This is a genomic window from Chitinophaga niastensis, assembly GCF_003014755.1.
GTDB classification, from domain to species: Bacteria; Bacteroidota; Bacteroidia; order Chitinophagales; family Chitinophagaceae; genus Chitinophaga; species Chitinophaga niastensis.
Genome location: NZ_PYAW01000001.1, coordinates 1845486 through 1960828, shown reverse-complemented (window position 1 = coordinate 1960828; position 115343 = coordinate 1845486). Strand labels below are relative to the sequence as shown.

Here is a 115343-nt window from a genome sequence, read left to right as displayed (position 1 = left end):
TTCTTTAATAGCCATGGTTTGTTTAGTGCAATTTTCATCCGCGCAACAAAAAGCAATCTATATACCCACCATTGAACCCTGCGCATGCCCCGTTAAAGTAGACAGCAGCTTTAAAACCCGGTGCGGATATTTGATCGTTCCGGAAAACAGGAAAAAAAAGAACAGTAAGCTCATAAAATTGCCCTTTATAATTGTTGAAAGTAAGGATCCGGATAAGAAGAAGGACCCGGTTTTGTTTACGAGCGGAGGCCCTGGGAATAGCTCACTAGGCTGGACGATAGGGATAACCAAAGGGCCAATTATCAATAGCAGGGATTGTATTGCTTTTGAACAACGGGGAACCAAATTTGCGATACCCTATATCAGAAGTTATGAGCTGGATACAGCCATTAAAGAATCCTATCGGAAAAATCTGTCAAAGGACAGTATGGTGCTTGAAGGTATTAAGCGCTACAAGAAGACACTCGAAACAAAAGGGATCGACCTTTCCGGTTATAACACTTATGAAACGGTTGAGGACATACATGATTTGTTGAACGTTTTGCATATTGATTCGGTTAATCTGTTGGGCGGTTCTTACAGCGGGGGGCTTATGCTGGCTGTTTTACAGCATGACTCATCCCGTATCAGATCCCTTATACTGGATTCGCCACTACCCACATTTGTACCTATTGACGAAGATGAACCTGCAAACTTTAACGAAGCACTACATATTTTATCAGCGCGTTGCAAAAAAGATTCCGGGGTATTGTATGCAGACCTCGAAGAAAAATTTCAAATTTATTTTAACAGTATCATTGGCAAAACCTTTTATATAAATTACCTGGAAAATGGCACCAGCGATTCGTTGAGTATCCGGTACACCAAAAACGAATTACTGGATGTAATTGAAAATAATTTACTTGACGTCTCAAAAATAAAAGAGGTGCCTTTTATCATCATGGATATCATAAAAGGAAACCACTACAAGTATATCAAAGCTAAACTGGATGATCTCTTTTCAAAAAACCCGGCGCCTGATGGTATGCGGATTTCTGTGTATTGCGCAGATCAGGCAGCTTATCATAGTGAAGATATTATTCGTCAGCTTTATAGCATTTATCCCTGGATGGAAGGCTATCATATCAATGATGTCTATAAAGCCATTTGTGATTGCTGGGCCGTGCCACCAGTGAAGCCAATAACCAAACAACCCTTCTATTCCAATAAACCCGTACTGCTGGGTGATGGGGCAATGGATCCCGCCTGCAGGCCGGTTTATATGGATATGATACATCATTATATGCCGGTCAGCCAGCGCTTTTTATTTATCAACCGTTCACATGGCGTATTTGGATGGGACCAGGGCCGCGCAATTGTACAACAGTTCTTAGACAACCCATACCAGAAAATAGCAACAACCAACAAAGATATTATTGCTTATTAGATAACGAATCTAAACGCATGATTTTTCTACTTAAATTCGTTTTCTGAAAATCTTATACATGCGTTACAAATATTTCCTGCTTCCAGCCATTTTATGTTTGCTATCCTGCGGAACAATATTCGCCCAGGAAAAAAAAGATCCTTACTTAGATATCACTGCAGCCACAGGTCCCGAATACGACTGGCTAAAACCACTTGCAGGTAATTACGAAGTAGAAATGCGTATCTGGCCCAAAGCAGGTGCGGATCCTATCCCGTTAGGTACATTCAGGGTTACGCGGAAATTTATTGGAAACTTCCTGCAGGAAATCATGGAACCACTACCAGGTACAAAAACTGACCCCTTCAGCAGGATCACTTACCTGAGTTTTAACAAGATCAATCTGCGATGGGAGTATATAGTAATGGATACCCGTTTTCCTGTTATGATGTTTGAAACAAGCTTCGACGGAAAAATTGTAAATGGGAAAGAGCTGACCACTTACTTATCGTCATTTCCTGTTCCTGCATTAGTTGGCAAAGAAGCCGCCGGACAAATGGCAAAGCAGCGCCGTACTTTTACCATTGTTGGGCCCGACCAGGATGAGATGCGTCAATACTGGACACTTCCTTCAGGGAAGGAATACCTTGCTATAGCGTATGTTTACAAACGCATATCTCATTAATAAGAACAGTTATACAAACAGAAAGAAGCCTTCAGATCATCAGACCTGAAGGCTTCCTGTTTTAGTTTTAAGTAAGATAATAACCGCTTAACGTTGTAATACGAATTTCTGAGGACGCAACCTGTCCATTGAAATAATATATACACCACTCTTCAGTGAAGCCGGTAACAATACTTCCAGCCTGTTATAGCCCGAAACAACACGGTATGGCTGATTGTACAGGATCTTACCACCGATGTCAGTAATGGTAACATGCTGCTGTTTATTAGTAGCACTGTTCAGTTCTATATACACTACATCTCCTGCAGGTACAGGATACACATGCATACCACTATTGAGAGATAACAGTGATTTCTCATTGAACTTGCTGTTCTTACCTGCCACTGGCGCTTGTTTAGGTGTACTGCTGATGTTGTCTGTCAACTTATAACATTTTGTATTGCTGAAGTTGCCATTGTAACCATACACCTGTATGTAATAAGTGCCTACTGCGCCATTATTATACACGATCCTTTCATCGGTAGTACCGCCGTTTTCGGAACGACCCAATTCTGTGCCGCTGGCATTATAAAGAATTACATCATAATCTGCCGGGAGATTGGTAAGCAGGATTTCGATATGTGGCTGCGTACTGGTGTTATTAAATTTATACCAGTCTTTATCAGTAGCAGATGAAATTTGCGCTGATATGGTTGTATTAGCACTGATAGCGGCTGCTGTTGCAAGTGTTTCATTTGGTTCATATGCATCCGTACATGCAGTTACGGGTGTAAGGGAGGCATTTAACCTGTAACATTTTGTATTGCTGAAAGCACCATTGTAACCATATACCTCCACATAATAAGTGCCAGCTACAGCACCGCCGTAAGTAATCAGTTCCGGTGTAGTGCCACCATTCTGAGAGATGCCCAGCTGTGCACCGGCAGCAGAGAGCAGTTTCACATCATAATCTCCTGGGAGACTGTCCAGGTGGATGGTGATATCGTTGGTACCGGTGGTAGTAAATTTGTAATAGTCAACATCAGTTGCGGAAGATATCTGTGCACGTATATCCGTTCCTGTTGCTATAGCTGCTGCAGTAGCCAGCGTATTGTTAGGTTCCAGCTGATCTGTACAACCTCCAAGCACGGTGGCTGTGGCATTCAACCTGTAACAAATAGAATCACCATGTGCACCGTTGCTGCCATATACCTGTATGTAATAAGTGCCGGCCGGTCCGTTATACACAATTGATTCTGCAGTAGTGCCGGTATTTTGGGAAATAGCCAGCTGCGTACCGCCAGCAGAAAGCAACCTGAGATTGAAGTCAGCAATAAGATTATCCAGTACAATATTGATCCTGCTGGTATCTGTTAACTGTATCCTGAAATAATCGGTATCGGTGGAGCTACTTATAGTAGCACGTATATCCGTTCCTGTTACTATACTGGTAGCCGTAGGCAATGTATTATTAGGTTCATATGGATCAGGACAAACAGTGGGGTGCGTAGTATCTCCGCATGGATAATTGGTACCATTCAGCTGCACTACACCAGTGTTATCAGGGTCCAGCCAGGGTTTTAGCTGATGTAATGCATCTGTACCATTAGATACCCAGCTTCTGGCCACTTTACCGTAATAATCATATTTGTCTGTAGTAGCTGCAGTACAGCTGGAAGGACCACCGGATAGTTGCCCTACAATTTGTCCTACGTTATTAAACAATGGTGAACCAGAGGAGCCACCTTCTGTAATGCCCCAGTTAGTTTGAGTTTGCACCCAGGTAGCCTGCCAATGAGTATAAGGCGCAGTTCCGCCACCGTTATAATTGGCTTCTACCAATGGAGCAGAATAGGTGGATATTTTTTTAATATCCCCGGCAGGATGATGTATGCCCACTCCGCTGGGACTGGCTGCCACGGCAGCATTCCAGCCGGAATAATACACATTGTAAGAAGTGGGTATGGCCTGCGTAAATTCCAGTAACTGAAAGTCAGAGCCTTCTACACTACCACCGTCACCCGCCCTCGCACGTTGTACACAACCGGTGATGGTATTGCTCGCTGGCTCGCCGGCAGGATTGGCACAGGACGGAGCTTCATAATTAAAATAGAATATCCATTGGTTAAAATCAGCTACAGAGGCGTTAGAGCCGCAATGGTTGGCCGTAAGGAAATAAGGCTTGCAGTCCTTGCGCGCATTGTTTATTAATGCCCCCGTACACAGGTAACTGCTGGCACCAAGTTTTAGCAGGATCCTGGCTACAGCCCTTTTCTGGTTTTGCCAGTTAGCTCCTTCCGGGCAGTTCACATTTACATTACAGCTGCCTGATGCACCAACGCTTTTATCTGTTTTATCTATCGAACCCGTTTTGGATTCAGGGATTTTATTGCTGTAAATATTGTTTACCCCGCTGATAGTGAAATGGCCTTTCCCCCTGACAGCTTTAGGCTCGAAATATTCTACCACACATACGTTGCCTTTGAGTATTTCGGTGGCAAACTGTCCTGTTTCCTGGTTGTTGGCGCTGGTATAGCCACCAATGAGTTGTGTACGATCTCCATTATAAATGTGGAGAGTAGCTCCTTCCGGCAAAAGGAAATCTTCGTAATAAAGAGAAGTAGCAACAGCACCCTGTACCTGGATCTTCAGGCGCCATACACGATCGCCGCCAGGCAGGTTGGTCCAGGTACCTGAGTTACCGGGCGAATAATTAACATGCGCAATCATGCCTATACGCAATGGTAATCCCTGTTTCAGATTTTGCTCATCTTCCAGTCGTAATTTTTGTACAGGTACAGCGGCAATGGTTTTAACACTGACGTTTGCGGTGAGGCCCGTAGTATAACTGTGAGGCCTCCCGCCTTTGCTCACCTGGGCTTTCAGGAATGGGGAAATTAACAATGCCCCCAATAAAATGAATAACGCTTTTTGCATAAGACTTAAATTTTGGTTTATGAAATTGTTGGATTAAAAGATATAGTTATAGCATACAGTATTACTGTAACACGCTTTGGGAAGCAGCACTGCCGGGGATTTCAGCTATAAACAGGCAACATCTTTCCTGCCTGGTGGATGCCAGAATAAAAGGTTAATCAAAGATTATACATAAGGAAGTTGCTCATGCGGAATTAAAGTAATTCCCGGGTCTTCAGTAAGAAATTAGCGTGTAATAGTTTTTTACATAAGATATGATTTAACTATTTTAAAATTAGGGAATAATACTGCAACGTCGTATCAGGCAGTTCTGGTAAGTAAAAGATGAATCATTTTCTGTAGTGCCATTTCAATACATAAGGATTATCCTAAACTTTAAGCAGCAGATCTGACATCTAAAACGGAAAAGAAAAATTCGGTTGAAGTATAACATCTAAACTATTTAGGGCAAGTCTGGTAGAAGAATATTTTATCCCTATAAAATATATTTTTTTATTTTTCTTACCTGAACATTTACACTAAAATCAAGTATTTTATTTTATATTAGATAGATATACAACAAGATCCTATGACGAATAGAGCATTTCCGGTTTACAGGCAGTTGGACCAGATGGATTGCGGGCCTACTTGCCTGAGGATGATAGCTAAACACTATGGAAAATATTTTTCGCTTCAAACCCTGAGAGAGAGTTCATATATTACCCGGGATGGAGTTACTTTAAAAGGAATCAGTGAAGCAGCAACCAAAATTGGATTCCGCACACTTGGTGCCAAGCTTACATTTGAACAACTGGATGAAAAATCATCATTACCCTGCATCCTCCATTGGAAACAAAATCACTTTGTTGTATTACCACCGCAAAATTATGACAGGAATAAAAAAAATGATAAGATACTCATTGCAGATCCCGCACATGGACTCGTGAAAGTTAGTAAGGAAACCTTTCTGAAGCTATGGATCACCACAGAAGATAACTTTGGCATCGCGCTTTTCCTGGAGCCCACCCCTTTCTTCTATGATAATGAAGAAGAAAAAAAAGAGAGTAAAGGTTTTTCTTTCCTGTTCCGTTATTTAAAGCCTTATAAAAAATACATTGCCCAATTGTTCCTGGGAATGCTTGTAGGTAGTCTTTTGTCGCTGATTGCCCCATTTCTCACACAAAGCCTTGTAGATTATGGCATTAACCAGCAGAACCCCGGTTTCATTTATCTGATACTAATGGGCCAGCTGGCATTATTCTTCGGCAATACAGCTATAGAAGTGATAAGAGGATGGCTTTTGCTGCATATGAACACAAGGATCAATATCTCTATTATATCAGATTTTCTGATTAAGTTGATGAAACTACCTATCCGTTTCTTTGATACAAAAATGCTGGGCGACGTCACCCAACGAATTTCCGATCATAACCGTATAGAACAATTTCTAACAGGCACTTCATTAAACACACTTTTTTCTCTTGTAAACCTGGTGGTATTTTCAATTGTACTGGGAATTTACAGCTTACCTATCTTATTTGTTTTTATAACAGGTTCTGCGCTTTCTATTGGGTGGATACTGTTCTTCCTGGGAAAAAGAAGAGAGTTGAACTATGCCAGATTTCAACAGATGAGTGATAACCAGAACAATCTGTTTGAGATTATAACAGGTATGCAGGATATAAAAATGAATGACAGCGAAACCACCCATCGCTGGAATTGGGAGAAGATACAGGCAAAACTGTTCCATATCAGCATAAAAAGCCTGTCTCTTGATCAGTACCAGAACATTGGTTCCACTTTTTTCACACAACTAAAAAATATACTCGCTACTTTCCTTGCCGCCCAGGAAGTACTTAAAGGAAATATTTCGCTGGGTATGATGCTGAGTGTTTCCTATATCATAGGACAGATGAATTCACCAATAGAGCAGCTACTGAAATTTTTCCAGAGTGCACAGGATGCTAAAATAAGCCTGGAACGGTTGAGTGAAATACATTTGCGTGATGATGAAGAAAGTGGTTATGAATTAACACCTGATGAAGAACTGGATATGATGTGTGCTGATGTTGGCAGCGATGGAGCCTTTGCACAGGAATACCAGGCTGACAATACATCTGAAAACGGACTTACACTGGAAGATGTGTCTTTCCAATATGCTGGTCCGGGCTCTCCGATGGTACTTAGTGATATCAATCTTACTATTCCTTTCGGGAAAGTAACAGCAATAGTTGGTGCAAGCGGAAGTGGCAAAACAACCCTGATGAAATTATTGCTGAAATTCTATGAACCCATAAAAGGAAAAGTTAATTTAGGCCATCTCCCTATCAATAATATTTCCGCCAAATGGTGGAGGAAGCATTGCGGGGTGGTGATGTCTGATGGCTACATATTCTCCGGCACCATCGCCCAGAATATTTCCGTACAGGTAACAACTGATCCACAGCGATTAATGTTTGCCATGAAAATGGCAAACATTGATGCTTTTGTTAACAAGCTGCCATTAGGCGTTTCGACAAAAATTGGTAATACCGGTAATGGCATCAGCTCAGGACAACGGCAACGCATTTTAATAGCACGCGCTATTTATAAACAACCAAAATTTATTTTTTTAGATGAAGCCACCAGTACCCTGGATGCCAACAATGAAAAGGTGATTATTGAAAACCTGCAGCAATTTTTCCAGGGTCGTACAGTAGTGGTGATAGCTCATCGCCTCAGTACAGTAAAACATGCAGACCAGATTGTAGTAATGGAAAACGGCCGGATTGTGGAAGAAGGTAATCATAAATCTCTTACTGCACTGAAAGGTAAATATTACGAATTAGTAAAAAATCAATTAGAGTTAGGAAATTAGTATACTTTTTTTATGCCTCAGGAAAATTATCACCAGGATACACACAGGGCGGAAGTTGATGAAATCATCGGCAGCGCCCCCAAGGCAATAGTGCGCCGGGGAACAACTGTAATTGCACTGCTTGTGCTGCTGCTCTTACTGGGAGCCTGGCTGATCAGCTATCCTGATATGGTGCCGGTACCAGTTACACTTTTTTCTTCCGATCCGCCAGTTAAAGTAATCGCCCCTGGCAGCGGACGTATCACTGAAATATTTGTAAAAGACAGTGAGCTGATACAGGCACACGCTATTATCGGAGTTATTGAAAATACCGCTAACACCGATGATATGCTGTATCTTAAACAGCAGGTGGAAGTACTGGACAGTACCAATAACATACACCAAACTATTGCCGGTAAAAAACTACAGGTCGGAGAACTTCAGGAAGATTATAAAAAACTATTGCAACTGGCCGAACAAAACCAGACAGTATTACAACACGCTACAGTTGTTACACAGGATATACATAACCTGATTATAGAGATAAAAAGACAAATTGCTTTATGGGACACCCGGTACGTAATACATGCTCCGGTAAGTGGCAGGATGATGCTCATAAAAGCAGGACAGACTGCCCCCTATGTTAGCAGCGGCGAAGCCCTGGGAATGGTTATACCGGCAGTATTTAAGGAGGAGGATATATGGGCGCAACTACCCGTTACCAAAGCAGGAAAGGTTAAGCCAGGCCAAAAGGTATTGATAAAACTACAGGAATATCCATTCATGGAATATGGCCTGTTGCAGGGGAAGATTGAAAAAATTACCAGTATCCCCATAGATAGTAACTATTTTATGAAGATAACACTGGACCACGGTCTCCGTACAACCCGCAACAAACTTATACCGCAGCGCCCCGGCTTAATAGGTATTGCCAGCATCGTTGTAAGTGATAAAAATATCCTGCAAAGGATTTTTGAAAGTACAAAACGTAGCAGGTAGCAGTACCCGATGTTTTTCAAATTACTACACCAGGTCTACAAAGTTATTCTTACTGATATCTCTTCTGTAATGTTCAAGCAGATTCAATTTCGTATCCAGATGATGCTTTATCTGCAGCAACAGTGGCAGCTTGTCAGGGAAGCCACTTTTCTCTACCAGGCGTTTCACATCCAGGAAAAGTGAAATTTTAAGTATATCATAAAGTTGGCTCATCGGATCACGCATAAAAGAAATAAATTCTTCCAGGAATTCATCATACTCACCGGCATGGTAAAGTGTTTTAAGGTATAACCAGTCATGCAGGATCTGCCTGTCCGGCGTATCCACCACAAATGATAAATCGCGGAACAGGTGTGAAAACAAATCGGGGGGATCTCCTTTCACATCTTTCTCAAAATGGATCATTTGTGATACCATTCCTCTGAAACATTCATAAGCATAGCCTTCTCTGACATAAGGTACTGCCTCCCAGAATTCCCTGCCTTCAAATATTTTTCCATAGAGATTACCAGGTTCTCCGTTTAACAGGTAATTAGCCAGGTCCCTCGACAGGGCTGCACCGGCTTGCCAGTCGCCTTTCCGAAACAGTATCCTGGAGATATTTCTATTTTGTTCCGCACTGCGGAAGAGCAGCGTAAAAACACCTTCCCTGATCAGGTATTCATTTAAAGCAATGCATTCAATGGTAAAGTCGAAAGCTTTATCATATGCTTTTTTCTTATAGTAATAAAGTGCTTTTACGGAAAGGCCCCATTGCTTGGCGTAAATGTACAGGTTACCTGATAACTGGTTTTCAATACGCTGTTCCAGGTCATTATACGCTGTAAGCATATCTTCACTTGCACCAGATCTTACAATCTTACCAGCGATTACACCATACTGCCGGGTAAGATCATACACACCGTTAATTGCTTCCTGGCCGTCTGCATACGGTGCGATTTCTTTTTCCTGCAAAATATTCATCAACTTATTAAAGTTGTACAACATTGTTGATTGTTGCGTGGAGGCGGGAAACTCGCTGCATTCCTGAAGTAATTTTGTCAGCAAAGCGTTGTGATCTTTATTTATAGTTATCATAATCTGCTTTTAAATGTATTGGTAAAAAATACAACATCAGGCAATCATCATGAGAGAGTCAATAGGAGGTAACTCTTTTTTTACATACCGCATCAGAGAAATGCCAATGCCCGTAATGCCCCATCCAAAAGAAATATCCCATAGTTCTCCGGCATTTACCAACCTGGTGCTATATCCCGCAAATTCATTCTCATGGACGGCATAAGTGGCTATTTGTTTATACCAGTATATGGCAGCATCCATGAACCGCTGATCTCCACTAAGCCGGTGCAGTTTTTCGAAGATGGCAGCAACGCCTGAAGCACCGTAAATAATACTGGCATCCAGCGTTAATTTGTCTTCTTTTTTTCTTAACAGGCAGTCTTCTAATACCATCATGGCGGTGCCTGCCAATGCTTCATCATGCAAAACCGAGGCTGCACGGTATAAGGCATAGCCCACTCCAATATCCCCATAGCACTGGGCAAATTGTTTCGGTTCTACTGCGTCTCCCAATTGAAGGGGGAAGAGTCCCCTTACCTGCGTCCGTTGTTGCTTCAATAAAAACCGAAGCGCCTTGTTCAGGATATCTCTGCATTCATTCGTTGCTATATTTCTTTCATACACGTTGGAAAGAAATGAAATTATTAATGCGCTACCATGTGAAATTCCCAGGTATACTCTTTTAAATAAAGATGGAGACGGCCAATAATAATCTCCTGCTTCATCCGTGAGGGCCTGTTCCCGGATGCCCTCCACCAGCGCAGATAAATGGGCAGCTACTGCAGGATTGGAATCCAGGCGGGACAGGTAATAGTAACCAGCCGCCAATGCACCACTGTTAAGATCAAAATCACCGATAGATATTTTGCTTTTCATTAGACCTGAAAGGGTATCATCTAATCCCAATAAATAATCATAGATATCCAGGTCAAGAAATTTATTTTTCTTACTGAACTCCAGAAAACGGCCTATATGTGCAAGATGCGAGTCCAGGGAATCAGACATATAAATACGCTTAAAATTGGGTAGATCAAGCACTTCAAGGCCTTTCGTCAGATAATCTTCTGCCCTGGAAAAATAACTTTCATCACCAGTGTAACCGGCATAATAGCAATAGAAAAGGGATAAACCCAACAGCCCTGTTTCATAAGATGCGTTTTGAATAGCAGCTTCTTTGCCCTCCAGTGCTTTTCTTATATTTTCAATATGTATTGCCTCCAGTGAAGCAGTTGCCGTATCAGATATCATTGATGACTATTTTAACCGGTTAAAGAAAATGATTGTACGAATCAGGCAATGTTAGCTACTGGCTACTGTTGATTTATCGCCTGCATACTTTTCCCTGGCAATCATTGAGTCATAGAATTTCTTCAGGTAATGATAGATTACCAGCTCATGCATCCTTTGCCTGGAAAGGAAAAGCCGGTTCATGCACATATGAATATAGCTTGTCAACAACCTGTTTAATACAGCTGCCGGGTATTTCTCCTGCAATACCTGCTGCTTTATAGCGGAGACGTCTGCCTGATGTAATGCGCTACGATTCTTAAAACATGTAATAGCTGCTGTAAGTTCTTCCGGAATATCTCCAGGCATTAACATCCTGCAAACACTGGTATAATGCCGCCGGTATTTATCGTTGAGCGACTTTTCCAGGCGATGTGCATCCCTTTTATTATTGTTGTTAAATTCACGGAAAAAAGAATTACTTATTCCATTGATCAGTTGTTGTTTTTCCGGCAGACTATAATCAAAATCATCCAGCAGCCTATCTATACTATATATAGCCATCTGCCATCTCAGCTGTTCTCCTTCATCTCCTGAAATAAGATCAAGAAAATCTGTTACTGCCACACTGTCTGTAAAAAACAATCCTTCACTGCCTTCCATTGTTGTTTCCCCATAACGTTCTATTTCCCGTATGTAAGTATCTGTTGTCATTCTCACCACCTGCCCAAGTGCTATCAGGGGTGTTATTTCCCGGTTGAGTGCCTGTAATATTTCCATTCCGTTGCCGGAGCAATGAAACCTCACACGCAGATGCCCTTCGGGGTCATTGAAACGGATAAAAAACCATTTGTCGATAACATTTTCCTGCAGGGCTTTTTCTGCCAAAGGCTTTATAATATTTACAAGAATAGATTCAAGGGTTTTATTTCCTGCATAAATTTTCACAAACAACCACTCACTTCCAGGTGCAAAAAAACGCTCAACAACAGGCTTCCGGGACAACTGTGATGATGCATGAGAAGGATATTCTGATATCGGGTGTTTTGTTCCCAGGGGAATGACCACTTCATTTGTATAACTACCGCTCCCGTCTTTAATAAAACACTGGTCGGGGGTATGAAGAAACTCATAGAGTATCACATCCTGTTTTCTCAGTTGCTGTAACAGGTGGTCTCGACAGCATTCATTTTCAAAATCAATAAGGAGTTCATTATCTCCCTGAGAAAGCAAGGTATAACGGGGAACATTATACGTTTCCCGAAAGGTATTAAAATATACATCCAAAGCTCCGTTCAGCAGGCCATCAATATCTTTCCGTTTCAGCATCCAGCGGGTGCGGCATAAAATGAATTTATTATATTCCACACGGGGCAAATAGGGTTCCTCTGCAAACGTTCCCCAGCGCCACAAAAACCCGGGTACTGTTTGTTGTAATTGTATATCACTCAGGAAGCGGTAAAGTGGTTGTCCTTGCTTGGTATTGTGCGCATTGGTAAGTATGGGGAGCACCTGCTTATTGAGCCTTGCTGATCTTAGCACTACCCTGCCGTTTCTGATGGATATCAGGAGATCATTGATATTCACCTGCTTATCGTTTGTTGCAGCAGCACTACACAGGTAAGGTATTTCATATGGCCTTAACTGCGGCCGGAGCACAAGGTTAGCATAATGGCCTTCAGGTACATGCACAATTTCTGCCAGGATCAAATCCGGATTAGCATTTTGTTCAGCTTCAATACTTTCGGCAAGTTTATGGTGAAGAAGTGGTTCTCCCTGCGCAAATCTTGCCAGCATTTTACCTACATAAGGAGCATGCAGTTGTGTAGGAAAAAACCGATACGCACCGTTATCCATTTCTGCCAGCGATGAGGCCAGGATACTGCCGAATATATATGCGCTTGTTGATTGTTCCGGTGTAGCTACTCTTTCAGCTGCCAGCGATGCTAGTTCGTCATCAGTAATTGTAATAACAGGCGTTTTATGCTGGAAAAATGTTTTCATTTTTCCGAATATTAATTTACCCAAACTATCTGTTTTACCAGATTTATCGGGAGCACTTACACGAATAGCCAGGCCTTCCAATAACGGCATATTTTCTACCACGCCGTTTATAGCAAGTCCGTACCCCACGCCGGAATCCGGATCCAGTGCCTGCACCAGCGGTATTTCCTGATCTTCATATCTCGCTGAAAATCTTTGCCTGAACTCATCCAGGTCTGATGGGGTAAAAGGAGAAACAGTTGCTACCAATTTTGCAGAAGTACGTATAATCTCTTCTATCACCTTACGGTTGATATTATTCTGCTGCATATTAAAGTAAAGATCCGTTTGGGTAATCTCCAGTCCATTCTTCGGGATTAATTTCCTGGCTATCAGTTCTGCCCCTATATATGTTTCCAGGCCACCATCCGGCTCTTCCAGCAACCAGCATGCTTTTTCAATCTGCTCTCTGATGGCGGTTGTATGTTCCAGTTGTTTGAGGCGACCGGTTAATACTGCCATAAAATCATCGCCTGTTACTGCCGGCAAAAATTCACTCACCAGCACCTGTGCTGTTATTAATCCCCTGATAAAATTAAGAATGGCTTCCTGACCGGCGCCGCTTTCTACCACACATGCAATCAGGGTTTCCATAGTAGCTCCTGCAGTAGCCAGCCCGATTACCCTATCAATATACAATGATGATGATAATGCACTTAATGCATAACTACGTTTTCCATTTCTCAGACTATATTCAACATAAATATATTTATCTCCGATCCTGTAAAGCGTATTATTAACATAGAACTTAATCTGCGATTGCACCGCCGGTATTTCAGCCAGTTGTTTCGTCAATTCAATCACGAAGCTCATATCAAACCGCACATGTTTCCTGATCCTGTTTTTCTCAAAGGTGATACCACTGGGCTGATCTGTAATGGTGCCATATGCACAGCCCGCAAAGAGACCGTACGGGGTGCATCTCACAGACATACGGGAATAATACCGGTGCAGTGATTTTAGCAGTTTGTCCGTTTTTTTGGTGTTATACACTTTATTTTCCAGCCATTCATTCAAGGAAGCATACAAATCTTTGGAGGCAATGTAAATCGCTTCCTGGAAAAGAGGATCTGAAAATATTTCCCGAAGCCTGGCTGAGAAGGTATTCACTATCCCTTCCTTTGCATTTTCATTCAATACATTGTTTAAATCCATCAATGATTCAACTGGTAATGCAGGAGTTCTCAGAAAATAGTAATCATACAGAAAATGTTCTTTCATAATCTATCTCATTTGTAACAATAACAAATACCAGTGACAGGGATAAACAGGCTGTTATTTTAATATGCCCTGTTCTTTTCTTCCGTATTGCTGGCTTTCGCCTGGCGTTTAGGTTTGTCGCTCTTACCAAATTTGTAGCTAAGTGATAGTCTGACTGCCCGGTTATCAAAGTAATTATTGTAACGAGTAGTAATGTTATTAACAACCGCGTAAAATTTTGATTTACTGGTCCTGAAAATATCTGTTGCATTTGCTCCCAGCGTCAATTTCTTATTCAACAGCAGCACCCTGAAGCCCAGGTCAAAACTATAATATGCATCGAATTTATACACGCCTGACAATTGGGGGAAAGTATATGTAAAATCCATAGTGCCCGACAATGTCTTGTCTTTATTAAAGATGAAAGTGTTGCCCGAATACAAATCAGCCCCCCATCCCGAGTGGCCAGCAGTATAGGATACAGTTGATTTTGTATTGATATAATAAAGTGAGGCTGTATTATAACTTTCCCACCAGGATAGTCTAGTCAAATTCAGTGATTGGCTGATACCAAAATTTCTTTGTGAATAATAATTAAGCCTGGTTAGCTTCGTTACTTTCGTTACAGAGTCGGACAACAGTATCTGGTCAAAAACATTATTGGCAATAGTGGCAAATACCTTGGTGATAAACATACTCCTGTAAGACCAGGTAAAGTCAAAATTATTATTATAGGTAGGCTGCAGGAAAGGATTTCCTTCATAATAAAAGTAAGGGCTTACATACTGCTTGAATGGATTCAGATACCAGTAATTGGGCCTGTTAATCCTTTTTCCATAAGATAAAACGAAAGTATTATCGTCTTTCTGTTTGTAGGAAACAAAAACAGTTGGGAATAATTTAAAATAGGCGTTATGATTGGTTTGCTGATAGGTAATAGAGTAGCCGGTTGTTTGTGTATATTCTCCCCTCAGGCCCAATTGCAGTCCCCATTTTTTCCATTGCCTGTTGCCATTTACATATAGTGCCTGTAGATTTTCACGATAATCGAACGCATTGCTGAGGGCTGAATCATAATGCAATTTATTATTTAGCTGCTGATAATAATTTGCTGAACTGCCGGTATGGATAAAGGAGACCTTTCCTCCAAATGAGAGATTCGCAAATTTGCGGGGAAGGGTAATATCTGCCTGCATAGTGTAGGCATTGATATTTTGTGGTGCCACACTTTGAAGGATCTGGTCACTGAGCAGATGATCATTGGTCAGATAACTGCTGCTCCCGGACAATTGGGTGTAATGATTATGAAAGGTAAAATAACCTCCATCCAGTGTAAGTTTATCTCCGGCACTGCTAAATATATTTTCATAATGCAGGCTTATATCATGGCTTTGTGTTTCCCGATGAATGGTATTACTGGCTTTCACCAGGGAATCCATTTTATTATCCGGCGAATAAATATTGGTAACAGAATATTCATTGGCATCAGCATTTTTAGCATTGTTGGAATAGGTGATACCAAACAACTGCTTTTTACTGATCTGATAATCTATACCCAGTCTGCCCAGTATGCTTTTAGTTATATTTTTCGATTTCCTGTTTTGTTGCCACGTTTGATCAGGATAATAAGTAGTAGGATTTGTAAGTTCATTATACTGGTTATCTGATACACTCAGGGAGGTATTGATACTCCATTTCCCTTTCGTATAGCTGAGTAATCCTCCGATATTAGCAGAACCATAATATGCCTGTGAGTAGGCAGCATTAATGCTTCCATTCAATCCATTTTCCTTTTTCCTGCGGGTAACGATATTGATGAGACCATGACTGCCCGCGGCATCATATTTCGCGGGTGGATTGGAGATCAGTTCAATACGTACAATATTTGAAGCGGGTATCGATTTGAGCAGGCTGAGGAGGTCGTCTCCGGACAAACGGATAAACCTGTCATCGATCAGCACATTTACCTGTCCCCTACCGGTAAGCATAATGCCATTTCCTCCTGTAATGCGCACACCAGGTAATTTCCCGATTGCATCCAGCGTATTGGCACCGCTTAGTGCCACACTGTTTTCAACATTAAAAACTGTTCTGTCAATCTTTTGTTCTATTAGTGGCTTTCTGCCCTGAATGGTTATATCTTTCAGGTTAACAATAGGGGGAGTAAGTATAATCCTGTCCAGGGTTACATTTGACTCCTTGATACTTATTACATGGATATAATCAGCATAAAACGGATGCTGGATTTTAAGTTGATAAGTACCGCTATCTATGCTGCTGAAGGAAAAAGCCCCTGTTTCAGCAGAAGATACCTCTTTAATCGGTTTCCCTGTAATTGCTGGTAACAGTACTATTTTTGCCTGATTTACCGGGCGTCCTGCGGTGTCTGATACGGTTCCTGAAATCCTGTATTGCTGGCCTTTTACGGCAGTTGTTAGTAAAGTAAAAAACAACATTAAGATACTGCTGTACCATTTGTTTCTGATTTGATTCATTATACTTATCGGTTATTCGTTTTTAATTATTTTGGTCAATAATGTTTTGGTATTACAACCGTTATCCGGGTAATAACTGTTTTACCTAAAGTCAGCGATTTCGGATTCACTTCTTTATTTTCACAATAAAATAATAAATTATCACATAGAAAAAAACCTGGGAGGACTAAAAAATCCATCCCAGATCTTTTTAATTACACTTATAAGGATCACGCTGTAGCTGCTGTAGGTTCTTCAGCATAGCATGTGCTGCCACCGGTGCCGCAGCCAGTAGAGCCACCGCCACCGCAGGTGCTGCCACCACTACCACAACCGGTAGAATTAGCTTCCATATCAGATATAACACCGCCTACAATTTCCTGTAATTGTTTTTCATCTAATTTGGCAATGGTTTCCTTATCCAATGCCAAAGGGTTTAGATTTACTTTTTTCATTTTTTTTTAATTTTGTTGTATTAAGTAAGCTATATCAGATGATAATTTAAGCAGTAGGATCTTCTGCTGCGCAGGTGCTACCGCCAGTTCCACAACCGGTAGACGTAGCTTCCAGCTCAACAGTAGCTCCACCAATAATTTCCTGTAATTGGTTTTCATCTAATTTGGCGATAGTTTCTTTATCTAAAGCCAAAGGGTTTAAAACTAACTTCTTCATAAAATTATAAAGTTATATGTTAATGATGATCTCTACTCTTTTAGGGCTTTTCGAGTTCCACCCATTGCTGCGCAACAATTTCTTTATGTTTTAGACAATAAGTTCTTAAGGAGAATTGACAGTAGTCCTGCCAATAACCGGTAATATCGATAACAAGCCAGGGGCTAAAGCTTGTTTATGAAATCTGAGGGAAAACCACTTCACAAAAAAAAGGATTACAGGTTATTACAATAGCTGTTATCGTCAAACAGCATGATAAGGATAATCATGTGCAAAATGATAAAAAGGGGCCTTTGAAAAAACACATTTATACTGCCTGTTCCTCAGTTTTCGCTAACAGATACGAGTATCGGTGTGACAATCCGACACAAGTATCTTCGCTAATCGGGCCACTAGTAAACGTTTTAGTCTCTCAACTTCTTAAAGGTATCTCTACAATAAAAAAGGGAATACTTATGTGGTGGTATATAGTACAGGTAAAGTCTCCCACGCAAAATTCAGAAACAAACATTGGGATTTATTCATGCCTTGTTAAATTAAGCTGATAAGATAGTTGTTTATTAAAAAACCGATAGGGCCTGGGTTTCATCAACAATAGCCGTTGTAAAGCTGGTTATTCTCTTCATTTATCGGGATTGCGCTGAAAGTCTAGGGTTTTATCTTTATCCTTTCTCTAATGAATCTTATTCCTTTGTGCCGGGTTTGGAGGGTAATCTATATATTTTAAAGCTTATTAACGAAACTAATAAAAAATAATTTAATAATCAAACAATCATTCAATTTCACTATGATTTTGATTTTACGGGAAGATATTCAATTGATTGTGGGTTAGCACTTTTAAATTTGACTGCATTATTTTATCAAAAATTCTCTGATGGATATATTTTCGAAGATGGATATACTGATAACCTGAAGGATTTCATATAGCGTATACCAGCTGTTGAATTTTTTATTTGCAATTCATTTGTACTTAGAAAATCCTTGTGCATCCCTCTTGGTTTATCTGTGAGCAAAGCCATTTGTTTATCTTCTGGTTGAAAGTTTAGTATTTCTTTTCTTGTCAGGTTTATTAAAATTTTGAATCTTCAGCATAAAAAAGTTATTAACTTGAATATATTTCGACCTAAAGAAATATTTTCGTTTCATGCTACAACTGATGAACGTCAAAAAGTTTTACAATAAACGTTTAGTCCTTGAAATCTCTTCCCTCAAACTGGGAAGTGGTCTTTTTTGGATAAAAGGTGCTAATGGCTCAGGTAAAACTACTTTATTAAAGATGATAGCAGGGCTAATTCCATTTGAAGGTGATATTTTATTCAAAGGTATAAGTCTGCGGAATAACCCGCTTGGCTATCGGCAAAATACAAGTTGGGCAGAAGCAGAACCATTATTTCCTCCGTTTATGAGTGGTATGGACCTCATCTCCCTTTACCGGAGTATTCGCAAGGCTTCGGCTGCTGAGGTAAATATGTTACTTGAACTTTTTAACGTGAACGACTATGTGAATAATAGCATAGGGACTTACTCAGCAGGGATGACCAAGAAACTATCCCTTATACTGGCTTTTCTTGGCAACCCGTCACTGGTGGTACTTGATGAACCCACCATTACACTGGATCCGGATGCCTTTACATCCATGTGCATGTTTATTCTCGAAAAGCAAAAGAATAGTGAAAGCATCTTTTTAATGAGTTCACATCAGGCGCTCGACAGCACCTTATCATTATCCTGCAAAGAACTTACTGTAAACAACGGGAATGTTTTAACATGAATTATCCAGCCAGAATATTATTTCAATCACTGATCAAATCCTTTTACAGGGAGAACGCAGGTGCTATTCTTTTTTTCATTACAATGTTGTTTTTAATTGTTGCCCCAACACATGGAGCGGGATTAATTGCATATCATCATTCACTGATCATTGGATTATTACAAAGCAACACTTTCTTATTATTGGTCTTTTTTGTCTGGCTGTTATACACCAGGAAGTGCGTTGCATTTGTTGCTGATGTATTAGGCAAACCGGAATACACCTTCATTCATATATTCAATTACCTGGGTAAGGCTAAACGATTCAGATTATTTTTTTTCGTAGAAGTATGTTTGTTGATGCCTGTTCTGCTTTATGCCGCACTTATTATTATCGTTGGGTGGCAACAGCATTTTTATTTTGCTGCCATGCTTGTACTTGGGTATACATTATTGTTATGCACAGCTTCAACAGTAAGGCATGTTTACCTGTTAAATAATTTGGAAAGAAAAACGCAACTCTCATCAAAAAAAGCAAAATGGATTTCAAAGCTGTTATCTGTTTACCCGGTTATACTGATTCAATCTGTTGCAAATAATCAAAAATTTCTGTGGCTTGGTATTAAGGTCTTTACCTGCGGTATCCTTTATGGAATCGCCCAAAATAATACCATTGCACAATATGATGCCGGCTCCGTTTTTTGGTTTTTCAATTTTGGTATCATCGCCAATGGGGTACTTGTGTTCCGGACAAGAGAATTTGAAGAAACATATTTAGCATTTTACCGGGGAGCACCGGTTTCATTACTAAAAAGGTTCCTGGGATATTCACTCGTCTGTTTCATGCTGTTATTCCCGGAATTTATCACGATAGGTATGCTTGTCCCTGTTCACCTGCACTACAGTGATGCCATCAGCTTTGCGCTGGGTAGCTATAGTCTGGTATTGCTAATGAACAGCATTACTTTCCTTCACAGATTCAGCATGAAAACATATCTTAAAATTGTACTGCTTATTACCTGTATACAATTTATCTTTTTAGTTTTTGCCGCACTTACTGCATTATACCTGCTCTTTTTCATTTTAGCAGTTATATGCTTTATGGTTGGTTACTATAAATTTGAATGAAGTATTACAACTCCGTCGGTAGCAGGACTGCCACCGGGGAATTGCGCATAACCGATTACACCACCAGTCATAGCACCTACTACCCATAAATTTAGTACAGAATCAGGTGAGGTAGGATTAATGCCTCCCTGGGAAGTTTTCTTCATCGCATCATTGGTACTCCAGCTCGTTTTGGTAGTAGCTTTACGCACTACACGCTGTAACTTGAAATCTACACCAATAGCTGCTTTAACGGTATCAAAGATAAGCGGCAGCATGGTGTATTCAACATTAAGCCCATTCTAGTCTTTATTTAAGGCATTTATCTGGGATTGTACCTGTGCAAGTGATACATTTTGAGCAGTAGTTCTGTACAGTACATTTACTACTACAGGAATTTCAATACTGCCATCGGGGAGTAAACGAAAAAGTGATTTATTACGTATAACCTCCGACGTTAGTTTTTCAATTTTGGCCATCCGTTGGCCAAGAGAAGGGTCTTCCAACAGTTGCTGTTTTAACACGTCAGCAGCAGCGCAGCGGCGTACTTTAATGGTAGCAGTTTCATTGTCAACAGGTACACTATCAACACTGCGCTTGTCATTTTTGGAGCAAGCAGTCAGATACAGGATTCCAATAATTAAATAAAAAGCAGTTTTTTTCATGTTTGCAGATTTTGGTACTCATATATCTATCAATAGGGTAAAAAATGCCGGGGGAGAAATATAGATAGATAATTGAGAATTGGGTTTTACCATATGAATATAACTTACGATACTGCGGGAGGCACACAGTAAATACAAATAGCAGATTTCGTAGTGGATGCTTATGCATAAAAAATGGATTAATACGACTGCAATAGGGAGCTTTTTTTCCGTACCTGAATCTTTTTTCCGTATTGTTTATAGTCCCTGTTATGTTGAAATGTGCCGCTATCAATATTGGTATTTTAAGTATAAAAATTTCAACAAAAAATCCGGCAACACAATGATATGCGCTGCCGGATTTGTCAACTACGGAAGAACCGGAAAAGAATATTGATTTTACCAGGGCAATCTTACCCAGGGGCTTTCAGGAGCTATTAATAAATATTCCATATTAGCCTGCAGTGCCTCAAAGCTGTCCTCATCCACACCATTCCATACACAGCGTGCAAACTGATAAGAAATAGACAGATGCCTCCACGAAGTATACGTTCTTTTTATAGCAGGTACACCTGCCATGATATATTGCAATGCCTGTTCATAAGTAATATACCCGGCATCATAACCAAAACGGCTAAGATTAATAATACGGCCAAAATCCCATATGAGCATATCCGGTTGAATATCTTTATCAATCAGATTTTTTTCGCGGAATAATTCCAGTGCATCACGGGTATTCCGTAAGCGCTCCATCACTACGGCTTCTTCCAGCTTGTTGGAAACAATATACTCGCGGAGAAACGCTTTGCTCTCCTTCATGGATACGGTATTAATGGCCTGCCAGATCATATCGTATTCTATCCGGTGCCCGCTTTCCTGTAACCAGGTGAACATCTCCAGCAATTCTTCTGTACTGTCTATGTCCCACCATTCAGAGAGTTGCTCTCTGCACTCCTGCTTAGTTAAACTGGTGGCTACATCATTCAGGTATTGTCCGTTTAAAGATGCAATATCTGCTCCACAGGCTATCGCCCATTGTTGCGCAGCATCCAGTTTACTGTCCGGGTTTAAATTAATTTCGCCTGGCTCCCCGTCCATATCATCATCATCTGCATCATCACCGGAAAACATTTGATTAAACTGTTTCATATTCTCTGTAAACTGCCCCATCTGGGCGCTAAAGTCATTTGTCTGGTTTACAGATTGCTGCATCTGTTGTTTGTACATCTCAATGGCTTCTTCGGTTAATCCCATGCTGCGTAGCTGTTGCCAATATTGCTCCATATAATCCTGCTGATTCATACCCTTAGTTTTTTTAGGTTATAACTTAATGAATGTCTGGTAATAAATTAGGGATAAAAGTAGGGGAAAATCGGAAATATATTGCCCGTTTACACTAAAATAATCCTTCAACTATTCATGAAAAAGCCCCTGTCAGTGATTTCTGACAAGGGCTTTTCGCTAAAAACTAATGTATATTATTTCATATCCGCTCCTTCACAAATTGCTCACAATACTGCTTAATCTCCTCCCGCACAGCCCTGAACGACTCCATTATTTCTTCCGCTGAACCAACTGCCTTAGCCGGATCAGGGAAATTATGATGCAATTTCTCGGCTTTGGAAGGAAAGAAAGGGCAACGTTCTTTGGCGTTATCGCATACCGTGATCACCATATCGAAATCAACATCCCTGTATTCGTTGATGTTATTGGAAGTATGCGATGAAATATCAATTCCATCTTCGGCCATTACCTGTATGGCTTTAGGGTTAACGCCGTGGGTTTCCACGCCTGCACTGTATATAACGGCCTTATCTCCTGCAAAATGTTGCAGGTAACCATGTGCTATCTGGCTGCGGCAACTGTTGCCTGTACATAAAACTAAAATGCGTTTCATCAGTTATTGCTGTTTTTGAGAACGATAATATTTATTGCGCAACCAAAAGGCTACGTTGACAAGCGCAATCAATGCGGGTACTTCCACCAGCGGACCTATCACACCTACAAAAGCCTGTCCGGAATTAATGCCAAATACCCCGATAGCCACCGCAATAGCCAGTTCAAAATTGTTGCCGGCTGCAGTGAATGCGATGGCGGTATTCTGTGAATAATCCGCTCCGCTGGCTTTGCCCAGCAGGAAACTTAACAGGAACATGATCACAAAATAAATTACCAATGGAACGGCTATACGCAATACATCCATGGGTATCTGCAACATCAGCTTTCCTTTTAAACTAAACATCACCACGATGGTAAAAAGTAAGGCGATTAGCGTTACAGGAGATATCAGCGGAATAAATTTTTCGCGGAACCACATTTCCCCTTTTAGGGCAATAAGGCTATATCTGCTGATAATACCTGCCAGAAAGGGAATACCAAGGTAGATGCCTACACTCTTTGCAATATCGCTGATACCAACAGATACCGTCATTCCTTTCATACCCAGCAGCGCGGGTAGCCAGGTAATAAACGTGTACGCATATACGCTGTATAACAATACCTGGAAAATACTGTTTAATGCCACCAGGCCGGCGGCGTATTCCCGGTTACCTTCTGCCAGTTCATTCCATACAATTACCATGGCAATACAACGCGCAAGTCCGATCAGGATAAGACCTGTCATATATTCCGGGTAATCATGCAGGAACAATACCGCCAGGCCAAACATGAGTATGGGCCCTGCTATCCAGTTGAGGAACAGTGAAACGCTGAGTACTTTGGTATTACGGAATACCTCTCCCATATTTTCGTAGCGTACTTTCGCTAACGGCGGATACATCATCAGTATTAAGCCTATTGCCAGCGGAATATTGGTAGTACCGGTAGAAAAGGAATTAATATAGCCTGCGGCAGATGGAATAAAATACCCGATCCCGATGCCCAGCGCCATGGCCAGGAAGATCCATAAGGTCAGATAACGGTCCAGGAAAGATAACTGCCTGCGTTGAGCAGGATTACAATTGGTTATAGTGCTCATAACTTTTTATCAACAACAATCAGGGCCACAGCAGGCGGGCTTTTCCGCATATACCGTGATACTGTAAATGCCGGTATGCCCGGTTTTAAAATCTGCTATTGCTGTAGCAGTCATGTAAGTGCTTAAAATATCATCGGGGATGATGATGGCTTTCTCCTTTTGCACCGTGATACCGGTAAACCCATTCGCTGCTATCAATCCCAGGTATTCCTCTTTTTGAATAGCTCCGGATACGCAGCCGGCATACATTTCAGCGGCTTGCTGTAAGGCTGTTGGCAAAGTACCTTCCAGTACAATGTCTGAAATACTAAAGTGACCACCAGGTTTCAATACCCGCAGTATTTCCTTAAAAACACCATCTTTGTTAGGTACCAGGTTTAATACACAGTTGCTTACGATTACATCGGCGGTATTGGCAGATACCGGCATACGCTCAATATCTCCCTGCCGGAACTCCACATTATTAAATTGCAGCTTTTCTGCGTTTATACGGGCTTTTTCTATCATGGCGGGGGTGAAGTCGATGCCAATGATTTTGCCGCTCTCACCGGCCTCTTTCCGGGCAATAAAACAATCATTGCCGGCGCCTGCACCAAGATCAATAACCGTATCCCCGTTTTTAATGTGTGCAAATTGTGTAGGCAATCCGCAACCCAGCCCCAGATCGGCCGCAGCGTTGTATCCTTCCAGTGCGGAGTAATCATCGCTCATGATGTTATACACATCTGTAGAACAACATCCGGAGCCGCAACAGCTGGACTCATTAGCGGCTTTATCCTGTAAAGCAATCTCACCATACTTTTGCTTTACCATTTCTTTTATTTGTTCATCGGTAGACATAACAAAGCAATTCATCTTATTATTGCAATATTGCGATAGATATTAACAAAAAATTTTTAGCAGCAGGTTTTACTCAGTTTTACTTCTTTGAAGAAGCCGGCAAATAATTCCTGGTATTGTTTCCATACAGCCGGATGTAAACAGTAGCAAACACTGGCCCCTTCTATGGTTCCTTGTATAAGCCCTGCATTTTTAAGCTCTTTTAAATGCTGGGAAGTAGTAGCTTGTGCCAGTCCCAGTTCCTCCACCAGGTCTCCGCAAACACAGGCGTTCTTCTTATACAGATACTGCAAAATGGCTATCCGCGCAGGATGCGCAAGTGCTTTTGCCATAGTGGCAATGTCATTCTGCTGTTTGGTAAATAAATCTGATTTTGAAGCCCCCATGATATATCACTGTTGTCGTATCGCAATATTACGATAATATAATTAAACACAAAAAAAACTTTACATAAGGAGGTCCTCTCATAAAAATGAGACGACCGCTTTCAATTCAACATGTATTTGTCAGTTATCAACGTTTATTACATATCTCACCAAACATTCTTCTTCTCATCCGGCCTTATCATCAAATCAGTCCGGATCTTCTCAGCAGTCTACCATAATAAGACGAATAAAAAAGACCGGATAACTAAAGACCGGTAAAAAAAATTATACTCTTCCGATAAGCAGCAAAACGATGGCCAGATCTATTTCTTTAGCAAGATAGTTACGGATAAATCGCTGCGCGAGTACAATATGATTATTAACCGTAGCCCTGGAAATGTGCAGCTGCTGCGCTATCTGATCGTGTGTGAGTTCCTGCTCCCTGCTTAAACTATATACTTTTTTGCATTGCGGAGAAAGCAGTGAGATAGCCATACGCACCTTTTCTTCATATTCATGGGTGATCAGCAAAGCATCTGTTTCATCTGCTGCGGCTACTTCTATCCCTTCCCACAATAATTCCTGCAAACGCTGATCCTTAGCGGCTGAACGTAGAAAATCAATACTCTTGTTATGTGCAATACGAAAGAGAAAAGCATCAAAATTATTGATCTGAGTAATCAGCTCCCTGCCGGTCCATATTTTCATAAATACGTCCAGCACCAGTTCTTCTGCCACCTGCTCAGATTTTATGAAGCGGGAAATATAATAGAATAAGCGACCACGATACTGGTCAAACAAAGCTTTGAAAGCTTTTTCATTACCTGCTGCAATATCCTGCAGGTTTACCTGTTGAATTTTTAACTGTTGCACTGGCAAGGAATATCAGGTATATAACAAGTGAAACACTGTCTGTAGTGTAATAATGAAAATAATTAACGCGCGCTGATGATGATTGTGTTATACTCTTAAATTAAAATGGAAATATTTACTTAAATTATCACTGTTTTGGTTGATACAGATGAAACGCTTTAAACTGATAACCAAACGTAGAATAAAAAATCTGATTTACCAAATCATTGAAATTGCAAACGATTGTATCACAATACTAAACAAGTGTACCCACTTTAATGTTTGCTTAATATATCACACTTATGACTACCACCTCAGACACCTCAGAAAATCTGGGCAAAAAAGCCAGAGAAAAGGTACCCCGCACAGCGCAGGGAACGTTTACACTGGCCCCCAAACGCCCTACTGTATTGGCTGCTATTAAGGAGTCCAATTACGATCGTGTAAAAGAACTGATCCCCATCCGGCACAGCAGAATGAGTGCCTCCCCTTTTGCATTTTACAGGGGTATGGCCGGCACCATGGCCCAGGACCTTTCCTTCCTGCCCCATACACAACTACATGTGCAGGCTATGGGCGATTGCCATTTAATGAATTTCGGTGGCTTCGCCACACCGGAACGTAACCTCATTTTTGATGCAAACGATTTTGATGAAACAATACCCGCTCCGTGGGAATGGGATGTAAAAAGACTGGCCACCAGCTTTGTGCTGGCAGCAAGACATAACAGCATGCGGGAGGCAGATGCACGGGAAATGGCGGTAGACGTGGCCACCGCCTATCGCAATGCCATCGCTGAATATTCACAGATGAAAACCCTTGATCTGTGGTATATGAAATTTGAGATGGAGGGACTCGTGGAAAAAGCCCGCAGCGAAAAAGTAAAGCAGATGCTAAGAGCTGCCATCAGCCAGGCATCAAAAAGCACCCAGCAAAAAGTATTTTATAAGATTACACAAAGCGCATTAGGTAATTTTGAAATTGCGGATCAACATCCACTGATATACCACCCGATAGATTTGAATAAGCAGAAAGACATGGTACAGTCGTTCCTTAACTTTTACATGCGCACTTTACCGGACGACAAACACTATCTTTTCAACCAGTTCAAAATAATAGACATTGCGCTGAAAGTAGTAGGTGTAGGCAGTGTAGGCACCCGCTGTTTGGTAGCACTGATGATGAATGCGAGGGAAGAACCCTTGTTCATACAGGTAAAAGAAGCCCGGACCAGCGTATTGGAAGCCTATACCGCCAAAAGTAAGTACAAACATAATGGCGAACGCATTGTACAGGGACAACGCCTCGTTCAGGCAGCCAGCGATATCTTCCTGGGCTGGAGCACCGGCCTGGAAGGCAGACATTTCTATCTGCGCCAGCTCCGCGACCGTAAAATAGCCCCGGATGTGGAACATTTTGATAAAGAATTACTGGCCGCCTATGCCGGCCTGTGTGGCCGCGTACTGGCCCGGGCCCACGCCAAAACCGGCCACGGCAATATCATCAGCAGCTATATGGGCAAAGCAGATGTATTTGATCAGGCTATCGGCAAGTTTGCAGTGGCTTATGCAGATCAAACAGAAAAAGACTACGCAGAATTTATGAAGGCCATCAAAGCAGGAAAATTGCCGGTAGAAAAAGCCTGAGAAAAGCTGTTAGCATTTAGCTATTAGCTGTTAGCATAAAAAAAGCGGAGATATCAGCATTTGCTAATATCTCCGCTTTTTTACTAATAGCTAAATGCTAACAGCTAAAAGGTTCTGTCTCTTTTATCAACTCTACCCTTTCTGTTCTTAGGCTTAGGTCTTCTTGGATCCGCCTTAGGCATGTCAGGATTAGCACTGTTGGCTTCTATGAGTGCAGCCTCTTCAAAAGGATGACTCACCGCCGGTATAATTTGTTTCGTCAGTTTGTTGATACTATCCAGGTACTCTCTTTCTTCTGTATCGCAGAAAGACAATGCAAAGCCTGCAGCACCTGCTCTACCGGTTCTGCCTATACGATGCACATAAGTTTCTGAAACATTTGGCAGATCATAATTGATCACGTGTTCCAGTGAATCCACATCGATACCTCTTGCAGCAATATCTGTAGCTACCAATACACGAAGGCGGCCATTTTTAAAGTTGTTCAGGGTATTCTGACGGGAAGCCTGTGATTTGTCGCCGTGCAATGCATCTGCATTGATATTGCGCTTCTTCAGGTTTTTTGCAATCCTGTCTGCACCATGTTTCGTTTGGGTGAATACGATGGTACTCTTAATAGTATTATCTCTTAAAAGATGATCCAGTAACGACTGTTTATCTTTCTTCTTTACAAAATAAACTGATTGCTCAATTCTTTCAGCTGTAGAAGATACTGGTGTGATAGTTATCTTTTCCGGCTTGTAGAGTAAAGAGTTGGCCAGTTGTGAAATGCTTGGCGGCATAGTGGCAGAAAAGAACAGTGTTTGTCTTTGCTGCGGCAGCTCTCTGATGACTTTTTTAATGTCATTGATAAAGCCCATATCCAGCATACGATCAGCCTCATCCAGTACAAATATTTCCAGATGATTGAGGTAAATATATCCCTGGTTCATCAAATCCAGCAATCTGCCGGGAGTGGCAATCAGGATATCGGTACCGTTACGCAATGCAATAGTTTGCCTGTGCTGTGGTACCCCACCAAAGATAACATCATGCTTCAGGCCGGTATGCTTGCCATAAGCGGCAAAACTTTCACCAATCTGTACCGCCAGTTCCCTGGTAGGCGTGAGTATCAATGTGCGGATATGTTTAAAGCCCTGATTGGCTGGTGTACTGTTATGTAATAACTGTAAAATCGGTATAGCGAACGCGGCCGTTTTACCGGTACCGGTTTGTGCGCATCCTAGCAGGTCTTTACCTTCCAATACAATAGGAATAGACTGTAATTGTATGGGAGTAGGCGTAGTGTAGCCTTCGGTTTTAACTGCTTTTAAAATGGGCTCAATAAGCCCTAATTGCTCAAATAACATGTTGAAATATCTGATGTAATAAATATAAAATAACGCTTCTTCATCTTTAGCGTTATCACAATTGAGGAGAGCAGTAAAGAAAAGATTGCTGGACTGGAGAGAAGGAAAACACTTCTGTGCTTTATGTTTTAACTCAACAGACGATGGCAAAGATACTGCTTTTCCCATCAGGAACATGATAAATTAAAAAAATAGCATATGAAAGAGGGAAAATAACTACTATGAGGCCACGCCGCATACAGCTATAAAAGGTAACAAAAAAGGCCGTTTTAAACGGCCTTCAAAACTATTTAGCAGCAGCGGGTGCAGCAGGTGCCTCGTCCGGTTTGGTTTTTGGCTCCTCATTACCATGATGACAAGTGTAGCAGGACACCGCCATTACTTCACTGCCCTTAAAGAATTTCTTATTAATACGTTTCGTCATTCTCATCATTTCCCTCGCCGTTCCTTTGTGCGGATTCTCATCGCTGGCAAAATCCAGTTTCTTCGCATCATCTTTTTGTGGTGCGTGACAGAAATTGCACTTTACCCCTAAAGCGGCATCAAAACCGCGCATAACCGTAATCAGTTCTTCATGACTGATATTTTTTGGCAGCACCTTCAGGTTCTGTGCCTTTTCGGGCTCCTGTGGCAATGCGAGTGAACATAGCGTGCCGGCTACCAATAGCGCCGCCACTACCATAAAACTTTTGCTGATTTTCATGACCATGGGTTTAAATAAGTATTTTAATGCTTCCTTCAGACAGGGAATCTACAAAAAAGAATTATAAATAAATAGTAATAATCTATATATACTATCCATCTTTCTTCAGTCACCCAATTACTCCCCTGTCTGAACCAGGATTTTTAAGATTGAATAAATTACCCTGATGGGCGTTATGTTGTTTTATATTGAAGATATCCGCTAAAATCTACTCATTGATCTTCGGCACCCATCAGGGTAATCCATTCAATCCTAAAAATCCTGGTTCAGACAATTGCATTTATTTTTCTTTACTTTATCCCCATAAAAGTGCAGCGTTTTCTCTTAAAACATTTCATTAATAAACAGCAAGTAACGGGTTTTCCAGGCACCTCATCCTGTCTACTTTTGTATTAAAACATTACGCCATGGACAATTACAACAAAATTGCAACGGCAATAGACTACATCAAAAGTAATTTCAGGGAACAGCCGGATCTGCAGGAAATGGCCGCCGCTGTGCATATGAGTCCCTTTCATTTTCAAAGGGTATTTTCGGAATGGGCAGGTGTTACACCTAAAAAATTTCTGCAATACCTCACATTGGAATATGCGAAAAATATTTTGAAAGAAGATAAAGCCACCGTGTTTGACGCGGCTTATGAAGCAGGACTTTCCGGTACCGGGCGTTTACACGACCTGTTTATCAACATCGAAAGTATGACACCCGGCGAATTTAAAAACGGTGGAAAAGCTTTGCACATCAACTACAGCTTTGCGGAGAGCCCTTTCGGAAATATTATTGTGGCATCCACCTCAAAAGGTATTTGTCATATGGCTTTTGCAGACGACCGCACAGCAGCACTGGATACATTGACAGCACTATTCCCGCATGCACAGTTTACACAGGTGGTGGATATGATACAGCAAAATACACTGTACATCTTCACACAAGACTGGAGCCGCTTATCGGAGATAAAACTGCATCTCAAAGGCACCGCCTTCCAGATAAAAGTATGGGAAGCCCTGTTAAAGATCCCCATGGGCGATTTAACGACCTATTCACAGCTGGCACAGAAAGCAGACAGTCCCGGCGCTTTCAGGGCAGTAGGCACGGCCGTAGGGCAAAATCCCGTGGCATTCCTGATTCCCTGCCACCGCGTTATAAAATCCACCGGTGAATTAGGACAATACCACTGGGGCGATACCCGTAAGATGGCCATGATAGGATGGGAAGCTGCCAAAACAGATCATCACAAATAATTATTGCAGGAAGCAGAAAACACGCCGAAACGGTGTAACAATAAAAGGGGCTGCCCACTCGTGTGGACAGCCCTGTTTTTGCTTATGAAAATAGGACCAGCACTATAAAGCGCCTGCCGGTTATACGAAAAGAATAATGAAGTGAACAACTAATTATTATCCACACAAAGTTTATTATAAATCAGCTCATCAGACGATATTGGCCAGATGTAGGCTGAAGCCGTTGGTGCGGTTGCTGGTACGGTACTGCTTTTCATCGGAACAGGAATACCAAGACGGGTAATTTCCATTCCTCTGAAACCTTCACCCAACAACTCAATATGTTTTTCCTGTATGATAGCAGCTAATAACGCAGCAGCACTGGCGAAATCACTTGTTGCATAAGTAATGCCGGCATCTGAACGGTGTCTTATTGCAGAAAGCAGCGCCACCGCTGTAGGATCTACCGCATTGGACTGGCGAACTTTTGCTTCAGCAAGGTTCAGTAATACTTCCGCATACCTGATAACAGGAACATAATCTGTAAAAGGACTTGGAGTAGGGAATTTAGTCCAATAATTTTTTGTACCGGATTTAAAAATAAATTTCCTGCGTGCATCTGTAGCTGGTTTCCAGCTTGAATCAGCTATCACACCATTAGGATGCAGGGAATATTCGCCGTTACCCGAATATGGATTGGCAGCTGGGGTAAAATAAAAGCCCAACTGCGTTTGCGTGCCAGGAAAATCTCCGGGCGAAATGGTAAATGGCAGAGAGAACAACGACTCTTTTGTGAAATAAGGTGCCGTGAAAACCTTTTGTATATCCGCTTCTAAAGCATGTCCTGCAGGTGAAACAAATGGCGCATTTACAGACACCAGTTTTGCTGCCTCCGATATTACTTTATCATATTGCTCCATGTACAAATATACACGTGTTTTATAGGCGATGGCGCTGTAGGCATTTGCACGTGCAATGGCTGTCAGCGTACCAGGATTTACCTTAGGCAACAGCGCTTCAGCAGAATCCAGATCTTTGATGATCTGCGCATATACTTCATTTACCGTACTGCGTGCCTGGGCATAATTACCCAGCTTGGTATTACCATCAAAACGAAGAATTAAACCGGGCTTACTGCCTGCTCCATCCCAATGCGGGCGGGCAAAAAGTTGCAGCAGCGAAAAGTAGCTCACACCGCGAACAAACTTTGCTTCCCCTGTGTATATTTTACCTATTGAATCCCCAACAATTTTATTGCCTGCTGCGGCCATACCGGCCATAAATACATTGGCGTTATTGATGGCCATATAACCCTGTGACCACAACTCTTTTACTTCCTGCGCCTCCCCGGTGGTAACCATTTTCCAGGATGCCTGCAGGGTTACGTTATTTTGTTTTTCATTTACAAAATCCTCTCCCCTTACTTCATTGGCAATCGCAAATTTGCCTCCCAGGAACTTTCCGTTCTTCAGCACAGAGTATAAACCATTCACCTGGCTGGTGATACGTTCTTTTGTTTCAAATGCTTTAAAATCAGGTATATCAGTGGATGGAACCGGATTCAGTTTATCCTTCTGGCAGGCACCTAACCCTGTAATCGCTATGACAAGTATATATATGCTATATTTTTTCATCTTCAATCAGTTTAGAAATTAACATTAAGACCTACCGTCATGGTTCGTCCGTTTCCAAGTGTGTTACGATCCACACCCTGGCCGGATGCGTTATTACCATTGGAAGAAACTTCCGGATCAGGACCAGGATACTTCGTGATCAATGCGAGATTTTGTCCTCTTACATATACCTTGGCGCCGCTCATATGTATGGCTTGGGCCAGCTTTTCAGGAAGTCTGTATGTCAATCCTACTGAACTCAATTTCACGAAATCACCTTTAAACACATTAGATGCCAGTGCAAAAGAAGAACCGTTGGAGATATTATCACCATATACCAAACGTGGCATATCAGTCTGATCGCCCGCTTTCTGCCATCTGTGTAACACATCGGTACTGTTATTCCAGTAACGCTGATCTCTTAAACCTGCATTACTACCATAATACACATAAAATCCTGTTTGATAAGTGAGTAATACATTCAGCTCAAAAGCTTTGTAGCGGAATGTATTCTCCAGGCCACCCAGGAATTTTGGATTGGTGTTTTTATAGGCAATCGCATCTTTTACACCCACTGCATTAGCTGGTTTGCCATCCGCATATTTATATTTAACAGCATCAGAAAAACTGAAGTATACTTCATCTCCGTTGCCATTAATAAATATTCTTCTGCCGGTAGCAGGATCAACACCAGCGGTGCGAACCACGTAAAGCATACTGGAAGAATACCCTACCTTGTTAATACTGGTTTGTTCCAGGCTACTGGTAACAAAAGGTATGGAAGTCAGGTCACCGGCCAGCGCAGTTATTTCATTTTTGTTATACGCTATATTGAAAGATGCATTCCAGGTAAAATCTTTTTTGGCTATAACACCTGCATTTATACTGAATTCCACACCCTTGTTAAACATACGGCCTACGTTGGAAGGAATAGTAGCTGTGGTAGTCGTAGTAATAATAGTAGGTATACCGGCAGATGGCATTTGCGGTACAAACAGGATCAGGCCATTAATATCCGTATTGTAATAAGATACCTCACCACTAATGCGGTTATTCAACAACCCAAAGGAAAAGCCGACATCTGTTTTCTTACTGGTTTCCCAACTAAGGTCAGGGTTACCGGCCTGATTGAAATAAAGGGAAGAACTACCACCATAAGGAATAGGTTTGTATAAAGACAATGCATCATAATCGCCCAGCCCTGCAGAGTTACCCACTTTACCATGGCTTGCCCTGATCTTGAAACTGCTGAATACATGATCCAATCCACTGTTAGCCCAGAAGGCTTCTTTCGTGATTTCCCATCCGGCAGAAAAACCATAAAAAACACCTTTTTTATGATTGGGACCAAAAGCAGAATACTGATCCTGTCTAACATTGGCACTTAAATAATATTTCTCTTTATAATTATAATTCAAACGGGTGAAAGCTGATAACAAATAGTTTTCCCTGCGATATAAACTCCTGGAGAGATCTGTCAACCAACCACCTTCAGTATTGTTGAAATAATTATCCATTTGCTTCTGACGTTCCAGGCCATAGCGTTCACGCGCATCACGCTGTTGCTCGCTACCAACCAATAAACTCAAAGCATGCTTGCCGAAAGTGCGATCCAGTTGCGCTGTATTGGTCCAAACCCATCTTTTATACTGTGTATAAATACTGGATGCATCACCGGAAGAGGATCTTGCATCACCCTGTATATTATTCTGGTAAAGATCATTATTCATCAGTATGAAATCTGCTCCATACTGTGTTTTCAGGGTCATCCACTCAAAAGGTTTTACCTGCAGGTAAACATTTCCCTGCACGTGATTGGCCTCTGTATTAGAGTGATCCAGATCCAGCAATATTTTAGGATTATAGATACCAACCGGCAAGGTGTTTTTTCCTCCATCCAAACCGGAACCACTAACATTATAAGTACCGTCATTGTTATATGGTGCTACCAATGGAGTAGTCAGAAATGCCAGTCTGGCCAAACCGCCGGAGTTAAACGCTTCCCCTTCCAGTGAACCCGATGAGCCGGAGATCAGGCTCTGCTCATTGGAATAAGATACTTTAGCACCGATACTGGCCACTTTTCCAAGTCGCTGGTCAATATTAAAAAGGAGGTTCTTACGGGCAAAATCATTTCTCTTCAAAATGCCTTCCTGCTTGGTATAACCGGCTGAAAAATAATAGCTGCTATTTTCTGTACCACCTGAAACATTTACGTTGTGGCTCTGCGAAACAGTCCTGGAACGATAAACAACATCCATCCATTTTGTATCAATTGTGTTACCGTTAGCATCTTTGTTTTCAACATAACGGTCAGTGCTACCCGCATTGGTGAGTGCTTCATTTTTTACTTCCAGGTACTGCGCTGTATTCAATACAGCAGGCAAACGTGTAGGTTTTGTAAAACCTACCCATCCGTCGTAAGATACTTTTGGACGACCAGCTTTACCTTTTTTAGTAGTCACAAACACAACACCATTGGCAGCACGGCTGCCATAAATAGCAGTAGCAGCAGCATCTTTAGCAATATCAATAGATTCTATATCAGACGGATTGATGCTGGACAGTGGGTTCAATGGTGCACTGGAAGTACCTACATCACCAGAGAAAGTAGGTACCCCGTCAATAACAATCAGCGGATACGCACTCATAGAAATTGAATTGGAACCTCTGATACGGAATACAGGCGGGTTATTTACTATACCATTGGGAACGGTGATCTGTACGCCTGCAGCGCGGCCACCAAGACCGGCTTCAAAGCTTTGTACCGGCAACTCTGCTACTGAGCCACCTTTTACGGAAGAAATGCTTCCAGTAACATCTTTTTTACGTTGTGTACCATAACCAACTACCACTACTTCTGAAATAGCTTTGCTATCAGTTGTAAGTGCAACAGTCCCTACACTGCTACCTTTTATCACTAATGTTTTCGCTTCATAGCCTACAAAAGAGACTTTCAATGTTTTAGCTTCATCGGGTACAGATAAGGAAAATTCGCCTTTATTATTAGTAACGGTTCCTGTTTTACCACCTGGCAAACTAACAGAAACACCAGGCATCGCATTGCCTGCTTCGTCGATCACCTTTCCTGAAACGGTGCGAGAACTTTGGGCCAGCAAGGAGGATGCTATCAATAGCATGCTGACTACCACGAGTACAAGTTTCCTCATGTTAGATGTAGATTTTGGTTAAACTAATAAGAATTATATCTGGTTGATGATCAGATTTTGGTTGTAATAATATTATTTAGATTCAGATTCAGATTTTGGTCGCAAAAACACTACAATATACACATGGGCTAATTCCATTGGCATTTTATTATAGGTAACTAAAAATAAAAAATTATTTCACCATTTCGCACAGAACATAAATATGTTTTAATTTTCATGTAGCCTGAAACTAAAAAACGAATGGTAATTAATTAATTACCATTCGTTTACATATTAAAAGAGAGATCAAATATTTTTTTTATCTTGATAGGCTCCAGTAAGAATGTGCCACCGGCCACCACTTTTCATACAATTGTTTAGCTATCATATACGCATCTCCGTTAGCTACAACAGGAAAATCATCCTGCTGATTACACCACTGATATTCCCATCTAGATAATTGTTTATAAAAATCGTTGGCTTCATTAGCGGGTCGCTTAAACCGATGATTAATGGCATCGGTTTCTATATATCGTTCGCCTGTTTTATTCAGTTCATTACCAAGAAATAGAAAATAATCTTCCCTGCCGGGCGAATTATGCCGAAACAGCATAGCAGTATAAATACTAATCCACTTTTCTTCATACAATTTTTTATTTTTTATCTACTACAATCAGCATTCCTTTTCCACCCGGTACCTCCAGTTGCTGTAAAGAAGCAGGATGACCTTCTTCCTGGAATGCGGGTATAGCAGGCATGCTAATAGTAGCTGTAGCCGGATTAAAGCCAAGTTTTTCTGGATCCAGCAGCAACCTGCAGGTGGCAGCTGTTCCGCTCCAGTTGGCAATGGCAATCACTGCCTGTTGATTCCCTTTATATACCGTTACTTTTACCTGGTCATTATCTGTAGTTGCCGGTGATTGCGGATCCCAGTAACCGATCATTTGTTTATGCAACAGATCGTACTGATCAAAGAACTGCCACAGGTGCCATTGCGACTGATCCCTGGTCCAGCCGGCACGATTGGTAATGCCATAAATCATTCCACGCCACGGATTACCACCACCCTCCAGCATCTGTGAAGGCAAACCAAAAGGAATACCCGATACTTCTATCAACCAATGATCCGGTGCACGATTGTAATTGCGCCCTTCACCTATCCACACCTGGTCGATATAAGGCAACAGATCCATGTAAACGTTCAGGCAGGAAGCCCATCCGGCCCTGCTGTCAAAATGATTCCAGCTATGGAGGTCAATACGCGCAGCAGGACGGTTATCATCCAGTATTTTTCGTGCACGCTTTAACGTTAGCCGGTCCATCGCACAATCATCTATATATACACCATCTATCTCCAGCTTTTTTACCATCCAGTCTAATCCCGCCAGGTAAAAATTATTCAAACGGGAATCCGGTGTGGTAATCACGGAATAATCTTCATGACCTTTATATTTCCCTTTGGTGAAAGTGGCTACCCATGCAGGTATAAAATTTTCCTTTACATTATTGATCAACCACGCAGGCGGACCGTTTTGATGAATAACAGTACGTGCTGCTTTACCCGGACCAGGAAAAATGATGGAACCACCTAAGCTGCGGAAGGCCCAGAATTCAGGTAAATTAACGGTCAGCTCACGTGTAGTGTAATAAGGTTTTACCCTTTCGCCCTGTGCATGTGCTTTAGTGATAAAACTTTGCAGATCCGGTACACTTTCGGCCAGATAAGGATAATTGATGTATGGGTAAATATCTTTTTTATGATGTATGTTGATGATATTCGCACCAACGGCTTTAGCAGCGGGTAAATAGTCTGCGCTTACATCTGAATCCGAATGATAATAACGATCACCATACTGCACCTTTTTACTGTATTGTTTTACAGGTGTAATCAGCATTTCAAAATCAAAAAACAATGGATGTCCGGCCTGCAATGTTCTTGCGCCACTGTAGGCGGTAAATAATACGGTTCCGGTCTTTTCCCACACGGTAACTCCCCCGGCCCCGTTATTCCACCAGGATGGCGGGCTTTGCAAAGGGCCAAAAGGATAATAAATATTTACCAGTGGCCGCTTATAATTTTCTGCTTTCAGCTTTATACGCACACCACCATTCACATCTCCAATCCACAGTGCATCTTGCTGACGGGTGGCAGTATCCCATTTCCAGTCAATTGTATCCGGGCGGTAGCCGCCTTCATGATTGAGTCCCATAGCATAGGCAGCACGCTCCTTTTTCAGTGGTACTTCCAGGCGTATATCCTTTATCGTTATATTCTTATTAGTTGTTACTTCCATGGAATAATTACCCCATCCGTCGGCTTCCAGGCTGCCTTTACAAAGTACCGTAATACCTTTTCCACTGCAGGATACCTCCCATTGCGTACCTGCGGGCGTTGCTGCCAACATGCGCAACGAACCTGGCTGCAAGGCAATGTCATTACCATCAGCGGTAGTGATAACCAGTTTCATATCGCCTGCCAGCAAAGCACTGGGAGTAGTGGTAATAACATCGTTAGCGCCGGCGAAATAGGTATTAATGGCAGCAGGTAATCCATGGTTATTTAATTGTACGGAACGTCCTGTGATGTATAGGGTGCCGTTTTCATTTTTCACAGGTGCGTAACCGTTAGTAACACGGTTATCTGCACCCACTTTACTATTCAGCCATTTTAGTCTTGCCAGCCTCCAGGCATCGTCTACACCACCATCTTTCAATACAGCACCATCTATTGTTAACTCCAGCATCATCACCTGTGGTGCTTTCCCCTTTGCCGTAATAGTTACCGGTGTACGGTAGCTACCGGTGGCGTTAACAGGCAGTTGTACACCTATCCATAATGGCTGAATGCGGCCGGTGGGCACGTTTACAATAGTCGTGTAGCCCTTACCGTTATATCCGGTTCCACTGGTATTAAAACACTGAAAACTATCTGGCGCAATGACGGGATGACCTTCCATCTTACTGAATCGCACAGCTACCTGTTCCAGTGAAGTTTTGTGCGCATACACGCCCACCTGGAAAACAAAAAACTCACCTGGTTGCGCAGTAGCCTTCAGCACCGGCAGCTGTTCAGGATGTGCATGTAACCAGGCCACCGGCAAGCTATCCAGCAAGCGGATAGGATGTTCCCTCGTTTCCGGAAACAGGAGAAATGGCTGTCCCTTGTATTGTTGATTAAAAGCAGCTGTTTCACTGGCGGTGGCAGGCTGCAGTAAATCATTTGATTGCCCGATACAATGATATATACTGCCCGATAGTAATGTTGATAATAATAATTTCCTTAACATTTTCGGAAGAAGTTTAATAACAGAAAACTACCACCCTTCCTGACAAAAGAAGGGTGGTAATAAAAAATGTTTTATACTAAAACAACCTATTGCAACGGATCAAACGTACCGTTCTCCCAGCCTGTATTCTGCTGCATATTTTGATTATTCTGTAATTCACTTCTGCTGATAGGCGCAAAATACATGTAGTCTTTAAACACCATGTCCCCCTGCAAATCCAGGTCTACTTTATTGTAGCTGAATTTCAAAGGATTATCTGATATTTTGGTACCTACCAAACCATGGCGACGAACACCATTCAACACCGTACCCGTCAGTTTCCAGCGACGCAGATCCCAGTAACGTTTCTGTTCAAAAGCAAATTCTACAAACCGTTCTTTCTGCAAACGCGTACGCATGGCGGCTACAGACATCCCGGCTGGTAGGCCATATAAACCGTTGGCGCCCGGCTGAATCTTGGCACGATCACGGATCAGCTTCAACACATCATAAGCTACCGCAGTATTGCCCAGTTCATTAGCTGTTTCTGCTTCATTCATCAATACTTCCGCAAAACGAATATCTATATAATCTGTACCAGAGCTGTTAGCCTCAGCAGCAGTGAGCACCTGGTTAATAGCCTTACGATTATAATAACCGGTATGTGTTCCATTGGGAGCGCCATATGCATCAATACCAGCATTTTCATACGTCCACTGTGTACGGCTAAAATAAGAAGCGCCGTTGTAAACAATCGTGGCATAAAAACGCGCATCCCTGTGCAGCCACTGATCGTCGGTATTAGCAGTGGGCTGCCAGTCGGCGCCATTATCTAACGGAAACGCCTCTACGAGTTCTTCGGTAGGATGATTGCCACCTGTGTGGTTCACAGACACAGAAATCGGTCTCACTTCAGCATCACGGCTTTGTGTTCTGCCGGGATTCAGAAAACGGATGGCGAATACCACTTCCTTATTCATTTCATCCAGGAAAAGATTGGAGAAGTCGGCATATAAACCGGCACCATTATTTTCCAGTTCCTGCCTGGCGGCCAGGTTGGCATCATATGCCGCCTGCCAGCGTTGAACATCATTGGAAGGATTAAACTGTGGACTTGCCCAAAACAATAATACCCTGCCCTTAAAGGCCATGGCCGCGCCTTTGGTAACACGTCCTTTATCACTTTGCACAGATGGTAATTGCGCAATAGCAGCATCCAGCTCCTTCAATACAAAGCTGTACGTTTCAGAAGTCTTGTTACGCTTCACAAAAATATTATCCGTAATAGATTGGGGCTGTTCAATAACAGGCACGCCACCAAAGCGTTTCACCATAGCAAAGTACAGATACGCGCGGATAAAATGTGATTCCCCGCTTAATCGTTGCTTCAGATCTGCAGCCAGCGTAGCAGTAGGAATCTGCTTAAAAAATACATTCACATTTCTGATAGCATCATATGGCCAATACCATAGCGGATTATTATCAGGACTCCAGGCACCGTTATTCACAGGGCCGCGTCCATCAGATTCATCTGCATATCCTGATTCTGCTGTACTCCAGTTGGGTAAACTGGTGTACAGATTATTTACGTAAGCAGTGGCACTCGCAGGGTCCGTCCAGGTGAGCGCTTCATTCACACTACCCAGATCGGTTTTATCAAGAATGCGGTTGCAACCTGTGAAAGCAGCCAGCATAGCGCATCCTATGACGATTATATTTTTCTTTTTCATGATTAATCTTTTCAATGCGTGATAACTTTAAAATCCAATATTTACGCCCACGTTCACAGAACGCATAATGGGATACTGGAAGGCGCCATAGCTCGTTTCAAACTCAGGATCATACAGCTTGATAGCAGCTATTGTAAACAGGTTACTGCCAGACACATAAAAACGAACATTGTTGATTTTAGCCTTTTGCAACAGCGCCTTAGGCAAGGTATAACCCAGCTCCAGGAACTTCAGGCGGAAGTAAGCACCATTCCTTAACCAGAAGGAAGAAGCAGGACCTTCTGTGCCATTCTTACCTCCAATTTTTGGATAAGCCGCATTTACATTTTCCGGTGTGTAATGATCTGCCCAGAAACTCAGTACTGCCTGTTCGCGCCACTGGTCGCGGTTCGGGAACATCACTTCTCTGTTAGCAACACCCTGGAACAGGAAGTTGATATCAAATCCTTTCCACGAAACACCACCATTGATACCATAAATTATTTCCGGATGAATACTTTTATTAGAGAGTACTACTTTGTCATAGTCGTTAACAATGCCGTCTGGCTTGCCATTCGGGCCACTGATATCTTTAAAGATAATATCGCCCACTTCAAATTTTTGTCCGGGTGCATTGTAATCAGGTAAGTTCTGCAGATCCTTATCAGACCTTGCGATGCCGGTAGCTATATAGCCCGTAACGAAGTCAATAGGGCGGCCTATCCTCTTCTGATAATCCATCGCATTGGCTGGTTCTGCCATGTTAATAACCTTGTTGCGCGCAAAGCTGAAATTGCCGCCTACATAGTATTTTACTTGTCCTATCTGGTTATCATGACGAAGAGATAATTCTATACCATGATTATCCACTACTGCATAATTTTCACTGGGCAACGTTGCGCCAAAAGTGCCTGGCACCGTGAGATTACGGGTCCAGAGGATATCATAGGTGTGTTTACGGAAATAATCTGCTTCCACACTCAATAAACCATTCCAGAAAGATGCGTCCACACCTATATCAGTTGTAGCAGCCTTTTCCCAGGTTAAGGCCGGATTAGGATATACGCCATTGGTTAATCCCATCGTTGCACCATTGAAAACCGCACCAGGTGCTACTACATATTTAGACTGCCACTGATAAGGTGGTATATTCGGATCATCATAATAATCATTACCGGTAATACCATAAGATGCGCGCAGCTTCAGGTTATCTAATCCTCTTACAACACCTTTCATAAATGGTTCTTCGGAAATACGCCATCCGGCCGACACCGATGGGAAGAAGCCCCAGCGGCCCTGCGGGCCAAACTGTGTAGAGGCATCAGAGCGGAAGTTAGCCTCAAACAGGTATTTATCTGCATAAACATAATTAACACGTCCTACGTAAGAAATACGCGCAGTTTGTGTGCCGGAGCCATTTACTGTCTGATACTTATGGTCAGGATCTGTAACGAAAAGCTGATCGATAGACGGGCTCAATGGATTTTCTCCTTTGGCCATAAACTGATCACTATAAGATTCTGACTGCTCATATAACAGTAACGCACCTACGGTATGTTTACCAAACGCTTTGTTATACTTGAAGCCCCCGTTCAACAGGTACATGACCGGTTGATTATAGTTTTCCTGCAAGGAGTTGTAAGGCAGCTGTGCAGCCGTGGTGGAGCCAATAATGCTATCACCAATAAGGTGTCCATGTCCGCCAAAGGTATTGTGCTGATACAGGGTATAACTCTTGTACTGTGTTTTGGTAAAGTTGAATTTCTTATTATAATTATAAGATAAAACAGCGCTTAAACCATCTACCGGCAACTTGTAATTCAATGCCAGCTGTCCGTTGAAAGTATTATAATTTTTACGGAGATACCCACCATTTTTGATCACCTCTGCTGCATGCCAGTGATAAATACTACCATCAGGCAAACCATTTACATAAGCAGGCGACATAGGCGGTTGATTCAGTATACCCCGGTAGAAATCTTTCATTTCTGCGTTATCACCATCCCATGGCCAATACGGGCGGGTACTATTCTGGAAGTTACCATCAATATTCAAAGAAACAGTGAAGTTCTTTGTAACATTAGCTTCTACATTACTACGCAGGTTATAACGTTTGTAATCCATGTTACTAAATACACCGCTTTCATTATAATAACCCAGCGACATAAAATAACGTACACTCTTACCACCACCGTTCACACTCAGCGTATGTTGTGTGGATAACGGGTCTTTGGCCACCAGCTTATACCAGTCGGTATTTACTTTACCGGCTTTATAATATTCCAGTTCATCAGGTGAGTACAAACGCACATCATTCGGACTAATACCCGGAAACTGGTTATACAACATATCATTCTGGTAAATGGCATGTTGATAAGAGTTCAACCGCGAAGGGATACTGGTGGGGCGCAGCGAACCCACATTACCGCTGTAACTAAAGCGGGGCGCCTGGTCCAGCTCTCCACGCCTGGTAGTCACCAACAAAACACCATTGGCTGCACGCGCACCATAAACAGCGGCAGAAGCAGCGTCCTTCAATACAGAAACACTTTCTATTTCATTAGGGGTGAGTACATCAAAATCCTCTTTACCTCTCACCACACCATCTATCACATATAAAGCACCATTACCATTCAATGTACCTTTACCACGAATAGTAATGGGTGAACTTACACCGGGAATACCACTGGGCGTATTCGCAAACAGGCCGGAAAGCCTGCCTGCCAGGGCATTAGAGATATTAGATACCGGAACGTTTTCAATATCTTTAGCGCTGATAGAAGAAATAGCGCCGGTTAAATTCACTTTCTTCTGTGTACCATAACCTACAACCACCACCTCATTCAGGCCGCGGGTATCTTCTTCCAATGAAATGTCCACCCGGTCGCGGTTATTGATAGCCACTGTTTTCGACAGAAAACCTACATAAGTAAACACCAGTTTAGCCACGCCCGGAGCATTCAGCTCATACGCGCCACTACCATCGGTTACAGCACCAATGTTGGTACCTTCTACTTTAACAGTTACCCCTATCAATGCTTCCCCTTTGGCACTGCTAACTTTACCTTTTATCCGCTTGTCCTGGATATCAGTTCCCATCGGCACAATCACTACCAGCTTATCGTTCATTTTTTTTGCAGATAAGGAAGTATTTGCCAGCATCAGCTGCAACACATCCATCACTGATGTTTCCTTTACAGAAAGGCTTATCAGCTTGCCGGCAGGCAACGTTTCCTCGCTGAACAGGAAGTGTAGATTACTTTTCTTCCCCAGCTCATTGAGTGCTTTGCTCAGGGACTTATTTTGTATGTCCAGTGTCACTTTCACATCCTGTGAATACACACTTGCCGAGACCCTCATGCAAGCCAGAAAAATTAGTAGAAAGAAGATCTTCATGAAGCGAATGATTTGCGGTCGGGGTACCAGGCATAGGTTCCCCTGATGAAATCGTAAGTTTTTTTGCATAATTTCACAAATGAAAAGTTAAACAATAAGGGTCCAGGCTGATCTAGTACATCAGCCTCCTTTGGTTGACAGATTCAACGGGGAATGTTCAAGCATTTCCCGTTTTTTATTACCGGCATTAAGTAATCATATGGTGGCTTTTAGTTGATAATAATCTTGTTCCCTTTTACTGTAAACTGAAAATGAAGGATCTGTTGCATAGCGGTGAGGGCCTCCGTTACGGTTTCGTCCTGGAACGCACCGCTAAAATGGACGGCATTTATCTGTTCATTGTTCACCTCAAAAGATACATTGTACCAGTGTTCCATTTTTTTCAGGATATCCGGCATTTTTTCATTGTTAAATACCAGTTTATTTTCTACCCACGATGTTTCTGCCAATAACATGGAATCATTCGGCAGCGTGCTGGCATTGGCAACACTATAGCGTATTGCAGGCTGTTTTGGTGTTATTTTTTGTTGACTGTTATTATATAAAATCAGTTTTTCTCCTGGTTGTAAATGAATTTTCTGTCCGGGTACATCTTTCATCAACACTTCTATCCTTCCGCTTACCAGCGTGGCTTCTGTCTTGCTATCATCATTGTAGGCCCTTACATTCAGCACTGTACCCAACACATTTACCTGCATTTTCCCGGCATGGATGATAAATGGTTTTTCCGCATCTTTGGCCACATCAAAGCAGGCTTCCCCGCTCAGGTATACTTCCCTGGTACCGGCATGTTTCATGTCATCATTGTAAGTCAGCTTACTACCACCGTTTAACCACACCTGTGTACCATCCGGTAATTTTATTTTGCTGCGCGATCCTTCCCTGGTAGTCACTTCATTTTCTGCCACCGGTTGAGAGAACCTGCCAACATAAGGCCGCATCAGCCATGCTGTTGCTGCCAATACACAAATCCCTGTGATGACCGCTGCCATCCACAATTTCCTTTTGCTTCGCAAAGGCACTATGGCAGACTGTTTCAGTACATCAGCCTCTTCTTCCTGGAGCTGTGGCCAATAACGGTCAAATACACCGGCCTCTTCTTCCTCCCGCTCATTTTTCCATATAGCCGTCATCAGTTCCATCGTGTACTGTGCTTCCGGCTGCTCACGTAACAGCCGCTCCAATTCCATTAATTCAGCATCCGTGGCCTCCCGGGCCATTTTTCTGCTCATTAAATACCAGATCCTTTCTTGTTCCATGTGATGAGATGAGGATTCCTCCGGGTATATAGACACGGGAATGGAGATAATCTACTAAAGGAAGGAAAATATTTTTTTTGAAAGAGGATTCAGTAAAATAAGGTTTGATTTTCCTTTCAATTACATATACCATCTCATCCTTTTTTTGTAAATTTGTAAATGCCCATACAGTCCAAATATCATATTGGTATTCAGGTTGATAAGCTAACCAATAGCATTGTAAATACCATATCAGGAGACAGTTTTGAAACTGAAACTTTAGCAGTATCACAACAAGATCTTAAAAACATAAATAAGAATAATCACTGGAATTTCAACTGGAAGGTCGAGTCTAAAATTAAAGACAGACAGGTTTATAAGCTGACAATAGAAGGGAACCCACATATTATTCAGGGTCTTATTAGCATAAGTGACTTAAAAGATCATTTTTACCTTCATTTAATTGAAAGTGCTCCCTTTAATATGGGCAAACCCAAACTCTATGAAGGTGTTCCCGGGAACTTATTTGCATTTACCTGTAAGAAATCCTTCGAACACGGGTACGAAGGTTTTGTTTCATTTACATCCAAAACCAGACTGATGGCACATTATGAATCCGCATTGGGAGCTAAACATATTGGAAATCATAAAATGATTATCTTTCCGGATGCCGCTGCTATACTTATTAACAAATATTTTAAACAATAGAAAATGGGATACATTAAAGAGCCAAAAGGGATAGACTTTGTGGTAGATCCTATTCCTTTAACTGAAAAAGACAAAGTAATGATCAGCAAGGTAATTGCTCATTACAAAGCAACTGGTCGAAAGAAGCGCATTCCTCCAAAAAAGCAACTTACAAAAAAGCAAAAGATTTAATCTTACTGCTTCACTACCTGCTTGCGGCTCATATCCAGGTTCACCGCCTGACTGATCTTCTTAAACGCTATGGCCATTTGTGCGTCAATGGTATTTACAGAAATATCCAGGATAGCCGCTACCTCTTTATATTTCAGCCCATCTTCCCGTACCAGCTTAAAAATAAGTTTACAACGTGGTGGTAACTTGGCAATAGCCAGTTCCAGCCGGTTCAATAACTCAGCGGTAATAAATAATTGTTCAGGAGTGTTGTGTAATGGTGCCAGTACCATTTCCATATTATCCAGGGAAATAACCGCATACCGGTTCTGTTTGCGGAGATAATTAAGAGAAATATTTTTTGCGGCTGTATAAAGATAAATTTTCAGATGACTGATTTCCGGGAGCTGCTGTCTGTTACGCCATACATTTACCAGCACATCTGCTGCAATTTCTTCTGCAGATTCCCTGGACTTCACAATCGCAAAAGCAAATTGTTGAAGTGGTTTGTAAAACCAACGAAACAAGCGCCGGTAGGACTGCTCGCATCCGGCCGCTGCAATCATGTGCAGACAATGCGTCATTTCATCCGTGGTAAATGTGTTCTCCCTCATGAATAGTTGCTGAGAGCAAATTATACATTTATTGGTTACCGGGGAGATAGCATATTCACAGAGTATACGCATATTTTACCAAACAATCTATTATTTTTAAGGGTATTATAAGCGGGTTCTTTGATTCTTAATTTTAACTTTGCAGCTACCAAACACCAATGAAACCTACGGGTAGCAAACTTATGAACGTTTATAGTATAGTTAAAGGCCCCCAGCAGCCGGATTTGCTTCACAATGAAACCCTGGCGGATATTTTTTCTCATGCTGTTCAGGCTCATGCGCATCATACGGCACTGATATTTCAACACCAATCTCTCACCTATACACAGCTCGATCATTGGAGTGATGCTGTAGCAGCACTACTTCAATCAAAGGGAATAGGCCCTGGCAGTGTAGTAGGCGTATGGTGGCCCCGGGGGCTGGAGTTACATGCCGCTATCTTAGGCATTGTAAAGGCCGGTGCAGCTTATGTTCCATTGGATCGGGAAATGCCGGCAGAACGTGTGGAGGGTGTACTCACAGAAGTAAAAGCCGCGGCCTGCTTCAGCGAATTACCGCTGCAACTGGATGCTGCTATTTTATCTGTACCAACATTACCGGACATAACAGAAAAAATTATCCTCACTGCTGGTCCGCAGCCAGATAACATGGCTTATGTACTCTACACTTCCGGTAGCACAGGGAAACCCAAAGGTATTCCGATCAGCCACCGGCAGATATGCCATCTTGTAAGAGCAGAACAAACTGTTTTAAATATACGCACCAGCGATAAGGTATACCAGGGCTTCTCTGTATCCTTTGACATGTGGTGCGAAGAAACCTGGCTCAGTTACTTTGTAGGCGCAACCCTCTGGGTGGCCGATGCCACTACGGCCAAAGCAATCGATGAGCTGGGCGATGTATTGCGCCGTGAAAAAATCACGGTACTGCACGCAGTGCCCAGTTTGCTGGCTATTATGGAAGATAACATTCCATCGCTCCGCCTGATCAATGCCGGCGGAGAAGCCTGTACTCCACAGGTACTGGCCAGATGGGCTGCACCTCCCCGCCTGTTCTATAACAGTTACGGACCTACGGAAACAACTGTCAGCGCCACCTTTGCCGCACTGAAACCCGGCGATTATATCACTATCGGTCAGCCCCTGCCCAACTATAACATGGCGGTAGTGGATGAAAAACTGGATATTCTCCCGGTAGGTGAACGGGGTGAACTTGTTATTTCCGGTCCCGGCGTAGGCGCAGGTTATATCGACAGACCAGAACTGACCCACGAAAAATTTGTAGACAAACCGGCCTCCATGAGCGCGTTACCAGGCGATCGCCTGTACCGTACCGGCGATGCCGCTATTATATTACCAGATGGCAGTATCGACTTTCAGGGCCGCCTGGACGATCAGATAAAGCTGCGCGGTTACCGTATTGAGTTAGGAGAAATAGAAAACCAGCTTCACGCGATCGACGGAGTAGCCGCCGCCGCTGTAGCTGTAAAGAAAGATAGTAATGACCAGGATCAACTGGTAGGATATATTGTTCGGGAAGATGACCAGCCTTTTGATGAATCTTCTATCAGAAGCAGGCTGGCAAAGGTATTACCTCCCTACATGGTGCCAGGCATCATTGTAGAATTGGATGATATGCCCCGCCTGCCCAGCGGTAAAATGAACCGTAAAGCATTGCCTGTACCTGCTGCCTTTACACAGATAACTACGCATGAGGCAATAGACCCCAATGCACCGCTGCAGGATAGAATAACGACCATTCTTGCAAAAGTATTTCCTGACCGCACTATCGATCTGCAGCAGGATTTCTTTACAGATCTTGGTGGCCACTCCTTGCTGGCAGCAGCCTTTGTATCGCGCCTTCGTCGCGAAGCCAATGTACCACAGGCATCTCTGAAAGATATTTATATACACCGTCCGTTACAGGAACTGGTAAATGTATGGGCAGCGGAAAAGCAAGCCGGCAAACAAAAAGGACGTGTTTTTAATAAAATACCCTGGTGGCGACACCTTTCCTGCTGGATCGCACAAACCATTGCCCTGCTGGTGATCTTCGGATTATTTGCCATGCAGATTTACCTGCCTTACCTCGGCTATTATTATGTAGAACAAGCTACCAGCAGCCTGGGATATGCTATCCTTACAGCATTGGGCATGTTCTGCCTGTTACCTCCCCTGTTTTCTATCTTAATCATCAGCACCAAATGGCTGGTGATAGGTAAGATGAAAGCCGGCGATTATCCACTGTGGGGCACCTACTATTTCCGGTGGTGGCTGGTAAAAACCATCCAACGCCTCATGCCTTCGATGTTCCTGAATGGTACCCCGTTATATCCTGCTTACCTCCGTTTGCTGGGTGTAAAAATTGCTGCAGATGCACAACTGGGTGCGATAACCATCGGTGCGGAAGACCTCCTGACAATCGGCAGCGATGTGAGTATCAGCTCCCAGGCAGTTATCAATAATGCTTTTGTAGAAGATGGATTATTGAAATTACGTACTGTTCACCTGGGTGATCATGCTTACGTAGGCAGCAGTGCTATCATTGGAGGTAATACCGTAATGGAAGCCTGGAGCGAATTACAGGATCTCAGCTACCTGCCTCCTGATAGTACTATCGCTTCCGGCGAAGTATGGCAGGGAAGTCCGGCAGAATTAAAAGTTAAAAAAGCCATCAGCGAATTACCGCAGCCATTACCGGTTTCAGCGGCTACCCGCAGAAAATACAGTGTTATATTTTCTTTATTCCTGCTGGTATTTCCATTCACTGTATTGCTGCCGTTATTACCCACCATCGTTACCCTCAACCAGATGGATAATGCTGCGCCGGATTATAACTTCAATTACATGGTGATCACACCTGCACTGGCATTGAGCTATATTATTTTGTTTACCCTGCAAACAGTGGTACTGACACGCCTGTTGCAATGGGGCATCAAACCCGGCACCTATCCTATTTACAGCGCTTTTTATGCACGTAAATGGTTTGCCGATCAGCTCATGTCATTATCACTGATAGTAATACACCCCATTTTTGCAACGGTATATATTTCTTCTTTGTTCCGTGCACTGGGAGCAAAAATAGGTCGTAATACAGAAGTATCTACTGCCAGCAGCGTAACGCATCCATTACTGGAAATCGGCGACGGAGCCTTTATCGCCGATGCGGTAACACTCGGCGAATCAGATGTACGCGGTCAGCAATTAATACTGGAAAAAACAATTATACACAATACCAGCTTTGTAGGTAATAGCGCGCTGATACCACAAGGATACGAGCTGCCGGAAAACATGCTTATCGGCGTGTTATCCACACCTCCCTCCAAAGACCAGCTGTCGGGCAGCAATGCACGCGACTGGTTCGGATCTCCGGCTATCGCATTGCCACGCAGACAGGAAAGTCGTTTCTTTCCACCGGAACTCACCACCAATCCTTCACCACAGCGCAGGCTGGCCAGAGCTATCGTAGAATTTATACGTATCCTCATCCCGGAAACAGTGGTGATCTGTTGCAGTATCCTTTTCATTGCCTACGCACATGACCTGGTAACAGATAAACCGTGGTGGATGATATTACTGCAGTTCCCATTCTATTATCTCTTTTTCCTGGGGCTCCCTGCATTCCTCTTTACGGTAGTCCTTAAATGGGTGCTGATAGGCGTTTACCGCCCACTCCAAAGCCCCATGTGGACGTCCAAAGTATGGCGCAGTGAAGCCATTACGTCTACCTACGAAGCGCTCTCTATCCCATTCCTGCTGGAATATCTCAAAGGTACCCCCTGGCTGCCTTCACTGTTACGCTTACTCGGCGTAAAAGCAGGTTTCAGGGTATGGTTGTTCACTGCTGATATTACAGAATTTGATATGGTGGAGATAGGAACAGATACCGCCCTGAATGAAGACAGTGGACCGCAAACGCATCTGTTTGAAGACCGTGTAATGAAGGTAGGGCCTATCAAAATAGGACGCAGAAGCAGTGTCGGTGCGCGTTCTATCATTTTATACGATAGTGAGATAGGTGACGATGTAAATCTGGCACCACTCTCTTTAGTGATGAAAGGGGAAAAACTACAATCCGGTACCGACTGGACTGGTAGCCCTGTTAAACCAGATTAATCCATGATAACTATCACGCCTATACGTATCCGTGAACATTACAATATCATCAGCAGCATGATGGAAGCGCTCCATGTCTCTGAACATGAGTTCTTCCCTAAAACAGCTGCCTGGGAAAGTATTGCTGATAGCTACATGCAACATGTTATCACCATGCAGGAAGACTGTGATGGTGCTTGCCTGCTGGCGTATTCCGATGATACGCCGGCAGGATTCATCTTCGCTTACCTGGAAGAAGCTGATGAAAGCCGCATCGAAGATTATACCGGTGATACCCTCTACGTATCTGATGGATATGTAGCACAACCCTTCCGCAGACAAGGTATCTACCGCCTGTTGAACGAAGAACTGGAAAGAATGTATATTGAACAGGGTATCCGCAGAATTGTAAGATATACCCTGACGAATAACCACCGCATGCAACAGTTCCTGGCCGCTAAAGATTACGAACCAGTACGGCTCGTATATGAAAAATGGCTGACGCAGGATGGAAAAAATGCTATTCCCATCTTCCCTGATAAAACCACCAAAAAATAACTAAACCAATATTTACACAACCCCGTATATGCTGTAAAACGAACCCGTGTTTAACAGGCATATTATAGCGGCAATCATCTTCCTCTGGTGTACTTCCGTTACCAACGCACAATCCATTCACTGGCTGGATTTTAATCAGCAGGCCTTTGATCAGGCCCAACAACAGCATAAACCTGTGCTGCTGGATCTTGGCGCCAGCTGGTGCCACTGGTGTCATGTAATGGATGATTCCACTTATGAAGATTCCACCGTCACCAGGTATCTGGTAGATCATTACATATGTATAAAGGCCAACCAGGATAAAAGGCCCGACCTCTATGCCAAATACAAAGATTATGGATGGCCCGCCACCATTATCTTTCATGAAGATGCCAAAGAACTGGTGAAAGAAGCCGGGTTCATCGGGCCTACGGATTTTCTGGTACTCCTGAAAAAAACGTATAATGGTTATCGTTATATTGAGCCGCAAAAACAAATAGCCAGCAATCCGGTTATCACAGGCGAGTGGTCTGCCCGCACCGCTGCCTTTGTACGCAATAACTTCTTTGAATACCTGGATATGATTGACGGAGGATATGATATGCAGCAACACTTCCTGGAGTACGATGGAATTGAATACGCTTTACGTCATTATAAAACTAATAATCAATTAAAGAAATGGCTGCCACTCACTATTCACGGGTCTTACCGCATCAATGATCCGGCCTGGGGCGGTGTGTATCAATATTCTACAAACGGCAACTGGGATCACCCTCATTTCGAAAAAATATTGAGTATCCAGGCTAGATATATAAAGATATACGCACAGTATTATGAAGAGATGAAAGATAGCAGCGCTTTATCGCATGCAAAAAATATTATCAGCTATCTCAACACTTTTCTGCACAGTAAAAACAACCTCTATTATAATTCGCAGGATGCAGATCTGAAAGAAGGAGAACACGCTGGCGGCTTCTTTGCATTATCGTCTGCAAATCGCTATAAGCAAGGCATTCCGCGGATAGACAGCACCTGCTACAGCAAAGAAAATGCACAACTCGCAGATGCATTTTTATACCTGTACAATGCAACTAATGATAAAAGTTATATAATAACCGCAGGCAATATTTTAGCAAAACTCAAAAAAGATTTCAAACAACCGGATGGTAGTTATGTACATGACCGCGCCTTCACCAGCAGCATCGCATTAGCGGATCAATTATATTTATGCCAGGCTTTACTGCATTATTACAATATCACCAAAGACACAGCAGCATTGCAGGAAGCCAGGAGCCTAGGCAATTATATGCTGGCCCATTTCAAAGGAAAAAACAAAGCACTCTACAGCTTTAGCAACAACAATAAATACCTGCCTCCGGATTATGTGCTAAGCGAAAATATAGATGCCTGCCGTGTATTTCAGCAGTTAGCCCAATATGGCAATACTACTTACAAAACAGCGGGAGAAAATATATTTGGTTATATATCTTCTCCCGCTGTATTAAAAACAATTATTGCAGAACCAGGTATTTTAACGGCTAAAGAAATACTGCACTAATAATCTATAGCATGATCTTTTGCTACCTTCCCGCCACCCCAGGCTTTTTGCGCCGTCCATTGCTGTGCAGGAGCTGCCCAGAAAGGATGGGTACCAGGCAGACCTAACGCCAGGAATCCGGTAGTACATAAATAGAGACTCCCGGTAGAAGTATACACATCCGCTATCTCCGGCTGATGCCCGCAAAAACCAATTTGCAGCCAACCATTTTTATCAAAAGTACCTGGTGTTTCAAAAATTCGTTTATTCACTGCCGTTAGTGCGCAACGCACCTGCGCCGGTGATAGTTCTGCCGGCAATTTATCTTCCAGTGCTACCTGTGCCAATGCCTGAAATGCCGCACTGCGGTAAGGCATAGAGCGACCCACCACTGGGAAAGTTCCTTCCGGTGATATTTGTCTTTCTAATATTACGCTATAACGCTGCATACGTTTTAACGCCAGCTCATACTGCTCCTTACTACCGGCTCCTTTTTCTGCCAGTACCTTCAAAAGGTCTACCAGCATAGGTTGTATTACAAAAGAGTTATAGTAGTCGAAATGAAAATGTGCGCCATCTCCATACATACTATCTCCTTTATACCATTCCATTATCTTTTGTACTGCAAAGTCTACCGGCTTACGATCCCAGGCAGCACCAAATTTCAGCAGCGTCACTTCAATAATGGCAGAAAACAACACCCAGTTATTAGTAAATGCTTTGATGCTGCGTAAACTGATAAAGCCATCAATTATTTGCTGACGGGTTTTAGCAGACAGTTGTCCCCATAGCTCATTAGGTGCGCGCAGTAAACCATGCGCCAGAAAAGCGCCGTCTACCAACGGCTGCGCATCAAACTTACCGGTGAAATTCATGTAATCCGGAGACGCCGGATCTACAGCCATGGCAATCGCTTTCCTGGTTATCTCCAGCAAATGAATGCGCTTACTGCCTTCCATGGTATTATCAGGTCCCAGTTCCAGCCAGGGCGTAACGCCTGCAAGTGTTCTGCCAAACGCCTCCAGGTAAGTTACTTTATCAACCGGTTTGGCATAATCCGGTGCTACCTCAGTGGGCATAGCAGTTCTCAATTTCCCTTCACTAAGCTGCTTCATAACGGGATTACATATACGAATTAGTAAATCCACATTGTACTCCCGATCATTCAACGGTGGCGCAGGTGCAGCCATCGTTTTCAACAACCCCTTATCTGTGCCGAGGCTCCCGGCCATGCCAGCCATGGGTATGGCTTTGATAAAAAAACGTCTGTCCACAGTTATTTATTTAGCCCATTGCTTATAACGAAGCAATGCTTCTACAAAATAATAATCAGCATATGTTAAAGGCACATCTACTTCCGATTTATGTGGTAAGGAACCAACGCTGTGCATCAATATAAAATCATTGTTCTCTCCTTCTTTTGCCAGGTAAGCCGGACTGCACAAATTTGTCAGCATTTTTTCTGCTGCATTCCAGTAACGTTTGCCGTCTGCCTTGTTGGTATAACGACTCAGTTCCAGCAGTGCAGAAGCAGCCACAGATGCGGCGGATACATCACGCAAAGCATTCGGAATACCCGGTGCATTATAATCCCAGTAAGGGATCAGATCAGCCGGCATGTTAGGATTTTGCAGGATATAATCTGCAATATGACGCGCCTGCTCCAGGTAAGCTTTATCTTTTGTTTCACGATACATCATGGTGTAACCATACAGTCCCCATGCTTGTCCGCGCGACCACGCAGAGCTGTCAGCCGCGCCCTGGTGTGTTTTCCGCTGCAGTACCGCACCGGTAGCCGGATCATAATCCACTACGTGAAATGAGCTGTAATCAGGGCGATAATGATTCTTTATGGTAGTATTAGCGTGTGTACGTGCTATCGCTGCAAACTTTTTATCACCACTCACTTTAGACGCCCAGGTAAGCAATTCCAGGTTCATCATGTTATCAATAATTACCGGAAACTTCCAGGTACCATGATCCCATGATTTAATACAACCTATTGTTGGATTAAAACGGGTAGATAATGATTTTGCACTGGTGAGTAAAATGGTTTTATAGGCAGTATCACCTGTAATACGTAAAGCATTACCAAATGGGCAATACATCATAAAACCCAGGTCGTGTGTATGTGTGTTGTATTGCTCTTTTTCTACCAGAGCCATACGTTTCAGCGCTTCTGCTTTAAAGGCAGGGTCCTTCGTATATTCGTAGAGGTACCAGGAGGTGCCGGGATAAAAACCGGAAGTCCACCAGGTAGAATTGGATGTCATCAGGCTACCATCCCTGGTATCAGTAGTACGCGGCAGCACACTGTCCGGTACATGTGTCATCATGTGTTTATACTGACGTGCAGCAAATTGCAGCGTTTCATCTGCTTTAGCTAACAAAACTTTATCTGCTTTACCTGACTGTGCATACGATTGCAGTATCATCACCGGCAATAACAATACCGTAAAGAACAGGTTCTTTTTCATAAGTAACGTAGATTATAATATGATCACTTCTTTTTTCCGGTGGCTTTCACCGTGCCTGCACTGGATTCGCGCGCTATCAGTTGAATAGGTATTATTTCCTGTGAATAACGTGGTACACTGGAAGGTGCACCGTTAATGAGTTCCATCAATGCAGCAACCACTCTTTCGCCCATCATAGCCGGATACTGATCCACACTGGTAACGGGCGGTGTTACGATCTCTGTACGCGGATCATTGGAATAACCAACAATCTTCAGGTCTTCCGGTACCCGCACATTTATTTTGCGGCAATATTCCATAATAGTAATGGCAGTCGTATCGTTGGAAGCAAAGATCCCATCCGGATAAGGTTGTTGTGCAAAGATCTTTTCACAGGTTTGCCAGGCATTATCGCGGGTGAGCTCATGATAAAAGATGCGTGTTTTTTTAAACGGCAACTTATGTTCCTGCAAAGCATGCTTATAGCCTGCTACCCGCTCCACATAAAGGTTACAGGTAAGCGGACCGGAAATATGCACTACATCCTTACAGCCTTTCTCTATCAGGTGGGTAGTAGCAGTATATCCTCCCAGGTAATCATCTCCCTTAATCACTTTTACATTATAATCTTTGGGTACCCGGTCAAAAAATATCAGTGGAATATTGTTGTCTTTAAACACATCAAAATGAGAAAAGTCGGTTGTATACAGTGTGGTAGAAACTACCAAACCGTCTACCCTGGCGGAATACATGGTATTCACCAGCGCCACTTCCTGATCATAGGAATCATTAGACTGACAGATGATCAGGTTGTATCCAAACTCCTGCAATTTATTTTGAATGATCGTACTGATGGCCGCAGGAAAAAACATAGAAATGCGCGGTACTATCAACCCGATGGTTTTGCTTTTATTATTGCGTAAACCAGCTGCCAGTGCATTAGGCCGATAGCCCAGTTTGCGGGCCATCTTCTTTACTCTCTCTTTCGTACGTGCGCTGATGTTAGGATTATCATTCAGGGCACGTGATACAGTAGATACTGATAGTTTCAGTTCTTCTGCAATATCAACGATCGTTTTTTCTGTACGTTTGCTCATGTATACGCAATTAGCTGTAAATGTACTTTTATCTTCCCATCCAGCCACCATCCACGGTAAGAATAGTACCATGCACATAATCACCGGCCTTTGAAGCGAGGAATATCACGGGTCCTGCAAAATCTTCCGGCTCTCCCCATCGACCAGCAGGGATGCGATCCAATATAGCACTGCTGCGTTGCTGATCTGCTCTTAATGCCACTGTATTATCAGTCGCAATATAGCCGGGGGCAATCGCATTCACATTCACGCCTTTAGACGCCCATTCATTGGCAAATGCTTTCACCAGTGAACCCACAGCGCCTTTGCTGGCTGCATATCCCGGTACATTAATACCACCCTGGAAGGTAAGCAATGATGCGGTAAAGATAACTTTTCCGCTACCACGGGCAATCATGCTCTTACCAATTTCACGGGTAAGGATAAACTGAGCATTCAGGTTGATGTTAATCACTTCATCCCAATACTCATCCGGATGCTCTGCTGCCGGCTTACGCATAATGGTGCCGGCATTATTTACCAGTATATCAATCACTGCTATATCCTGCTGCAGCTGCTTTATAAATGCATATAATGATGCCCGGTCGGAGAAGTCGCACTGGTAAGCCTTAAAGCTCCGCCCCAACGCGGTTACTTCCTTTTCCACCTCACTACCAGCCAGTTCCAGTGATGCCGATACGCCAATAATATCCGCACCTGCCGATGCAAGTGCTACTGCCATGGCTTTCCCGATACCGCGCTTACAACCGGTAACCAGTGCCGTTTTTCCTTTCAGTTGAAACAGATCCATATGTACTAATTTATTGTATTGTTACTGCTAACGGTTGTTTAATTTTTTGGGCAAATGTTTCGAGGTACCTGAACCATTCATCAGCAGCAGCAATCCTGCCCGCTTTATTCCAGACAGCACCAAAGTAATATACATAAGGTTGCTGACTGCTGGCTGTTCCGGGGCTCAACAAATGTACGTTATCTGTTTTCATACCCGGTACCTCTTTTGCAAATACGCAACCCAGTCCAATGGTACCATCTTCGCCATGCGTCGGCTCCCAATACCCCATTACACCTGTTTTTTCATCCAACAGGATATTACCGGGATCTTTCCGTTTTGTAATACCTGTTACCACCGGAATATCGTTCCCCTTGAAGTTGTATTGCAACTGCATTTTATTGAGCTGTGAACCGGCATCCAGCGAAATGGTTTTAGTAACGCTAACGGCTACACTGCCAGCCTGCCACGTATCGTAGGTAAGTGCAAAAGTAGTACGCAGCGGACCGTTGTCCAGCGTTTTCCAGTGACGGTAATTTTTAGGATAATAAATAGTATCCTTACCGTAAGGGGCATTATCACCGCATCCCAGCGTTAACCCTACACTGTAAAAATCAAGTCCCTGGCCGTTATCATGATGATAATTATCCAGTTTATACCAGGTATCAATAACAAGATCACTGGTACGCTTGGCCCATACATCAATACCATAGGCCATTTCCTTAGGAACACTTTCGAGTGCCTTGCCATACATACGATAAGCCATGCGATCATTTTCCCAGGCGTAATCATCTTTACGCTCCGGCACATAACGACTATAAGCCTTTGCTTTTACAGCAGCAGGAACGCCTTCCAGCACATCCGCATTAATAGTAGCACCTGGGGCAATGCTTACCTGCAACAATAATTTCTTTGCTATTTTTTCACCTTCGTAGATCAGCTGATACGGGATTTCCTTTGCACTGGCTATATCTACCACCTTGAAACTTTTCTGTGCAGCCTTGCCAAGTTTAGCAACAAATTGTGCATAAGGAATTTCCACTATTTCATCTTCCCTGTTAATACCTGTTGTGTTAGTGATGATAATATGGGCAGATGAATTTTTGCGGAGATCATATTTAATGAGTTCTGATCCGGCTAACAGGAACGCACCTACGCCATATACTTCCGTATCATCGGCAGTAGCCTTTCCAGGTGCAGCACCTATCTCCTGTACAAAACCTAGTTTACCACCGGGTTGTACACAATCTGTCAAAGCCTGCCATCCTTTCTGTATTACCGGCAGAAAATCCTTCTCCGGCAATAAGCCATTATTTATACCCCACGTTAACGCATATACGTAAAAACCGGTACCACTTGTTTCTTTTGCAGGATAACTATCCGGATCAAGCAAACTTGCATGCCAGGTGCCATCAGCAGATTGAAGCGCGGCTATACGGTAAGCCATCTTTTTATATAAGTCCTGAAAACGTGCTTTGTCAGCGTAGTTAGCGGGCATATTGTCCATCATACGAACCAGGCCACCCATTACCCAGCCGTTACCACGACTCCAGTAAACATTAGTACCATTTTTCTCTTTCCTGCCAATATAACTGCCATCGCGGTAATACAGGCTATCCTGTTTGTTAAACAGGAAATCAGTTGTTTTCCACCATAATTTAGCTGTGGTTTCCAGGTAACGTGGATCACCGGTAGCTGTAGATAAATAAGCCAGTGCAGGAGGCGCCATAAACAATGCATCACACCAGGCCCATTCACGATGATGCACCCCATTTTTCCAATCCAGCGGTTCCGTATGTGGCGCTGCCACAATACTATCTGCCAGCTTACTGAATTTATCAATCATCACAGGATCTTTGTAAAGGGAGTACAGCTGTGAATATAACTGCCCTACGCAGTACTCATCCGCCATAAAACGATCCGGTCCTGTGTTCCAGTTATTATCCTTTCCTACCTGTACCAGCCGGTCAATAAAAAACGGATTGGACGTTATTTTACTGAGCGACATCATACCGGCATACATGGCGCCATTGGTCCAGTCAAGCGGTGAATGGGACCAACCATTTGCCGCGATGTGCTGCCATTGCCAGGTAGCTACTTTTTCCATTTGTGCCCGCACAGCCAGGGTGGTAAAGGGTGTTGTGACAGTACTTTTTGCAGTGGCTGTTTGTTGTTCTGCAACAGTCCCTGCAGCATATACCGGTAACCCGGCATGAAGGAAAGACAAGCCCAGCAAGCTTCCCGCGATAATTGATTTCATCATCATGATTGCAGCTATTATCAGTTCATTAACGTAAATCGTTGATCTTACAATGGTCCATATCACCGTAGTCCAGGTTTTCACCGGCCATACCCCAAATAAAAGTGTAATTGCTTGTGCCGGCGCCGGAATGCACAGACCATGGCGGAGAGATGATCGCCTGCTCATTCTGTATCCATACATGGCGGGTTTCCTGCGGTTGTCCCATAAAGTGACAAACAGATTGCCCTACCGGTACCTCAAAATAAAAATATACTTCCATTCTTCTATCGTGTATATGCGCCGGCATGGTGTTCCATACACTTCCCGGTTGCAGCTCCGTCATACCCATTTGCAGCTGGCAGGTTTCCAGCACACTATTTACCAGCAGCTTATTAATGGTGCGGTGGTTGGATGTTTCCAATGTGCCCAGCGTTACTATTTCCGCATCTTTTTTAGACACTTTACGGGTGGGATAAGTGTGATGTGCCGGCGTGGAATTCAGATAAAATTTAGCAGGTTGCTGCGCATCTTTACTATGAAATACCACCTGCTGTTTTCCTTTCCCGATATATAGCGCTTCTTTAAAAGACAATTCAAATTTCTCACCATCTACTTCTACATACCCTTCTCCTCCAACATTGATCATACCCAGCTCTCTTCTCTCCAGGAAATAAGTGGCTTTCAGTAAGTCAATAGTTTTCAGTACCACCGGACCTTTTACAGGCATAGCACCACCTGTCAGGTAACGGTCGTAATGCGTATGCGTCCAGGCAATATGATCTGCTTCAAAAATTTTCTCCATTAAAAAAGCCTGCCTTAGCTGCGTGGTATCCATTTGCTTTACTTCGGCCGGGCTACTGGCGTATCTTGATTCGAATGTTGTGCTCATATATTATTGTTAGATATTATTCTTTGAGGAAAATACTCAGCATAGCTTTTAGCTGTTAGCTTTTAGCAGTTAGACTAACAGCTAAAAGCTAATAATTAACGTGGTAATCCTTTTTGATGCGTTTTCCTGACCATACTTTCTGTGCAGTCCATTCTGCTGCAGGGTCCGACCAGAAAGGATCTCCGGCAGGCAATCCTAATGCGAGGAAACCATTGGTGCAGATATATAAGCTGCCCGTAGAAGTATACACATCCGCCACTTCAGGCTGATGTCCACAGATGCCCAGTTGCAACCAGCCCTGTTTATCAAAGGTGCCTTCCATCTCAAAAATGTTTTTCATGATGGCTGTCATCGCACAACGCACCTGCGCCGGTGCTATTCCTTCCGGTAACTGGTGATTCAGCGCCAGTTGTACCAATGGCTGAAATGCGGCTGTACGGTAGGTCATTGACCTGCCCAGCGCGGGGTAGGTACCATCAGGTGCAATCATACGCTCCTGTAATTCTGAAAAACGCTGCATGCGTTTAATCGCCTGATCATAGTCGGCTTTGCTGCCCTGTTGCTTATCCACCAGCACTTTCAGCATATCTGTAAACATGGGATGTATCACATAACCATTATAATAATCCAGCGAAAACTGCGGACCATCACTGTAAAAGCCATCACCTGCATACCATTCCTGTATTTTTTTAGTGGCTACCATGGTACGCAGCGGCTCCCACTCTTCGTTCACTGATAAAAGGAAAGCCTCTACCATTGCGGCAAACAGCAACCAGTTGTTATAGGCAGGTCGTATCTTTCGTAACTCCTTCAGTTCTTTGATGATGTTGGCTTTGGTGGTATTGTCCAGCGGCTGCCACAAAGCTTCCGGGGCACGCATGAATGTCTGGCATAAATAAGCAGCATCCACCAGCGGTTGCGACTCTGATCTGAAATTCAGGTAGTCGGGAGAGGAAGGGTTTACCCCATTCACAATACCCTGTAATACCTGTTCTTTCAGCTGCTTACGCACCTTTCCTTCCGGCGTAACATCGTCTGGTAATGCCAGCCACGGTGCAAGGCCTGAAATACAACGGCCAAAGGCTTCCAGATAGGTCACCTTTTCCACTACCAGGCCATATCCAGGGCCTTTCTCCAGCGGCATGTTCTTTTTCAGGGTGCCCTTACTCATGTTTTCCACTACTGGCGTTGCAATACGCTGTAATAAGTTAAGGTGATATTGTCTGTCTGTAATACCCGCCGCAGCGGTATCGTTCACTGTATGCCCTGTAATTGCTGAAGCCAGCGTTTTACCTGGTGCCATGGCTCCCGCCAGGCCGGCCAGCGGCGCTATTTTGATAAAATTTCTTCTTTCCAACGTAGAATTACTTTAACGTAGTTAAAAACTCCTGTTACCTATCGTGTGCATTGGTTCAGGCTCTAATTTAATGCAAACGTTTGCAAAAATCAAACGTTTACTAAAAAAAGACCGTAGATGGATAATTTAATCCCGTTCCATCACAAAAAGAACGGTATGCTTACCGGTTAATGCCTGCTTGCGCGCCTGTAAACTGATCCGCATAACCTGACTACCCCATACCGATGATAACCGGTTATCAGTAAGCGGCTGCTGCTCCGTTACTACTTCAAATAAAGCAGGGTCATAAGTCATTACCAGGCTGGCAGTGGCGCCCTTCAGTACTATCTTCCCGGGAGTATGTACATCTGCCGGTAAAACGGTCATAAAATGCAACCTGAAGGCTTCCTTCCATTCCTTCAGCTGATAAGATTCATCTAACTGTAAACTGGTTTTGGCAGGCGTAAAAGTAAAAGTCCGCTTCCACGTCTGTACCATGGCACTTTCAGGATACGCAGCGGCTATATCCATACTTAAAATACGATTGGACTTATTATCAGTAAAATGTACATCGTTGGCCTGGAAACGGCGACCGGCCTGTTGTTGCACGCCATTAATCGTCGGACAATTATGCCATTGCGATTGCATATACCATAACTTATAACGATCAGCACTAAAAGTTTGCTTGGTATAAGTGCCCACGCCTACATCAATCAGTGCAGGCTTTCCATCCATATACAACACAAAATTGCCTACATCATTATGGTTATGGCTTTCGGCATTATGCCCACCTAAAGCCGCAAAGAACAAACCTTTGGTAGTACCTGCTGCTGAACGTAATGATAATACCTGCAAATCAGGCAACCAGTTAACCGGCTTGTAAGGAGCCCCCGGCGCTGCTGCCAGCAAGGCATCACGGGTTTCCAGATCATAAATAAAAAATGACAACGAAGACATTTTGAATTTACTGGTATCCGGATTTTCTAACCGGTATAAATAAGCGGCAAAATTTTTCAGCAAAGGATCATGGAAAGCTTCACTGTACAAATACACGGTATGTGGGGGTGGGATAGTGCTGGCAGAAGCATCTGCAAAATTCACAAACCGGCTGCTGTCGATATGCATTTTATAGATGTAAGTGCCTATCTGATGTATCAGTTCATTATTGCCCCAGCTTAGTTTATGTGCAGAGGCGCTATTCAGCCATGTAATAAATTCTATCAGTTTACCGCCTGCATGCCCCCAATAGGTAGGTCCTTCATCACAACCACCATCATCCGGATAACCATTTACAAAATTATCCGCACTGCGGATGCTTTTCTCTATCACATTATTTCGTATAGCCGTATCATTTATACTCAATAAGGCAGTCTGCAGAATGTTGGTATTAATCCAGATATTCCAGTTATTAACCAATCCCCCTTTGAATCCCATCCACCAGAAATCATTCCGTTGCAGGAAAGGCTCTATAACACGGTGCTGCAATTCATACGTGATCCGTTTGTTCACCATAGGAGAAAACTTGTCCAGCTGATCATGCAGTAGAAACTGCGCCCAACTCAGTGTGGCGGCGGTTTCCCCGGAAACCAGGTCCACAATAGGCTCCGTAGGATCTGCCAGATCCGTACCCGCTTTCTGCACACCAATATGCGCAGGTAATACCCAGGTACTTTCCTCCAGGATCACCCACAAACCATTCACTATCTGCGGGATATATTTCCCTTTACCGTCTGCCAGCTCACCGGCTACGAGTGCTCCCAAAACTTTACGCCGCTCAGACTGGGCACTTTCGAAGTTCACCCGGTTACCATTATCCCGGAATTCCAGGAATAATGTAGCCGGTAAAGATGGCCAGGTAAACGCCATTGCCTTATCTGCATCCTTTAGTAAAGCAGTCCGTGTAGCTACCGGAAGCCTGGCCATTTTGTCAATAATAACCTGGTATTGCGTCTGTTTCCACTGAGCTATTTGCTCAAAAGCCACAGCGCCCCCGGCATGCTGCCACTCTTCATATAAATAGTTTCTTTTTTCGGTGTGATCCTGCGCCAGTAAACCATTTGCAGTAGTTACTCCTGAAAAGAGCAACATCATACAAACAATATTTTTAATGTGCATATGACAATTAATTTTAAGCAAGATAAAAAATACATGCCACGACTAAAAGTCGTGGCATAAGATATTCAATGTTCACTACGCTTTATCTTATTTAACATAGTTCGGATTTTGAACCAGGTTACTGTTCAGATCTATTTCCGCCTGTGGAATAGGCCATAAGTTAAACGCATCCACAAAGTTAATTTTATCAATCTGCTGACCGGCAATATTGGTTACTATCAGACCATTCATCAGCTGCGTAGCAATGCCCCATCTGCGGATATCTGAATAATAAGTGCCTTCCATAGCAAATTCTATCATACGCTCATGACGAATAATATCACGCATTTCATCCTTTGATTTACCAGCCGGAATAGGAGGCATATCAACTCCTTTACGCGCCCTTACCTTGTTAATAGCAGCATATACAGTACCATCCGGTCCGGCAGCTTCATTCTCTGCTTCTGCCAGCATCAGCAATACATCTGCATATCTGAAAATTATAAAATTGAGGGGAGAATCACCTGCACCAAAACCATCTACTTCCAATACATATTTTCTTGTCAGGTAACCGGTAAAGGTGGCGAAATTATCCAATCTTAATTTTTCATAAGGAATCCCTTTCCAGGTAGCACCGGGTCTTACTACGGTATAATCCAAACGTGGATCCCTGCCGTTATATGGATTGGCGGCATCATAACCGGAAGCGGGGTCTGTAATGGCTTTACCGTTTTTCATTTCATAGTTTTTCACCAGGTTTACAGATGCATACACATTGCTCCAACCACTGGAAAAAGAACTACGGGTAGATAAACGTTTGTCTAACAGGCTACCCTGGCCAAGTCCGGGGGCAAGGTATTGTATATCAAAAATCACTTCCACATTATTTTCTGCACTGGTAGAAATAAACATATTCCTGTAATCAGTATACAGATCATATCCTAAGCCGCTGATGGTCTGACAGGTAGCAGCCGCTTCAGGATATTGTTTAGCCAACAGCTGTGCCTTTGCTTTCAGCGTTAATGCAGCACCTTGTGTAGCATGACCGGTCATGGCAGCACTATAACTTTTAGGTAATGAATCGGCCGCTGCACTGGCTTCTTTAATGATAAAGGCCAGCAGATTAGCCCTTGTTTCCTTACCTGGCAACGCACCATTTAAAGGAATGATTTTGGTAATCAGCGGAACATCTCCAAAAAAATCTGTTAACTGATAATAAAATAACGCACGTAAAAAGGAAACTTCTGCTATCAGGCGATGATTAATTGCAGGATCCATTTTCACACCCGGCAGCTTTTCCAGCGCCAGGTTAGCACGATAAATGCCATTGTACAAAGCTTTAAACTTATTGGCAGGAGCCGTAGTAAAGGGATTCATATTGCCTTTGGCAATAGGACCAAAACCTGTACCACCATCATCCCATATGTAGGCAGAAGGCGTTAAGCCGTCATTATATACATACAATCCGAAGATGTCATTATTTTGCAAATCATTGTACACCGCATTAACACCGGAATTAGCATCTTTATCTGTTTGCCAGAAATTATTGCCAGATACTTTATCTGATGGTGTAGTTACCAGGAAATCTTTTTTGCAGGCACCCAGTGTTAATAAACTGCATGCATATATAGCTGTTAATATCTTATTCATTTTCTTACCGTTTAATGATTAGAAGATCACGTTTACACCACCTGTAATTACACGCACATTCGGATATTGAATACCGGGTTGCGTATAGTCGCTCACTTCAGGATCAAGTCCTTTAAATTTGGTCCAGGTAAAGGCATTTTGTGCATTCACATATACACGGATGCTTTGCAGTGTGCTCCTGAAAACTTTCTTTGGAATGGTATAAGACAACTGAATATTTTTGAGGCGTACAAAAGATGCATTCTGTACCCAGAAAGTATTGGCTTGTGTATTATCTGTATTAGCTGCAGCTGTTAAGCGCGGCATGTTGGTATTAGGATTGTCCGGTGTCCAGGCATTCTGGAAATCAGCGTTGATTTCACGTCCGGCGCGGATACCGCTGGTATACCAGTTATCCTGGTAATATCTCTTTACACCACCTACACCCTGAAACAACAAGGCCAGATCAAAACCTTTGTAACCTGCATTCAAATTTAAACCGAAGTACCAGTTAGGAATAGTATTACCCATGTTAATACGGTCAGCACCATCCACTACCTTATCATTATTCATGTCTACAAACTTGAAATCACCAGGTTTATTAGTACCGGCAGTGCGCTGTTTAGCCCAGGCAGCTACGTCTGCATCATTCTGGAAAATACCTGCTACCTGTAAACCATACAAAGAACCAATAGACCATCCTTCTTTAATAACAGAAGCGCCGCTTAACGTTCCAATAGCGTTGCCCTGGAATTTAACAACCTTATTATTGATATTACTAACGTTACCGGATATACCGTATCTGAAATCACCTGCGCTGTTATTGTAGCCCATGCTCAGCTCCCAGCCTTTGTTATCCACAATACCCACATTCTGATAAGGAGGTGTGAGGCCACCATACAAAGAAGAAAGACCCAGTTTTACCAGGATATCTGAAGTGTGGCGATTAAACACATCAAAAGTCACGTTAAAATGATCATTAAAGAGATTGGCATCTACACCCAGATTGGAGCTGGTAGTTTTTTCCCATGTAATATTCTGATTGGCCATAGTAAGTGGTGTAAGACCAGCAGCAATGCTTCCGCCATAAGAATAGTTTTGTCCGGCAGAATACAGGTCCATAAAGGAATACAATGGAATCCTGTCATTCCCCAGTTTACCCCAGGAAGCTCTCACCTTTACATTGTTTACCCATGCAGGTATTACGTCTTTGATAAAAGGTTCTTCCAGCAAACGCCATGCTGCAGAGAAAGAAGGATAAACACCATACTGCAGGCCAGAGCGGAATTTAGATGATCCATCTCTACGCAGATTTGCTTCCAGCAGATATTTATTTTTATAGTCGTAGTTAACTCGGCCAAAATAGGAAATGATTTTATAAATATCTGATGTACCACCTACTTTTGGTTGTTCCAGACCAGCACCCAATTCCCAGGTGTTATTGGTCGGGAAGTTCTGTACACTGGCGGTCATCAGTGTACCTCTTACAGATTCACTGCTCATACCGGCCAGCACATTAAAATGATGATCTGTACCTAAATTTTTGGTGTAATTCAGTGTAGCAAAATAAGTAAGGTGCAGGTTTGTACTATCCATTTGTGCCAATGAAGCGGGCTGCTGATCCAGCTGTTGTGCAACAATATTTTTCTGGAAGTTCCACCTGTTCTGAATAGCACCGGCTAAAGCATAACTTTTCTGCGCCACGTTAAAATAATCAGCGGCACCGTTTACCTGAAATTTCAATCCATCAATGATGCTCCATTCACCGTATACTTTGGCAAATGTTCTCTGCTGACGATTAGGTCTGTTCCATGTTTCAATGTACTGCAGCGGGTTATCCAACTGACCGTTTTCATCATCTGTATTACGGCCGCCATAGCGGGTTCCGTTGGCATCTGTAATTTTAGGAGTGATGCCGGGTGTAGTACTGGCTGCATTCGTTAAGATAGTGCCTACATCCTGTGGCTCCCTGCGCTCTTTCCAGGTAAGCGCTATGTTAGCACCTACTTTTATTTTTTTGCTGATCTCATGATCAGCATTAAGGCGCATCATGTATCTGTCCTGACTGGTATTTTTCATGATACCTTCATTATGCAGATAGTCGAGCGACATATAATAAGTCGTTTTATCAGAGCCGCCGGAAACGGAAACAGTATGACCGGTCATCTTTCCCTGACCAAATAAAACGCCCATCCAGTCTGTATTAGGATACAGTGTTCTGTCGGTGGCATTTTTCCAGGAGTCAATGGTAGCCTGTTTAAACGGCAATGTGTTGGATGGATTATCCGCAACGGCTACACGATTCATCAGCTGCATGTAAGTAGCATAATCACTCACCGGATTAAACAAACGGGTGGCTTTTTGCACACCATAATAACCGTTGTAGGAAACCGTTGTTTTTCCTTTCTTTCCTTTTTTAGTGGAGATGAGTACCACGCCGTTAGCAGCGCGGGAGCCGTAAATAGCTGCTGCTGCTGCATCTTTGAGCACAGATATACTTTCCACATCTGCCATGTTTACATCGCTCATGCTGCTTTCAATACCATCTACCAGGATAAAAGGATCTGCATTATTGAGTGTTCCTACCCCCCGAATGCGGATGGTGGCGTTTTCGCGACCAGGTTGCCCGGAGGCCTGCGAAACGCTTACGCCGGGAGCCATACCACTCAATGCCGTGCTCAGGTCTGTTACCGGGCGGCTTTGCATGGTTTTATCGAAGTTCACGCTGGTTACGGCACCGGAAAGGTTTACTTTCTTCTGCACACCATAACCCACTACTACTGTTTCATTTAAGCTGGTAGCGGTGGCCTCCAGTATTATTTTCATATCGCCTTGTTTATTAACAGCGACTTCTTTTTTGTTAAATCCTACGAAACTCAATACGAGCGTGTCTTTATCACTGATATTCAGGTGGAATTTACCATCTGCGCTGGTTACAGTGCCGATGGACGTATTTTTTATGCCTACAGTTACACCTAGCAGTGTGGTGCCCTGTGCATCTTTAACGGAGCCGGTAAGGGATCTTTTTTCCTGGGCAATAGCAGTCTGTACTACGCATATTCCCCATATGCATAGTGATGCCCCAAGCAGTTTTTTCATAAACGCGAGTTTAATGTAAACGTTTGCATTAAATTATATAATAATTGGAATCCTGTTCACTCTTCTTCACTCATTGTTCTAATAACGGAATTATGCTAATCTTTAATTGGAAATGCGCTAAATACAGCACCACATGACATTATGCTAAATTAAATTTGGTTGACACGTCCTATGAATTTATGCTGTGGATGCTGAAATCAAAAATATCGAATTAATCCAATAATTCAAACGTTTGCATAAAATTTATTTTCAAAGGGCTCATCCAGCCAATTGCCGGTTAGGAAACAGGGCAATATCAGGTTAAAAGGAAGAGCGTCCAAAAATGCAGCAGAAATTATGCAGAAGCTCGCCTGATCAGCTCTACAGCGGTAATGATAGGCGTTTGTACCTGGTCTTTTTTACGCCGCGCACCATTCATGATCTCCAGCAGCGCGGCTACAGCCCGCTCTCCTACCTTATCAGGAAACTGCTCTATAGTGGTAATGGCAGGGGTTATGATGGCTGTCCGCGGGTCATTGGAGTAACCAACTATCTTCAGTTCGGCTGGTATCCGCAATTGCAGCGCCCGCGCATATTCCAGCACCACAATAGCAGAAGTATCATTGGAGGCAAATACTCCTTGCGGGTAGGGCTTCTTCACAAATAATTGTTTGGCTATCAGTAAAGCGTTCTCTGGTGTAAGTTCATTAAAAAACACCCACTCTTTCTTAAAAGGCAGCTTGTATTTTCGCAATGCATCAATATAGCCGGCATAACGATCTTTATACAAATTGCAGCTCAGCGGCCCGGATAAGTGTGCAATCGTTTTACATCCGGCCTTCGCTAAATGGGCTGTGGCCATAAAGCCGCCCTGGTAATCATCTCCCTTGATCACCTGTGCAGGGTAAAAATCTATCGGAACGCGGTCAAAAAATACCAGGGGAATATTATTCCGTATAAACACATCAAAATGCGAAAAATCAGTCGTATAAAAAGTAGAGGCTACCATCAAACCATCTACCCTGCTGGAAAACATGGCACTGGCCAATTGTTTCTCCATCTCCACAGCATCATTGGTTTGGCCGATAATCAGGTTGTAACCCTGCAGATGCAGCTTGTTCTGAATGGCAGTAATAGCTGCCGCATGAAAATACATAGACACCCGTGGAATGATCAAACCTATATTATTCGTGCGGCTTCCCCTAAGGCCCGATGCCAGTGTGTTTCGCCGGTATTCCAACGCATTGGCCTGCTCTTTTACCTTGATTTTGGTAGCAGCACTTATTTTAGGGTGATCGTTTAATGCCCTCGACACGGTAGCGACGGATAAATTCAGCGCCTTCGCTATATCTACAATAGTACTTTCATGTTTTTGCATAAGGCGGAATAGAATTTTCTGGTAACAAAATACGAATTAGCCACCATCATTTCTCTCTATATATCCGGCAGATAGCAAATATTTCGTAATTGGAAATTAACATTTCCTGATTCATTCGTAACTTGCACCCATTAAACATTCCAGCAGTTTTACCAAATAGTCAAAATCTTATCAAGGATTAACATTTTAGTATTAACAGCAGGAAACGATATTTACTACTTTAGCTCTTATGAACGCTTACTTACAAATTCATCCTGACGATAATGTGTTGGTTGCCCTACAGGATATACCAGCGGGAACAAACATATCTTTTAACGGCCATAACATTCAGCTTCAGCAAAATATTTCTGCTAAACATAAATTCCTCATCAATAATATTGAGGCCGGCGCCCCTATTACCATGTACGGCGTACTGGTAGGTAAGGCTAATCAAACCATCCTGCAGGGACAAAGCATTACTACAGAAAATGTAGTACATGATGCCAATGCTTTTCATGAAAAAGATGGCTCCCTGGAATGGCAGGCACCAGATGTTAATAAATGGAAAGACCGCTCCTTTATGGGCTATCAGCGTACCGATGGGCAGGTAGGTACACGTAACTACTGGCTGGTTATCCCATTGGTATTTTGTGAAAACAGAAATGTAAGTGTGATCAAAACCGCCTTTGAAAAAGGACTCGGTTTTTCACCTGCAGAAATGTACAACGAACAGGTGCAGGACCTGGTATCGCTCTATAAAAGCGGTAACATGGAAGCTATAAAAAATTACGAAGCTGGTGTACTAACTGAAACGGCTAAACGAAATGTAGTGTTTCCTAATATAGACGGTATTAAATTCCTTACCCACGAAGGTGGTTGCGGTGGTACCCGTCAGGATTCTGATGCATTATGTGCATTGCTCGCCGGTTATATTCATCATTCCAACGTGGCAGGTGCTACTATCCTGAGTTTGGGATGTCAGCATGCCCAGGTATCCATCCTGCAGAAATCACTGAAAAAACTGAATCCGGGTTTCAACAAACCGGTACTGGTATACGAACAGCAGAAAAGCGCTTCCGAGTTTGCCATGCTATCTGCTGCCATTAAAGATACATTTTTGGCGCTGGTAGAAGTAAATAAGCAAACACGTCAGCCAAGTCCGTTATCCAAACTGGTAATAGGACTGGAATGCGGTGGCTCCGATGGTTTCTCCGGCATCTCCGCCAACCCGGCTGTAGGGCATACATCCGACCTCCTGGTGGCGCTGGGCGGCACTTCCATCCTCTCCGAATTCCCTGAATTATGCGGCGTGGAACAGGAACTGATTAACCGTTGCGAATCTGAAGCTACTTCCGAAAAATTCATCCGCATCATGCGTGCGTATGAAACGCAAGCCCAGTCAGTAGGTTCAGGCTTCTACATGAATCCTTCTCCCGGAAATATCAAAGATGGCCTGGTCACCGATGCCATCAAATCTGCCGGGGCAGCTAAAAAAGGCGGTACCTCACCCGTTACCGATGTGTTGGATTATACAGAATATGTAACCAAACCAGGGCTTAACCTGTTGTGTACTCCCGGCAATGACGTGGAATCTACTTCCGCTGAAGTAGGCTCCGGCGCCAACGTGGTACTGTTTACTACAGGTTTGGGCACACCTACCGGCAATCCTATTGCACCGGTGGTAAAACTGGCTACCAATACCAAACTGGCTACCCGTATGAAAGATATCATCGATATCGACACCGGTACGATTATCAGCGGCCAGCACAGCATCGCTCAAATGGGCGAAGAAATCCTCGAATACGTGATCAAAACTGCCAGTGGAGAGGTACATACCAAAGCAGAGCAACTGAACCAGGATGACTTTATTCCGTGGAAAAGAGGGGTATCACTGTAATGGCTATACGACCTTCGGTCGTTATCTTACCCAGGATTAGGCTGATTATGATGATTTTTCTGATTTTTTAATGAGATGATTTTAGCGAAGATTATTTTTTACTGTAAATAGAAAAACGTCCGGACATCTGCCCGGACGTTTGTTTTTATTATGAGTATCAAAAAATAATCTTCGCTAAAATCATCTCATTAAAAAATCAGAAAAATCATCATAATCAGCCTAATCCTGGATAAGACAAAGGCCGAAGGCCTTCCCCCTCCACACTAATCCAGCTTCACCTGCTCCATCCGCGGTGCAAACAAATGCATCACCAGCCACGCTAACAGGTAAGCTACCCCACACATAGTAAAGAGAATATTATAACCGATACCAATATTGCCAATTACTTTATAATGATCCAGCATTGTACCAATCACTATCGGAAACAACGTACCACCAATTGATCCGGCCATACCGCCAATACCCACCACAGAACTCACAGCGCGCTTAGGGAACATATCAGAAGCCGTGGTAAAAATAGTAGCAGACCATGCCTGATGCGCCGCAGTGGCCAAACTGATCAGGGCAATAGCCATCCATAAATCATTGGTGTATTGGATCAACATAATAGGCACTACACAAAGGGCAAAGATCAACATAGATGTTTTACGTGCTTTGAAAATAGGCCATCCGCTTTTAATAAGATGCGAGGATAACCAGCCACCACCAATACTACCAAAGCTGGTAATAGAATAAATAATAATGATAGGTAAGCCCAGGTTGGATTTCATGTTCACATGAAAAATAGACTCCAGGTAGCCCGGCAACCAGAAAAGGAAAAACCACCACACCGGATCTGTTAGTAATTTACCAAAAACAAAAGCCCAGGTTTGTCTTATCCGCAACAGCTTTCCCCATTTTACCGGCTTGGGTTTCTCTTCTTCTACTTCCTGATCACTATGAATATGATCAAATTCTTCTTTCGTTAATTTCTTCTGGCGACTGGGAATTTCATAATAAATCCACCAGAATATCAACCATACAAAACCAATGGCGCCTGTCCACACAAAAGCACTTCTCCAGCCATGATTACGCGCCAGCCAGTACACCATTACAGGTCCTATTACAGCAGCTATATTAGACCCGGAATTGAATATACCGGTAGCTAATGCCCTTTCTTTCTTTGGAAACCATTCCGCTGTGGTTTTAATAGCCGCAGGAAAGTTACCCGCCTCACTGATGCCCAATATAGACCTTACCACACCAAAGCCCAGCGTAGTACGCACCAGTCCGTGTGCCATGGCAGAAAGGCTCCAAACAATAATGGATACACTATATCCACGCTTGGATCCGATCTTATCTACCAATCCACCAAAAAACAGCAAACCAATAGAATAAGCAGCAGAAAAAACCATTACCAGGTTACTAAAATCTTTTTCTGTCCAGTTGAATTCCTGCGACAAATCGCCCTTAAGCAAACCTAACACCTGCCTGTCAATATAGTTAATCGTGGTAGCTACAAATAAGAGTGCACATACTCTCCAGCGATACTTACCTAAAGTTGTGGAATTCATTACGGTCGATTTGGAATTTATAAAGTGGCCTTAAGTTAGTGCATCGCTTTGAGAATTGCAAACGTTTGCATTATTTTTTGTTTCAGGGATAACCAGTCATTACTTTCAATAAGGGATTTTGACAGTAGATTGGAACCCATTCCTACACATATTACACCTTCATCAAACCAGGAGTCCATACTTATCTGCGTGGGTTCTACACCTCCGGTTGGCATAAATTTCATTTGTGGGAACAGTGGCTTAATTGCTCTTACAAAGGATGGTCCCAGTACATTACCCGGGAACAGCTTCACCAGCTTTGCCCCGCTCTTCTCTGCAACAAATATCTCTGTAGGCGTCATACAACCCGGGATCCACAGGATATTTTCAGATTTACAATAAGCACCGGTTTCCGGATCAGTAACCGGACTCACAATAAAGTCGGCCCCCATTCCGGTATATACTGCGGCATCAGCAGCATTTTTAATAGTTCCGATACCCAGGTATAAATCCGGCATCGTAGCTATCTTTTTATCACGCATGATTGCGAAATTCTTGCGCGCATTTTCTCCCCTGCTGGTAAATTCAAATATCCGCAAACCACCGTCATAACAGGCTTGCAGCACATGGCAACAAACATCGGAATCGTCATGATAAAAAACAGGAATGATCCCGCTCTGCTCAAATGCAGCTATAATTGTTTCAGGACTTGGTGCCATACTATATAAGTTTTAAAATATCATCAGCGGAGGTGGTATTAAAATCACCTTTCACAAAAAATTTGGAATAAGCGGCAGCAGCAGCAAAAGAAATGATCTGCTGATCATCCAGTTCATGCAACTGCGCATGTATCAATCCGGCCATAAAACAATCCCCGCTACCTACCCGGTCTACTACCTCATTGGTATCATATTCGCGGGAAATGCTTACCTGTCCGGCATTATAGTAAAAAGCATAATACTGATTATGCGTAGCAGCCTTACTGAAACGAAACGTAAACGCAACCCGTTTACAACGTGTATACCTTTCCGTTATCTCCGCAGCTACACGTTCAGCCTCTTTCAGATAAGCAACTTTGGTATCAGCTTCCAGCGCTGCTGTGTCCAGTGAAGTATCCAGCATATTGTTGGCCGCCCAGATATTTCCCATTACCACATCACAATATTGCACCAGCTCCGGCATTACAGCAGCAGGCCTTTTGCCATACTGCCACAACTTACTGCGGTAATTAAGATCTGTGGAGATGGTCATTCCTTTTCTGGTGGCTGCTTCCAGTATTTCCCTGCAAACGGCTGCTGCATCCGGGTTTAAAGCGGGTGTAATAGCACTCCAGTGAAACCATTCCGCATCGCCCAGCAACGCTTCCCAGTTAACAGTGCCTGGTTCAATCTGGCTAAAAGAAGAATACTTACGATCGTATACTACTTCCGCATGCTTCAGGTCACTGCCCTGTGCCAGGTAATAAATACCGATACGGTCGCCTCCCCACAGCATTCTGTCTGTATAAATACCGCGTGTGCTCAACTGTTGCAGCACATCTTTCGATAACCCGTTTTCAGGCACCTTGCTGATATAAGCAACAGGTGTGCCCCATTGCGCCAGCGCCGCTGCTACATTGGCTTCTGCGCCGCCTACGTAAATAGCGGCCGTGTTTTGCGCCAGTTCAGGCGACAAACGCAACAATATTTCTCCGAATGTGATAACTTTTACCGGCTTCATTAAAATCCAAAATATGCTTTAGCGTTATTGTAACAAATATCCTGTACCATTTTTCCCAACCAGGTAATATCATTTGGTAGCTCACCATTTTCTACATCATTCCCGATAAGGTTACACAAAATACGGCGAAAATATTCATGACGGGAATAAGATAGAAAACTTCTGGAATCAGTTAACATACCCACAAAACGGCTCAGCAAGCCCATATTGCTCAAAGCATTCATTTGCTTCTCCATGCCGTCTTTCTGATCCAGGAACCACCAGCCCGACCCATATTGGATCTTACCTGGCACGGTGCCATCCTGGAAGTTACCGGCCATAGTGGCAAATACTTCATTGTGCGCAGGATTAAGATTGTAGATGATCGTCTTAGCCAGCTTATCTTTTTTATCCAGTGCATTGAAGAAAGCACTCATCGTTTCCGCCATGCTCCAGTCGCCAATAGAATCAACGCCGGCATCAGCCCCTAACAATTGCACGAGGCGGGAATTGTTATTGCGGATAGCGCCTGTATGAAACTGTTGTGCCCAGTCTCTTTCATGGTTCCACTCACAAATAGCCAGTAGCATGGCTGTTTTAAACTGTGCATTTTCATAAGCGGTAACAACGCCCTTGTTCCTTGCCCTGTAAAAAATCTCTTCCAGGTCTTTCCCGGTATAGTTATTAAAGTAAAACGTATTGAGTCCGTGATCGCTCAGGCGGCAACCCATTTCATGAAAATAAGTGTGACGCCCATGCAGTGCTTCCAGCAGATCATCATAGTTGTTGATGTCTTTGTTGGTAACAGCTGCTAACTTATTCACAAAGGCATTGAACACTTCGGGATTGTCTACTGCCATGGCCTTATCCGGGCGAAAAGTAGGCAACACGCGGGTACCAAAAGGGTTATGGGCAATGGCCTGGTGATGCTCCAGCGAATCAGTTGGATCATCTGTCGTGCACAATACATCTACTTTATAATGCTGCAACAGCCTTTGCGTGGTGAAACGCGGTAGTTGTGCGTTACAATCGTGATATATTTTTTCCGCCGTTTTTTCGTTCAGCAGATCAGTGATGCCAAATGGATTCTTTAATTCCATGTGCGACCAGTGATACAAAGGGTTACGCATGGTATAAGGTGTGGTAGCAGCCCAGTGGCGAAACTTAGTATAGTCATCAGCAGCACCCGTAATATATTCCTCTGCCACACCATTGGCACGCATGGCGCGCCATTTATAGTGATCCCCTTTCAGCCACATGGCAGTCAGGTTTTCAAATGATTTATTCTGCGCTATTTCATCCGGTGGTAAATGGTTGTGATAATCTATTACCGGCATGGATCGGGCATAATCAAAATATAATCGTTTAGCCGTTTCCGTTTGTAATAAAAAATCTTCGGACAAAAATTCTTTCATATACTATGATTATTTTTTTTGATTCAGCAATTGTACAAATTCTTTCACCCCATCCTGTTTCAGCTCCTGTAAATAATCCGCTACAGTACGCACAAAGCCGGGAATACCGGCCAGGTTGGTTTCCCACAAACGGTTATCATGACAAACATCCTGCACCAGTTGTTTAACGGAAGTATGATGATGCCAATAATCTGCAAAGATGTGTGCATTATCATCTGTAATCACATATTCTTCGGTGCCTCTGCTGCCGTAATATTTTCCGTCTTCTACCCGTGTAGGTTGCAGGAAAAGCAGCATGGCAGCAAATCCCAGGCACATATGTGCTGGCAGGGATTGATTTTTTTCGTAGTAGCGTACCAGTGTGCGCACATTACGTGCATTCATTTTTGAGCTCTCCTGGAAAGTGATGCTGATAAGTTTATGTGCAATAAAGGGATTAGCAAAACGATCCAGTACATCCTGTGCAAAGGCGGTTGCAGTAGGGCATGCATCAGCGATGGTAGGCAATATTTCCTGCAGAATTACTTCACGGAAAAAATGACTCATATACTCATCCTTCATGCATTCGTATACAGTATTAAGCCCTGAAAGGAAGGCCAGTGGCACTGCTACGGTGTGACTGCCATTCAGGATACGCAGCTTCTGTTCCCTGAAAGGTGTAATGCTGGGTGCAATGAGCATTCTTTCATCTGCCTTATAAAAAGACAATACAGAACGGACCTTTTCATTTCCTTCGATAGCCCATAACAGGAATGGCTCTACTTCAATCCACAATTTATCGATGTAACCTGCCTGCTGTTCCATTTCCGCGAGATTGCGCGGTTTACCAGGTACAATGCGGTCTACCAGCGAATTACAGAAGTGATTATCTGCATTTATCCATTGTATAAATGCGGCCGGCATCTCGTTGAAAGCGGCCAGCTGCAATACAATTTCCTTCAGGAGATGGCCATTATCTACTACCAGTTCAGTAGGTACAATCACAAAGCCGGTGTTGGTACTGCCATTAAAATATTGAAAACGCTCCCACAATATCGCCAGTAATTTGCCGGGGAAAGAAGCGGGTACGCCATCAGCTATTTTTTCCGGTACATATTGGATCCCTACTTCCGTTGTGTTGGAGATAATAGTCTGCAAAGCAGGCTGATGCACAGCGTCTAAAATCTCTTCCCAATTTGCATTCGATTGCAAAACACGGCTAATAGCAGCATTGATCAGTACCTTATCAACCAGTTCTCCCTGGGTAATGCCTTTAATATGCGTAGTGTACAGGTTGTCCTGATTAGAAAATTCAGCGGTATTTCCTTCCGTGGATTTCACCACTACAATCCTTCCTTCGTAGATCCCTTGCCGGTTTGCTTTGTCCACAAGATAATCCACCAGGCCACGTAGCAGTACACCGGTGCCAAATTGCAGGATCTTTTCCGGAAAGTTGAAAGATTTTTCATGAACGCCGGAATCCTGTTTTTTTAATATAAACTCTTTACTTAATATGGGTAGCATCGCGACTAATTTATGCTAAAAGGGTACTTAATCCAATAAATATATAATTCATAATTAACATTTTGTAGTGTTTGAGGGAAATAATAGCTAAAAGTCGTTAAAATGATATTACGGATATAGTCAGAATCAATCCGCCCATTGTCAGGATCGATAAAGGATAGATGGCCGTTGGCTGGAATTTAAGTAATTTTGCATCCTTAAACTTTTCCAAATGAGCAAGCATGGTAAAGTGCTGGTAGCCATGAGCGGTGGTATAGACAGTACTGTTACAGCGCTGATGATGCATGAGCAAGGCTATGAAGTGGTGGGTATCACCATGAAAACCTGGGATTATGCATCTGCGGGTTCCAGTAAAAAGGAAACCGGCTGCTGTAACCTCGATTCTTTTAATGATGCCCGCGCGGCGGCGGTGCACCATGGATTTCCACATTTTGTGCTGGATATCCGCGATGAATTCGGTGATTTCGTAGTTAATAATTTTGTCGAGGAATATATTGCAGGACGCACACCCAACCCGTGTGTACTGTGTAATACACATATCAAATGGCGTGCACTGATGAAACGTGCAGATGCTATGGACTGTGAGTTTATTGCAACCGGCCACTACGGAAAGATCCGTCAGCATGACAACGGCCGTTATGTGATCAGCAAAGGCGCAGACGAAACCAAAGACCAGAGCTATGTGCTGTGGGGCATTCAGCAGGATGTACTGGCACGTACCATACTTCCGCTGGGCCAATACCGCAAAACAGAAATCAGGCAAATGGCTTTCGATTTCGGTTACCCCGAACTCGCTAAAAAAGCAGAAAGCTATGAAATATGCTTCGTGCCCGATAACGATTACCGTGGGTTTCTGAAGAGAAAGGTAGAAGGATTGGAAGAAAGGGTAAACGGTGGCAATTTTGTACTGGCAGACGGCACGATCGTGGGGCATCATAAGGGTTACCCCTTTTATACTGTTGGACAGCGTAAAGGGCTCGATATCGCCCTTGGACGCCCTGTATTTGTAACAGAGATCATCCCGGAAACAAACACCGTCGTATTAGGCAATGAAGATGAACTGCAGAAAAACGAAATGTTTGTCAGCGGTATCAACATGGGCAAATACGAAACCATCCCGGAAGGCATGGAAGCCATCACCAAAATCCGTTATAAAGATAAAGGTGCACTCAGCAACCTCTACAACGAAAACGGACTGGTAAAAGTAAACTTCTACGAAAGCGTAAAAGGCATTGCCCCGGGGCAGTCAGCCGTATTTTATGAAGGAGATGATGTGATTGGTGGTGGTGTAATTCAAAGAGGAACACCGATGTTGTAGATATTTAATTTCAGATAAAAAAGAAAGGGTGGGAAGATGTAGATCTGCTCACCCTTTTTCTATTTGATATAACAGAATAGCATTATCTCACTTTTCCAAAAAGAAAAGGTAGCCAGTGGGTTGTCATTTTTTCCTGTTCCGAGCGAGTTTCAAGTTAACCTCAGACATTCGTTTGAGACACATAAGAATCGCCTCTCTGTATTCTGATCCCACAGATAAAAAAGTATCTTCCGCCTTTCCAGATGCCATGTACTTAGTTAAAAGGTACATTATTCTCTGGTCCTTACATAGAAATGGGATTGAGCTAAATATTTTAAGAGCTAATTGATAATACTCTGCCTTCAAAAGTGTGAGAATAATACCATAAAAATCGCTTTCTTCATTTATTGTAAGTCTGTCAAAATTAAACCTAGGCAGCCATTGAACTAGAAGTTTTACTACTGACGCTGCAATGTCCGGAACTTCATGATCCCTATATAACAATTCTCTACTCCAGATAAACATTGTCACAATATATAAATAAGCAACCTGGTGTTCTCCTCTTCCCGTAAGACCAATCCTGTTTCCGATCCCTGCTCTTATTGCCATGCATAGCTCCATGTCATAAAGGTGAGTTCTTATATATTCATAGAATTTATATCGTTCCTCATTCTGGGATATATTCTTACTCACCGCTATCCTGACAAAAGCATCATAATCCTTTCTATGCAAAGCCTTATTCAACAAGCTATAAAAATCTGTCTCCGTAAAATATATGTTGGATGAAATATAATGAGGAGTACTTTCTTTTAATAGAAATTTAGTCTCAGGATTAATGTCTTCAAAAAATGTATAGGCATGACCGTAAACATCAAGTACATTATTATCTAATAGCCCTTCTTTTGCCTTTTCTACATAATCCTTAATACGCTGCTCAATTTCCTGCTTATCGCACCAGGCTTCCAAAAACTTTACCAGCCATATCACCTTGTTACGATCCTGCTTTCTTCCATATCTCATCAGGTACCAGATATTGAAGAAACGCTCTTGCAATAAGTAAATATGGTTCTTTGTTTTCGTTACCCGTTTTTCAATTACCTGATTCTTCTCCAATTGACGCAGTTGAGCAGAAACCAATTTACTATCCAACCTAACCTGCTTAGACAAATCCTTTACACTAATAGCTTCCCAATGCAATGCCACAGCATCTACAATTTTTTGTTGCTGCGGCGGCAGATCATCCATTCTGTGCTTATACAAGGGTGTAACTGCATCTAGTACCTTTTCCAAATCACTTAACGCATTTCCATATTCGCTATCCACAAAAACCTGGAACAACAGCACCATCGTCCGTGGAACACCACCAGACAATGTTCTGAGCGTTGTGATCCGAGATGGTGATTTTGCAATGATCCGCTCAATCTTATCTTCTTCATGATGTAAAACAGCCAGCTTTCTCAACAGCACAATGCTCTCTTCATCAGTTAATCCTTTTAGCTGAATAACTTTGAAAAATTCATATAGTGGCTGTTGATATTCTAAGATACTTTCCAATGCCACAGGTGATCCTGCTATCAAACGGAAATATGGTAGTGTTTGTAATACTTCTCTCAATCTCCTCACTTCCAGCTCACTGAACTTCGCTAACAACTGACCAATATTATCAACAAATAAAATCATCTTCTTTTTATACTGATCAAGATGTTTGATAAGGATTTTTAAAGATGCTTCTTCGTAATTATCCTTTTCTATATATTGCTCAATTTCTTTGGTTACCCCATCAAACCCATAGTAGTCTTCAAGATGCTCTGCCACCCTTTCCCACAGGTTCCCCAATTCGCCGATATTGTACTGCTCTTCACTAAAAACAACAGGGATTAACCATTTTGATAGCTTAGGATCATCTTCTACTGCGTATTTCAGCCGTAGTAACATGGTTGTTTTACCAGCTCCACGCTGCCCAAACAACAAATAATGCTGCTCCGGGGTGATCATCTTACCGGATTTAATATCCGCCAATATCTCTTCAAAAATCTTTGTACGAATAACAAATTCAGCTATAAAATCGGTCTTGTTTTTTCTGTCCGGGTTGTACAATAAAATGCTCATAACTAAAAAATAAATCGCTCCCACCAACGTTTTAGGATAGGTGAGTTAAAAAGATATACGCCTTGAGTTGTATTAAAGTGTATGTATCCATCATACATCAGATTCTCAATAATTTTTCTATAATCGGCTTCCTGTTTATACTTCACTGCCAATTCCAAAGTGTCTTTCTTATTTAACGTGTGTTTCTCCGCAAGATCTTTTAACAACATATCTGCATATTTAAATGCGTCATCTTTAAAATGTGTTCTCAAACGAGAGTAATAGTGATCAAAATGATTTTTATGTTTTAAACTTAATAATTCTTCAATAGCTTTTTCTACAATTTTACCGGTTACTTCACTATGCTTATTAGTAGCCTGGATAATTTCCTGCACAATCAACTGTATATGAAAAGGGATATACCATTGTAGCACCTCTTTCAGGGCTACTTTCGCACTGTTATCGATGGTACGGTTATTATCGGTCAATAACGTATTAAACAGGTCCATAGCCTCCGTTTCCGATAATGGCTCCACCTCTATAGACGCCAGGTCATTAATAGTGGCAGTAGCGCCAATGGAAGATACCGTCTGGTTAAGACCAATAGAGCCTGTATATATAAATCTTACTTTTTTTGAAATGATAGGGTCAATTCTTAATTCGCGTTTCCTTTGCAGAAAATTCAACGCAGCTTCACTGTCTTTCTTTCTTATATTTTCAATGGTCTGGGGGAATTCATCTATTAGTAAAACCAGCTCAATCTCCTCTACCATAGCATATCCGGTCAGGAAATTCTGAAATTCATCATAATAATCACGTACCGTCTCTTCGTGATTAAATTCCAATGCAGTGTTAAAAAGCTTAATACTTTTAATTTTCTGAAAAAAACGGTTACCAGCATCTGCCAGGCCGGATTTCAGTTTAACAGAACGGGAAATTTTGGGATCATTTACAATACTCTCTAAAATCTTCTTATAAAAATAGGATGCTTCTGCAACACTCTCTGTATCTACATATACGTAATGCCTTTCAGCTATGCTATTGTCTAATAAATATCATAATATGGATGTCTTTCCAATCCTGCGGGGAGCAGTGATCTGTATATTATTTCCGTTGGATAAAGACTGGATCACCTTCTCTATTTCACGGGTACGCTGATAAAAATTTTCGCCCCGTGCCGGAAGTCCAATTACGTTTTTCATGACAATAGAATTTTTGTCAAAGTAAATGACAAAAATTCTATTGTCAAAATTTTTGACAAAATTTTTATTGTCAAAAATATAATCAATTGATTACGATAATCTTACAGCATACATCGTATCCGCTCCTTTATTATACCCCGCAATCACTCCACCTTCCTGCCTGCGCAAAGCACTGTTCTCTTCAATATATTTAACCACCTCCTCATTCTCCTGCTTAAATACGGAACAGGTAATATAAATCAACACTCCACCCTTCTTAACAAAAGGAATAACGTTATGGGCTATACGCTTTTGTAATTGCTGATACTTACTGATTTCTTCTTTCTTAAAGAAAGCCAGGCTTTCAGGCGTGCGGCCCCACGTACCGGAACCACTACAGGGCGCATCCAGGATAATACCGTCAAACTGTTGCTGCCCCATGGTAGCCGGGAAGTTTTCTGCGGTAAGATCCATCACACGTGCGTCATAATTCTTTACGCCTGCAGCAGTAAAACGTTGCTGCAGATTTTCCAGAATAGATCTTCTCACATCACTTACCAACAACTGTACACCCGGTTGCTGATCTTTCAACAAAATTGACTTACCACCACTCGCGGCGCAACAATCCCACCAGCGCTCATTCTTGGCAGGTGAAAACAATTCCCCGGTTTGCTGACTGGAAGCATCCTGTACTTCATACCAGCTCTTTTCCGTAACAATTGTTTCTATTTTAGTACCATTAGGCAACGCTACGGTTGTTTTATTGGCAAACACTTCATAGGCAACGGCAGCTTTCTCCAATAGCTGCAACACCTTATCCAGCTTGCCATTACGCACACGAATGAACAAACGTGGCTGCTTCAGAAAAGTATAGGCGTAAGCGTTAGTATCTATCTCTTCAGACAAATCCGGCAGGAAAGGAAAAATAGTTGCAGGCGTTAATGCAGCTGGTATCAAAGGCATCTTATCTGCCAGTGATAATGCTATCTGCTCATTCCAGGCAGGCCTGACAGCAGCGAGAAAATCATTCGGCGATGTTTCGCAAAGGAAGGTACCCGCTACTATACGCTCGCTCACAGCAATATCCTTCCCCCAGTGTCCTAACCGGAAATAATGATACACCAGCTGTGAAATCCAGCGCCGGTCACGACTTCCCATATAAGGATGTTCCTTAAAAAAAGCTTTCAAGAAATGATGTAAAGGCAGGCTGCCATGATAGGCGCCGATAATTTTTTCTGCAGATGCTAAATAATTCTCCCAACGGCTCATATATGCGAAGATAAGTGCTAATGTTGATGCTACCTCATAGCAATCAACATCGATCAGCAATAAAAAATCCCGGCAGGATATACACCAGCCGGGATTTTTATCTTTATAAAAGAAGATTATAATTTCAGTAATGCCTTCAGCGGATCTTTACCGAACAATAACTGCTCAGGATTTTCCAGCATTTCTTTCACTCTTACCAGGAAGCTTACTGACTCACGACCATCAATGATACGGTGATCGTAGCTCAGCGCCAGGTACATCATCGGACGGATTACTACCTGTCCGTTTACCGCCATCGGACGATCCTGTATTTTGTGCATACCCAGGATAGCTGACTGCGGAATGTTTATGATAGGAGTGCTCATCAATGAACCAAATACGCCACCATTGGTAATGGTGAAAGTACCACCGGTCATTTCAGGCATCGTCAATTTGTTATCGCGTGCTTTGGTAGCCAGTTCTACAACTGTCTTTTCAATACCCGCCATATCCAGACTTTCCGCATTACGGATTACCGGAACAACCAGTCCTTTTGGAGCAGATACTGCAATGGAAATATCGCAGTAATCGTGATATACCAGTTCTTCTCCGTCGATGTAAGCATTTACGGAAGGGAATTCTTTTAATGCAAAGCAGCAGGCTTTGGTGAAGAAGCTCATAAAGCCCAGGTTCACCTCGTGTTGCTTCTTAAATACTTCTTTGTATTTGGCGCGCAAAGCCATGATTTCGGTCATGTCTACCTCGTTAAAGGTGGTGAGCATGGCCGTTGTATTTTTAGCTTCTACCAGGCGGCGGGAAACTGTTTTACGCAGGTTGCTCATCTTTTCACGACGTTCCTGACGGGTAAACATTTCCTGACCTATTGCTACACCCGGATTATCCAGCGCAGCATACACATCATCTTTCATGATCTTGCCGTGTGCACCGGAACCCTTGATACTGGATGGATCTACGTGTTTGTCAGCAATTACTGCGGCAGCTACCGGCGATGCTTTTACATCATTCGGAATGCTGGTTACAGGTGCCTGTTGCGGCTGTGGAGCTCCTTTAGCAGGTTGCGCTGCAGGGGCGGCAGCCGGAGTTGCTTTACCAGCGGGCCTTGCGGCACTGGTATCTATCTTACAGGCTACATCGCCTATCTTTAAAGTATCGCCTTCTTTTCCTACAGTGATCAGCACACCGGCTTCTTCTGCATTCAGTTCAAAGGTGGCTTTTTCTGATTCCAGTTCACATACCACTTCGTCACGCTCTACATAATCACCATCTTTCTTTAGCCACTTTACCAGCGTTACTTCGCTGATAGATTCTCCTACTGTAGGCACTTTCATTTCAATCGTCCCTTTATTAACAGCTGGTGCAGCGGGTGCCGCTGTCGGTGCTGCTTCAGCAACAGGTGCTGCAGCTGTTACAGGTGCGGAAGCTGATGCTGCCGGTGCTGCTGCATCTGTATCAATAGTACAGGCCACATCACCAATTTTCAGGGTAGCACCTTCCTGCGCTGCTGGCGCAATCTTCAGGATACCTGCCTTTTCTGCATTCAGTTCGAAGGTCGCTTTCTCAGATTCCATCTCACACAACACTTCGTCCTGCTGCACATAATCTCCGTCTTTTTTCAACCACTTTGCAATTGTTACCTCGCTAATAGATTCTCCTACCGTAGGGACTTTGATTTCGATAACCATATTTAATCAGTTGATGGTGATACCAGCTTTTGGCTTTTAGCTTTTAGCTTTTAGTAGCAAAAATAATTATTCACAACTAATAGCTAAAAGCTAAATACTAAATGCTGATTATTCTGTTTATAGTTTGCAATTTTTTCTAGATATTAAAAGCCGTATCAATGATCTGCTGCTGCTCACGGGCATGTACTTTAGAGTACCCTGTAGCAGTAGAAGCGCTGGGATTACGACTGATAACACCATAATTGATCTGCTTCAGGTTCATTTGCAGGAACGCAGCAGCACCCATGTTCAGCGGCTCTTCCTGTACCCAGAAGAAGGTAGCACCTTTGTACTTCTGAGAGATCGCTTCCAGCTGTTTCACCGGCAACGGATACAATTGTTCTAAACGAACAATCGCTACATCCTTACGATCATCTTTTCCTTGTTTATCGCTCAGATCAAAATACATTTTACCGGTACACAGCAATACTTTCTTCACTACTGCTGCATCATCAATAAACGGATCATCCAGCACTTCTTTAAATCCACCCTGGGTAAACTCTTCCATAGCAGAATAAGCACCAACATGGCGCAGATTGGCTTTCGGAGAGAAGTTGATCAGCGGTTTGCGGAACTGCCAGGTCAATTGACGACGCAAGGCATGGAAGAAGTTAGCAGCTGTGGTTATATTGGTGATCACTACATTCTCTTCCGCACATTGTTGCAGGAAGCGTTCAGGACGGGCATTGGAGTGATCCGGTCCGCCACCTTCATAACCGTGTGGCAATAACATTACCAGGCCATTCTGTGTAGTCCATTTCTGTTCTGCACTGGTGATGTACTGGTCAATCACTGTTTGCGCACCGTTTACAAAGTCGCCATACTGTGCTTCCCACAATACCAGGCTATTAGGGTTAGCCATGGCGTAACCATATTCAAAACCTAATACACCGTATTCACTCAGTAAAGAGTTATAAATTCTGAATTTACCTTGTTTGTCCTGGAAATGACTGAGACGGTTGTAAGTCTCATTGGTGTTTTCATCAAACAGCACTGCATGACGGTGAGAGAAAGTACCACGCTTCACATCTTCCCCGCTCATTCTCACGTCTTTTCCTTCAATCAGGAGACTGGCATAAGCCAGCAGTTCGCCGGTAGCCCAATCCACTTTTCCTTCTTCCTGGTACAGTTTGATCTTATCCTGCAGCAGTTTGCTCACTTTACGCAATGGCACAAAATTCTCCGGCCATTTCATCAAACCATCAAACAAACGCTTAAAGTCATCTTCTTTAATAGCAGTTACCGGAGAAGATTCAAAGTCCTGAGGAGCTGATTTGCGGAGGGCTTGCCACCACTCTTCAGGTTTCTGGTTAGCATAAGGCAACGGATGTTGTTTAACTTCATCCAGGCGGGCCTGTAATTCGTCCCAGAATCCTTTCTCCATTTCTTTCGCCAAGGCCTGTGCATCGGATTCACCGTTATTCAGCAGGAATTGGGTATATACTTCACGCGGATTAGCATGTTTTTCAATCAGTGCATACAGGCTGGGTTGCGTAAACTTAGGCTCATCACCTTCGTTGTGGCCGTGTTTACGGTAGCAAACCATATCAATGAATACATCTTCATTGAACTCCTGGCGATAACGGGTGGCCAGTTCTGATACTTTCACTACTGCCTCTGCATCATCACCATTCACATGGAATACAGGTGCCTGTACAATAGAAGCCACACTGGTACAGTAGTCTGATGAACGGGCATCATCAAAATCAGTGGTAAAACCGATCTGGTTGTTGATAACAAAATGAATGGTACCACCTACGTAGTAACCTTTCAGTTTGCTCATCTGCTCTACTTCATACACAATGCCCTGGCCGGCTACGGCAGCATCACCATGAATGAGGATAGGCAATATTTTATCATAATCGCTATCGTAGATAACATCTGCTTTACTGCGTGCAAAGCCTACTACAATCGGATCAACCACTTCCAGGTGGGAAGGGTTAGGCATCAGTTGCAGGTTTACCGCTTTACCAGCCTGTGTGGTTACCTGTGAACGGAAACCCAGGTGGTATTTCACGTCGCCGCTACCCATGGTCATATCCGGCACTGCCAGTCCTTCAAATTCATTGAAGATCTGTTCGTACGTTTTACCCAGGATATTAGCCAATACGCTCAAACGGCCACGGTGAGCCATACCAATCACAGATTCCTGAACACCATATTCGGCAGCCACATTAATCATAGCATCCAGCGCAGGAATAGTGGATTCACCACCTTCCAGGCCAAAACGTTTCTGACCAATATATTTTGTGTGGAGGAATTTTTCGAAGATAACGCCCTGGTTCAGCTTCTGCAGGATACGACGGCGTTGTTCCAGCGACAGTGGCTGTACCATAGCAGCCTCAAATTCCTTTTCCAGCCATTTTGCTTTGTCGCGGTCGTTGATATAAGTGTATTGTATACCTACAGAGGCAGCATAGATCCGCTGCAGATAGGCTACAATTTTTTCCAGTGTTGTTTTGCCGACACCGATAGTGCTGCCTGCAAAAAATTCTGTTTTTAAGTCAGCATCTCCCAATCCGAAGCTGGCAAGGTCCAGGTTGGCCTTTCTGTCTTTTCTTTCACGGATGGGGTTGGTTTTAGCAATCAGGTGGCCTTTTTTGCGATACGCCTGAATCAAACGGTATACACCAAGTTCTTTTGCCAACTGGTCGTCGCTCACTGGCAGTGATGTGCTGCCTCCTGCGGCGGGCGCTGCGGTAACCGCTTTGCCGTTAGCATTGGATACTGCAAAATCAAATCCTTCAAAAAATTTAGCCCAATCTGGGTCTACGGAGTTGGGATCTTTGCGGAAATCCTGATATAACGATTCAATGTAAGCAGGATGTGAGTTGGTGACGAATGAGAAGTCCTTCATTTACAACGAGTTTTGCTGATCTTCAGTTCAAATACTTTTCTGTTGGTCCCGATATATTAATATATGGGATTGCAAATATCGCTCGTTTTTTGATACAGCGGTTGGAAAAAATGAGAAAAAATCAACTGATTATCTGTGATGAAAGGTGCTTATATTTGCAGGACGGCTGAAAACTTACATTTAGTTTGTTTTGTAAAAGGATAATAGTTACCTTTGCCGTCCGAAACTTGAAATTTGAAAAATGGCAAACCATAAAGCAACGAAAAAAGACGTACGTCAAAACAGAAAGCGTAATGAGCGTAACCGTTACTACGGTAAAACTACCCGTAATGCCATCCGTGACCTGAAAGCGGTGACTGAGAAAGCGACAGCGGAGAAAGATTTTTCTGAAGTATCCTCTATGCTTGACAAACTGGCTAAACGTAACGTTATCCACAAAAACAAAGCAGCAAATCTGAAAAGCAAGCTGGCTAAGAAAGTAGCAACTCTCGCAGCTTAATTTGTTTTCAGTAACAATATTTACAGCTCTTCCTTAAACAGGAAGGGCTTTTTGTTTTGCTTATCGATAATCACCTTATGAGAAAATTATTCCTGGCCTTCGCCGCCCTGTTTACGCTATCTGCGCAAGCACAGGACCTGATCACCCGGTATGAGAAAACGAACGGCAACGAAACGGCTACCTACCCGGAAGTGATCCAATACTACCAGCAACTCGCCAAACGTTTCCCTCAAATCAGGATGCAGACAATAGGCACGACCGATGCCGGATTCCCCCTTCACCTCATTATTTATTCCCCACAGCGGGATTTCGACTTTAATAGTCTGCGTAAAAAGAACAAACGTATTATCTTAATCAATAATGGCATCCATCCCGGAGAACCTGATGGTATTGATGCCAGCATGATGCTGCTCCGCGACCTCGCCACAGGTAAAATCAGCATTCCCGACAACGTGGTACTGGCCGTTATTCCGGTGTACAACATCGGCGGCATGCTGAACCGCTCACCTTGGTACAGGGTAGACCAGAACGGTCCGGACGCCTTCGGTTCCCGTGGCAACGCACAAAACCTGGACCTCAACCGTGATTTCATTAAAGCTGATTCCAAAAATGCGCGTGCCTTCCAGCAAATTTATCAGCTCACAGATCCGGACGTTTTTGTGGATAACCACGTCAGCAATGGAGCAGATTATCAACATATCATAACGCTGATCACTACCCAACATAATAAGCTGGGTGGCCCCATGGGCACATTTATGAACAAAACATTTGAACCGGGGCTTTACACCCTCATGAAAGCAAAAGGGTATGACCTGGTACCTTACGTCAATCATTTTGGCGAAACACCAGACAGCGGCTGGGTAGAATTTTCCGATGGCCCCCGCTACTCTACCGGCTACACTACGCTATTCCATACCTTTGGTTTTGTACCGGAAACACATATGCTAAAACCTTACCCACAACGTGTAAAAGCTACCTATGCGCTGATGCAATGTTTTATTCAGTTTACCAGTGCCCATAGTGAAGAGATCAAACAATTACGCGAACAGGCAAAACAAACTGCCACTACACAAAAAACTTTTCCGCTGTCCTGGCAGTTTGATATGAATAAATATACGTTGATCACTTTCAAAGGATTTGCCTCCGGACATAAGCCCAGCAATATTTCCGGCCTGCCTCGCCTTTACTATGATCGCACTAAACCTTATGAGCGCCAGGTAAAATTTTATAACCAGGCAGCCGAAGGAGATTTTGTGGAGAAACCTACTGCGTATATTATTCCGCAAGGCTGGTGGACCGTTATTGATCTGCTGAAAAATAATAAAGTGCATATGCAGCCACTGCAAAAGGATACTACTATCTATGTAGAAGTGTATCACATTGCAGATTTTCAGAGCTATACCAAACCATTCGAAAAGCACTATCTCCATACCGATATCAAAGTAACCAGCAGCAAGGATTCTGTCAAATTCCGCCGTGGTGATTATTACATCCCGATGAATCAAACAGCCAATCGTTTTCTCATAGAAACACTGGAACCTACCGGCAGCGATTCTTTCTTTGCCTGGAACTTTTTTGATGCTATCCTCGGACAAAAAGAAGGATACTCCTCTTATGTTTTTGAAGATACCGGTGCCGAATATTTAAAAGCACATCCGGAGCTGCAAAATTTATTAGACAAGAAGAAAGCAACGGATACGGCGTTTGCAAATAGTGCCGGTGCACAACTCAATTTTGTATTTAAAAATTCGCCTTACGCAGAGCCGGAGTATATGCGGTATCCGGTGTATAGAGTGAGATAATAAATTTGATAATACTAATTCGCTGTAAGAGCGGAGATATAAGCTTGGCTTATATCTCCGCTCTTTTTTATTTAGATTATTTCTAATTGTGCAGTCGCTGACTGCACAATTAGAAGCACCACGAATGAGAATGAACAGATCACAAGGCGAATGAATAAAATGAATAAATCTGCATTGCTTGTAACCTTTAAATTAGCGTCAAATTATACGTTTGTTAACCAATCGGATCTCATCATCAACCATAAAATATTTATTTGACAACTAATTCTTGCATAAATAACAATTGCAAGACGGCAATAACCAGTAAGCAATCAATTTTATCAATGCAGGAAGATAATTATACGGAGTTTAAAAGTAGCTTTTCAGATGCTGTTATTGAAACATTGACAGCTTTTGCGAATACTAAAGGAGGAAGGGTTTTGATTGGGATAGATGATATGGGCAAACCGATCAACGGTTTTACTTTAGGCCTGGAAACATTACAAAAGTGGGTGAACGAAGTCAAAAACAAAACGCAACCCAGTATTATACCCGATGCAGGGGTGGTGAAGGTTGAAGGCAATACGGTGGGAGAGCTTTCCGTCAAAGAATTTCCGGTAAGACCGGTTGCTTTCAGAGGGCGGTATTTCAGGCGGATAAAAAACTCGAATCACCAGCTAAATCCTACTGAAATTAGCGATCTCCATCTGCAATCGTTACAGCTTTCCTGGGATTCATATCCTTATCGGGATGCGCAGTTTGAAGATTTAAATGAAGAAAAGATAAGTCTCTTCATAAAAAAAGTTAATGATGGCGGTCGTTTCCTATTACCGGAAGACGCTTACAAGGCTATGTTATTACTAAAATTGATTAGAAAAGATACAGTAACAAATGCCGCCATGATACTATTTTCAAAAACCAATTTGTTTTATAATGTTCATGTGGGCAGATTCAAAACCCTTTCGAAGATTATAGATGAACGAATGATTAATGGGAGTCTTTTCGACGTAGTAGATGAAACTGCCCGGTTCATCAATAGCCACTTAAAAGTAGCTTTCGAGATCACCGGAATCACTACGCAGCGGATCGAGATCGTTGAATACCCCGTCGCAGCTTTAAGGGAGTTGATTTTAAATAGTCTGATCCATAGGGACTATACCAGTCCATCAGACCTGCAGATTAAAATTTTTGACCAGAAAATTTCCTTTTTTAATCCGGGTAAATTATATGGGAACATAAGCATTGCTGATCTTAAAGAAAATAATTACACCTCAGAATTGCGAAACAAACTACTTGCGGAAGCTTTTTATCTTACTAAGGATATTGAGAAATATGGCACCGGTTTTTTTAGGATCCGGGAAGAGATTAAAAGCTATCCTACCATGGAATTCCACTACCAGGAACAAGGCAATGGCTTTATCACTGAACTCGCTTATACACAGCAAAAAATCAGCATAGCTGTTTTCAATGGCACTATAAACGAGGGATTAAACGAGGGATTAAATGAGGGATTAAATGAGGGATTAAAATCTTTATTAGCAGCGGTAATTAAAAAGCCTGGTGTACAGGCTAAAGACTTACCAGCTTTATTAAAAAACAGATCCTTAAAAACTATAGAACGCCAAATAAGGGAATTAGTGCTACAACAACTTATAGAGCGGCGAGGAAGCCGAAAAACAGGTGGCTACTGGACGATTATTAGATGATAAAGTAAAATTACCATATGAAAATCCCGGGATTGTACTCTGCAAGCAAAAGAGTTTTTGCCGGATATAGATACCTTGTCGAAGATATTATAGGCAATTAAATAATTGATAATACAATTCATCAGACACTGTCTGATGAATTCACATAATTAGATAATAAAATACGAGAACTAAACCCTTTCCAGCAATATCATCACATGCTGCTCACCATAAAAATGATTGTAAAACAGGATGGAATTAATGTGTTCAGGTAATTGATTAAACATGGAAAACCACTGCTGTGGCACCTGTTGTGCTTTTAAGATATGTGCACTCAACCACAATCCAAAAGCACCTGCGGTATCATATTCACCGCAAAGATGTTTGAATGGCAATTGTGGTGTATCAGGAAAACAATTATCCAATTCCTGGTAATAATGTTCAAAATTGCTGTCACCATTACGACCGGTAACAATCAGATCTGCATGAGTCGTGAAATTTTTCAGGGTAGCAGTAAGCTTGCCTGGTACTGGTTTATACAGCATCTTAAACCCTGAAATAGCTGCATAGCTTTGCTGTGTAGGCGTTCCTGCCAGCGTAAAGAATACAGCACCCTCTCCTGCAATAGTGCCGGGAGACAAATGCTTGTATAACTCACGGCTATCAGTAGATTCCGACTTCCAGTAACCGATGCGGCTTTTAATATAAAAATGCTCCGCTGTAATCTCTTCAAAAGCACCTGTAAGTGTATGTGGTTCGCCCTCCTGGATCAGCATCATACTATCCAGCAAAGCGTTTTCAAAGGAAAAACCGCGATGTACAAAGGTGTTGTTATAAGCAGTACATTTCTGTTGCAGCGCTATCAGCCCATTCACAGAATTGTAGGTAGACTGAATGAACGGTGTTGGATTCAGCGCCGTTTCTTTATAATCCTCTATCTCTTTAATAAATCTTTCGGTATCCTGTAAACTACCTTTACCGGTACCCGTAATAATAGGGCCGGGTGTAGCCACACCGCTCTCCTGTAAACATTTGAGTGCGGTTGTCAACCCCATCTTCAGCACGCGCGTCATACGGCGCAAGCTATTGCCCGGAACAAAAGGTTTGTAATCGGGTTCTATACAGGCCAGCAGGTTACTATCTGTATGTACCAGCGGTGCAGAAAAAATATCCCCCTCAAAAGTTGGCTGCGGGGAAATGGCCGCCATTCCTTGTATGTAACACTTACCCTTCATACTTGCTGATCACCAGGGATGCATTATTGCCCCCAAAGCCAAATGAATTTGAAATAACGTTGTTTACCGGATACCCTTCTATCAGCTCCGTTACCGGTGTGATGTTCAACTCTTCCATTTTTTCAGAGAAATTGAGATTAGGGAATATTAACCCGTTTTGTATTGCCAGTACAGAAAAAATAGCTTCTATAGCACCTGCCGCCGCTAATGTATGTCCCGTAAAAGGCTTGGTAGAACTGAATAAGGGAACTTTACCCCCAAATAACCGTTCCAGTGCCTTACCCTCAGATACATCATTATTCAACGTTGCAGTACCATGTACATTGATGTAGGTTACCTCTTCCAGTGTTCTACCACTCATTGCCAGTGCTGCTTTCATCGCTTCGTAAGCCCCGTCACCTTCCGGTGAGGGAGAAGTAGGATGAAAAGCTTCATTGGTATTACAGTAACCGGTCAATTCTGCCAGTATGCGGCTGTTATTAGCCTTCACAAACGATTCACCTTCCAGCACCAGGTAGGCCGCGCCTTCACCCAGATTAAGACCGGTACGTTGCTGATCAAACGGGCGACAAAACTGTTTATCCACATTCTTCAGCGAATTAAATCCATTCAGGGTAAAACGGGTGAGCGCTTCTGTACCTCCGCATACCATACGCGGCAACATCCCCTGTTTAATCATCCGTGCTCCAAACATCAAAGCATTTGCCGATGAAGAACAGGCAGTACTGATAGTGGCAATATGCTCACTGAATCCTACGGCGTCGGCTATACGTTGTGTACAATCCGCACAATCCAGTGTATCTATGTATTGTAAAAATAAACCTGTTTTTTCAGGATTGATAATATCGAAATATAATTTCTCCGTATCACACATCCCACCAACAGTGCTGGCATTGATAAAACCTGTGGGGGCAGATTGCACATCTGTAATGCCCGCATGCAGCAATGCTTCCCGCATAGCTACCAGTCCCAGTAAGGTAGTACGGGTAAACCCTTCCCTTACGGGTATACCGGCCATTTCAAACAGCGATTCACTACTACGCTTAACTTCTGCTACCGGCAACACATTTTTGTAAATGGTGTCAATGTAACTGGAGTATCCCAGGCCACTGCGCTGTAACCGCAGGTTTTGCAAATTTCCGGCTACATCATCACCAATAGCGGTGACCATACCTATCCCTGTTATAAACACTCTTTCCGCCATGTAGCCAGTTTACTTATGCTGGTTGTTTTGATTGTATAAATTCTGCCATTGACTGAACAGACTGCAAAATCTTACGGCCTTCACGCGGATCTTCTACCTTAATGTGATATTGTCTTTCCAGCAATACCATCAGTTCCAGTGAGTCAATACTATCGAGTCCCAACCCTTCTCCAAATAATGGCGCATTGTCATCAATGTCTGCTGGTTTAGTATCCTGCAGGTTCAGTGCCTCGATAATTTGTTCTTTCAGTTTCTTTTTTAATTCTTCCATAATGTTGTAGGTTTATCACCTGTTGCTCACAACAGGCGACTGCCCTTGTGGGGAGTAAAAATACAGTTTTACTATTGTTTTGAAAACATTTATCAGTTCATTCTTCTTTTTTCCACCCACCCTGCTATAGCCAGCATGGCCAGCCCGGTGAGAATCAATCGTAATACGTTCTTCCACACATAGTCAATATCACCATTGCGCAAATAAATATCGTTAATAGCATCCAATCCCCAGCTGAGCGGCGACAAATGTCCCAACACCTGCATCTTTGCCGGCATTACCTCTAATGGTATCCATATGCCACCAATGGCAGATAGAATGACAATAGAGATGGCACCAAAGTTTAACGCCTGATTAGGTGTCTTAAACAGGGTACCAATGAGTATGCCATAAGCGGTGGCTGCCAGTCCGATTCCTGAAGCTACTAAAATAGTGGCACCATGATGATGCCCCATTACCAGTTGCGGTAAATCGAGTAGCGGCATCAGGTAAATGCCTACCAGCATCATGAGATAAAACTGCAGTACACATATCCCTACAAAAAATAACATCTTGCCGGCCAGTATTGCCAGGTATGATCCTGGTATCAACTTCATCCGCAACAAACTGCCATCTTCCCTTTCACGGATCATATTCCCGGCGATAGGAATTACGATAAAAAACATAGCAAAGATGCTCCATGCAGGAACATTATGCTGCACAGAGTTGGATATTACATCGATCTCCTTGCTGCTGCCCGTACTATGCTCCTGTAATCCTACAGCCTGTAAACGGATAGGTAAAGTATCTGTACCGGCCTCCGGTACATCTTTATTGTGCAATTGTCCACGAATACGGTCCAGTAACATCTCGGTTTCCACCTGCGTAAGGAAATTATCCAATGCCTGATGAATGGCTCCTTTGAAGGCTTTCTTAGCAGCCGGATCAAAGTAGATGATTACATTCAGCGAATCGCCTCCTTTTTTTACAGGCAAGGAAACAGTCATGCCCATACGATGCGAAATATCATTCACAATGCGGTTGGCATTGCTCACAATGGCTGCTGTAGCACCCGCCGGAACAATGATGCTGATCTTGTACTTGCCTTCGTTCACCAATTCCTTCGCATGCTCCGCTGTTATAGGCTTTCCATCCAGTGAGTCAATGATGTTAAATTGCCCGCCTGCTTCCAATCCTTCTTTCACATGCCGCCCCAGACGACCATGATCATTATCTACAGTTAATATATCAAATTTGATCTCCTGGTAATCCTTAAACGGGGCATCCTGGATCAATGCCATTACTGTAATTAACACCAAAGGCATCACAAACAGGAGTATCAGTCCCATTTTATCACGTAATAGCAGCTGCCATTCTTTTCTTATTGTTGCCAGTAATCTTAGCATAGCTTTTAGCTGTTAGCCCTTAGCTTTTAGTGTTTCATAAATCGGTTCCCGATAGCCGGGCCTAACGCTAATCTCTGAGCGCATAACCGGTAAAGTGTAAAAAAACATCTTCCAGGTTCTGACATGCCGGGTGTTGTTCTATAAGCTTAAGTGGATTACCCTGTACAATCATTTTCCCTTCATCCATAATCACCACATCCTCACATAATGATTGTGCCTCTTCCAGCAGATGCGAAGTATACAGGATACTGGCGCCCCGGCTGTTATAATCGCGCAGAAATTGCAGGATCATGCCACGCGATTGTACATCCACACCTGCGGTAGGTTCATCCAGTATTAATAATTGGGGGTCATGTAATATGGCTGCAATGATATTGGCACGCCGTTTCATGCCACCTGAATATTTATGGATCTCTTTATGCGCACTCTTCTCTAAACCAAATATTTCCAGGTAATGCATAATTTTTTGTTGCAATGCCTTTCCTTTGAATCCATAGAGATTGCCAAAGTAAGTAAGATTTTCTACGGCAGATAATTGCGGATACAGCGCTATCTGTTGAGGTACAATGCCAATAATATGTTTGATAGCCTCCCGGTGTGCAGCCTCCTGCTTCAACCCGTGAATGACCACCTCTCCGCTATCTCCCCGTACCAGTCCGCATAAAATAGAAATTGTTGTTGTTTTACCTGCACCATTGGGGCCCAGCAACCCGGCGATCTTTCCTTCGGGGAATTGAAACGAAAGCCCCTTTAATGTAGGCTCATCGCTTCCCTTGTAGGTTTTAAATAATTCTGTAACAGATATGCCGGACATAATAGCCATTGTTAATTATTCTACACAAAAAATTCTACACAACACGTCATCTGCAATTTTTACACTCACCACTTTACCTGTGACAGCTTACGGAAAAATGCATCTTCTGAAGCTGCACATTGCAACAGCATTTCACTGAGTTCTTTGTATGATATATTGTCTGCTGACCTGCTTTTGCACACACGGCCCGCCGCAAATGCAAAATTACGCCACAGGTCACCGATCTTGGTCAGCTCTCCTGCCAGTTTACTGAGCTCTTCTTTTTTTAATAATACTGCTGCTTCCTGTAGGAATGCGGCATATAAGAAACGGAATCCTGCACCGCCGGTGCCGATTTCCTCCTGCATACGGATAATGTTTCCCAGGTACAGCGTGGCTTTGCGGTCGCCCGGGTTTTCAGCGTAATTACGTACTCTCTTCGCGAGATAGCGTATCCCACTTACACCGAACATAGGCAAAGGTACTTTCAGCATAAAATGACATGCCTGCTGTATACCTTCTTTAATAGGTCGCTCAAAGGAAGCAGATTGCGGCACATGTACCGGATAATACATCTTTCCTTTGGGTGAAGGGAATCCTTTGGCAAAGCGGGCCTGCGCCAGGCTCTCCGGATCAATTTCCGTTACAGTGTCCATCACCGGGTCACTCACCAGGTATTGTCCGTCTTTCTTACCATACACTACCAGGTTATGGGCATTAAAGTGGAAACGATAGGAAGGAGGAAAATAAGGCAGGTAATAAACGCTGGATTGTAATCCTACAGGAATGCCTGCTTCAATTACTTTATCCAGTGCCAGCATACCTTTTTCCGGAGTTGAGAATTTCTCAGATTCCATTTTAACCCCCAAACGCTTACATACCCGCTGAAAAATAGCACCCGGCCATATCCGGTAAGTAGTACCTGGCACGCCATTCACCTTTACAAAAGGCAGGTGTCCGAAAAATATGCCCGCACCGATACCAAAAGCCATTGGTTCACTGATCTGTAAACCATAATGCCCCAGCAGGTTTGAGATTACGCCACTTTCACAGTGTGCAGTTTGCGTATGATGGAATTGAGAATTGCTCATAATATGTTTAGTCACTTCATGAAAACAGAGGAATACCTGTCAAACAGACAAGTTATTCCTCTGTTTATTAAAGAAGATGTATGATCATTTTAAATCAGCCACACTGATTTTGAAGGCATCTGCATAACGTTGCAGCATTCCGGGGCTGAGTCGTTTAAAAACACCTGGTTTCATATGTCGCTTTATCTGCCACTGGAATTTGCCTACATAACTCGCCAGCAATGGCAGGTCCATCAGGTTCTTTTCCATGTAATAGGCCACGGGACTTATTTCACCGGCATCTACACTTGCACGGGCTGCTTTCACTTTTTCATTCACTTCTTCCCAGGCTTGCCCAAGTGCAATGTTTTCCGGCTCCCAGCCTGCACTTTGCACCTGCACGTAATTGCCGGAGTTATCCACCGCATACATAATCTGCTTGAATGTACCTTCATGCAGGTTATCGTCATCCTGCGGTACTTCCTCTTTTTTCATGATGGCAGTTTTTAGAAGTTACAGCTCTACACTACAGTAATGTGTGCATAAGCATAAGAAAAACGTGCACTCTCCGGAACCATTAATACTACTTTCTGTCCTTTCTTAAAGCGGCCGCTGTTCATCAGCTCTTCCAGCATCAGGTAAGGTGAAGCAGTACCTACATTACCAACGTTAGCCAGGTTGGTGAACCACCTTTCCAATGGAATAGGAACACCTAAACGGGTAATTTCCTCATCGATCTTCAATCTGAAAAACTCAGATGACAGATGCGGCAGGAAAAAATCTATTTCATCAAGATTAATGTTGTGGCGCTCTACCAGCTCTTTCCACATTTGTGCTCCGGAAGGAACAATATTTTTACCCAGTAAGCGGGTATCTTGTTTAAAGGAGAAAACGCTGTGCTGTGCCCATTCTTCCGGCGTCATATCAATCCAGCCGGTGGTGGTACCATCAGGTTTTTTGATAGCCCCTGCATACATACAGGTTTCCAGGTCATTGGCGTAAGACAATATTTCTACCCAGTCTACACGCAGCGATAAACCTTCTGCATTGGGTTTATCCTGGAACAATGCTGCACTGGCGCCATCAGACAACATCCAGCGAAGGAAATCCTTTTCAAAAGCGATGATCGGATTTTCATCCAGGCTCTTCAGATTTTCTGCTTCAGGCTGAAATTTTTGCGCCAGCATCCAGGCAGAAAATTTTTCTGAACCGGTACTCACAGCGTTGGTGGTATTCCCGCAACGAATAGACATCCACGCATATTTGAAAGCCTGCATACCTGCTGCACACGCACCTGTAGCTGCAATCAGCTCTACGGGCTGGCATTTCAGAATGCCATGTACCATAGCGGCATGATTAGGCAGTAACTGATCAGGAGAAGTGGTGCCACAAGCCAGTAATTGTAATTTGTTGATTGGAAAATTCTCATCAAACAATTCTTTCACTGCTGTTGCAGTCATCTCTGCATTGGAGTGGGTGGATCTTCCTTCCTTGTCCAAAGAGTAGTAACGGGTTTTGATTTTGTTGTTACCAAGTATCTTTAAACGCGCGCGGGAAGCCTTTCCATCAACCATTCCGAGGATGCTCTCCATTTCATCATTTTCTACAGGCTCGTTGGGTAAAAATTTAGATAGCCTGGTAATATAAACTTCCTTCATTTGAATATTATTCGTCTTTATTAGGCCACATGTAAAACCTGGTCATAACTGCCGTGTATTACCAGCCAGCCCACGGTGATAAACATATTTAAATTTATATGTGTTGTATACGGACGTAAATTATATAATTCTATTGGAATTAAAATTATCACGCCACCGGACAGCCGGCACTTAATTATCCGGCAAAGCTAATTACTCTTTTCCGTAATAATTAATGTCAGCGCAAGGTAATACCCTTATAGTATTCAACTTCACGCTGCAGCTGATTCTTTTTCAGTCTTAATTTTATAAGAGAAGAGATGAGGGAGATAGGTGTTAACACAAAAATCCCTACCAATAGCAGGCCCCTGTACATGCTAACCCGTCCCTGACGGGAAGCTGCACCTGGTCCGCCTTTAGCGCTGATAAACTTTGCCCAGAAACGGAAAGCCTTAATACCATTACCTTCCAGCACTACCAGGTTGGGGATTAATTCCACGGCGTCTAATGAAAGCAGTTGTGGATGCAAATGATCCCATTGCTTATTAGTCAGTGCATTTTCTATTGGTCCGGCAAAACGATTGGAAGTGATGATCTCATTTTCCTGTACGCCCGCAGGTGGTAAGAAACGGGTAGCTTCTTTTTTCCCTTTGAATGCCCAGCGAAGAATAGTGATGACCGATATCAGGTTGGGGGATTTATCCACCAGCACGATATTACCTACCAGCCTGGCACCTGCCTGCTGTAAATAACCCTTTACCTTTTCCTGCGCATTGAGCCACATATTACGACTGCCCAACAGCGTTACCACCGGCTTATCCTTCAATAAACGCGCGGCCGCTTCGCTTTGCAGAAAAGCAGCGGTGGGTTGAGAGGGAGATAAAAACCAGGGCTGATACGCCAGGAGCACCAAGTCGAAATGCGCATTCACATCCACTTTCAGGGGTTGAATACCACGCGGAGTGCTCTGCACTGTTTCCGGCATGGTATCATAAAACTCCTGCTTTCCCCATGGGAAAGGGAATGGTGTTACAGGCACCAATTGCTCAAACGTTATGTCTGCCTTGCCTTCCAGCGGAGCCAGCACATGATCAATAATCCTTTTCAGTTGCCCGGTCTGGGTATAATATACCACCAGGATCTTCGGTCTTTCGTTCATAAAAGGAATAGGAGTTCAACAATTCAAACCGTAAACATACAAAAAAAGGAGAATCATTTATGTGATTTAATGATAATTTGACGCGATAAGTTGAGAGAGGTAGGGGGAAAATCTTGATGTGGCAGGACTTGTGCCCCAGCCAGGTACAGCATCAGCCTATATAATTTGCGAATGCAGTACCTGGACTCAAGGACTTGTAGTGTTTTTTTAAACCATTCCTATAAACAGATAAATGGTGCTTTATGTGATAAATGAAATGTTAAAAATTTGTAAATATTCACATTATTTTTTCTGTACAGAGCCAGAGCCCATTACAGATGAGGAAATCTGGGGAGTGCCTTTATATTTTACATCACCAGAACCCATAATCTTTGCATCCAGTTTCACACTGGCATGAACATCTGCATCTCCGCTACCAGCAATAGAAACAGTTACATTTTCGGCCAGCAGGTCCTCTGCTTCAAAATTACCGCTACCTGCAATTGAAAGATTCACGTCTTTGGTTTCACCCTTGAGCTCCATATTTCCGGAACCTGCAATATCTGCTTTCACATGAGGAGCATTGATTTCTCCTTTTATATTACCAGAGCCGGATAACCTTAACTTCAGGTCGTCTTTAGCATTAAACTTATCTGTCAGCTTTACATCGCCGGAGCCGGATAAACTAATGTCATCCACATCAGGCGTGGTTAAATACACGATAATATCTTTATGGGTACTGATAGAGGTATTCCGCTTCTGGCGTACAATCAGTCTGCCATCTTCCTCTAAAATTTCAATCAGTGGCGTAATATTATCCTCGGCCTCAATAACAGCCGCTTTAGCAGGGCCTTGCGACAGATACACATCCATACTGCCTTCTACTTTTAATCTGTGAAAAGCAGGAACCTGTCTATCTTCTTTAATTACGTGGCCATTACCATTAACCCGGTTCTGACTTATTACGTTGCAGGAATCTAATAAAAAAAAGGCTAAAAAGGCCATCATGGCCTGGCACAGGAGTGATTTTGATTGTATCATGGGCTTAAATTATATAAGAAAGGTACAACTAGATTTCCTAATTTCTAATTTCAAAATCCGAAATTGACAGAAGGACTTTATCTTTGCACCACCATGACAGAAAAGATACTTATTCTCGATTTCGGATCCCAGTATACACAGCTGATTGCACGCAGCATCCGGGAACTGAATGTTTATTGCGAAATTAAACCTTGTCTTCAGCCCATTGCCTGGGACGAAACTATCAAAGGTGTTATATTATCAGGCAGTCCATTTTCCATAAATGAGGAAAATGCACCTAACATTGATATTGCTGCCATTGCCGCAAAAGTACCAGTACTGGGTATTTGCTACGGCGCACAAATGATGGCTAAAAATTTTGGTGGAGAAGTGGCTAAAAGCAACATCCGTGAATACGGTCGTGCTTTTATGGAACACAATGATAAAGAGGAAAAATTATTATACGATATCGCATCCAAGAGCCAGGTGTGGATGAGCCATTCCGATACCATTAAACGTATCCCGGATAATTTTGAGATCATCGCTACTACGGAAAATATTCCGGTAGCTGCTTTCAAAAGTACCACCGCTGCGGCTAATCCAATATTTGGTTTGCAATTCCACCCGGAAGTAACACACTCCCTGGAAGGCAAACAAATTCTGCGCAACTTCCTCGTACACATCTGCGCATGCACACAAGACTGGACTCCAGCCGCTTTTGTACAGGAAACAGTAGCAAAAATTAAAGCACAGGTAGGCGATAAAAGAGTGGTAATGGCACTGAGCGGCGGGGTTGACTCCACCGTAGCAGCGGAATTGATCCACAAAGCAATCGGCAAAAACCTCTTCTGCATATTTGTAGATAACGGCCTGTTGCGGAAAGATGAGTACACCACTGTACTGGAATCTTACAAACATATGGGCCTGAATGTAAAAGGCGTAAATGCACAAGATCTTTTTTACGGACAGCTGGCAGGTGTTTCCGATCCTGAACAAAAACGTAAGGTCATTGGTCGCCTGTTTATTGAAGTCTTTCAACAGGAATCTACCCAACTCACCGATATTTCTTTCCTTGGACAGGGTACTATTTACCCGGATGTAATTGAATCCGTTTCTGTAAATGGTCCTTCTGTTACGATCAAATCACACCACAACGTAGGCGGGTTACCAGAAAAGATGAATATGCAGCTGGTGGAGCCACTGCGCTTCCTCTTTAAAGATGAAGTACGCCGCGTAGGCCGTGAAATAGGCATCAGTGAAGTATTCCTGGGCCGTCATCCGTTCCCGGGTCCTGGTCTGGCTATCCGCATCCTCGGAGCTATTACCCCTGAAAAGGTAAACATGCTGCAGGAAGCTGATGCAGTATACGTAGAAGGACTGAAAGAAGCCGGCTTATACGACAAAGTATGGCAGGCAGGCACCATCCTTTTGCCGGTACAAAGTGTAGGCGTAATGGGCGATGAACGCACTTACGAATTCACAGTAGCCTTACGTGCAGTAACTTCTGTAGATGGTATGACCGCCGACTGGGCTCATCTCCCTTATGAGTTCCTGGCAAAAATGTCTAACGACATCATTAACAAGGTAAAAGGCATTAATCGGGTAGTATACGATATCAGTTCCAAACCACCTGCTACTATTGAGTGGGAATAAATAACCGGGGAGTTTCACGCAAAGGGATAAAGGGGCAAAGGCACAAAGAAATTTGTTTAAGTTATAAAATATGCTCTTTGCGCCTTTGCCCCTTTGCGTGAAACTCCCCGGAATGATTTTTGTAAATTAGCGCAAGTTATGAGCCACTTAGTTTCTATAAAACACCTGTTAGCCGTATTAGCATTCTCTGTTTTGATCAGCGCCTGTTCATCATCCAGAAAATCTGTCAGCCGCATTGATGGGCCTCCGCCAGCTTTAAGCAAACCTACACCGGCAAAAAAACCGGAAGACAAAAAAGAAGCCGCAAAAGCTCCTTTTAATGTACCTGCATTTGGAAAAGAAGTAAAAAAAGCGACTTACAACATTGCCTTCTTTGCTCCACTGTACCTGGATTCTGTGTTTGCCACTTCTAATGATATTCCAGGCCGTACCATGCCAAAGTACGTATTACCAGGCCTCGAATTTTATGAAGGCGCACAACTGGCACTGGACACCTTACAACAACAGGGCTATAACCTGAAAGTAACGGTATACGACAGCAAAGGCAAACAAAGCATAGCCTCTCTGATCCGTAATAAATCACTGGAAGAAACAGATCTGATCCTGGGTGCGGTAAATAACCCCGAACTGAAAGAACTCAGCGACTTTGCCAAAAACAAAGAAATAAATTTTGTATCTGCCACATTCCCTAATGATGGTGGTATCAACGATAATCCATTTCTGTATATCACCAACAGCACCCTTAAAACACATTGTGAAGCATTGCAGAATTATGCACAAAATGCCTTCACTACCAAAAATATTGTGCTCTTCCGCAGAAACACTGCCTTCGAATCCAGATTGGCAGCAGATTTCAAAGCATCGTACGATAAAATGGATAACAACAAAAAAGTAAAGATCAGAGAAGTAATATGGAATGAAGCTACCACACCGGAAGATATTTCCAAATACCTGCTCACCGATCGTACAAACGTTATCATTGTTACTGCATTGGATGAAGCTGGTGCCAAAAGCCTGCTGCGTAAGCTAAGCGTTTCAGCTACTACTTACCCGTTGCAGATTTTTGGTATGCCTACCTGGGATGTATTTAAGCTGAAAGATCCGGAGTTCAAAGGATTGCAGGTGTACTACTCCTCTCCTTACTTCAATGACAAAACAGATGCCTACAGCAGATATGTAAATGATTATTTCCGCAAAACATACAAAGCACGCCCGTCTGATATGGCTTTCAAAGGCTTTGACCTGACGTACTACTTCGTAAAACTGCTACATAACAATGGCGTTTATTTTAACGGTATGGTAAGTGAATCACCCAAAGTGATCACCAACTATAATTTCCAACCGGTATACCTCAAAGAAGGAGATAATACCCCTTCCTACTTTGAAAATAAAAACATCTTCATCATCCAGAAAGGTGATAGCACAGATATAAAAATGAACAGATAATTTTAGTCTCCCGATATAATTGAAACGTGCCATGGCTAATGCTATGGCACGTTTTTTTTGTGTAAATATGTTATCGGTATTACAACTAACTGGAAGCAATAACAGCCCTGTTAAAAGATTTGCTCCTCCAATAATACCGGCACAACTGTAAGATAGCCAACAGTGCCAATACCACCAGCATCGCTAATCCTGCACTGTATGGGCGTCCTCCTTTTACAGTAGCCACCTGCATCACTAACCCCACCAACGATAGGCCCAGTCCTCCTCCCAGCGCATTGGCCGTACCATTTACGCCGGAAGCCAGGCCCTGTTGCTGCTCCGGAACAGCATGCACCGCCAGTATAGTAACGCAGGGAAAGGTAATAGACATCCCCAGCGAATTAATACTCAATACCGCACACAAAATAAACAGCAGCGGGGAATTAGTAAAATAGCTCAGTATAAAAAAGAGGATGCCGCATAACATACAGCTATTACCAATAATACCTGTTTTTATCACGCCAAACCTTGCAAACAAGTGTGGTAATACAAATTTGGAGATGATCCCCGATAAAATACTGAAAGGAAATAATATCAATCCTGCCTGAGAGGAACTGAAATGCAATACCTGTTGCAGATATAAAGTAAGCAGGAAAATATAACTAAGGAAAACGCTGCCAAGCAGCATGGCGCCCATGTTTCCGGTGATCACTCCATCTAAACGGAACAAACGGAAGTCTACTAACGGCGCAGTATGCACGCGTTCCCGCCGGATAAAAAAAACACCGGTGACCAGGAAAACAAATAACAGTAATAAAAAGCTCGTATAGTCCTTCCCGATATTACCCAGGTCATGTATCAGCCAGGCAGCTAATATCATTAATACAGTGATCAGCACTGCACTCAACAAATTATTTACCCGCTTTGTAGTGCCCTTTTCATCTGCAGGAATAAATTTCAACGCCAATAAAATAGCTGCACCAATCACCGGCACATTGATAAAAAAAACCCACTGCCAGCCCAGATAATTACTGATTAATCCACCAATAGCCAGACCGGTAGCAAAACCAATTCCTGCCATGGCGCCAAATATACCAAGCGCATGGTTTCTTGCGGGAGCCTCCGTAAAAGTATTAGTGATGATCGCCATGGCAGCAGGAATCGCCAACGCTACACCTGCCCCCTGCAATCCTCTGCAAACCAGCAACCAGGTAAAGGAAGGTGAAAAACCTGCTGCCAGGGAGGCCAAAACAAACAGAAAGGCACCGGTAATAAAGATCTTCTTTCTGCCACGGGTATCCGCCAGACGTCCACCCAATAATACCAGTCCGGCATACAACAATACATATACGGTTTGTACCCATTGAATGGCAGCAGGCCCGAAATGAAAGTGCAGCTCCATCTGCGGGATAGCCATGTTGAGCACAGATACATCCAGTGCTTCAAAAAATATAGCCATGCAGGCTACTGTTAAAATTATACTTTTCTTTTTCACGCCACAAACCTATAAAATAGGTACACAAGTAGTTTATTTTTAATAATTTTGGAATAATTATCTAAATAAATCTATTTAAAAAGATAATTATCCTAAATACAAAGAGAGATGGTGAATAAAAAAGAAAATACTGCTGCGGATGTGCAACTTACCCTCGATGAAAAAGATATGGGTATCCTGAAATTATTACAAAAAGATGCTAAAATGACCATCCGCGAGATCGCTGGTCAGCTGAACCTCAGCACCACACCGGTATATGAGCGCATACGTAAAATGGAACAGGCAGGCGTGATCAAACAATATGCTGCCATTGTAGACCCCCGGAAAATAAATAAAAGCCTGACAGTACTGTGTTACATTACCCTGAAAGAACACAATAAAAAATGTGGTAAGAAATTTATACAGGAAATTTTGAGCTTTACAGAAGTAACAGAATGCCTGAATATTTCCGGAGAATTCGACTTTATGATTAAGGTACAGGTAAAAGATATGGACGAGTACCGTGAATTTTATGTCAACAAATTAGGTGAGCTGGATAATTTAAGTCACACACAAAGTATATTTGTAATTTCCGTTATTAAAGCCACGCACCAGGTGGTATATTAGTATTGTTGCATAATTTATCTCTAAACCTACAAACAACCTATGTTCAGACTATACACATTGTTGTGTGCAGTATGCTGTTCTCTTTCGTATTTGCGTACAGAAGCGCAATCCAAATTATATTCACATACCATAGGTGCCGGCTTATACACTGCCAGCAATCATTTAGGCGGAGGCATTGTATATTCACCCAGCATAAATTTCCTGGTCATCTCTCCAGGATCCACCTTTTCCATTGGTACGCACATTGGTCTGGGTACCAATATCAACGCTAACTATAACAGCAGTACAGGTGGTAATTCCACCAGCATTTTTATGGCAGATGTACCATTGATAGTAGCCTGGAATTTTGGGAATGCAGCTACCAGTAAAGCCTATACGAAATGGGGGGTTTATGCAGGAGCAGGTTATGGATTCCATAATGCTACCCGTAGCGTGGAATACTTCGATGACGAAGAAGTTACTACCAACCAGGTGCATGTTTCCGGTATCGTCATGGATACCGGCGTACGCTTCCCAATAGCAAATAGTTCATGGGGAGCCCGTTTCTCCTACATGCTCAATAACAATCAATATAATCCTGATATCACCGGCATTGGCAGTATAGGTATCGAATATAACATTGGTGTAAAAATCCACCGGTCAAGATAACTGTCCGCAAATAAAATACTTTAATTTTGGTAGTATGCTGCTCAAATTTCCAAAAGATCAGGATGGCCAGCAAATCCTGAAAGCCGGAACCATACGACACCTCCCGGTATGGCGGACGATAGGATAGCCACCCGCAACTTCATCACGGAAATATTACATCCGGCCACTGGTCTATACGTGAAATCACTACTGTCGGCTGATAAATAATTGTTTGCCGAATTATGCTTATTTTAAGCGTATGAATCGCAAACATTTCCTGTCTGCTCTTGTCACTACCGGTATTGGGTTACCCGCACTGCAAACACTTGCCGCCATTGGCTTACCAACCGATTCCCATGAAAAGGAACCGCTTGTTCCGCCTTACCTGAAGCCAGGAGATATAATTGGTATTACCTGCCCTGCCGGATATATTAAGAGAGATGAAATACAGGCAGCCATCCGGATAATGGAAAGCTGGGGATTTAATATTCGTATAGGCAAGACCGTGGGCGCACGTGATTACAGCTTCGGTGGCACGGATACAGAAAGATTGCAGGACCTTCAGACCATGCTGAATGATAATGATATCAAAGCCATTATGTGCGGCCGCGGTGGCTATGGTACTGCGCGCATAGTCGATAAACTCGACTTCAAAAAGTTTCAGCAAAAACCAAAATGGGTGATCGGTTTCAGCGATGCTACTGTACTGCATTGCCACATCAGCCGGCACTTTGGCATTGCTTCCCTGCATTCAAAAATGTGCAACAGTTTCCCGGATGATTTCAGTAAAGCTGAACCGGTAGTGCAGGATACGATCATGTCTATTTACCAGGCCTTAACCGGTAAGAAGATGCAATACAGCGCGGCACCGGATAATAAAAACCGCAAAGGCAATGCCCGTGGCGTATTAACAGGCGGCAATCTGTCTATCATTCAAAGTTTATCGGCCACCGATTCAGAAATAGATACCAATGGTAAAATACTGTTCCTGGAAGAAGTAGGTGAATATCCGTATAGCCTTGACCGTATGTTAGGTACATTAGCACGCTCCCATAAACTGGATAACCTCGCAGGCCTTATCATTGGCGGTTTTAACAGGATTAAACCCGATGACCCCGGCGAAGAATTCGGCAAAACGGTGTATGATATGGTACTGGAAAAAGTAAAAGATTTTAGCTATCCTGTTTGTTTCAACTTTCCGGTAGGACACCAGAAAAATAACTACGCCCTCAAATGCGGTATGATGCATAGTTTGAGCGTATCCGACGACAAAGTAACCCTGAAAGAATAATTACTTTACCAGGAAGGTGATAATGAACAACCCGGCCAGCACATACATGATAGGGCTGATGCTTTTGTACTGTCCTGTCAATACTTTCAGCAACACATAAGACAACATACCAAATACAATACCTTCTGCTATACTATAGCTGTAAGGCATCATCACAATAGCCAGAAAAGCAGGGATAGCTTCTGTTACATCATTAAAATCTATTTTGGTAACAGATCCCATCATAAGCATACCCACTATGATCAAAGCCGGTGCGGTGGCGGCTTGTGGAATCATGGCAAACACGGGTGCAAAAAACAGGGATAACAAAAACATGATGGCTACGGTAAGTGAAGTTAAACCGGTTTTTCCACCGGCAGCAATACCGCTGGCGCTTTCCACATAAGCTGTTACTACACTGGTACCTAGCAGCCCTGCTGCGGTAGTGCCCACCGCATCCGCCATCAATGCCTGTTTGGCGCGGGGCAAACGACCATTTTCATCCAGCAGACCTGCTTTGTTACACAAACCAATCAAGGTGCCCACCGTATCAAAAAGGTTTACCATCAACAGCGTGAATAAGATCACCACCATATCCAGTGTAAATATTTTATCAAATTGCAGTTTAAAGGCTATGGGCGCGAGTGATGGCGGTAAACTAACCAGGTGTCCGTGTTCGGGCATATGCGTAATCCCCAATGGAATGCCTATCACAGTAGCCGCGAGGATACCTATCAGCAATGCGGCGTTTACATTTCTATACATGAGCACTGCACTAACAATCAATCCTATCAATGCTATCAGCGGTCCTATACTGGTGATATCTCCCATTTTCAGGATCACCCCATCCAGCTTTCCCTCTCCTACATGCCGCATGCCGGTTTCAATAATACCCGCATTGGCCATGCCTATCAGGGCTATCAGCAGCCCTATACCTACGGAGATAGCGTGTTTCAGATTACCGGGAATACTATTGATAATAGCCTCCCGTATCCGGAACAACGACAAAAAAATAAAGATGATCCCTTCCAGGAAAACCGCAGTGAGCGCAAATTGCCAGCTGTAGCCCATAGACGACACAATGGTATAGGCAAAAAAAGCATTCAGTCCCATGCCCGGCGCCACACCAATAGGCAGCTTTGCATACAATGCCATCACCAGTGTACCAATCGCCGCAGCCAATGCAGTAGCGGTTATCAGGGCATTAAAGTCCATGCCGGTTTTGGACAGGATACTGGGATTCACTGCCAGTATATACGCCATGGTAGAGAAGGTGGTTAAACCTGCCAATACTTCTTTCTTAACAGTAGTCTTATGTTCAGAGAGCTGGAAAAATTTTGCGAGCATGCTGCAAAAATAAGCGATTCACCATTTATCATTTTAGCCTAATTTCATAAACATGCAACAACGTTCGGGTGGATGGAAGGTGGTTACCAAATGGCTGGGAGATAAAGAACTGAAGCCATTCAAATTCCAGGAAGATGCCTGGAAAGCTTATCAGCAGGGCAAATCAGGGATTGTAAACGCACCTACCGGTTTCGGAAAAACATTCTCCCTATTCCTGGGAGCAGTCATTGCGTGGATAGATGCACACCCTAAAGACTATACCCATAAAACAAAAAATGGCTTGCAGCTAATGTGGATAACCCCGCTGCGGGCATTGGCCAAAGACCTGGGAAGAGCGATGGAAGCTGCATTGCAGGAACTCCAGGTACCCTGGGAGATCGGCATCCGTAGTGGTGATACGCCCACGGCTACCCGCGCCGCACAAAAAAAGCAGATGCCGGAAGTACTGATCATTACGCCGGAAAGCCTGCACCTCCTGCTGGCACAAAAAGAATATCCTAAAATATTTACACACCTGCACACCGTGGTGGTAGACGAATGGCATGAGCTCATTGGCAGCAAACGTGGTGTAATGGTAGAACTGGGACTGAGCCGCCTCAAAGGTTTGCGCAAAGACAAGCTAAAAATATGGGGCATCTCTGCTACTATTGGCAACCTGGACGAAGCCCTGGAAGTGTTGCTGGGACCATATCACAACAATGGCATTATCATCCGGGCAAAACTGAAAAAAAATATTGCCCTTAAAAGTGTGATCCCGGATGAAATAGAAAAATACCCGTGGGCAGGCCATCTCGGTATCAAAATGTTGCCGCAGGCATTACCCGTTATCGATGAAAGCCAGACTACACTGATCTTTACAAACACCCGTTCACAATCTGAGCTCTGGTACCAGGCGCTCCTGCGTGAAGAGCCTATGCTGGCGGGCGCGCTGGCATTACACCACGGTTCTATAGATATGGAATTGCGTATCTGGGTGGAAGAAGCATTGCATAACGGTATTCTCAAAGCAGTGGTATGTACCGCAAGCCTGGATCTGGGTGTGGATTTCAGACCGGTAGACAGTGTAATACAAGTGGGCAGCCCCAAAGGTGTAGCGCGCTTTCTGCAACGTGCCGGTCGTAGCGGCCACCAGCCGGGAGCTGTGAGTAAAATATTCTTTTTGCCTACACATGCACTGGAACTGGTAGAAGCAGCTGCCCTGAAAGCAGCTATGGAGGAAGACCTGATCGAAAGCCGGATGCCTGTTTTATTAGCGTATGATGTATTGCTGCAATACCTGATGTCACTGGCAGTATCTGATGGCTTTCATGCACCGGAAATATGGGAAGAAGTACGTCATACCTTCTGCTACCAGCATATTACAGCAGATGACTGGCAGTGGATACTTTCTTTTTTAACCACCGGCGGCGATGCTTTGGCCAGTTACGATGAATTTAAAAAGCTGGAACGCGAAGGCGATTACTATAGCTGCAAAAGCCGTATGATGGCCATGCGCCATCGTTTACATATAGGCACTATTGTAAGTGATGCCATGTTGAAAGTAAAGTTTATGAGTGGTGGCTATATTGGCGTCATTGAAGAAAGTTTTATCTCCCGGCTGCAACCCGGTGATTTTTTTACACTCGCAGGTCGCAACCTGGAATATGTGCTGATAAAGGATATGACGATCCTGGTGCGCAAATCAAATTCCAAACGGTCTATTGTGCCCAGCTACCAGGGAGGCCGCATTCCGTTGTCATCTAACCTGGGCAAAATGTTGCGGCAAAAATTCAACGAAGCCTTGTCCCGTAATACCAAAGACCCGGAGCTGATAGCATTGCAGCCGCTGTTCAATCTGCAGGAGGAACTATCGCATATACCTAAAGATAATGAGCTATTAATCGAACAGATCGAAACAAAAGACGGCTATCATCTCTTCGTATATCCTTTCGAAGGCAGGCTGGTACATGAGGTGATGGCAGCGCTGCTGGCTTATCGTATCAGCCGCATCCAGCCCATTACATTTTCTATTGCCATGAATGATTATGGTTTTGAGTTGCTGTCTGATCAGCCTATTCCGCTTACCAATGAAAATGCGAAAGCGCTCTTCAGTACTGATAATCTGCTCATAGAGTTACAAACCAGTGTCAATGCCACGGAAATGGCCCGTCGTAAGTTCCGCGATATTGCGGTGATAGCTGGCCTTATCTTTCAGGGGTATCCCGGTAAACATAAGGCCAACCGGCATTTACAGTCGTCCGCATCATTGCTGTTCAATGTCTTCAAAGATTACGACCCACAGAACCTGCTGCTGAAGCAGGCTTTCAACGAAGCCTTTTTTTACCAGATGGAAGAAGCCCGTTTACGCGAAACCCTGGAGCGCATAAAAGAGAGTAAAATTGTGATCACTTCTCCCCAAAAACTCACGCCATTCTGCTTTCCCATTAAGGTGGACAGTTTGCGTGATACCATGACCAGTGAAAAGCTGGAAGACCGGATCAAAAAATTGATCGCTGTGAACGGTTAAGAAATAATAATTTGCATCTCAATAAAACAAGTTGATTTAGTGGTTGGGGAAATATTTCACTTTCAGGAGCAGCATTGGCATTTATTGCCCCAGCGGGCAATTTTTTGGGAAGAAGAGAAGACATTGATCCTTTCAGATCTGCATCTGGGGAAGGCTGCTCATTTTCGCAAAGCGGGCATTGCAGTCCCGGCGGGCATCGTACAGGAAGATCTTTTCCGCCTGCAACAGCTGATCACACAGTTCTTGCCGGTGAGGATGATAATTGTGGGAGATATGTTCCATAGCAGGGAAAACAATGAAGTACAGTATTTCCGGTTGTGGCGTCAGCAATTCCCGCATATCATCATTGACCTGGTAATGGGAAATCATGATATTATGGCAGACGAAGTGTATGCGCAGCTACAGATCAATGTGCATCCCACGCTGACTATCCGGCATATTCATTTCATACACGAGCCTTGCGAAGAAAGTAACGGCTACCAATACACGTTTTCCGGTCATCTGCACCCGGCCTTTGTCATGGCTGGCGCTGCCAGGCAACGGCTACGTTTACCCTGCTTCTATTTTGGTCAGCATTGCGGCATTTTACCCGCTTTTGGACACTTTACCGGTCATGCCACCCTTGCCCCCGCAGCAACCGAACCCGTGTTTGTAATAGCCGGAAAATCGATTATACGGGTACAGTAGCAAAATCAGTTTTTAAGTAGATGACCATAGCGGATTAGTTTTATGAAGATTGCTTATCACGATATATACGCACATCCATTACCTGCCGACCATCGTTTCCCGATGCTCAAATACGAACTGATACCTGCACAGCTGCTACGGGAGGGCGTTATCACACCCGATCAGTTATTTACCCCTGTTCCTGCAGATGAAGGCACCATTCTGCTCACACATACCCTGGAATATTGGCAAAAGCTAAAAGACCAGACCTTGTCTGCCAAAGAGCAGCGACGCATAGGCTTCCCGCAATCACCGGCACTTACCTTACGGGAAATTGTAATTGCCCAGGGCTCTATAGATATAGCGCTGCATGCATTAGAGCATGGTATCGGCTTTAATGTGGCCGGTGGCACGCACCATGCATTTGCTGATCACGGAGAAGGCTTTTGTCTGCTGAACGACTTTGGCGTGGCTGCTAACTACCTGTTGCAGCAAAAGCGGGTAAAACAGGTCCTGGTAATTGATCTGGATGTACATCAGGGCAATGGCACCGCTGCCCTCTTTGCAGATAACGCGCACGTATACACGTTCAGTATGCATGGCGCGCATAACTATCCTTTCCATAAGGAAACCTCAGACTGGGACATCCCCCTTCCGGATGGCATGAACACAGGGGCTTACCTGCAATTACTGGAAGAGGCGCTACCACAGCTGATTAACCGGGTAAAGCCTGATATTGTATTTTATCTCTCCGGGGTGGATATCCTGGAAACCGACAAATTTGGAAAGCTGAAAGTAACAGCGGCAGGCTGCCAGCAGCGGGATGAACTGGTTTTTCATGCGCTGAAGAAACATCAAATACCATGCGCAGTGGCCATGGGTGGCGGTTATTCCACCCATATCCGGGATATTGTGAATGCACATTGCAACACCTTTAAGGCGGGCATCAGTATTTATGGATAATCGTCTCTTCCTCTTCTAATCCCTGAATAATCTTGCCATCTCTCATCACCAGTTGCCTGTCGCTCAGCGGGGCCAGTTCTTCGTTATGGGTAACTATGATAAAGGTTTGCTGCAATTTATCCCTGAGTTCTATGAACAGGTTATGCAGTTCACGGGCATTTTTTGAATCGAGGTTACCGGTAGGTTCATCCGCCATTACCACATCAGGATTGTTAATCAGCGCGCGGGCAACGGCTACTCTTTGCTGCTCTCCGCCAGAGAGTGCGTTAGGTTTATGTTCCAGGCGGTTTTTCAGTCCCAGTGTTTCCAGGAGGAAAACCGCTTTCTCTTTTACCTGTGATTTTTTGCTGCCGGCAATATAACCGGGAATGCATACGTTTTCGAGTGCAGTGAATTCCGGTAAGAGGTGGTGGAACTGAAAAATGAAGCCAATATGACGGTTCCGGAAATCGGCCAGGGCATTGCCCCTTAAATCCGTCAGATTGACATTATTAAGCCAAACTTCGCCAGTAGTGGGCGTATCCAGCGTTCCCAGGATGTGTAACAGGGTGCTTTTGCCGGCTCCTGACGATCCTACGATGGTTACAATTTCGCCCTTACTGACAGTAATGTCCACCCCTTTTAAAATGGGTAAATTGGAATAATTTTTGGTAACATTGCGAGCGGTTAGCATAACCCAAAGAAAAGTAATTAACCGATAAAAT

The 115343-nt window shown here is 43.2% G+C and carries 86 protein-coding genes (1 of these 86 only partly in view); 26 read left to right on the top strand and 60 right to left on the bottom strand.

Annotated elements, in window-relative coordinates:
- Positions 1 to 1426, top strand: partial view of an alpha/beta fold hydrolase gene (locus CLV51_RS08110; protein ID WP_106527458.1) — the 3' portion only. Its footprint begins 20 nt before the window's first position; only the last 1426 of its 1446 coding nucleotides appear in the window; the start codon falls outside the window, past its left edge; it ends in the stop codon at positions 1424 to 1426.
- 58 nt (positions 1427 to 1484) lie between these two features.
- The gene (locus tag CLV51_RS08105; RefSeq protein ID WP_106527457.1) at positions 1485 to 2090 is read left to right on the top strand and encodes a DUF1579 family protein; all 606 of its coding nucleotides are present in this window, start codon (positions 1485 to 1487) and stop codon (positions 2088 to 2090) included.
- A gap of 87 nt (positions 2091 to 2177) precedes the next feature.
- Here the strand turns inward: CLV51_RS08105 and CLV51_RS08100 are convergent, their stop codons facing one another.
- Entirely contained in the window at positions 2178 to 5006 is a 2829-nt protein-coding gene (locus tag CLV51_RS08100; protein ID WP_106527456.1) for a pre-peptidase C-terminal domain-containing protein, read from the bottom strand.
- A gap of 568 nt (positions 5007 to 5574) precedes the next feature.
- Here CLV51_RS08100 and CLV51_RS08095 point away from each other — a divergent pair.
- Together CLV51_RS08095 and CLV51_RS08090 are read left to right on the top strand one after the other, a co-directional pair.
- Complete coding sequence (locus tag CLV51_RS08095) at positions 5575 to 7842, top strand: peptidase domain-containing ABC transporter (RefSeq protein WP_106527455.1); 2268 nt, start codon at positions 5575 to 5577, stop codon at positions 7840 to 7842.
- A 12-nt stretch (positions 7843 to 7854) separates the two neighbouring features.
- Positions 7855 to 8820, top strand: coding sequence for an HlyD family secretion protein (locus CLV51_RS08090; protein WP_106527454.1), 966 nt, complete (start codon positions 7855 to 7857; stop codon positions 8818 to 8820).
- 24 nt (positions 8821 to 8844) lie between these two features.
- Here CLV51_RS08090 and CLV51_RS08085 read toward each other — a convergent pair whose 3' ends face one another.
- The 6 genes from CLV51_RS08085 to CLV51_RS08060 all read right to left on the bottom strand — a co-directional run bounded on the left by CLV51_RS08085 (position 8845) and on the right by CLV51_RS08060 (position 17495).
- A complete protein-coding gene (locus CLV51_RS08085) occupies positions 8845 to 9897 on the bottom strand; it encodes a hypothetical protein (RefSeq protein WP_106527453.1) in 1053 nt (350 codons plus the stop codon).
- Between the two features lie 36 nt (positions 9898 to 9933).
- Positions 9934 to 11127, bottom strand: a complete 1194-nt coding sequence (locus CLV51_RS08080) for a lanthionine synthetase LanC family protein (protein ID WP_106527452.1) — start codon at positions 11125 to 11127, stop codon at positions 9934 to 9936.
- Positions 11128 to 11178: 51 nt separating this feature from the next.
- Positions 11179 to 14370, bottom strand: coding sequence for a lantibiotic dehydratase (locus tag CLV51_RS08075; RefSeq protein ID WP_106527451.1), 3192 nt, complete (start codon positions 14368 to 14370; stop codon positions 11179 to 11181).
- A gap of 59 nt (positions 14371 to 14429) precedes the next feature.
- Complete coding sequence (locus CLV51_RS08070) at positions 14430 to 16844, bottom strand: outer membrane beta-barrel protein (RefSeq protein WP_106527450.1); 2415 nt, start codon at positions 16842 to 16844, stop codon at positions 14430 to 14432.
- A 209-nt stretch (positions 16845 to 17053) separates the two neighbouring features.
- Positions 17054 to 17278: a class I lanthipeptide gene (locus tag CLV51_RS08065; protein ID WP_106527449.1), complete on the bottom strand. Its 225-nt coding sequence runs from the start codon at positions 17276 to 17278 to the stop codon at positions 17054 to 17056.
- Between the two features lie 46 nt (positions 17279 to 17324).
- Positions 17325 to 17495 carry a class I lanthipeptide gene (locus CLV51_RS08060; protein WP_106527448.1) on the bottom strand — a complete coding sequence of 57 codons (171 nt, stop codon included), beginning with the start codon at positions 17493 to 17495 and terminating at the stop codon, positions 17325 to 17327.
- Between the two features lie 1144 nt (positions 17496 to 18639).
- Between CLV51_RS08060 and CLV51_RS08055 the strand changes: the two genes are divergently transcribed.
- Together CLV51_RS08055 and CLV51_RS08050 are read left to right on the top strand one after the other, a co-directional pair.
- Positions 18640 to 19266: an ABC transporter ATP-binding protein gene (locus tag CLV51_RS08055; protein WP_106527447.1), complete on the top strand. Its 627-nt coding sequence runs from the start codon at positions 18640 to 18642 to the stop codon at positions 19264 to 19266.
- Positions 19263 to 20372, top strand: a complete 1110-nt coding sequence (locus CLV51_RS08050) for a hypothetical protein (protein ID WP_106527446.1) — start codon at positions 19263 to 19265, stop codon at positions 20370 to 20372. Before CLV51_RS08055 ends, CLV51_RS08050 begins: the two co-directional genes overlap by 4 nt.
- On the opposite strand, the gene CLV51_RS08045 is transcribed toward CLV51_RS08050, so the two are convergent.
- The 8 genes from CLV51_RS08045 to CLV51_RS08005 form a co-directional block, all read right to left on the bottom strand.
- Positions 20357 to 20629, bottom strand: a complete 273-nt coding sequence (locus CLV51_RS08045; protein WP_106527445.1) for a zinc metalloprotease — start codon at positions 20627 to 20629, stop codon at positions 20357 to 20359. The genes CLV51_RS08050 and CLV51_RS08045 overlap by 16 nt on opposite strands.
- A gap of 24 nt (positions 20630 to 20653) precedes the next feature.
- The gene (locus CLV51_RS08040) at positions 20654 to 21016 is read right to left on the bottom strand and encodes a hypothetical protein (RefSeq protein WP_106527444.1); all 363 of its coding nucleotides are present in this window, start codon (positions 21014 to 21016) and stop codon (positions 20654 to 20656) included.
- Between the two features lie 378 nt (positions 21017 to 21394).
- Positions 21395 to 22297, bottom strand: coding sequence for a DUF1266 domain-containing protein (locus CLV51_RS08030; RefSeq protein ID WP_106527442.1), 903 nt, complete (start codon positions 22295 to 22297; stop codon positions 21395 to 21397).
- Between the two features lie 181 nt (positions 22298 to 22478).
- Positions 22479 to 22892 (bottom strand): arsenate reductase ArsC, encoded by a 414-nt coding sequence (locus CLV51_RS08025; protein ID WP_106527441.1) that lies wholly within the window; start codon positions 22890 to 22892, stop codon positions 22479 to 22481.
- A 3-nt stretch (positions 22893 to 22895) separates the two neighbouring features.
- A complete protein-coding gene (gene arsB / locus CLV51_RS08020; RefSeq protein ID WP_106527440.1) occupies positions 22896 to 23972 on the bottom strand; it encodes an ACR3 family arsenite efflux transporter in 1077 nt (358 codons plus the stop codon).
- A gap of 9 nt (positions 23973 to 23981) precedes the next feature.
- Complete coding sequence (locus CLV51_RS08015) at positions 23982 to 24812, bottom strand: arsenite methyltransferase (RefSeq protein WP_106527439.1); 831 nt, start codon at positions 24810 to 24812, stop codon at positions 23982 to 23984.
- Between the two features lie 56 nt (positions 24813 to 24868).
- Positions 24869 to 25198: an ArsR/SmtB family transcription factor gene (locus CLV51_RS08010; RefSeq protein ID WP_106527438.1), complete on the bottom strand. Its 330-nt coding sequence runs from the start codon at positions 25196 to 25198 to the stop codon at positions 24869 to 24871.
- A gap of 264 nt (positions 25199 to 25462) precedes the next feature.
- Positions 25463 to 26050, bottom strand: a complete 588-nt coding sequence (locus CLV51_RS08005; protein ID WP_211301948.1) for an RNA polymerase sigma-70 factor — start codon at positions 26048 to 26050, stop codon at positions 25463 to 25465.
- A 281-nt stretch (positions 26051 to 26331) separates the two neighbouring features.
- Here CLV51_RS08005 and CLV51_RS08000 point away from each other — a divergent pair, with 281 nt between their 5' ends.
- A complete protein-coding gene (locus CLV51_RS08000; protein WP_106527437.1) occupies positions 26332 to 27675 on the top strand; it encodes a DUF2252 domain-containing protein in 1344 nt (447 codons plus the stop codon).
- 104 nt (positions 27676 to 27779) lie between these two features.
- Here the strand turns inward: CLV51_RS08000 and CLV51_RS07995 are convergent, their stop codons facing one another.
- Both CLV51_RS07995 and CLV51_RS07990 read right to left on the bottom strand, forming a co-directional pair.
- Positions 27780 to 29192 carry a DEAD/DEAH box helicase gene (locus tag CLV51_RS07995; protein ID WP_245898651.1) on the bottom strand — a complete coding sequence of 471 codons (1413 nt, stop codon included), beginning with the start codon at positions 29190 to 29192 and terminating at the stop codon, positions 27780 to 27782.
- 118 nt (positions 29193 to 29310) lie between these two features.
- Positions 29311 to 29727 (bottom strand): c-type cytochrome, encoded by a 417-nt coding sequence (locus tag CLV51_RS07990; protein ID WP_106527436.1) that lies wholly within the window; start codon positions 29725 to 29727, stop codon positions 29311 to 29313.
- Positions 29728 to 30134: 407 nt separating this feature from the next.
- On the opposite strand from CLV51_RS07990, the gene CLV51_RS07985 reads away from it, so the two are divergent.
- Positions 30135 to 30968 (top strand): bifunctional helix-turn-helix domain-containing protein/methylated-DNA--[protein]-cysteine S-methyltransferase, encoded by an 834-nt coding sequence (locus tag CLV51_RS07985; RefSeq protein WP_106527435.1) that lies wholly within the window; start codon positions 30135 to 30137, stop codon positions 30966 to 30968.
- Between the two features lie 149 nt (positions 30969 to 31117).
- Here CLV51_RS07985 and CLV51_RS07980 read toward each other — a convergent pair whose 3' ends face one another.
- From CLV51_RS07980 to CLV51_RS07950, 7 genes are all read right to left on the bottom strand, one after another.
- Complete coding sequence (locus CLV51_RS07980) at positions 31118 to 32581, bottom strand: RagB/SusD family nutrient uptake outer membrane protein (protein WP_106527434.1); 1464 nt, start codon at positions 32579 to 32581, stop codon at positions 31118 to 31120.
- 11 nt (positions 32582 to 32592) lie between these two features.
- Entirely contained in the window at positions 32593 to 35730 is a 3138-nt protein-coding gene (locus CLV51_RS07975; RefSeq protein ID WP_106527433.1) for a SusC/RagA family TonB-linked outer membrane protein, read from the bottom strand.
- Between the two features lie 298 nt (positions 35731 to 36028).
- Positions 36029 to 36358, bottom strand: coding sequence for an alpha-N-acetylglucosaminidase C-terminal domain-containing protein (locus CLV51_RS07970; RefSeq protein WP_106527432.1), 330 nt, complete (start codon positions 36356 to 36358; stop codon positions 36029 to 36031).
- A gap of 4 nt (positions 36359 to 36362) precedes the next feature.
- A complete protein-coding gene (locus tag CLV51_RS07965; RefSeq protein ID WP_106527431.1) occupies positions 36363 to 38996 on the bottom strand; it encodes a glycoside hydrolase domain-containing protein in 2634 nt (877 codons plus the stop codon).
- An 86-nt stretch (positions 38997 to 39082) separates the two neighbouring features.
- Complete coding sequence (locus tag CLV51_RS07960; RefSeq protein WP_106527430.1) at positions 39083 to 40705, bottom strand: RagB/SusD family nutrient uptake outer membrane protein; 1623 nt, start codon at positions 40703 to 40705, stop codon at positions 39083 to 39085.
- Between the two features lie 27 nt (positions 40706 to 40732).
- Complete coding sequence (locus CLV51_RS07955; protein ID WP_158266954.1) at positions 40733 to 44044, bottom strand: SusC/RagA family TonB-linked outer membrane protein; 3312 nt, start codon at positions 44042 to 44044, stop codon at positions 40733 to 40735.
- A gap of 245 nt (positions 44045 to 44289) precedes the next feature.
- The gene (locus CLV51_RS07950; RefSeq protein ID WP_106527428.1) at positions 44290 to 45339 is read right to left on the bottom strand and encodes a FecR family protein; all 1050 of its coding nucleotides are present in this window, start codon (positions 45337 to 45339) and stop codon (positions 44290 to 44292) included.
- Between the two features lie 159 nt (positions 45340 to 45498).
- On the opposite strand from CLV51_RS07950, the gene CLV51_RS07945 reads away from it, so the two are divergent.
- Positions 45499 to 46026, top strand: coding sequence for a hypothetical protein (locus CLV51_RS07945; protein WP_106527427.1), 528 nt, complete (start codon positions 45499 to 45501; stop codon positions 46024 to 46026).
- Between the two features lie 3 nt (positions 46027 to 46029).
- Positions 46030 to 46197 (top strand): hypothetical protein, encoded by a 168-nt coding sequence (locus tag CLV51_RS29370; protein ID WP_170115325.1) that lies wholly within the window; start codon positions 46030 to 46032, stop codon positions 46195 to 46197.
- Between the two features lie 2 nt (positions 46198 to 46199).
- Here CLV51_RS29370 and CLV51_RS07940 read toward each other — a convergent pair whose 3' ends face one another.
- The gene (locus CLV51_RS07940) at positions 46200 to 46862 is read right to left on the bottom strand and encodes an RNA polymerase sigma factor (protein ID WP_106527426.1); all 663 of its coding nucleotides are present in this window, start codon (positions 46860 to 46862) and stop codon (positions 46200 to 46202) included.
- An 86-nt stretch (positions 46863 to 46948) separates the two neighbouring features.
- Here CLV51_RS07940 and CLV51_RS07935 point away from each other — a divergent pair, with 86 nt between their 5' ends.
- Genes CLV51_RS07935 through CLV51_RS07925 form a run of 3 tightly spaced genes read left to right on the top strand, consistent with a single transcriptional unit; the run spans position 46949 to position 52979 of the window.
- A complete protein-coding gene (locus tag CLV51_RS07935; protein ID WP_211301947.1) occupies positions 46949 to 50905 on the top strand; it encodes a Pls/PosA family non-ribosomal peptide synthetase in 3957 nt (1318 codons plus the stop codon).
- A gap of 3 nt (positions 50906 to 50908) precedes the next feature.
- A complete protein-coding gene (locus CLV51_RS07930) occupies positions 50909 to 51442 on the top strand; it encodes a GNAT family N-acetyltransferase (protein ID WP_106527425.1) in 534 nt (177 codons plus the stop codon).
- A gap of 46 nt (positions 51443 to 51488) precedes the next feature.
- On the top strand, positions 51489 to 52979 hold the full coding sequence (locus tag CLV51_RS07925) for a DUF255 domain-containing protein (RefSeq protein ID WP_106527424.1): 1491 nt from the start codon (positions 51489 to 51491) through the stop codon (positions 52977 to 52979).
- On the opposite strand, the gene CLV51_RS07920 is transcribed toward CLV51_RS07925, so the two are convergent.
- From CLV51_RS07920 to CLV51_RS07870, 11 genes are all read right to left on the bottom strand, one after another.
- The gene (locus CLV51_RS07920) at positions 52976 to 54232 is read right to left on the bottom strand and encodes a DUF2264 domain-containing protein (RefSeq protein WP_106527423.1); all 1257 of its coding nucleotides are present in this window, start codon (positions 54230 to 54232) and stop codon (positions 52976 to 52978) included. The genes CLV51_RS07925 and CLV51_RS07920 overlap by 4 nt on opposite strands.
- Before the next feature lie 6 nt (positions 54233 to 54238).
- Positions 54239 to 55435, bottom strand: coding sequence for an AGE family epimerase/isomerase (locus tag CLV51_RS07915; RefSeq protein WP_106527422.1), 1197 nt, complete (start codon positions 55433 to 55435; stop codon positions 54239 to 54241).
- Between the two features lie 23 nt (positions 55436 to 55458).
- Entirely contained in the window at positions 55459 to 56511 is a 1053-nt protein-coding gene (locus CLV51_RS07910) for a LacI family DNA-binding transcriptional regulator (protein WP_106527421.1), read from the bottom strand.
- A gap of 28 nt (positions 56512 to 56539) precedes the next feature.
- Complete coding sequence (locus CLV51_RS07905) at positions 56540 to 57301, bottom strand: SDR family NAD(P)-dependent oxidoreductase (RefSeq protein ID WP_106527420.1); 762 nt, start codon at positions 57299 to 57301, stop codon at positions 56540 to 56542.
- Between the two features lie 10 nt (positions 57302 to 57311).
- Positions 57312 to 59546, bottom strand: coding sequence for a DUF4861 family protein (locus CLV51_RS29050; protein WP_158266953.1), 2235 nt, complete (start codon positions 59544 to 59546; stop codon positions 57312 to 57314).
- A 22-nt stretch (positions 59547 to 59568) separates the two neighbouring features.
- Positions 59569 to 60411, bottom strand: coding sequence for a 5-dehydro-4-deoxy-D-glucuronate isomerase (kduI, locus tag CLV51_RS07895; protein ID WP_106527419.1), 843 nt, complete (start codon positions 60409 to 60411; stop codon positions 59569 to 59571).
- Positions 60412 to 60499: 88 nt separating this feature from the next.
- Positions 60500 to 61768, bottom strand: a complete 1269-nt coding sequence (locus CLV51_RS07890; RefSeq protein WP_106527418.1) for a DUF2264 domain-containing protein — start codon at positions 61766 to 61768, stop codon at positions 60500 to 60502.
- Positions 61769 to 61894: 126 nt separating this feature from the next.
- Positions 61895 to 63862 (bottom strand): heparinase II/III domain-containing protein, encoded by a 1968-nt coding sequence (locus tag CLV51_RS07885; RefSeq protein ID WP_106527417.1) that lies wholly within the window; start codon positions 63860 to 63862, stop codon positions 61895 to 61897.
- Positions 63863 to 63949: 87 nt separating this feature from the next.
- Positions 63950 to 65491 carry a RagB/SusD family nutrient uptake outer membrane protein gene (locus tag CLV51_RS07880; protein ID WP_106527416.1) on the bottom strand — a complete coding sequence of 514 codons (1542 nt, stop codon included), beginning with the start codon at positions 65489 to 65491 and terminating at the stop codon, positions 63950 to 63952.
- A gap of 18 nt (positions 65492 to 65509) precedes the next feature.
- Complete coding sequence (locus CLV51_RS07875; RefSeq protein ID WP_106527415.1) at positions 65510 to 68569, bottom strand: SusC/RagA family TonB-linked outer membrane protein; 3060 nt, start codon at positions 68567 to 68569, stop codon at positions 65510 to 65512.
- Positions 68570 to 68903: 334 nt separating this feature from the next.
- Positions 68904 to 69926, bottom strand: coding sequence for a LacI family DNA-binding transcriptional regulator (locus tag CLV51_RS07870; protein ID WP_106527414.1), 1023 nt, complete (start codon positions 69924 to 69926; stop codon positions 68904 to 68906).
- A gap of 229 nt (positions 69927 to 70155) precedes the next feature.
- Here CLV51_RS07870 and CLV51_RS07865 point away from each other — a divergent pair, with 229 nt between their 5' ends.
- The gene (locus CLV51_RS07865) at positions 70156 to 71802 is read left to right on the top strand and encodes a UxaA family hydrolase (protein WP_106527413.1); all 1647 of its coding nucleotides are present in this window, start codon (positions 70156 to 70158) and stop codon (positions 71800 to 71802) included.
- A gap of 263 nt (positions 71803 to 72065) precedes the next feature.
- On the opposite strand, the gene CLV51_RS07860 is transcribed toward CLV51_RS07865, so the two are convergent.
- The 5 genes from CLV51_RS07860 to CLV51_RS07840 are packed head-to-tail and all read right to left on the bottom strand — an operon-like array spanning position 72066 to position 77950.
- Positions 72066 to 73355, bottom strand: a complete 1290-nt coding sequence (locus CLV51_RS07860) for an MFS transporter (RefSeq protein WP_106527412.1) — start codon at positions 73353 to 73355, stop codon at positions 72066 to 72068.
- A 35-nt stretch (positions 73356 to 73390) separates the two neighbouring features.
- Complete coding sequence (locus CLV51_RS07855; RefSeq protein ID WP_106527411.1) at positions 73391 to 74053, bottom strand: beta/alpha barrel domain-containing protein; 663 nt, start codon at positions 74051 to 74053, stop codon at positions 73391 to 73393.
- 1 nt (position 74054) lies between these two features.
- The gene (locus CLV51_RS07850; protein WP_106527410.1) at positions 74055 to 75053 is read right to left on the bottom strand and encodes a sugar kinase; all 999 of its coding nucleotides are present in this window, start codon (positions 75051 to 75053) and stop codon (positions 74055 to 74057) included.
- Positions 75053 to 76447, bottom strand: a complete 1395-nt coding sequence (uxaC, locus tag CLV51_RS07845) for a glucuronate isomerase (RefSeq protein ID WP_106527409.1) — start codon at positions 76445 to 76447, stop codon at positions 75053 to 75055. Before uxaC ends, CLV51_RS07850 begins: the two co-directional genes overlap by 1 nt.
- A 9-nt stretch (positions 76448 to 76456) precedes the next feature.
- Complete coding sequence (locus CLV51_RS07840) at positions 76457 to 77950, bottom strand: tagaturonate reductase (RefSeq protein ID WP_106527408.1); 1494 nt, start codon at positions 77948 to 77950, stop codon at positions 76457 to 76459.
- A gap of 211 nt (positions 77951 to 78161) precedes the next feature.
- Here CLV51_RS07840 and mnmA point away from each other — a divergent pair, with 211 nt between their 5' ends.
- A complete protein-coding gene (gene mnmA / locus CLV51_RS07835; protein WP_106527407.1) occupies positions 78162 to 79268 on the top strand; it encodes a tRNA 2-thiouridine(34) synthase MnmA in 1107 nt (368 codons plus the stop codon).
- Between the two features lie 123 nt (positions 79269 to 79391).
- Here the strand turns inward: mnmA and CLV51_RS07830 are convergent, their stop codons facing one another.
- The 6 genes from CLV51_RS07830 to CLV51_RS07810 all read right to left on the bottom strand — a co-directional run bounded on the left by CLV51_RS07830 (position 79392) and on the right by CLV51_RS07810 (position 88363).
- On the bottom strand, positions 79392 to 81356 hold the full coding sequence (locus tag CLV51_RS07830; protein WP_106527406.1) for a hypothetical protein: 1965 nt from the start codon (positions 81354 to 81356) through the stop codon (positions 79392 to 79394).
- A gap of 2 nt (positions 81357 to 81358) precedes the next feature.
- Positions 81359 to 82180, bottom strand: coding sequence for a hypothetical protein (locus CLV51_RS07825; protein WP_106527405.1), 822 nt, complete (start codon positions 82178 to 82180; stop codon positions 81359 to 81361).
- Positions 82181 to 82390: 210 nt separating this feature from the next.
- Positions 82391 to 82537 (bottom strand): hypothetical protein, encoded by a 147-nt coding sequence (locus CLV51_RS29045; protein ID WP_158266952.1) that lies wholly within the window; start codon positions 82535 to 82537, stop codon positions 82391 to 82393.
- Between the two features lie 90 nt (positions 82538 to 82627).
- Complete coding sequence (locus tag CLV51_RS07820; protein WP_146151246.1) at positions 82628 to 83785, bottom strand: RsmB/NOP family class I SAM-dependent RNA methyltransferase; 1158 nt, start codon at positions 83783 to 83785, stop codon at positions 82628 to 82630.
- Between the two features lie 116 nt (positions 83786 to 83901).
- Entirely contained in the window at positions 83902 to 85467 is a 1566-nt protein-coding gene (odhB, locus tag CLV51_RS07815; RefSeq protein ID WP_106527403.1) for a 2-oxoglutarate dehydrogenase complex dihydrolipoyllysine-residue succinyltransferase, read from the bottom strand.
- A 136-nt stretch (positions 85468 to 85603) separates the two neighbouring features.
- Complete coding sequence (locus CLV51_RS07810; protein WP_106527402.1) at positions 85604 to 88363, bottom strand: 2-oxoglutarate dehydrogenase E1 component; 2760 nt, start codon at positions 88361 to 88363, stop codon at positions 85604 to 85606.
- Between the two features lie 241 nt (positions 88364 to 88604).
- Between CLV51_RS07810 and rpsT the strand changes: the two genes are divergently transcribed.
- The 3 genes from rpsT to CLV51_RS07795 all read left to right on the top strand — a co-directional run bounded on the left by rpsT (position 88605) and on the right by CLV51_RS07795 (position 92349).
- A complete protein-coding gene (gene rpsT / locus CLV51_RS07805; RefSeq protein ID WP_106527401.1) occupies positions 88605 to 88862 on the top strand; it encodes a 30S ribosomal protein S20 in 258 nt (85 codons plus the stop codon).
- A gap of 77 nt (positions 88863 to 88939) precedes the next feature.
- Positions 88940 to 90664, top strand: a complete 1725-nt coding sequence (locus CLV51_RS07800) for a M14 family metallopeptidase (protein ID WP_106527400.1) — start codon at positions 88940 to 88942, stop codon at positions 90662 to 90664.
- Positions 90665 to 90987: 323 nt separating this feature from the next.
- Complete coding sequence (locus CLV51_RS07795; protein WP_106527399.1) at positions 90988 to 92349, top strand: RNA-binding domain-containing protein; 1362 nt, start codon at positions 90988 to 90990, stop codon at positions 92347 to 92349.
- A 170-nt stretch (positions 92350 to 92519) separates the two neighbouring features.
- Here CLV51_RS07795 and CLV51_RS07790 read toward each other — a convergent pair whose 3' ends face one another.
- The 10 genes from CLV51_RS07790 to CLV51_RS07745 form a co-directional block, all read right to left on the bottom strand.
- Entirely contained in the window at positions 92520 to 93536 is a 1017-nt protein-coding gene (locus CLV51_RS07790) for a beta-ketoacyl synthase chain length factor (RefSeq protein ID WP_158266951.1), read from the bottom strand.
- Positions 93537 to 93552: 16 nt separating this feature from the next.
- Positions 93553 to 94767, bottom strand: a complete 1215-nt coding sequence (locus CLV51_RS07785; protein WP_106527397.1) for a beta-ketoacyl-[acyl-carrier-protein] synthase family protein — start codon at positions 94765 to 94767, stop codon at positions 93553 to 93555.
- 13 nt (positions 94768 to 94780) lie between these two features.
- Positions 94781 to 95038, bottom strand: a complete 258-nt coding sequence (locus tag CLV51_RS07780) for a phosphopantetheine-binding protein (protein ID WP_106527396.1) — start codon at positions 95036 to 95038, stop codon at positions 94781 to 94783.
- A gap of 92 nt (positions 95039 to 95130) precedes the next feature.
- On the bottom strand, positions 95131 to 96423 hold the full coding sequence (locus tag CLV51_RS07775) for an ABC transporter permease (protein ID WP_106527395.1): 1293 nt from the start codon (positions 96421 to 96423) through the stop codon (positions 95131 to 95133).
- 67 nt (positions 96424 to 96490) lie between these two features.
- Positions 96491 to 97237 (bottom strand): ABC transporter ATP-binding protein, encoded by a 747-nt coding sequence (locus tag CLV51_RS07770; protein WP_170115324.1) that lies wholly within the window; start codon positions 97235 to 97237, stop codon positions 96491 to 96493.
- Between the two features lie 65 nt (positions 97238 to 97302).
- Positions 97303 to 98307, bottom strand: coding sequence for a BtrH-related acyltransferase DarH (gene darH / locus CLV51_RS07765; protein ID WP_106527394.1), 1005 nt, complete (start codon positions 98305 to 98307; stop codon positions 97303 to 97305).
- Between the two features lie 84 nt (positions 98308 to 98391).
- Positions 98392 to 98781: a flexirubin biosynthesis protein DarG gene (gene DarG / locus CLV51_RS07760; RefSeq protein WP_106527393.1), complete on the bottom strand. Its 390-nt coding sequence runs from the start codon at positions 98779 to 98781 to the stop codon at positions 98392 to 98394.
- Between the two features lie 26 nt (positions 98782 to 98807).
- Complete coding sequence (gene darB, locus CLV51_RS07755; RefSeq protein ID WP_106527392.1) at positions 98808 to 99944, bottom strand: dialkylresorcinol biosynthesis protein DarB; 1137 nt, start codon at positions 99942 to 99944, stop codon at positions 98808 to 98810.
- Between the two features lie 217 nt (positions 99945 to 100161).
- A complete protein-coding gene (locus CLV51_RS07750; RefSeq protein WP_106527391.1) occupies positions 100162 to 101082 on the bottom strand; it encodes a hypothetical protein in 921 nt (306 codons plus the stop codon).
- 282 nt (positions 101083 to 101364) lie between these two features.
- A complete protein-coding gene (locus CLV51_RS07745) occupies positions 101365 to 102102 on the bottom strand; it encodes a head GIN domain-containing protein (RefSeq protein ID WP_106527390.1) in 738 nt (245 codons plus the stop codon).
- A 63-nt stretch (positions 102103 to 102165) separates the two neighbouring features.
- On the opposite strand from CLV51_RS07745, the gene guaA reads away from it, so the two are divergent.
- A complete protein-coding gene (gene guaA / locus CLV51_RS07740) occupies positions 102166 to 103734 on the top strand; it encodes a glutamine-hydrolyzing GMP synthase (protein ID WP_281261516.1) in 1569 nt (522 codons plus the stop codon).
- Between the two features lie 138 nt (positions 103735 to 103872).
- Complete coding sequence (locus CLV51_RS07735) at positions 103873 to 105180, top strand: ABC transporter substrate-binding protein (protein WP_106527388.1); 1308 nt, start codon at positions 103873 to 103875, stop codon at positions 105178 to 105180.
- 85 nt (positions 105181 to 105265) lie between these two features.
- Here CLV51_RS07735 and CLV51_RS07730 read toward each other — a convergent pair whose 3' ends face one another.
- The gene (locus tag CLV51_RS07730) at positions 105266 to 106618 is read right to left on the bottom strand and encodes an MFS transporter (RefSeq protein WP_106527387.1); all 1353 of its coding nucleotides are present in this window, start codon (positions 106616 to 106618) and stop codon (positions 105266 to 105268) included.
- Between the two features lie 144 nt (positions 106619 to 106762).
- Between CLV51_RS07730 and CLV51_RS07725 the strand changes: the two genes are divergently transcribed.
- The 3 genes from CLV51_RS07725 (at position 106763) to CLV51_RS07715 (ending at position 109178) form a co-directional block, all read left to right on the top strand.
- A complete protein-coding gene (locus tag CLV51_RS07725; RefSeq protein WP_106527386.1) occupies positions 106763 to 107260 on the top strand; it encodes an Lrp/AsnC family transcriptional regulator in 498 nt (165 codons plus the stop codon).
- A 39-nt stretch (positions 107261 to 107299) separates the two neighbouring features.
- Entirely contained in the window at positions 107300 to 107908 is a 609-nt protein-coding gene (locus CLV51_RS07720) for a hypothetical protein (protein ID WP_146151245.1), read from the top strand.
- 238 nt (positions 107909 to 108146) lie between these two features.
- Positions 108147 to 109178 (top strand): S66 peptidase family protein, encoded by a 1032-nt coding sequence (locus CLV51_RS07715; RefSeq protein WP_106527384.1) that lies wholly within the window; start codon positions 108147 to 108149, stop codon positions 109176 to 109178.
- On the opposite strand, the gene CLV51_RS07710 is transcribed toward CLV51_RS07715, so the two are convergent.
- Positions 109179 to 110504 (bottom strand): NCS2 family permease, encoded by a 1326-nt coding sequence (locus CLV51_RS07710; RefSeq protein ID WP_106527383.1) that lies wholly within the window; start codon positions 110502 to 110504, stop codon positions 109179 to 109181.
- Positions 110505 to 110556: 52 nt separating this feature from the next.
- Between CLV51_RS07710 and CLV51_RS07705 the strand changes: the two genes are divergently transcribed.
- The 3 genes from CLV51_RS07705 to CLV51_RS07695 are packed head-to-tail and all read left to right on the top strand — an operon-like array spanning position 110557 to position 114639.
- Positions 110557 to 113010 carry a ligase-associated DNA damage response DEXH box helicase gene (locus CLV51_RS07705; RefSeq protein WP_106527382.1) on the top strand — a complete coding sequence of 818 codons (2454 nt, stop codon included), beginning with the start codon at positions 110557 to 110559 and terminating at the stop codon, positions 113008 to 113010.
- Positions 113011 to 113049: 39 nt separating this feature from the next.
- Positions 113050 to 113697: a ligase-associated DNA damage response endonuclease PdeM gene (gene pdeM, locus CLV51_RS07700; protein ID WP_158266950.1), complete on the top strand. Its 648-nt coding sequence runs from the start codon at positions 113050 to 113052 to the stop codon at positions 113695 to 113697.
- 42 nt (positions 113698 to 113739) lie between these two features.
- On the top strand, positions 113740 to 114639 hold the full coding sequence (locus CLV51_RS07695; RefSeq protein ID WP_106527380.1) for a histone deacetylase family protein: 900 nt from the start codon (positions 113740 to 113742) through the stop codon (positions 114637 to 114639).
- On the opposite strand, the gene CLV51_RS07690 is transcribed toward CLV51_RS07695, so the two are convergent.
- Positions 114623 to 115312: an ABC transporter ATP-binding protein gene (locus tag CLV51_RS07690; RefSeq protein ID WP_106527379.1), complete on the bottom strand. Its 690-nt coding sequence runs from the start codon at positions 115310 to 115312 to the stop codon at positions 114623 to 114625. The two genes, CLV51_RS07695 and CLV51_RS07690, sit on opposite strands and share 17 nt — an antisense overlap.
- Positions 115313 to 115343: the final 31 nt, after the last annotated feature.

What these genes read in the sequence shown, in the direction of transcription:
- CLV51_RS07905 (WP_106527420.1), bottom strand. Translation starts at nt 57,301, where the DNA reads ATGGATCTGTTTCAACTGAAAGGAAAAACGGCACTGGTTACCGGTTGT.
- CLV51_RS07885 (WP_106527417.1), bottom strand. Translation starts at nt 63,862, where the DNA reads ATGCACATTAAAAATATTGTTTGTATGATGTTGCTCTTTTCAGGAGTA.
- CLV51_RS08025 (WP_106527441.1), bottom strand. Translation starts at nt 22,892, where the DNA reads ATGAAACGCATTTTAGTTTTATGTACAGGCAACAGTTGCCGCAGCCAG.
- CLV51_RS07880 (WP_106527416.1), bottom strand. Translation starts at nt 65,491, where the DNA reads ATGAATAAGATATTAACAGCTATATATGCATGCAGTTTATTAACACTG.
- darH (WP_106527394.1), bottom strand. Translation starts at nt 98,307, where the DNA reads ATGAGCAATTCTCAATTCCATCATACGCAAACTGCACACTGTGAAAGT.
- CLV51_RS08095 (WP_106527455.1), top strand. Translation starts at nt 5,575, where the DNA reads ATGACGAATAGAGCATTTCCGGTTTACAGGCAGTTGGACCAGATGGAT.
- CLV51_RS08015 (WP_106527439.1), bottom strand. Translation starts at nt 24,812, where the DNA reads ATGTCTACCGATGAACAAATAAAAGAAATGGTAAAGCAAAAGTATGGT.
- CLV51_RS07830 (WP_106527406.1), bottom strand. Translation starts at nt 81,356, where the DNA reads ATGAGCATTTTATTGTACAACCCGGACAGAAAAAACAAGACCGATTTT.
- CLV51_RS07780 (WP_106527396.1), bottom strand. Translation starts at nt 95,038, where the DNA reads ATGGAAGAATTAAAAAAGAAACTGAAAGAACAAATTATCGAGGCACTG.
- CLV51_RS07715 (WP_106527384.1), top strand. Translation starts at nt 108,147, where the DNA reads ATGAATCGCAAACATTTCCTGTCTGCTCTTGTCACTACCGGTATTGGG.
- CLV51_RS07965 (WP_106527431.1), bottom strand. Translation starts at nt 38,996, where the DNA reads ATGTTAAGGAAATTATTATTATCAACATTACTATCGGGCAGTATATAT.
- odhB (WP_106527403.1), bottom strand. Translation starts at nt 85,467, where the DNA reads ATGGTTATCGAAATCAAAGTCCCTACGGTAGGAGAATCTATTAGCGAG.
- CLV51_RS07865 (WP_106527413.1), top strand. Translation starts at nt 70,156, where the DNA reads ATGAACGCTTACTTACAAATTCATCCTGACGATAATGTGTTGGTTGCC.
- CLV51_RS07975 (WP_106527433.1), bottom strand. Translation starts at nt 35,730, where the DNA reads ATGAGGAAACTTGTACTCGTGGTAGTCAGCATGCTATTGATAGCATCC.
- mnmA (WP_106527407.1), top strand. Translation starts at nt 78,162, where the DNA reads ATGAGCAAGCATGGTAAAGTGCTGGTAGCCATGAGCGGTGGTATAGAC.
- CLV51_RS07870 (WP_106527414.1), bottom strand. Translation starts at nt 69,926, where the DNA reads ATGCAAAAACATGAAAGTACTATTGTAGATATAGCGAAGGCGCTGAAT.
- CLV51_RS07950 (WP_106527428.1), bottom strand. Translation starts at nt 45,339, where the DNA reads ATGGAACAAGAAAGGATCTGGTATTTAATGAGCAGAAAAATGGCCCGG.
- CLV51_RS07875 (WP_106527415.1), bottom strand. Translation starts at nt 68,569, where the DNA reads ATGAAAAAACTGCTTGGGGCATCACTATGCATATGGGGAATATGCGTA.
- CLV51_RS08090 (WP_106527454.1), top strand. Translation starts at nt 7,855, where the DNA reads ATGCCTCAGGAAAATTATCACCAGGATACACACAGGGCGGAAGTTGAT.
- arsB (WP_106527440.1), bottom strand. Translation starts at nt 23,972, where the DNA reads ATGAGCACTATAACCAATTGTAATCCTGCTCAACGCAGGCAGTTATCT.
- CLV51_RS08065 (WP_106527449.1), bottom strand. Translation starts at nt 17,278, where the DNA reads ATGAAAAAAGTAAATCTAAACCCTTTGGCATTGGATAAGGAAACCATT.
- CLV51_RS07690 (WP_106527379.1), bottom strand. Translation starts at nt 115,312, where the DNA reads ATGCTAACCGCTCGCAATGTTACCAAAAATTATTCCAATTTACCCATT.
- CLV51_RS08030 (WP_106527442.1), bottom strand. Translation starts at nt 22,297, where the DNA reads ATGAATCAGCAGGATTATATGGAGCAATATTGGCAACAGCTACGCAGC.
- CLV51_RS07730 (WP_106527387.1), bottom strand. Translation starts at nt 106,618, where the DNA reads ATGGCTATATTTTTTGAAGCACTGGATGTATCTGTGCTCAACATGGCT.
- CLV51_RS08000 (WP_106527437.1), top strand. Translation starts at nt 26,332, where the DNA reads ATGACTACCACCTCAGACACCTCAGAAAATCTGGGCAAAAAAGCCAGA.
- CLV51_RS07770 (WP_170115324.1), bottom strand. Translation starts at nt 97,237, where the DNA reads ATGTCCGGCATATCTGTTACAGAATTATTTAAAACCTACAAGGGAAGC.
- CLV51_RS07810 (WP_106527402.1), bottom strand. Translation starts at nt 88,363, where the DNA reads ATGAAGGACTTCTCATTCGTCACCAACTCACATCCTGCTTACATTGAA.
- CLV51_RS07735 (WP_106527388.1), top strand. Translation starts at nt 103,873, where the DNA reads ATGAGCCACTTAGTTTCTATAAAACACCTGTTAGCCGTATTAGCATTC.
- CLV51_RS07750 (WP_106527391.1), bottom strand. Translation starts at nt 101,082, where the DNA reads ATGAACGAAAGACCGAAGATCCTGGTGGTATATTATACCCAGACCGGG.
- CLV51_RS07940 (WP_106527426.1), bottom strand. Translation starts at nt 46,862, where the DNA reads ATGCGTATACTCTGTGAATATGCTATCTCCCCGGTAACCAATAAATGT.
- CLV51_RS07725 (WP_106527386.1), top strand. Translation starts at nt 106,763, where the DNA reads ATGGTGAATAAAAAAGAAAATACTGCTGCGGATGTGCAACTTACCCTC.
- CLV51_RS07785 (WP_106527397.1), bottom strand. Translation starts at nt 94,767, where the DNA reads ATGGCGGAAAGAGTGTTTATAACAGGGATAGGTATGGTCACCGCTATT.
- CLV51_RS08085 (WP_106527453.1), bottom strand. Translation starts at nt 9,897, where the DNA reads ATGATAACTATAAATAAAGATCACAACGCTTTGCTGACAAAATTACTT.
- CLV51_RS07800 (WP_106527400.1), top strand. Translation starts at nt 88,940, where the DNA reads ATGAGAAAATTATTCCTGGCCTTCGCCGCCCTGTTTACGCTATCTGCG.
- CLV51_RS08055 (WP_106527447.1), top strand. Translation starts at nt 18,640, where the DNA reads ATGCTACAACTGATGAACGTCAAAAAGTTTTACAATAAACGTTTAGTC.
- rpsT (WP_106527401.1), top strand. Translation starts at nt 88,605, where the DNA reads ATGGCAAACCATAAAGCAACGAAAAAAGACGTACGTCAAAACAGAAAG.
- CLV51_RS07860 (WP_106527412.1), bottom strand. Translation starts at nt 73,355, where the DNA reads ATGAATTCCACAACTTTAGGTAAGTATCGCTGGAGAGTATGTGCACTC.
- CLV51_RS07945 (WP_106527427.1), top strand. Translation starts at nt 45,499, where the DNA reads ATGCCCATACAGTCCAAATATCATATTGGTATTCAGGTTGATAAGCTA.
- CLV51_RS29045 (WP_158266952.1), bottom strand. Translation starts at nt 82,537, where the DNA reads ATGAAAAACGTAATTGGACTTCCGGCACGGGGCGAAAATTTTTATCAG.
- CLV51_RS08105 (WP_106527457.1), top strand. Translation starts at nt 1,485, where the DNA reads ATGCGTTACAAATATTTCCTGCTTCCAGCCATTTTATGTTTGCTATCC.
- CLV51_RS29370 (WP_170115325.1), top strand. Translation starts at nt 46,030, where the DNA reads ATGGGATACATTAAAGAGCCAAAAGGGATAGACTTTGTGGTAGATCCT.
- CLV51_RS08070 (WP_106527450.1), bottom strand. Translation starts at nt 16,844, where the DNA reads ATGAATCAAATCAGAAACAAATGGTACAGCAGTATCTTAATGTTGTTT.
- CLV51_RS08040 (WP_106527444.1), bottom strand. Translation starts at nt 21,016, where the DNA reads ATGAAAAAAACTGCTTTTTATTTAATTATTGGAATCCTGTATCTGACT.
- CLV51_RS07710 (WP_106527383.1), bottom strand. Translation starts at nt 110,504, where the DNA reads ATGCTCGCAAAATTTTTCCAGCTCTCTGAACATAAGACTACTGTTAAG.
- CLV51_RS07980 (WP_106527434.1), bottom strand. Translation starts at nt 32,581, where the DNA reads ATGAAAAAATATAGCATATATATACTTGTCATAGCGATTACAGGGTTA.
- CLV51_RS07840 (WP_106527408.1), bottom strand. Translation starts at nt 77,950, where the DNA reads ATGCTACCCATATTAAGTAAAGAGTTTATATTAAAAAAACAGGATTCC.
- CLV51_RS07955 (WP_158266954.1), bottom strand. Translation starts at nt 44,044, where the DNA reads ATGAGGGTCTCGGCAAGTGTGTATTCACAGGATGTGAAAGTGACACTG.
- CLV51_RS08060 (WP_106527448.1), bottom strand. Translation starts at nt 17,495, where the DNA reads ATGAAGAAGTTAGTTTTAAACCCTTTGGCTTTAGATAAAGAAACTATC.
- CLV51_RS07985 (WP_106527435.1), top strand. Translation starts at nt 30,135, where the DNA reads ATGGACAATTACAACAAAATTGCAACGGCAATAGACTACATCAAAAGT.
- CLV51_RS08050 (WP_106527446.1), top strand. Translation starts at nt 19,263, where the DNA reads ATGAATTATCCAGCCAGAATATTATTTCAATCACTGATCAAATCCTTT.
- CLV51_RS08010 (WP_106527438.1), bottom strand. Translation starts at nt 25,198, where the DNA reads ATGGGGGCTTCAAAATCAGATTTATTTACCAAACAGCAGAATGACATT.
- CLV51_RS07795 (WP_106527399.1), top strand. Translation starts at nt 90,988, where the DNA reads ATGCAGGAAGATAATTATACGGAGTTTAAAAGTAGCTTTTCAGATGCT.
- CLV51_RS08045 (WP_106527445.1), bottom strand. Translation starts at nt 20,629, where the DNA reads ATGCTGCCGCTTATCTTTGATACCGTTAAAGCAGCTATTGGTGTAGAT.
- CLV51_RS08075 (WP_106527451.1), bottom strand. Translation starts at nt 14,370, where the DNA reads ATGAAAGAACATTTTCTGTATGATTACTATTTTCTGAGAACTCCTGCA.
- CLV51_RS07775 (WP_106527395.1), bottom strand. Translation starts at nt 96,423, where the DNA reads ATGCTAAGATTACTGGCAACAATAAGAAAAGAATGGCAGCTGCTATTA.
- CLV51_RS07910 (WP_106527421.1), bottom strand. Translation starts at nt 56,511, where the DNA reads ATGAGCAAACGTACAGAAAAAACGATCGTTGATATTGCAGAAGAACTG.
- CLV51_RS07720 (WP_146151245.1), top strand. Translation starts at nt 107,300, where the DNA reads ATGTTCAGACTATACACATTGTTGTGTGCAGTATGCTGTTCTCTTTCG.
- CLV51_RS07960 (WP_106527430.1), bottom strand. Translation starts at nt 40,705, where the DNA reads ATGAAAAAGAAAAATATAATCGTCATAGGATGCGCTATGCTGGCTGCT.
- CLV51_RS07930 (WP_106527425.1), top strand. Translation starts at nt 50,909, where the DNA reads ATGATAACTATCACGCCTATACGTATCCGTGAACATTACAATATCATC.
- CLV51_RS07695 (WP_106527380.1), top strand. Translation starts at nt 113,740, where the DNA reads ATGAAGATTGCTTATCACGATATATACGCACATCCATTACCTGCCGAC.
- darB (WP_106527392.1), bottom strand. Translation starts at nt 99,944, where the DNA reads ATGAAGGAAGTTTATATTACCAGGCTATCTAAATTTTTACCCAACGAG.
- CLV51_RS07990 (WP_106527436.1), bottom strand. Translation starts at nt 29,727, where the DNA reads ATGAAAATCAGCAAAAGTTTTATGGTAGTGGCGGCGCTATTGGTAGCC.
- CLV51_RS07855 (WP_106527411.1), bottom strand. Translation starts at nt 74,053, where the DNA reads ATGGCACCAAGTCCTGAAACAATTATAGCTGCATTTGAGCAGAGCGGG.
- CLV51_RS07790 (WP_158266951.1), bottom strand. Translation starts at nt 93,536, where the DNA reads ATGGCGGCCATTTCCCCGCAGCCAACTTTTGAGGGGGATATTTTTTCT.
- CLV51_RS07935 (WP_211301947.1), top strand. Translation starts at nt 46,949, where the DNA reads ATGAAACCTACGGGTAGCAAACTTATGAACGTTTATAGTATAGTTAAA.
- CLV51_RS08100 (WP_106527456.1), bottom strand. Translation starts at nt 5,006, where the DNA reads ATGCAAAAAGCGTTATTCATTTTATTGGGGGCATTGTTAATTTCCCCA.
- CLV51_RS07745 (WP_106527390.1), bottom strand. Translation starts at nt 102,102, where the DNA reads ATGATACAATCAAAATCACTCCTGTGCCAGGCCATGATGGCCTTTTTA.
- CLV51_RS07820 (WP_146151246.1), bottom strand. Translation starts at nt 83,785, where the DNA reads ATGAGCCGTTGGGAGAATTATTTAGCATCTGCAGAAAAAATTATCGGC.
- DarG (WP_106527393.1), bottom strand. Translation starts at nt 98,781, where the DNA reads ATGAAAAAAGAGGAAGTACCGCAGGATGACGATAACCTGCATGAAGGT.
- CLV51_RS08080 (WP_106527452.1), bottom strand. Translation starts at nt 11,127, where the DNA reads ATGATATCTGATACGGCAACTGCTTCACTGGAGGCAATACATATTGAA.
- uxaC (WP_106527409.1), bottom strand. Translation starts at nt 76,447, where the DNA reads ATGAAAGAATTTTTGTCCGAAGATTTTTTATTACAAACGGAAACGGCT.
- CLV51_RS07850 (WP_106527410.1), bottom strand. Translation starts at nt 75,053, where the DNA reads ATGAAGCCGGTAAAAGTTATCACATTCGGAGAAATATTGTTGCGTTTG.
- CLV51_RS07705 (WP_106527382.1), top strand. Translation starts at nt 110,557, where the DNA reads ATGCAACAACGTTCGGGTGGATGGAAGGTGGTTACCAAATGGCTGGGA.
- kduI (WP_106527419.1), bottom strand. Translation starts at nt 60,411, where the DNA reads ATGAGCACAACATTCGAATCAAGATACGCCAGTAGCCCGGCCGAAGTA.
- CLV51_RS07995 (WP_245898651.1), bottom strand. Translation starts at nt 29,192, where the DNA reads ATGGGAAAAGCAGTATCTTTGCCATCGTCTGTTGAGTTAAAACATAAA.
- CLV51_RS07915 (WP_106527422.1), bottom strand. Translation starts at nt 55,435, where the DNA reads ATGAAAAAGAACCTGTTCTTTACGGTATTGTTATTGCCGGTGATGATA.
- CLV51_RS29050 (WP_158266953.1), bottom strand. Translation starts at nt 59,546, where the DNA reads ATGATGATGAAATCAATTATCGCGGGAAGCTTGCTGGGCTTGTCTTTC.